At 62.5% G+C, this 106460-nt stretch carries 131 protein-coding genes and 1 pseudogene; 88 read left to right on the top strand and 44 right to left on the bottom strand.

What is annotated here, in order from left to right:
* Positions 1-185 precede the first annotated feature (185 nt).
* From AC0L30_RS25320 to AC0L30_RS25225, 20 genes are all read right to left on the bottom strand, one after another.
* The gene (locus AC0L30_RS25320; protein ID WP_473405479.1) at positions 186-371 is read right to left on the bottom strand and encodes a hypothetical protein; all 186 of its coding nucleotides are present in this window, start codon (positions 369-371) and stop codon (positions 186-188) included.
* Positions 368-559: a hypothetical protein gene (locus AC0L30_RS25315; RefSeq protein ID WP_473405478.1), complete on the bottom strand. Its 192-nt coding sequence runs from the start codon at positions 557-559 to the stop codon at positions 368-370. The genes AC0L30_RS25320 and AC0L30_RS25315 overlap by 4 nt, the downstream gene beginning before the upstream one ends.
* A complete protein-coding gene (locus tag AC0L30_RS25310; protein ID WP_473405477.1) occupies positions 556-1089 on the bottom strand; it encodes an RNA polymerase sigma factor in 534 nt (177 codons plus the stop codon). The genes AC0L30_RS25315 and AC0L30_RS25310 overlap by 4 nt, the downstream gene beginning before the upstream one ends.
* Positions 1090-1094: 5 nt before the next feature.
* Positions 1095-3383 carry a DNA polymerase gene (locus tag AC0L30_RS25305; protein ID WP_473405476.1) on the bottom strand — a complete coding sequence of 763 codons (2289 nt, stop codon included), beginning with the start codon at positions 3381-3383 and terminating at the stop codon, positions 1095-1097.
* Positions 3373-3909 (bottom strand): NUMOD4 motif-containing HNH endonuclease, encoded by a 537-nt coding sequence (locus tag AC0L30_RS25300; protein ID WP_473405475.1) that lies wholly within the window; start codon positions 3907-3909, stop codon positions 3373-3375. Before AC0L30_RS25300 ends, AC0L30_RS25305 begins: the two co-directional genes overlap by 11 nt.
* Positions 3896-4489 carry a hypothetical protein gene (locus tag AC0L30_RS25295; RefSeq protein ID WP_473405474.1) on the bottom strand — a complete coding sequence of 198 codons (594 nt, stop codon included), beginning with the start codon at positions 4487-4489 and terminating at the stop codon, positions 3896-3898. Before AC0L30_RS25295 ends, AC0L30_RS25300 begins: the two co-directional genes overlap by 14 nt.
* 175 nt (positions 4490-4664) lie before the next feature.
* The gene (locus AC0L30_RS25290; RefSeq protein ID WP_473405473.1) at positions 4665-5018 is read right to left on the bottom strand and encodes a GapR family DNA-binding domain-containing protein; all 354 of its coding nucleotides are present in this window, start codon (positions 5016-5018) and stop codon (positions 4665-4667) included.
* The gene (locus AC0L30_RS25285; protein WP_473405472.1) at positions 5018-5668 is read right to left on the bottom strand and encodes an ssDNA-binding protein; all 651 of its coding nucleotides are present in this window, start codon (positions 5666-5668) and stop codon (positions 5018-5020) included. The genes AC0L30_RS25290 and AC0L30_RS25285 overlap by 1 nt, the downstream gene beginning before the upstream one ends.
* 113 nt (positions 5669-5781) lie before the next feature.
* Complete coding sequence (locus AC0L30_RS25280) at positions 5782-6066, bottom strand: hypothetical protein (RefSeq protein ID WP_473405471.1); 285 nt, start codon at positions 6064-6066, stop codon at positions 5782-5784.
* Complete coding sequence (locus AC0L30_RS25275) at positions 6063-7358, bottom strand: DUF2800 domain-containing protein (RefSeq protein WP_473405470.1); 1296 nt, start codon at positions 7356-7358, stop codon at positions 6063-6065. The genes AC0L30_RS25280 and AC0L30_RS25275 overlap by 4 nt, the downstream gene beginning before the upstream one ends.
* A complete protein-coding gene (locus tag AC0L30_RS25270) occupies positions 7355-7588 on the bottom strand; it encodes a hypothetical protein (protein WP_473405469.1) in 234 nt (77 codons plus the stop codon). The genes AC0L30_RS25275 and AC0L30_RS25270 overlap by 4 nt, the downstream gene beginning before the upstream one ends.
* Positions 7585-7851 carry a hypothetical protein gene (locus AC0L30_RS25265; RefSeq protein WP_473405468.1) on the bottom strand — a complete coding sequence of 89 codons (267 nt, stop codon included), beginning with the start codon at positions 7849-7851 and terminating at the stop codon, positions 7585-7587. Before AC0L30_RS25265 ends, AC0L30_RS25270 begins: the two co-directional genes overlap by 4 nt.
* 11 nt (positions 7852-7862) lie before the next feature.
* Entirely contained in the window at positions 7863-8174 is a 312-nt protein-coding gene (locus AC0L30_RS25260) for a hypothetical protein (protein ID WP_473405467.1), read from the bottom strand.
* Between the two features lie 69 nt (positions 8175-8243).
* On the bottom strand, positions 8244-8747 hold the full coding sequence (locus tag AC0L30_RS25255) for a hypothetical protein (protein ID WP_473405466.1): 504 nt from the start codon (positions 8745-8747) through the stop codon (positions 8244-8246).
* 44 nt (positions 8748-8791) lie between these two features.
* Positions 8792-9322 (bottom strand): hypothetical protein, encoded by a 531-nt coding sequence (locus tag AC0L30_RS25250; RefSeq protein WP_473405465.1) that lies wholly within the window; start codon positions 9320-9322, stop codon positions 8792-8794.
* A 68-nt stretch (positions 9323-9390) separates the two neighbouring features.
* Positions 9391-10674, bottom strand: coding sequence for an SNF2-related protein (locus AC0L30_RS25245; protein WP_473405463.1), 1284 nt, complete (start codon positions 10672-10674; stop codon positions 9391-9393).
* Positions 10671-11003 carry a hypothetical protein gene (locus tag AC0L30_RS25240; RefSeq protein ID WP_473405462.1) on the bottom strand — a complete coding sequence of 111 codons (333 nt, stop codon included), beginning with the start codon at positions 11001-11003 and terminating at the stop codon, positions 10671-10673. The genes AC0L30_RS25245 and AC0L30_RS25240 overlap by 4 nt, the downstream gene beginning before the upstream one ends.
* A complete protein-coding gene (locus tag AC0L30_RS25235) occupies positions 10996-11226 on the bottom strand; it encodes a hypothetical protein (RefSeq protein WP_473405461.1) in 231 nt (76 codons plus the stop codon). Before AC0L30_RS25235 ends, AC0L30_RS25240 begins: the two co-directional genes overlap by 8 nt.
* A gap of 3 nt (positions 11227-11229) precedes the next feature.
* Positions 11230-11754, bottom strand: a complete 525-nt coding sequence (locus tag AC0L30_RS25230) for a hypothetical protein (protein ID WP_473405460.1) — start codon at positions 11752-11754, stop codon at positions 11230-11232.
* 17 nt (positions 11755-11771) lie between these two features.
* The gene (locus tag AC0L30_RS25225) at positions 11772-12242 is read right to left on the bottom strand and encodes a hypothetical protein (RefSeq protein WP_473405459.1); all 471 of its coding nucleotides are present in this window, start codon (positions 12240-12242) and stop codon (positions 11772-11774) included.
* A 172-nt stretch (positions 12243-12414) separates the two neighbouring features.
* On the opposite strand from AC0L30_RS25225, the gene AC0L30_RS25220 reads away from it, so the two are divergent.
* The 17 genes from AC0L30_RS25220 (at position 12415) to AC0L30_RS25140 (ending at position 23779) form a co-directional block, all read left to right on the top strand.
* The gene (locus AC0L30_RS25220) at positions 12415-12654 is read left to right on the top strand and encodes a hypothetical protein (RefSeq protein ID WP_473405458.1); all 240 of its coding nucleotides are present in this window, start codon (positions 12415-12417) and stop codon (positions 12652-12654) included.
* A gap of 105 nt (positions 12655-12759) precedes the next feature.
* Positions 12760-12921 carry a hypothetical protein gene (locus tag AC0L30_RS25215; RefSeq protein WP_473405457.1) on the top strand — a complete coding sequence of 54 codons (162 nt, stop codon included), beginning with the start codon at positions 12760-12762 and terminating at the stop codon, positions 12919-12921.
* Between the two features lie 52 nt (positions 12922-12973).
* The gene (locus tag AC0L30_RS25210; protein WP_473405456.1) at positions 12974-13318 is read left to right on the top strand and encodes a hypothetical protein; all 345 of its coding nucleotides are present in this window, start codon (positions 12974-12976) and stop codon (positions 13316-13318) included.
* A gap of 225 nt (positions 13319-13543) precedes the next feature.
* The gene (locus tag AC0L30_RS25205) at positions 13544-14095 is read left to right on the top strand and encodes a hypothetical protein (RefSeq protein WP_473405455.1); all 552 of its coding nucleotides are present in this window, start codon (positions 13544-13546) and stop codon (positions 14093-14095) included.
* Entirely contained in the window at positions 14092-14517 is a 426-nt protein-coding gene (locus tag AC0L30_RS25200; RefSeq protein WP_473405454.1) for a hypothetical protein, read from the top strand. Before AC0L30_RS25205 ends, AC0L30_RS25200 begins: the two co-directional genes overlap by 4 nt.
* A gap of 13 nt (positions 14518-14530) precedes the next feature.
* Positions 14531-15124: a hypothetical protein gene (locus AC0L30_RS25195; protein ID WP_473405453.1), complete on the top strand. Its 594-nt coding sequence runs from the start codon at positions 14531-14533 to the stop codon at positions 15122-15124.
* A 172-nt stretch (positions 15125-15296) separates the two neighbouring features.
* Positions 15297-17606, top strand: a complete 2310-nt coding sequence (locus AC0L30_RS25190) for an AAA family ATPase (RefSeq protein WP_473405452.1) — start codon at positions 15297-15299, stop codon at positions 17604-17606.
* A gap of 113 nt (positions 17607-17719) precedes the next feature.
* Entirely contained in the window at positions 17720-18226 is a 507-nt protein-coding gene (locus tag AC0L30_RS25185) for a hypothetical protein (RefSeq protein WP_473405451.1), read from the top strand.
* A 13-nt stretch (positions 18227-18239) separates the two neighbouring features.
* Positions 18240-18815: a hypothetical protein gene (locus AC0L30_RS25180; protein WP_473405450.1), complete on the top strand. Its 576-nt coding sequence runs from the start codon at positions 18240-18242 to the stop codon at positions 18813-18815.
* 509 nt (positions 18816-19324) lie between these two features.
* A complete protein-coding gene (locus AC0L30_RS25175; protein WP_473405449.1) occupies positions 19325-19648 on the top strand; it encodes a hypothetical protein in 324 nt (107 codons plus the stop codon).
* Positions 19648-20280 (top strand): DUF6456 domain-containing protein, encoded by a 633-nt coding sequence (locus AC0L30_RS25170; protein ID WP_473405448.1) that lies wholly within the window; start codon positions 19648-19650, stop codon positions 20278-20280. Before AC0L30_RS25175 ends, AC0L30_RS25170 begins: the two co-directional genes overlap by 1 nt.
* A 228-nt stretch (positions 20281-20508) precedes the next feature.
* Complete coding sequence (locus AC0L30_RS25165; RefSeq protein ID WP_473405447.1) at positions 20509-21054, top strand: hypothetical protein; 546 nt, start codon at positions 20509-20511, stop codon at positions 21052-21054.
* A 312-nt stretch (positions 21055-21366) separates the two neighbouring features.
* A complete protein-coding gene (locus AC0L30_RS25160) occupies positions 21367-21534 on the top strand; it encodes a hypothetical protein (RefSeq protein ID WP_473405446.1) in 168 nt (55 codons plus the stop codon).
* Positions 21535-21714: 180 nt separating this feature from the next.
* On the top strand, positions 21715-22071 hold the full coding sequence (locus AC0L30_RS25155; RefSeq protein WP_473405445.1) for an HNH endonuclease signature motif containing protein: 357 nt from the start codon (positions 21715-21717) through the stop codon (positions 22069-22071).
* A 9-nt stretch (positions 22072-22080) separates the two neighbouring features.
* Positions 22081-22749, top strand: coding sequence for a hypothetical protein (locus tag AC0L30_RS25150; RefSeq protein WP_473405444.1), 669 nt, complete (start codon positions 22081-22083; stop codon positions 22747-22749).
* Positions 22750-22940: 191 nt separating this feature from the next.
* Positions 22941-23585, top strand: coding sequence for a P-loop NTPase family protein (locus AC0L30_RS25145; protein WP_473405443.1), 645 nt, complete (start codon positions 22941-22943; stop codon positions 23583-23585).
* On the top strand, positions 23582-23779 hold the full coding sequence (locus AC0L30_RS25140; RefSeq protein WP_473405442.1) for a hypothetical protein: 198 nt from the start codon (positions 23582-23584) through the stop codon (positions 23777-23779). The genes AC0L30_RS25145 and AC0L30_RS25140 overlap by 4 nt, the downstream gene beginning before the upstream one ends.
* Before the next feature lie 1404 nt (positions 23780-25183).
* Here AC0L30_RS25140 and AC0L30_RS25135 read toward each other — a convergent pair.
* The 4 genes from AC0L30_RS25135 to AC0L30_RS25120 all read right to left on the bottom strand — a co-directional run bounded on the left by AC0L30_RS25135 (position 25184) and on the right by AC0L30_RS25120 (position 26840).
* The gene (locus tag AC0L30_RS25135) at positions 25184-25630 is read right to left on the bottom strand and encodes a hypothetical protein (RefSeq protein ID WP_473405441.1); all 447 of its coding nucleotides are present in this window, start codon (positions 25628-25630) and stop codon (positions 25184-25186) included.
* A gap of 73 nt (positions 25631-25703) precedes the next feature.
* Complete coding sequence (locus tag AC0L30_RS25130) at positions 25704-25958, bottom strand: hypothetical protein (protein ID WP_473405440.1); 255 nt, start codon at positions 25956-25958, stop codon at positions 25704-25706.
* Between the two features lie 20 nt (positions 25959-25978).
* On the bottom strand, positions 25979-26416 hold the full coding sequence (locus AC0L30_RS25125) for a hypothetical protein (protein ID WP_473405439.1): 438 nt from the start codon (positions 26414-26416) through the stop codon (positions 25979-25981).
* A gap of 4 nt (positions 26417-26420) precedes the next feature.
* Entirely contained in the window at positions 26421-26840 is a 420-nt protein-coding gene (locus AC0L30_RS25120; RefSeq protein ID WP_473405438.1) for a hypothetical protein, read from the bottom strand.
* 1017 nt (positions 26841-27857) lie between these two features.
* Here AC0L30_RS25120 and AC0L30_RS25115 point away from each other — a divergent pair.
* From AC0L30_RS25115 to AC0L30_RS24930, 38 genes and pseudogenes are all read left to right on the top strand, one after another.
* Positions 27858-28241, top strand: coding sequence for a hypothetical protein (locus AC0L30_RS25115; protein WP_473405437.1), 384 nt, complete (start codon positions 27858-27860; stop codon positions 28239-28241).
* Positions 28234-28878, top strand: coding sequence for a hypothetical protein (locus AC0L30_RS25110; protein WP_473405436.1), 645 nt, complete (start codon positions 28234-28236; stop codon positions 28876-28878). Before AC0L30_RS25115 ends, AC0L30_RS25110 begins: the two co-directional genes overlap by 8 nt.
* The gene (locus AC0L30_RS25105) at positions 28853-30664 is read left to right on the top strand and encodes a phage terminase large subunit family protein (RefSeq protein ID WP_473405435.1); all 1812 of its coding nucleotides are present in this window, start codon (positions 28853-28855) and stop codon (positions 30662-30664) included. Before AC0L30_RS25110 ends, AC0L30_RS25105 begins: the two co-directional genes overlap by 26 nt.
* A gap of 23 nt (positions 30665-30687) precedes the next feature.
* Positions 30688-30996 (top strand): hypothetical protein, encoded by a 309-nt coding sequence (locus AC0L30_RS25100; protein ID WP_473405434.1) that lies wholly within the window; start codon positions 30688-30690, stop codon positions 30994-30996.
* Complete coding sequence (locus AC0L30_RS25095; protein ID WP_473405433.1) at positions 30981-32603, top strand: phage portal protein; 1623 nt, start codon at positions 30981-30983, stop codon at positions 32601-32603. Before AC0L30_RS25100 ends, AC0L30_RS25095 begins: the two co-directional genes overlap by 16 nt.
* Entirely contained in the window at positions 32604-33929 is a 1326-nt protein-coding gene (locus AC0L30_RS25090; RefSeq protein WP_473405432.1) for a S49 family peptidase, read from the top strand.
* 36 nt (positions 33930-33965) lie between these two features.
* On the top strand, positions 33966-34376 hold the full coding sequence (locus tag AC0L30_RS25085) for a head decoration protein (protein ID WP_473405431.1): 411 nt from the start codon (positions 33966-33968) through the stop codon (positions 34374-34376).
* A gap of 73 nt (positions 34377-34449) precedes the next feature.
* Entirely contained in the window at positions 34450-35463 is a 1014-nt protein-coding gene (locus AC0L30_RS25080) for a major capsid protein (RefSeq protein WP_473405430.1), read from the top strand.
* A gap of 81 nt (positions 35464-35544) precedes the next feature.
* The gene (locus AC0L30_RS25075; RefSeq protein ID WP_473405429.1) at positions 35545-35847 is read left to right on the top strand and encodes a hypothetical protein; all 303 of its coding nucleotides are present in this window, start codon (positions 35545-35547) and stop codon (positions 35845-35847) included.
* A gap of 63 nt (positions 35848-35910) precedes the next feature.
* Positions 35911-36171: a hypothetical protein gene (locus AC0L30_RS25070; RefSeq protein ID WP_473405428.1), complete on the top strand. Its 261-nt coding sequence runs from the start codon at positions 35911-35913 to the stop codon at positions 36169-36171.
* Positions 36172-36175: 4 nt separating this feature from the next.
* Positions 36176-36613, top strand: a complete 438-nt coding sequence (locus AC0L30_RS25065) for a hypothetical protein (protein WP_473405427.1) — start codon at positions 36176-36178, stop codon at positions 36611-36613.
* Positions 36591-36980: a head-tail joining protein gene (locus AC0L30_RS25060; protein WP_473405426.1), complete on the top strand. Its 390-nt coding sequence runs from the start codon at positions 36591-36593 to the stop codon at positions 36978-36980. Before AC0L30_RS25065 ends, AC0L30_RS25060 begins: the two co-directional genes overlap by 23 nt.
* The gene (locus tag AC0L30_RS25055) at positions 36977-37822 is read left to right on the top strand and encodes a hypothetical protein (protein WP_473405425.1); all 846 of its coding nucleotides are present in this window, start codon (positions 36977-36979) and stop codon (positions 37820-37822) included. Before AC0L30_RS25060 ends, AC0L30_RS25055 begins: the two co-directional genes overlap by 4 nt.
* The gene (locus AC0L30_RS25050) at positions 37822-38037 is read left to right on the top strand and encodes a DUF2635 domain-containing protein (protein ID WP_473405424.1); all 216 of its coding nucleotides are present in this window, start codon (positions 37822-37824) and stop codon (positions 38035-38037) included. The genes AC0L30_RS25055 and AC0L30_RS25050 overlap by 1 nt, the downstream gene beginning before the upstream one ends.
* A gap of 8 nt (positions 38038-38045) precedes the next feature.
* The gene (locus tag AC0L30_RS25045; RefSeq protein WP_473405423.1) at positions 38046-39539 is read left to right on the top strand and encodes a phage tail sheath subtilisin-like domain-containing protein; all 1494 of its coding nucleotides are present in this window, start codon (positions 38046-38048) and stop codon (positions 39537-39539) included.
* A 69-nt stretch (positions 39540-39608) separates the two neighbouring features.
* On the top strand, positions 39609-39983 hold the full coding sequence (locus AC0L30_RS25040; RefSeq protein ID WP_473405422.1) for a phage tail tube protein: 375 nt from the start codon (positions 39609-39611) through the stop codon (positions 39981-39983).
* An 8-nt stretch (positions 39984-39991) separates the two neighbouring features.
* On the top strand, positions 39992-40282 hold the full coding sequence (locus tag AC0L30_RS25035; RefSeq protein ID WP_473405421.1) for a phage tail assembly protein: 291 nt from the start codon (positions 39992-39994) through the stop codon (positions 40280-40282).
* 168 nt (positions 40283-40450) lie between these two features.
* The gene (locus tag AC0L30_RS25030; protein ID WP_473405420.1) at positions 40451-42721 is read left to right on the top strand and encodes a phage tail tape measure protein; all 2271 of its coding nucleotides are present in this window, start codon (positions 40451-40453) and stop codon (positions 42719-42721) included.
* Positions 42718-42972 (top strand): annotated as a pseudogene (locus AC0L30_RS25025) (DNA circularization N-terminal domain-containing protein); the annotation flags it as partial. The gene AC0L30_RS25030 and the pseudogene AC0L30_RS25025, both read left to right, overlap by 4 nt.
* Before the next feature lie 150 nt (positions 42973-43122).
* The gene (locus AC0L30_RS25020) at positions 43123-44079 is read left to right on the top strand and encodes a hypothetical protein (RefSeq protein WP_473405497.1); all 957 of its coding nucleotides are present in this window, start codon (positions 43123-43125) and stop codon (positions 44077-44079) included.
* Positions 44080-44115: 36 nt separating this feature from the next.
* On the top strand, positions 44116-45186 hold the full coding sequence (locus AC0L30_RS25015) for a phage baseplate assembly protein (protein ID WP_473405419.1): 1071 nt from the start codon (positions 44116-44118) through the stop codon (positions 45184-45186).
* Positions 45186-45896: a phage baseplate assembly protein domain-containing protein gene (locus tag AC0L30_RS25010; protein ID WP_473405418.1), complete on the top strand. Its 711-nt coding sequence runs from the start codon at positions 45186-45188 to the stop codon at positions 45894-45896. Before AC0L30_RS25015 ends, AC0L30_RS25010 begins: the two co-directional genes overlap by 1 nt.
* Positions 45897-45905: 9 nt before the next feature.
* Positions 45906-46445 carry a phage GP46 family protein gene (locus tag AC0L30_RS25005; RefSeq protein WP_473405417.1) on the top strand — a complete coding sequence of 180 codons (540 nt, stop codon included), beginning with the start codon at positions 45906-45908 and terminating at the stop codon, positions 46443-46445.
* Position 46446: 1 nt separating this feature from the next.
* Positions 46447-47532 carry a baseplate J/gp47 family protein gene (locus AC0L30_RS25000; RefSeq protein ID WP_473405416.1) on the top strand — a complete coding sequence of 362 codons (1086 nt, stop codon included), beginning with the start codon at positions 46447-46449 and terminating at the stop codon, positions 47530-47532.
* 109 nt (positions 47533-47641) lie between these two features.
* Positions 47642-48625: a hypothetical protein gene (locus AC0L30_RS24995; RefSeq protein WP_473405415.1), complete on the top strand. Its 984-nt coding sequence runs from the start codon at positions 47642-47644 to the stop codon at positions 48623-48625.
* Positions 48622-50067: a hypothetical protein gene (locus tag AC0L30_RS24990; protein WP_473405414.1), complete on the top strand. Its 1446-nt coding sequence runs from the start codon at positions 48622-48624 to the stop codon at positions 50065-50067. Before AC0L30_RS24995 ends, AC0L30_RS24990 begins: the two co-directional genes overlap by 4 nt.
* 90 nt (positions 50068-50157) lie before the next feature.
* Positions 50158-51216 carry a hypothetical protein gene (locus tag AC0L30_RS24985; RefSeq protein ID WP_473405413.1) on the top strand — a complete coding sequence of 353 codons (1059 nt, stop codon included), beginning with the start codon at positions 50158-50160 and terminating at the stop codon, positions 51214-51216.
* Between the two features lie 18 nt (positions 51217-51234).
* Positions 51235-51789, top strand: coding sequence for a DUF4376 domain-containing protein (locus AC0L30_RS24980; RefSeq protein WP_473405412.1), 555 nt, complete (start codon positions 51235-51237; stop codon positions 51787-51789).
* An 88-nt stretch (positions 51790-51877) separates the two neighbouring features.
* Entirely contained in the window at positions 51878-53083 is a 1206-nt protein-coding gene (locus AC0L30_RS24975; protein WP_473405411.1) for an N-acetylmuramidase domain-containing protein, read from the top strand.
* Positions 53080-53580 (top strand): hypothetical protein, encoded by a 501-nt coding sequence (locus AC0L30_RS24970; protein WP_473405410.1) that lies wholly within the window; start codon positions 53080-53082, stop codon positions 53578-53580. Before AC0L30_RS24975 ends, AC0L30_RS24970 begins: the two co-directional genes overlap by 4 nt.
* 256 nt (positions 53581-53836) lie before the next feature.
* Positions 53837-54043: a hypothetical protein gene (locus AC0L30_RS24965; protein WP_473405409.1), complete on the top strand. Its 207-nt coding sequence runs from the start codon at positions 53837-53839 to the stop codon at positions 54041-54043.
* A 224-nt stretch (positions 54044-54267) separates the two neighbouring features.
* Positions 54268-55104 (top strand): hypothetical protein, encoded by an 837-nt coding sequence (locus tag AC0L30_RS24960; protein WP_473405408.1) that lies wholly within the window; start codon positions 54268-54270, stop codon positions 55102-55104.
* Positions 55101-56156 (top strand): glycoside hydrolase family 71/99 protein, encoded by a 1056-nt coding sequence (locus AC0L30_RS24955; RefSeq protein WP_473405407.1) that lies wholly within the window; start codon positions 55101-55103, stop codon positions 56154-56156. Before AC0L30_RS24960 ends, AC0L30_RS24955 begins: the two co-directional genes overlap by 4 nt.
* A 135-nt stretch (positions 56157-56291) precedes the next feature.
* A complete protein-coding gene (locus AC0L30_RS24950) occupies positions 56292-57677 on the top strand; it encodes a hypothetical protein (RefSeq protein ID WP_473405406.1) in 1386 nt (461 codons plus the stop codon).
* Between the two features lie 86 nt (positions 57678-57763).
* The gene (locus AC0L30_RS24945) at positions 57764-58339 is read left to right on the top strand and encodes a TIGR02594 family protein (RefSeq protein WP_473405496.1); all 576 of its coding nucleotides are present in this window, start codon (positions 57764-57766) and stop codon (positions 58337-58339) included.
* A 310-nt stretch (positions 58340-58649) separates the two neighbouring features.
* The gene (locus AC0L30_RS24940; RefSeq protein WP_473405405.1) at positions 58650-59051 is read left to right on the top strand and encodes a hypothetical protein; all 402 of its coding nucleotides are present in this window, start codon (positions 58650-58652) and stop codon (positions 59049-59051) included.
* 26 nt (positions 59052-59077) lie between these two features.
* Positions 59078-59248, top strand: coding sequence for a hypothetical protein (locus AC0L30_RS24935; protein WP_473405404.1), 171 nt, complete (start codon positions 59078-59080; stop codon positions 59246-59248).
* 137 nt (positions 59249-59385) lie between these two features.
* A complete protein-coding gene (locus AC0L30_RS24930) occupies positions 59386-60051 on the top strand; it encodes a hypothetical protein (protein ID WP_473405403.1) in 666 nt (221 codons plus the stop codon).
* 343 nt (positions 60052-60394) lie between these two features.
* Here the strand turns inward: AC0L30_RS24930 and AC0L30_RS24925 are convergent, their stop codons facing one another.
* The 3 genes from AC0L30_RS24925 to AC0L30_RS24915 form a co-directional block, all read right to left on the bottom strand.
* Positions 60395-60721: a hypothetical protein gene (locus AC0L30_RS24925; RefSeq protein WP_219678648.1), complete on the bottom strand. Its 327-nt coding sequence runs from the start codon at positions 60719-60721 to the stop codon at positions 60395-60397.
* A gap of 221 nt (positions 60722-60942) precedes the next feature.
* The gene (locus tag AC0L30_RS24920) at positions 60943-61167 is read right to left on the bottom strand and encodes a hypothetical protein (RefSeq protein WP_007594875.1); all 225 of its coding nucleotides are present in this window, start codon (positions 61165-61167) and stop codon (positions 60943-60945) included.
* Positions 61168-61323: 156 nt separating this feature from the next.
* Positions 61324-61503 (bottom strand): hypothetical protein, encoded by a 180-nt coding sequence (locus AC0L30_RS24915; RefSeq protein ID WP_371261319.1) that lies wholly within the window; start codon positions 61501-61503, stop codon positions 61324-61326.
* A 258-nt stretch (positions 61504-61761) separates the two neighbouring features.
* Between AC0L30_RS24915 and AC0L30_RS24910 the strand changes: the two genes are divergently transcribed.
* The 6 genes from AC0L30_RS24910 to AC0L30_RS24885 all read left to right on the top strand — a co-directional run bounded on the left by AC0L30_RS24910 (position 61762) and on the right by AC0L30_RS24885 (position 66475).
* A complete protein-coding gene (locus tag AC0L30_RS24910; RefSeq protein WP_473405402.1) occupies positions 61762-62175 on the top strand; it encodes a hypothetical protein in 414 nt (137 codons plus the stop codon).
* 154 nt (positions 62176-62329) lie between these two features.
* Positions 62330-63289 carry an N-carbamoyl-D-amino-acid hydrolase gene (locus AC0L30_RS24905; protein ID WP_007594872.1) on the top strand — a complete coding sequence of 320 codons (960 nt, stop codon included), beginning with the start codon at positions 62330-62332 and terminating at the stop codon, positions 63287-63289.
* A 411-nt stretch (positions 63290-63700) separates the two neighbouring features.
* Positions 63701-64321 carry a TetR/AcrR family transcriptional regulator gene (locus AC0L30_RS24900; protein WP_035993264.1) on the top strand — a complete coding sequence of 207 codons (621 nt, stop codon included), beginning with the start codon at positions 63701-63703 and terminating at the stop codon, positions 64319-64321.
* Positions 64322-64374: 53 nt separating this feature from the next.
* The gene (locus AC0L30_RS24895; protein WP_354127345.1) at positions 64375-65568 is read left to right on the top strand and encodes an MFS transporter; all 1194 of its coding nucleotides are present in this window, start codon (positions 64375-64377) and stop codon (positions 65566-65568) included.
* A 139-nt stretch (positions 65569-65707) separates the two neighbouring features.
* The gene (locus AC0L30_RS24890) at positions 65708-66127 is read left to right on the top strand and encodes a hypothetical protein (protein WP_007594853.1); all 420 of its coding nucleotides are present in this window, start codon (positions 65708-65710) and stop codon (positions 66125-66127) included.
* 138 nt (positions 66128-66265) lie between these two features.
* Positions 66266-66475, top strand: coding sequence for a hypothetical protein (locus tag AC0L30_RS24885; RefSeq protein WP_007594851.1), 210 nt, complete (start codon positions 66266-66268; stop codon positions 66473-66475).
* Positions 66476-66732: 257 nt separating this feature from the next.
* Here AC0L30_RS24885 and AC0L30_RS24880 read toward each other — a convergent pair whose 3' ends face one another.
* Positions 66733-67698, bottom strand: coding sequence for a LysR family transcriptional regulator (locus tag AC0L30_RS24880; protein WP_007594850.1), 966 nt, complete (start codon positions 67696-67698; stop codon positions 66733-66735).
* Between the two features lie 121 nt (positions 67699-67819).
* On the opposite strand from AC0L30_RS24880, the gene AC0L30_RS24875 reads away from it, so the two are divergent.
* From AC0L30_RS24875 to AC0L30_RS24835, 9 genes are all read left to right on the top strand, one after another.
* Positions 67820-68857: a class 1 fructose-bisphosphatase gene (locus tag AC0L30_RS24875; RefSeq protein WP_007594848.1), complete on the top strand. Its 1038-nt coding sequence runs from the start codon at positions 67820-67822 to the stop codon at positions 68855-68857.
* Between the two features lie 12 nt (positions 68858-68869).
* Entirely contained in the window at positions 68870-69745 is an 876-nt protein-coding gene (locus AC0L30_RS24870; RefSeq protein WP_007594842.1) for a phosphoribulokinase, read from the top strand.
* Between the two features lie 16 nt (positions 69746-69761).
* Positions 69762-71783 carry a transketolase gene (gene tkt, locus AC0L30_RS24865; protein WP_007594840.1) on the top strand — a complete coding sequence of 674 codons (2022 nt, stop codon included), beginning with the start codon at positions 69762-69764 and terminating at the stop codon, positions 71781-71783.
* Positions 71784-71797: 14 nt separating this feature from the next.
* Complete coding sequence (fba, locus tag AC0L30_RS24860) at positions 71798-72883, top strand: class II fructose-bisphosphate aldolase (RefSeq protein ID WP_007594838.1); 1086 nt, start codon at positions 71798-71800, stop codon at positions 72881-72883.
* Between the two features lie 31 nt (positions 72884-72914).
* On the top strand, positions 72915-74375 hold the full coding sequence (locus AC0L30_RS24855; RefSeq protein ID WP_007594836.1) for a form I ribulose bisphosphate carboxylase large subunit: 1461 nt from the start codon (positions 72915-72917) through the stop codon (positions 74373-74375).
* Positions 74376-74386: 11 nt separating this feature from the next.
* Positions 74387-74794: a ribulose bisphosphate carboxylase small subunit gene (locus AC0L30_RS24850; protein WP_007594833.1), complete on the top strand. Its 408-nt coding sequence runs from the start codon at positions 74387-74389 to the stop codon at positions 74792-74794.
* Positions 74795-74892: 98 nt separating this feature from the next.
* A complete protein-coding gene (cbbX, locus tag AC0L30_RS24845; protein ID WP_007594831.1) occupies positions 74893-75828 on the top strand; it encodes a CbbX protein in 936 nt (311 codons plus the stop codon).
* Positions 75825-76562 (top strand): ribulose-phosphate 3-epimerase, encoded by a 738-nt coding sequence (gene rpe / locus AC0L30_RS24840; RefSeq protein WP_473405401.1) that lies wholly within the window; start codon positions 75825-75827, stop codon positions 76560-76562. Before cbbX ends, rpe begins: the two co-directional genes overlap by 4 nt.
* Before the next feature lie 229 nt (positions 76563-76791).
* Positions 76792-77004: a hypothetical protein gene (locus tag AC0L30_RS24835; protein ID WP_007594821.1), complete on the top strand. Its 213-nt coding sequence runs from the start codon at positions 76792-76794 to the stop codon at positions 77002-77004.
* 114 nt (positions 77005-77118) lie between these two features.
* Here AC0L30_RS24835 and AC0L30_RS24830 read toward each other — a convergent pair whose 3' ends face one another.
* A complete protein-coding gene (locus AC0L30_RS24830; RefSeq protein WP_007594814.1) occupies positions 77119-77955 on the bottom strand; it encodes a universal stress protein in 837 nt (278 codons plus the stop codon).
* Positions 77956-78165: 210 nt separating this feature from the next.
* Between AC0L30_RS24830 and AC0L30_RS24825 the strand changes: the two genes are divergently transcribed.
* Positions 78166-79704, top strand: coding sequence for a Do family serine endopeptidase (locus AC0L30_RS24825; RefSeq protein ID WP_007594812.1), 1539 nt, complete (start codon positions 78166-78168; stop codon positions 79702-79704).
* A gap of 266 nt (positions 79705-79970) precedes the next feature.
* Positions 79971-80333 (top strand): hypothetical protein, encoded by a 363-nt coding sequence (locus AC0L30_RS24820; protein ID WP_007594801.1) that lies wholly within the window; start codon positions 79971-79973, stop codon positions 80331-80333.
* A gap of 6 nt (positions 80334-80339) precedes the next feature.
* On the opposite strand, the gene AC0L30_RS24815 is transcribed toward AC0L30_RS24820, so the two are convergent.
* Positions 80340-80645, bottom strand: a complete 306-nt coding sequence (locus AC0L30_RS24815; protein ID WP_007594799.1) for a DUF6496 domain-containing protein — start codon at positions 80643-80645, stop codon at positions 80340-80342.
* Positions 80646-80731: 86 nt separating this feature from the next.
* Complete coding sequence (locus AC0L30_RS24810) at positions 80732-80926, bottom strand: DUF3072 domain-containing protein (RefSeq protein ID WP_007594797.1); 195 nt, start codon at positions 80924-80926, stop codon at positions 80732-80734.
* A 115-nt stretch (positions 80927-81041) separates the two neighbouring features.
* On the opposite strand from AC0L30_RS24810, the gene AC0L30_RS24805 reads away from it, so the two are divergent.
* Positions 81042-81269: a hypothetical protein gene (locus AC0L30_RS24805; protein WP_473405495.1), complete on the top strand. Its 228-nt coding sequence runs from the start codon at positions 81042-81044 to the stop codon at positions 81267-81269.
* Positions 81270-81287: 18 nt separating this feature from the next.
* Positions 81288-81497: a hypothetical protein gene (locus AC0L30_RS24800; protein ID WP_007594793.1), complete on the top strand. Its 210-nt coding sequence runs from the start codon at positions 81288-81290 to the stop codon at positions 81495-81497.
* A gap of 130 nt (positions 81498-81627) precedes the next feature.
* Here AC0L30_RS24800 and AC0L30_RS24795 read toward each other — a convergent pair whose 3' ends face one another.
* Positions 81628-81876, bottom strand: a complete 249-nt coding sequence (locus AC0L30_RS24795; protein ID WP_473405400.1) for a hypothetical protein — start codon at positions 81874-81876, stop codon at positions 81628-81630.
* A 95-nt stretch (positions 81877-81971) separates the two neighbouring features.
* Positions 81972-82229, bottom strand: coding sequence for a hypothetical protein (locus AC0L30_RS24790; RefSeq protein WP_007594789.1), 258 nt, complete (start codon positions 82227-82229; stop codon positions 81972-81974).
* Positions 82230-82367: 138 nt separating this feature from the next.
* On the opposite strand from AC0L30_RS24790, the gene AC0L30_RS24785 reads away from it, so the two are divergent.
* Positions 82368-82589: a hypothetical protein gene (locus AC0L30_RS24785; RefSeq protein WP_007594788.1), complete on the top strand. Its 222-nt coding sequence runs from the start codon at positions 82368-82370 to the stop codon at positions 82587-82589.
* On the opposite strand, the gene AC0L30_RS24780 is transcribed toward AC0L30_RS24785, so the two are convergent.
* Together AC0L30_RS24780 and AC0L30_RS24775 are read right to left on the bottom strand one after the other, a co-directional pair.
* Positions 82586-84076: an HWE histidine kinase domain-containing protein gene (locus AC0L30_RS24780; RefSeq protein WP_473405399.1), complete on the bottom strand. Its 1491-nt coding sequence runs from the start codon at positions 84074-84076 to the stop codon at positions 82586-82588. The genes AC0L30_RS24785 and AC0L30_RS24780 overlap by 4 nt on opposite strands.
* Positions 84077-84089: 13 nt before the next feature.
* A complete protein-coding gene (locus tag AC0L30_RS24775) occupies positions 84090-90377 on the bottom strand; it encodes a HAMP domain-containing protein (RefSeq protein ID WP_007594784.1) in 6288 nt (2095 codons plus the stop codon).
* Between the two features lie 275 nt (positions 90378-90652).
* Between AC0L30_RS24775 and AC0L30_RS24770 the strand changes: the two genes are divergently transcribed.
* Positions 90653-90949 carry a hypothetical protein gene (locus AC0L30_RS24770; RefSeq protein WP_007594783.1) on the top strand — a complete coding sequence of 99 codons (297 nt, stop codon included), beginning with the start codon at positions 90653-90655 and terminating at the stop codon, positions 90947-90949.
* Positions 90950-90954: 5 nt separating this feature from the next.
* Here AC0L30_RS24770 and AC0L30_RS24765 read toward each other — a convergent pair whose 3' ends face one another.
* Positions 90955-91467, bottom strand: coding sequence for a DUF4142 domain-containing protein (locus AC0L30_RS24765; RefSeq protein WP_007594781.1), 513 nt, complete (start codon positions 91465-91467; stop codon positions 90955-90957).
* A 96-nt stretch (positions 91468-91563) separates the two neighbouring features.
* On the opposite strand from AC0L30_RS24765, the gene AC0L30_RS24760 reads away from it, so the two are divergent.
* From AC0L30_RS24760 to AC0L30_RS24750, 3 genes are all read left to right on the top strand, one after another.
* Positions 91564-91758 (top strand): hypothetical protein, encoded by a 195-nt coding sequence (locus AC0L30_RS24760; protein ID WP_007594779.1) that lies wholly within the window; start codon positions 91564-91566, stop codon positions 91756-91758.
* Between the two features lie 105 nt (positions 91759-91863).
* Entirely contained in the window at positions 91864-91995 is a 132-nt protein-coding gene (locus AC0L30_RS24755; RefSeq protein ID WP_007594777.1) for a hypothetical protein, read from the top strand.
* Positions 91996-92073: 78 nt separating this feature from the next.
* Positions 92074-92280, top strand: coding sequence for a hypothetical protein (locus tag AC0L30_RS24750; RefSeq protein WP_007594775.1), 207 nt, complete (start codon positions 92074-92076; stop codon positions 92278-92280).
* 137 nt (positions 92281-92417) lie between these two features.
* Here the strand turns inward: AC0L30_RS24750 and AC0L30_RS24745 are convergent, their stop codons facing one another.
* Complete coding sequence (locus tag AC0L30_RS24745) at positions 92418-92666, bottom strand: hypothetical protein (protein ID WP_007594773.1); 249 nt, start codon at positions 92664-92666, stop codon at positions 92418-92420.
* A 176-nt stretch (positions 92667-92842) separates the two neighbouring features.
* Here AC0L30_RS24745 and AC0L30_RS24740 point away from each other — a divergent pair, with 176 nt between their 5' ends.
* A complete protein-coding gene (locus AC0L30_RS24740) occupies positions 92843-93010 on the top strand; it encodes a hypothetical protein (RefSeq protein ID WP_007594771.1) in 168 nt (55 codons plus the stop codon).
* Here AC0L30_RS24740 and AC0L30_RS24735 read toward each other — a convergent pair.
* From AC0L30_RS24735 to AC0L30_RS24705, 7 genes are all read right to left on the bottom strand, one after another.
* The gene (locus AC0L30_RS24735) at positions 93007-93495 is read right to left on the bottom strand and encodes a DUF3147 family protein (RefSeq protein ID WP_219678618.1); all 489 of its coding nucleotides are present in this window, start codon (positions 93493-93495) and stop codon (positions 93007-93009) included. The two genes, AC0L30_RS24740 and AC0L30_RS24735, sit on opposite strands and share 4 nt — an antisense overlap.
* The gene (locus tag AC0L30_RS24730) at positions 93495-93842 is read right to left on the bottom strand and encodes a DUF3147 family protein (RefSeq protein WP_007594767.1); all 348 of its coding nucleotides are present in this window, start codon (positions 93840-93842) and stop codon (positions 93495-93497) included. The genes AC0L30_RS24735 and AC0L30_RS24730 overlap by 1 nt, the downstream gene beginning before the upstream one ends.
* Positions 93839-94423, bottom strand: coding sequence for a phosphatase PAP2 family protein (locus AC0L30_RS24725; protein ID WP_007594765.1), 585 nt, complete (start codon positions 94421-94423; stop codon positions 93839-93841). The genes AC0L30_RS24730 and AC0L30_RS24725 overlap by 4 nt, the downstream gene beginning before the upstream one ends.
* Before the next feature lie 109 nt (positions 94424-94532).
* Positions 94533-95423, bottom strand: a complete 891-nt coding sequence (locus AC0L30_RS24720; protein ID WP_198288303.1) for an SDR family oxidoreductase — start codon at positions 95421-95423, stop codon at positions 94533-94535.
* A gap of 223 nt (positions 95424-95646) precedes the next feature.
* Complete coding sequence (locus AC0L30_RS24715) at positions 95647-96198, bottom strand: DUF4142 domain-containing protein (protein ID WP_007594761.1); 552 nt, start codon at positions 96196-96198, stop codon at positions 95647-95649.
* 87 nt (positions 96199-96285) lie between these two features.
* Positions 96286-96513, bottom strand: a complete 228-nt coding sequence (locus AC0L30_RS24710; RefSeq protein WP_007594757.1) for a hypothetical protein — start codon at positions 96511-96513, stop codon at positions 96286-96288.
* 8 nt (positions 96514-96521) lie between these two features.
* Positions 96522-98309 (bottom strand): thiamine pyrophosphate-requiring protein, encoded by a 1788-nt coding sequence (locus tag AC0L30_RS24705; protein WP_473405398.1) that lies wholly within the window; start codon positions 98307-98309, stop codon positions 96522-96524.
* A 155-nt stretch (positions 98310-98464) separates the two neighbouring features.
* Between AC0L30_RS24705 and AC0L30_RS24700 the strand changes: the two genes are divergently transcribed.
* The 8 genes from AC0L30_RS24700 to AC0L30_RS24665 all read left to right on the top strand — a co-directional run bounded on the left by AC0L30_RS24700 (position 98465) and on the right by AC0L30_RS24665 (position 106273).
* Positions 98465-98839 (top strand): PRC-barrel domain-containing protein, encoded by a 375-nt coding sequence (locus AC0L30_RS24700; RefSeq protein ID WP_007594753.1) that lies wholly within the window; start codon positions 98465-98467, stop codon positions 98837-98839.
* A 24-nt stretch (positions 98840-98863) separates the two neighbouring features.
* Entirely contained in the window at positions 98864-99022 is a 159-nt protein-coding gene (locus tag AC0L30_RS24695) for a hypothetical protein (protein WP_007594751.1), read from the top strand.
* 198 nt (positions 99023-99220) lie between these two features.
* The gene (locus tag AC0L30_RS24690; protein WP_473405397.1) at positions 99221-100375 is read left to right on the top strand and encodes an HlyD family secretion protein; all 1155 of its coding nucleotides are present in this window, start codon (positions 99221-99223) and stop codon (positions 100373-100375) included.
* Positions 100372-101991, top strand: coding sequence for a DHA2 family efflux MFS transporter permease subunit (locus AC0L30_RS24685; RefSeq protein ID WP_007594747.1), 1620 nt, complete (start codon positions 100372-100374; stop codon positions 101989-101991). Before AC0L30_RS24690 ends, AC0L30_RS24685 begins: the two co-directional genes overlap by 4 nt.
* 105 nt (positions 101992-102096) lie before the next feature.
* Entirely contained in the window at positions 102097-103098 is a 1002-nt protein-coding gene (locus AC0L30_RS24680) for an NAD(P)H-dependent flavin oxidoreductase (RefSeq protein WP_007594746.1), read from the top strand.
* 113 nt (positions 103099-103211) lie between these two features.
* Entirely contained in the window at positions 103212-103625 is a 414-nt protein-coding gene (locus tag AC0L30_RS24675) for a hypothetical protein (protein WP_007594744.1), read from the top strand.
* A 117-nt stretch (positions 103626-103742) separates the two neighbouring features.
* A complete protein-coding gene (locus AC0L30_RS24670; protein WP_473405396.1) occupies positions 103743-105308 on the top strand; it encodes an alkaline phosphatase D family protein in 1566 nt (521 codons plus the stop codon).
* A gap of 146 nt (positions 105309-105454) precedes the next feature.
* Positions 105455-106273: an aldo/keto reductase gene (locus AC0L30_RS24665; RefSeq protein ID WP_007594740.1), complete on the top strand. Its 819-nt coding sequence runs from the start codon at positions 105455-105457 to the stop codon at positions 106271-106273.
* Positions 106274-106460 lie beyond the last annotated feature (187 nt).

Below are 106460 nucleotides of genomic sequence, written 5' to 3'. Positions count from 1 at the left end.
GAGCAGTTCGCCGGAGCCTGGGACTGCGGCGGTGCGTCTTCGAAGAGCTTGCGGGGCTTTACGGCCTTCACCTCCACAGCGAGACCGTTGTCGCCGAAGCGCCAACTCGCCGAGTGGAGTTCAAGCGCTTCGCCGTCAAGAGTGAGTGACAGGCGTTGATCCATCGTTTTGTGAGGTGACATAGCTTACAGTCCGTTCGCGCGAAGATAGGAGATGATGGCGATAGTGCCGCGTGAGGTGGTGCCGAGGAACGCGTCGAAGCGGTAGCCCCGCTCTTCCGCGATCTCGCGCCACGCTTTGGAGACAAGTAAGTTGACGCGCTGGCGGGTGATCGCCGTCTGCATCATCGCTTGCTGTTCGGCCGGGGTCATGCTTCGGGGTCTCCTTTGAACGGATAGAGTTGGGTGAGTTGCGCCAGCGGGATGTCGGCGTAGTGATCCGGCAGCTCGATGGATTGAAGCGTGGTGGGGGACACCCCCGCTCCGTTGGTAGGCTTGTCGTGCCACTTCTGCGGCACGGGTCCCTTGAGTCCTGACACGTACACAAACATCATGGTCATGCTGCCCTCGTCAGTTGAGCCTTGCGGCCGGTGCGCTTGCGGAGCGTCTTCAGCCCCTTAACGTGGAGTTGCTCGATGTACTGCTTCGATACGCCGAAGCGCGTGCTGATCTCGTCGAACGTCGCGCCGATAGCCCGCTGCATCACGATCTCAGCCTGCTTCGGCTTCAACGCGCGGACAGCGTCGAGCACTTCCACAAGTTCGAGACGGCCGTGAGGATCACCCTCAATGGCGATGGGTTGCAGCACGGGCTCCCCATCCTCATACGTCGCGTCGAGTTCAGCGTTGAGGTGACGTCGTTTGCTGGTGTAAAGGCCGTTGGTCTGCATGCGCGCCCACACAAGATAGTAGAGCCAGGACACGAACGATCCGCGCTCCGGGTCGTAGTTGGCCCGCTTGGCGACCGCGTCCAGCAACACGTCTTGCACGGCATCCTCGCTCAGTTGGCCGCGAGACCGCCGCCTGACCTGAAACCGGACGTACGGGGTGAATTGCACGAGCAGCGCGTTGAACTCTTTCTCGGGTAGCATCGTCCTTATTCCTTCTTGTATCGTTCGTCGGTCCAACCACTGGCAGCAATCGGGAGACCAAGCCGGTTGCCTTTGGGGAGCGCCCACGCCGGGGGGATCGTGAACAGCTCGCCGAACTCTTCATCGCTGCCGAAGTCCTCGTCGCACTCGGCGACGCCTTCGTCGTGGACTGACAGCACGTTCTCGTAACCAGCGTTCTCGGTGGTCACGATGGCATTCGCCATCACGTCGCGCGCCGACGCCTGGGTGACGTTTTCCGAACCGAGACCGCCGTAGTACTCCTGCTCCTTCCACTTCCGCGTGAAGCTATCGATGGCCTTGAAGATCAAGACCGGCTTCTGCTTGCCCCACGGTGTGTTGCGCCACTCGACGCGCGGGTACGGATAGAAAATCGACCGACCGCTCGGGAGCTTGCAGCGAAGGAACGATCCGCTCTTCTTGAACGTGATGAACTCACCGGCCTTGAACGTCTTGCCGGGATTCTCGACGGCGTTGATCGCGGCGTGTTCGAGGTCGTACCAAAACTGCACGATCTCCGGGTTGTTCTCGCGCCACGTCAGCTTGACCATCTCGGCGGTCAGCCAAGCCTTCTTGCGAATGCCAGACTTGCTGCCGCGATCCTTCCAGCCTTGCAGTGCGCGCTCGCGGTTCTCGGGTGACGTGATGCCGTAGACCGTGTCGAAGATAGCGGCGAGATCGATGCGGTAGACCTTCGCCATCTTGGCGAACGCAGCCGCGCCGCCGCCGAAGCCGAGCGCCAGGACGGCGACCTTGCCGACCTGTCGCTGATCCTTGTTCACCTCGCTGACGGGGATGTTGTAGATTTGCGCCGCGGCGATCTTGTAGTTGTCCTCGCCGAGGCCCGCATCGAACGCGAAGAACGCCGAGATGGCCTCGTGCGCTCCGGCGAGCCAAGGCAGCATGCGGGCTTCGATGCCGGTCAAGTCGCGCGAGCGGAGCACACGACCCGTGGGGGCCATGAGCATGCCGCGCAGGCAGTCGGCAACCACCGTGATCGGCGGGCCGAAGAACGCAGCGATGTCCTCGCGGGACCAGCCGTCCTTAATGCACTTGATGGCAAGGAAAACGTCGGTCTTCAGCTTGGGGTCGGGCCGCGGCAGGTTCTGCAACTGCACGCCCCGCGCAGCCCACCGGCCGGTCTGCGTCGCGCCGTGATACTGAAGCGAGCCCTTGATCTTCCCGTCCGCGCAGACGCGCAGCGTGAAGGCCGCCAGCTTGGCGATGGACGCCTTACCGGCCTCAAGCCTGATCTCGACGGCGCGTCGAATGTCGTCGGGCAGATCGTCGCGCGCCAGGAGCGTTTCGAGCTTCTCCTTGTCGCAGCCATCCAGCTCGATGCCGCGGCTGTTGATCCACGTCTTGAGCTGCTTGACCGCGCCGAGCGTCTGCACGTTCAGGTCGGTGACCTTGCGCAGCTCGGCTTCGAGGGCTTCCTTTTCCTCGGTGCAGATACGCTCGGCCTTTGCGACCAAGTCCATGTCGACCATGATGCCGCGGTCGTTGATGGTCTGGTCGAGGAACCAAAGCTCCTGCTCGAACGGGATCAGCTTCGTGACGCGCTCGCCGACACCCTGCTCGACGCGCACGTCTTGCAGACAGTAGTCGTAGATGATCTTGAACTTCTCGGGATCGCTCTCGGGGGTGAAGCGAGTCGAGGGATTCTTCTTCGAGGGCTTGCGGGGCTTGCAGAGCTGCTTGATGGTGCGCGAGCCGAGATCGTCCTTGCGGATCGGCAGGCCGAACGCAGGCGCGGCATGCTCCAACTTGGCGGGCATGTTCATCGCCATGGCGCGAACCATGATGCAACGATACTGGCGCAGATCGGGAACGGGCCAGCCGTACTTCGGGCCTGCCACGTACATCCAGATCAGGCGCTCGAAGTTCGCATTCCAGGCGTGGATTTCCCCACCACGCTCAATGTGCTCGGCGATGTCCTGGGGGCAGGGCTCGTCGGGAAACCAAAGCTGCGGCTCTTCGTTGCCGAACGCGTACGCGGCGCAGAGGATTTCCGTCGACTTGTGCTCGGCGTACTTGTGCGCGCCGACCTTCGGCAGATCGGCCTCGCTGTAGGTTTCCCAATCGAGATGCAGTTCGGCGGTAGGGTTGTGCAGGACCGTGCGAACGCGTACCTTCGGATAACCGAAGCGCTCGCGCAGTGTCAGTCCGTCGCGATCCTGGCGCTGACGGGCGATCATGTCGCGCATCATCTCGGCCGCGCTGGCGTAGCCGAGCACTTCCCAATCGGAGAATTTGTCTAGGGCTTCATGCCGCACGCCAAATCCTCCGGCTTTTAATCAAGCTCACCGTCGACTGGCTGCATCCGAAACGATCCGCGATTTCTGTCTGCGTCCCACGAGCGAACCGAATGGCAAACGCGGACGGCGCGTCGAGCACAGCGCGAGGGTGGCGCTCTCCTTCAAGATGCGTGCCGTGCTTGCGCCTGTCGTCAGAGTTCTCCTTCGGAGTGCCCCAGCGCAGATTGCTCAGCCGATTATTCCACCGAGTGCCGTCGAGGTGCCGACACAGCATCCCGAACGGGCAGGGGCCGACGAACGCGCTCAACACGATGTCATGGACGCGGGTGGGAGTCTTCGTCTTGCCATCGGTGAGATTGACGCGGACGTACTCACCGTCACTCTCTGTAGAGAGCAGGCGACCTTCGACTCTCCTGAAGTATTCGCGCCCTGCTTTGGACACCGCTCGAACCATACGCGTCAAGGAGCGCACGCGGCCGAGGTTGGACACTTCGTAGAAGCGCTCAAAGCCGACAACCGGCCGCCATGTTTCACTTCGCGTCATCGTACCGACCGGGATGTTTTTCGTTGCTGGTAAGCGGGCGGAAGCCGCGCACAGGCGGAAGCAATGAAGACCAAACGAACCAACTACAGTTCATCGTCGGACGACCTTGACGCGACACATCGAGGCGCCACGTCATCGGCAGGATCAGTGACGGGGTGTGCGTGTGGAAAAGCTTCACCCGATCCTTCGCGTGGTAGATGCCGCTCGGCAGCAACATCGCAACGTGCTCGATGCCGAGGATCACCAGGGCATGCACCAAGAACTCGTCGCTCAAACTGAAGGGCGGGTTGGTGATGATCGACGGGGCCGGGGGGTGTGTGGTCTCAAGGAAGTCGACGCCCGTATCGCCGTAGCCGCGGTCGGTCAGGTTAGTGGACGCAACGGTGAAGCCTGCCATTTCAAGCTGCTTCGAGATATGACCCTCGCCGCAGGCGCACTCCCACACCTCTTCCGGCCAGCCAATGGCTCGCAGCTCGGGGATCAGTGCGCGCGTCGTGCCTTCCGCAGTCGGGAAGAACTCGTCGCCCTTCTCCTTCTTGCCAGCTTTGCCGCCTGCCATTGCTGCGCCGATGTTCTTCATGTTTCCCTTCGTGATGCGAGAACGGGAGCGGCTTGGTAGCCACTCCCGTCCGAACTGCCGCGCTTTACGCGGCGGGTGTCATGACGACCTCCTGATCTAGGTGAACGTTCGCTGCTCACTTGGTCAGTACCTAAACTGTAAGCTAACAAACCTCACAAGATCAAGTTAGGGGGCATCAGCCCAAGGCGTCATCGTCGTTGACTTCCTCGTCGTCTTCATCGTCCTCGGGAGGCGGGGGAGGGGCGAAACCGTACACGGAGCGGTACAGCTCCATGTTCGCTTCCATCTCTTCCTGCTCTTCGAGCGCGGCCTGCTCGTTCATGCGAATCTTCACGAGGTCGACCACCTGCTTGACGTTGACGCCGGTCTCGTCGGTGCGCGACTTGATCTCGGCTTTCAGGTCTTTGGTGGCGTCCTTGTATTCCGCCTTCACGTCCTCGAAATCTTTTTCCAGATTGAAGAGACGCTCCACGAAGCCCTTGAGGGCTCCGTGGTCGGCGTTCGCCGTTTCGTGTTCGAGGTCACCCATCAGTCGAGCGCATCGTCCGAGGACTCTTCGTCTTCGTCATCCACGGCCTCGAAGGCTTCACCCTTCGATCCGCCACCGCCGCCGATGTTGTCATCGTTCGACAGGAGCTGGATGCAGTCGACGTAGAACTTGATGCCCTTGTTGTCGGGACGGTTGTATTCCTTCATCTGAAGGATCAGCCGCGCCCAACGACCCGAGTAGACTTCCGTCTGGATGTCGTCGAGATCGAGCACCTCGCCCTGGCTGTTCTTCACGATGGGGCGCTTCGAGTAGGCGTTCGGGCGCACCATGTTCCAGCCTTCGAGGTCGACCGGCTCACCCTTCGAGGTGATGTCCGACAGCTCCTGCTCCGCGTCGAGGAACGGGGTGCGGATTTTGCCGCGCTTGTCGGGATCGAGGACATCGATCGGATTGCCCTTCTTGTCCTTGAAGGTCTCCTTCGACAGCTTCGTGATCGCCTTCTTGACGGCGGTCTTGTCAGTCGACGGGCGGTCGATGAAGGTCGCGCAGTACGAGCCATCGTCGTCCGGCTTCGCGTCCTTCGCCTTGAACTTCTTAGCGATGGCAACGAAGGTCAGACGCACCTTCGGCGTCATCCAGCGGTCTTCGTCCTCGATGTAGGTCCACTTGTTCAGGTCGTATTTGGCCATTTGGGTTTTACCCTCCTATGTCTTAGGTCGCGTAGCTCACAGACCTTACGTGCGAGCCACACGTCGCCGCTTTCCCCCACTCAAGGGGCGGGTGCAGACGAAACCCAATGCGATTATTTGCGGTAGCGCAGAACCACAGTAGCTTCGCGGCCGTCACCGGGTGCCGTCACTTCAAACAGACACTCATTCTCATATTTATCTCGGTCCCACACCGAGAACTTTTCTCCCGGTTTGGCATCGTGGGGCAGCATCCACCGCACCAGAGCGTTGCGCGCGTTGGCTTTGGTTACCGCCGCGGAGTTAAGCTCGCGCTCGGCAACACTTTTACGCTCGCAGGCGTCTTGATACACCTTGATTAGTTTGCGCCCTTGTGTGGACGCGCCTACTTCGGTCGTCATTCTTCATCCTCCACTGCATCGAAGTTGTCGCTCTTGTCGAGCTTCACGGCCTCGCGCGCATCCTCCGCGTCGGCGAGCACGTAGCCGCTCGATTCCTTCTTCCACATTTTGAACGCGTCATCCTCGGCGCCGAACAGGGCGTGGAAGCGCTTCTTGCCGAGAACCTTTTCGAGCTGAGCGAGCGTCAGCATCTTCGGCTCCTTCATGTACGCGTCCTCGTCGAGCCCTTCGAGGTCGAGCAGCGCCACGATCTCGTCTTCGCTCGCCGTGAACTTGCGATACGCGCGCTTGTCGACCAGCTTTGTGCCATCGGGCACTCGGCCTTCCAGGGCTTCGTTGTGGGCGTGCTGCATGACACGCTTCAGCCAGCCCTCAAGGATGCGAACCTCTCGCACGATGCGGCCGAGGCGCGCGGGGGTCATGTCGGTAATGCGAGGCAAATCGTCCTCCGTCAGCTCGCGGGATTTCTTCAGACGGACGCCGATGGTCTCCATGACGAACGCGCGCAGCGTGTCGCAGCCCCAGGCGGCCGGGCAGAATTTGCAGTGCTCGCCCGCAACCAGCGGGGCATCCTCGTCGTCGGTCGCAGCCGCCTTCTCTGCGAGAAGCCCTTCGAAGATCATCAGGTCGATCACGTCGATCTCTTGCGAACGGACGGGACCGTGACGATGGAAGGCGCGCGGCTGGATGATGACGAACTCGACGGTGTCGACCCCTTCGTGCTCGAAGAGCTTCAGGGCGCCGACGCCGTAGGTCCAAACCTGCGGGTTGTCGTTGACCTCGACGACGTGGCCGCTGCCGTACTTGTAATCGAGCACGATCAGCTTGCGGGCCTTGCGCTTGTAGATCAGGATGTCGCCCGTGCCGAAGAGCTTCGGGTGGATGAAGCTCATATCGAGGCGCGTTTCGAGCATCAGCAGATCGCCGTCGACGCGGCTGTAGTGCTGCTCGATCACGTCGAGCGTCATCTGACAGCCCTCGACCATCTCTTCGTCGATGGCGAAGAAGCGCTCGCGGTCGATCTCGTGATTGTGGCCCTCGCGCAAGAACGCCATGCTCTTGTCGTCGGCCTCAAGGTCGACAGCCCCACCCAGGAAGTCGTGCGGGTCGTAGCCGTTGCTGATGATGAACTCGTTGAACTCGTGCGCGGCCGTGCCTTCGAGCGCGAAGACGGTGCTGCGATTCTCCTGGCCCTCAGACATGCCAACCGAGCCCGCGCACACCATCCACCGCGAGGCGGCAGACGGGCCGAGCTTCGAATGTGAGCGCGATGCGTGGGCCTGTATGGTCAAGAGAGCGCCTCGTCGTCGATTGAAGCCAGTGTCCTATGCGATGCACCGAACGCGCAGCGCTTGCCGTCCATGTCGAGCTTGCCGCAGACGCAGCGAAGCGCATCAGTCTCGCGCTCGTAGAACTCGACCGCGCTGATCTCTTCGACGAGCGGGCCATCGGGCAAGTCACCATCGGTGAAGCCACGACGCCCCGTCTCGAAGTCCTCCCAATATCGGCGCTTGACGCTCAAGCCAGCTCCCACACAGCGTGACGGCCGTCGCGCAGGCCGGTGTCCTTGATGTAGCCGAGCGCGGTCAGCTCAGAGCGGCGCTTGCGGACGGTCGACTCCGCGTAGCCCTTGTCCGAGAACAGGCCGTTGAGGGTCTTGTCGGTCATCGAGCCGAGCTTCGTGAACGCTTCCAGCACTTCACGCTGGATCGTATGGAGCTGCGCGGTGATGTTCGCCGCGGCGGCCTGGGACGTGTCGATGTCGGTATTGCGTGCGAGTGACATGAGGCTCTCCGTTAGGCAGCGCGCTTCTGACGGTTCAGCTCGCGCATGATGCGGCTGACGCTGCGGGTGGGTTTCTGCTTGCTGTAGAAGTCGACGAACGCGGACAGGACCACGTCTTCTCGGCGGCGATAGCCAAGGATGCCGTGCTCGACCAAAGCCTTCGAAGCGGCCTCGCGAGCTTCATTCGCCATGGTGGCACGCGCTTCGAGGTTAGCGATACCGTTGGCGACATCGTGGTGAAGTGCGTGGCGCCATCTGCGCAGAGAGCTACGTCCACGAACGGCGTTGCGGCGTGCGCCGCGATAGGTGTCTGCTTTACGCATGGTCGCTCCGAAGGAAGGGTGGGGCGCCCCGCCCTGTTGAGTGAGGGCCGGGGCGCTAGGTGTCGCTGGTTACTTCTTCGCCTTGGCGAGCAGCTCGCGGGCCTTCTTCGCGATGGCCGGGAGGTACTTGGCGTCGACCTCACTGATCTTCGCCGCCTTGCCGTGCTCCTTGACGATCTCGGAGATGATCGTGTTCTTGGACGGATACGCCTTGCGCACTTCGAGCAAGAGGTTCTTCACGTCCTCGTTCGTCAGCTCTTCGGCCTCGCCGTCGTTGCCGTCTTCGAGCGCGTCATCGTCCGCGGTGCCCTCTTCGAGCGCGTCGTCATCGCTCTGCTCGGCGGCTTTCTTGGCGGCCTCTTCGGCTTCCTTCGCGGCCTTGGCGGCGGCCTTCGCAGCAGCCTTGTCCTTCGGCGGGACGACGGTGGCGTCAGCGCGGAGACGCGACTGCTCGGTCGGGCTCAGCGGGGACGGCTCGGCGCCCGGAACGGTCGGGGCCAGCGCGCCGACGATGGCGGTGGCATTCTTGAACAGCTCGGCAATCGAGTTGCCTTTGATGGTGACTTCGAACATGGGGTCCTTTCGGGGTTTGTGAGGTTACAGAACTAACGACCGAGTCAAACGTAGTGGTCGTCTTCGCCGCAGCCTCGGCCGACTTGGCCCTTGTCACGCTGCGAGACGAATTGGGTCCATTCGACCAAGCCGCGCTTGCACGCGAAGTACCACGTCTTGATCTTGGGTCCGGTGATGAAGAGCGTCGTCGTGCCGACCTCCGCAACTTCGAGCCGGTGAAACATGTCGGCGCTGCGCCAGACGACCTTGCCATCGGTCACGTCGCGAACGTGATGGGTCTCGGGCCGGTTGGCGCCTTCCGCGGTGCGCGTGAAGAACTCTCGCAGATGGCCTCGCAACATGATCGAGACCGACCACCACGGATGCGAGTGCAGGATGCGGTCGTCATCGTGGTAGTAGTTGTGCAGATAGATGTTGAAATGCTTGTTGCGGGGGATGACGTGCCAGCGCTTCATGTACGGATCGCTGTGCTTGCCTTCCGGGTCACGACCAATCAGCACGTCCGGCGCGCGAGACGCCATGACGCGAACCATGCGGGCGTAAAGTCTCTCAGTGATGAATGAAGGCAGTCGCATCGCTATCTCCGGTTTCGATGATTTGTAATCTCACAGACCTCACAATGAGGTCAATTTATGGGGCATGGTCACGAGAACAATTTCTTCGAGTCACTCAGTTTGCGCGAGCACGCTGCGCTGATCTGCTCGTCGAGCGACCCCAGGAGCACGACGAACCGCGTGAACTTCGGCTCGGGCGAGTTCATGTTGAAGATACGCGAGCGGGCCTGCTCGTTATCATCCCCCACCCATGATTGCTCGACGAACAACACGTCGTTGGCTGCGCTGAAGTCGAGGCCGACGCCCATGGCGGTGAGCTGGCCGACGACAACGCGGCACTTCGGATCGGTCTGGAAGCGCTTCTTGATCCGCACCTTGCGGTCGTCGGTCGTGCGGCCGTCGAAGCTCTCGACACCGAACTCCTTCAGGTTCTGCCGGAGCGCATCGATCACAACGTGGTGGTAGGCGAAGAGGACGATCTTCGCTTTGGGGTCAGACTTCAGCTCTTCCTTCACCAGCTCGACCACGCCGGGGACCTTCGCCAGCCCGAACAGCTTGCGCAGGCTCGCGACGTGCTTCTCCTGCTTGGCGAGCGCCTTGAGCGGGTTGTTCGATTGCAGCGCCTCCGCGACTGCGCGGCCCTGGTCGGACTGCATCAGTGCCGTCAGCTCCTTGGCATCGGCCGAGCCTGCGCGGACGTAGACATTGGTGGGCGGCAGCATGTCTCGCCCGAACACGCTTTGACGCGTGCGCCGAATCACGAAGCCCTTCAGCTTCTGCTTCAGCTCCGTATAGTTCTTCGACCCTGCGATCTTCACGCCGAAGGGCGTATTTATCATCTTGCAGTAGCGGTCGCGGAAGCTCGACCACGACATCGGCTTGCCCCGCCCGTTGTCGATCAGATGCGGCGCGCAGCAGCGCAGCATCGGCCACAGCTCGGTCGGGTTGTTGGGCATCGGCGTGCCGGTCAGCAGGATGATGTTGGTCGCGTACTCAGCGAGGCCGCCGATCTTGTCGCAGAGTGTCCCGTACACCGCCTTCGTGCGGCCGGTCGACCGTTCCTTGGCATAGTGGCACTCGTCGATCACGAGCACGTACTTCTTGCCGCGGAGCACCTTGAGGATGCGATTCGCTTTGTTGTAGCTGACGATGATCGCCCACCACCCGCCGCGCCGAAACTCCATGATCGCTTCGCGCCAGTTGTCCTTGACGGCGGCCGGGCACACGACCACGACGATCCTGGCCTCGACCAGATCGGAGCCGTGGATCGCGATGTTGGTTTTACCGACGCGGGGCTCGTGAGCTACAAGCGTGGCGAATTGGCGCGAGACGTATTCACCGTCCTCGCGCTGGAAAGGGCGAAGCTCTCTCAAGGCGTGAACTTCCCCGTTCCCCAAAACGCCTTAATGTGGCGTTGCACATTGGGTGAAAGCGTGATGCCGTTGCCGGGTGCGAGCATTTCGGCCGCGTCGAAGAAAAGCTCGAACGCTCCGGCCAGGGTGAGTCGAACAGTGCGGTCGTTAAATCGCATCCGCACGAGATCGCGCTTTTGCAACGCCTTGATCTGGCACGTCAGGTCCCGGCCGTAACCTATCCAGTACGGGACATGCCGCCAGCCTAGGTACCGCTGTGCGAGCCCGACACGGCCCTCCGCGACACAGCGAAGAGTCTCGCGTTGCTTTGCTGTCAGGCTCTCAGACATCGCTCTTTTTCTGGTACTTGCCCGGCACGCAGCGCCAGCGCTCAACACGGTAGCCGGTGCGGTAGGTCGGGTGCTCCGACATCCACTTCGCGATCATGGGCTGGCCGAGCATGCAGCTCTGCAAGGTCAGCGTGTCATCCAGGCTGCTATCCGTGACGATCTCGTCGACGCAGGGGGCGGTGCCGGTCAGATGGCATAGGGTTATGGCGATGGTGATGAACATCGGTCAGCCTTCCTTGTGCGAGACGATCTTCGTACCGAACCCGCCCGAGGCCGGGCGCCAGCCGCAGTAAAATTCGAGCTTGCCGTTGAAGTAGGACAGGAAGGGCAGCGGCCCGAACGCCTTCAGCGAAGCCCAAAGCCACAGCGCGTAGAACGCCGGGTGGGCGATCTGCGCCAGGGCGAGCCACACGACAGCCAGGATCATCGCGGCCGGGCTGAGCTGCGGCCAAAGCACCGCCCATCGCCAGCCCATCGTCGGCGGCGAGGTGTCTCGGCCGGTGGTCGCGAGCACGGGCGCCGGGCCGGTGACACGGTAGTTATTGTCCTCGACGCCAAGCACGTAGCCGACGAAGTTCATCAGCGGGTTGCGGCAGATGAACCAATAGAAGCGGCGCAGCCAGATGTTGGTGACCTCGGGCAGATAGGGCTCGCCGTTGTTGACGGTCGGGACATCCCACCCATCGGGGCCGACCAGCCACCACAGCGGGTTGAGCTTCTTCCAGATCGAGACCGGCGTGCGGTCTGTCATCGTTACGGTTTCAGATGTCACAGCTTGGTCTCCATGGCGCATCGCAGGATCGCGAGCGCGTCTGCTTCGTCTTCAGACTTCGGATGGAAGCCCCACCGCTCGCAGGCTTTGCCGATCAGGTCTTTGCCCGCGTTGCCTTTGCCGGTGGCGAACTTCTTGATCTCTTGGACGCTCAGCCCCTCGAAGGGCACGCCATGTTCAGCGCACTTCTCGTGCAGCTTGTTCAGGAAGGCGCCATAGACGTGGGCGGCCGTGGTGCCGCGGTGGCGCAGAACCTTTTCGTAGAAGACCTTCGTCACCCCGAGAGCGAAGTGCTCGTCGAGCTGCTTGCCGAACCGTTCGTAGCGGACGTGGGGCGAATCGAATCGGGTGACTGAGAAGTCCCATGCCCCCGACATGTAGGACCCGCCGTTGCCGAGCTGGTCGAAGCGGGCAAAGCCGCAGTGTGTCCCGAGGTCGATCCCCAGGTACGCCGAGTAGGGTTGCATGGTTGTTATGCCCCGAAGGTTTGTAATGTGCATTGTCCTTACGTAGGTTCGCGCATGAATGTCAATTAACGGGGCACGCCGTACGAAACCGGGGATTGCGTTTGTGAGTCGTGTGAGGTACGCGAATCACACGACTCACAACGTCGAGTCGGCAACCGAAAGGAACGACGCCATGAGCACACTGGAACAGGCTATCAACGATGCGCTGGCGCGCGGAGAGTTCGTTCATCTCTCCGTTGCGGTGAAGGACAAAGGCTTCTCGGCAGTGTTCGCATCAGCGAGCCGGGCAGGGCACTATTCGACTGCGGACGCCGCCGATCCCATCGTCGCTATGGTGCGGGCGATCAGCGCGGCGCCGATGTCCCGTAGGGTGAGCAAAAATATTTCGGCCGACGACGACGCGCTATCTTGACTGTCGGATTTGTTAGGCGCATAACCTCACACATTGGGGAAATCGAACACAGGCCGGTGGGGACCGCGCCTCTCAAGCATCACTCAGCACAAAGGATCACTGGCCATGCCGCAGCCTTGCGGAATGCGCATCGATGTCAGCTTCGGCACCGATGGCCAATTGTACGTCGTCTACGAGCACCACTGGAACGTGACCCACACCTCGCCGTCCGAGAGCGTCTGGATGATCCCCGGCACTCACCCCGACGACCCGTCTTCTCGCGACTAGCCTGTAACGTCTGTCATCTCACAACCACCAAGCAAAGAAGGAACGACCTCTAATGAAGACCGAAGCCCGCGTCATTCTCGAAAACAATTCCACCCTCATGACCGCCATCGGCCGTCAGCTCGCAGAGAGCGGCAACATGCTCGGCGCCGCCCTCGTCATCATGACGGCGCGCGGCGACGCTGCGATCACGAAGCTTGTCGAAGAAGGCGACGAGGCCGCGATCACGAAGGCGGTGCTGGTCGATCAGTCCTGTCTTCTCGCAGCGGTCAGCCTCTCGGCTCCGACCGCCAATGATAGCCAGTTGCTCGCGCTGATGGGGAAGGCGACCTACGGCATCGCGCAGGACGTGACGCCCGCCGCTGCTTCGGGCACCACCGACGCCGCAGACGCGGCCTGAGACCAATGGGCGATACTTATTGGTGGGGCGCAATCTACGTGGAGCATAGCACCATCTTCTGTGCTGATGTGGTCGCCTACGGAGAGCCCTGGCCGTCGTGCTCCATATGGATCGTGCCCGGCACGCAGTTCGAAGACTAACGCATCAACTACTCACGGGTGGCTCCACTTCACGCCACCCGTGTGCCTGCCCTGTAACGAACGTCACCTCACAAGGAGAACGCCAGTGACTACCGCCACTTCCGCAAAGCCCCGCCCGTCGCGCCACGACCGCAAGGTCGCCAAGGAGCGCAAGGCGCAAGAAGCACAGATCAAGGCGCAGATCACCGCCCGCGTCGCGCCCGAGCCGAAGGTCAACCCGAACGCGCCCAAGCCCCGCCGCTTTCCGTACGCGGTCGGCACCCCCGGCTGGAATCGCCAGCAGCTCGGGATCACGCTGACGCAGATCATGCGCAACATCAATGAGCCGAACGCCGACGTGACCGTGGCGCTCGACGAAGAGGGCAACTCGACCGGCGAGATCATCTCCGTGCAGATGACGAAGCCGACCCGCGCACAGAAGCAGGCACGGCGCAAGCACTTCGAAGACCGCGGCCTGCTCGGGCCGTTCGCAGCCGACAATCAGCGTCGCAAGACGCGCCGTCGCAATCACCGCTGTGCCGCTGTCGGCACTCGGCTCGATCCCGACAAGAAGCCGAAGAAGTCCTGGCACCGCGGAGGCGACCGCCTGACCGCTGCCGCTCGCAAGGAAGACGCGAAGAAGGCCGCGAAGAAGTGACGAAGATCACCCCCTCGATCCTGGCGCGGCTGCAAGCGATCTGTGCCCATCGCATGAACGATGGGTCATCGGTCGAAGGCTACCTCGCCTACATGGCAGAGCACAACGTCACCGACGTTGAGTGCTACTGCGACATCCTCGAAATGCAGCTCGACATCTTGGCCGCGACGACGCGCTTCTACGACCAGCGAATCGCCGCGGACGACACCCAGGCTTCCATACTGTGCGGCCTGGGTGGCTGCTTCGGCATCGTGATGGGGCGCATGTCCCATCGCGATCCGGTCGAAGGCCGCGAGGTCGCCAGCCATCTCGGCCAGATGATCGCCGAGCGCTTCAATCGCCTGATGGCTCAATGGTTCGCGTGGGTCGATAGCCCCCCGCCTAAGCTGCCCACACACCAATCACCTTCCACAATCAATTGACCGGGGAATGACTATGGGGATCACCAAGTCCGAAGACTACACCGCCAAGATCAACGCGAAACGTCTGTTCGGCGGCCTGAAGGAAGAAGCGCAGCAAATCCAGAAGCACGTCGACGAGCTGCTCACCACCGCCAACGCGATGCGCAACTCGCTCTCGCGTGCGTTGCTCGGAATCGCGCAGATCGAGGCGCTCTACGTCGACCAGACCGAAGCGCGGCGCAAAGCCGACGCCGACGTGTTCACGCTGACCGCTCAGCTCGCCGAGATCAAGCTGCATATCGCTCCGGCGATTGCGCGCTTCGAGGCCGAAGGCGTCAAGATCACCTCGCTCGTGGCGGCGGCGGATCGCACCGCGATGGATCGCTTCATCCCGGCCGAGCCGATGGGAATGATCGAGAACGTGACCTACGTCGACATGCAGTACATCTGCGATCAGCTCAAGACCGACCGCAAGAGCGTGCGCCGTTACATCTCCGAGGGGCGGCTGCGCTCGGCCGACAGCCAGGAGACCGAGACGGGCGGGAAGCCGAAGGACGTGTGGATCAAGACGCTGGTCGATCAGTCCATCAGCGAGTTCCACAAGAGCCGGTCCAAGCGGGCGGCTTGATGCCCCTTTAATTGACCGAGTTGTTAGATTTGTGAGACAACACGACCTCACAGGTCCCCCGCGAATGAAGAACAGCCCGCTACGGGTTCACCGTGAGCGGGCTGTTCAACGAAAGGACGCCAACGCCAATCAGCGTCGGCGCAGGATATAACAAAGGGCGCAGCGGAAATCAATGGCGGTCGATAACACAGGTGCCCGAAGGTCTCGGAACCGGAAGAACGCGTTTCAGTTCGCTCAGCTCGGACTCTACGTCTTCCCTAGCGACGGCAAGGTGCCGTTGATCCCTCGCTACAATCGCGCGGACACCTCACTGAAGAAGGACGAGATCGAGGCCGCCGTCGAAGAGTTCATGGAGAAGCACGAGGTTGAGCCCGCACACGTAGGCGCCACTCGTGACCCCGAAGTCATCAAGCGCATGTGGCGCAAATTCCCGGATGCTGTGCCGTCGATCTCGTGCGGTCCTTCAAAGCTGGTCGTGCTCGATGCCGACCAGAAGGACGACGGCCCTGCCAAGATGGCAGAGCTGTTTGCCGAGATCGGCGGCGTACCCGAGGGCGTGCCCGTCAACCCGACGAAGTCGGGCGGGCAGCACTTCGTATTCTCCGACCCCGAGAGCAAATTCACCAACAAGGCGGGCCTGCTCAAAAAGCAGTATGGCACCGACGTGCGCGGGCAGGGCGGTCAGTTCGTCGGCCCCGGATCGATTCGCGAGGACGGCAAGACGTACGGCTCCGATGCCGACCGCCTGAACTTCCTACGCGCAATTGCAAGCAAGAAGATTCCGCAGCTCCCGGCAGAGATCGTCGAGCTGATCGGCGCGCAAGCGGCTGACGCGCAAGGTAACGAAGTCACCCCCACCCAAGAGCGCGAGGTCATCAAGCGCCTGGAAGACGCAGATTGGGACAAGTATGAGCATGCCTTTGAAGACACTATCGGGGACTACGATCTCGACGGACTGCTTGCGTCGAATACTGAATTTCGATCCCTCTACAATAGCCCCGGACCCGATTGTTCAACTAATCGGTTCCTCGCCGCTCGACACGTCATGCGCGAGTGGCCTGACCTTCCGGTGGAAGTCCTCTCGATCTTCTTCTCGAAGTGGGAAGGCTCGGGCGCATACACCGACGACAAGCCTAAGTCAGGCGAATACGATGACCGCCAGATCGCGCGCGAGTGGATCAAGAATCAAGGGCTGAAGAAAGAGACTCAGTCCGATGGCTCCGCGTTCGAAGCGGTCGAGGGCGAAGATGACGATGAGGGCGAAGCCGTAGCGGACATCAGCTCCGCTGCGGACGATGCGTACCCGAAGCTCGGCAAGATGTTCTTCTCTACGGACATCGTTCGCGCCATCGTGCCCGATCATATCATTGAGAACGTGTGTGTGCCGGGCCAGCTCGGCATGATCCACGGCGCCTCGAACGTCGGTAAGACCTTCACGGTGATCCACCTCGGCGAATGCGTCGTGGGCGGCAAGCAGTGGTTCGGTCGCAACGTCGATCAGTCTGGCGTGCTCTATTGCTTCGGCGAAGGTGGCGAAGGCTTCCTCAACCGCCTCGATGCCTACAGGCAACGCTACGGCACGCACGGGATGGTCGTCAACGATGGCATTCCGAACCTCGGGCTCAACTTGGCGAAGGCGATCAAGGAGCTTGAGAAGGCAATCGACAAGGCGAACGCGATGTACGCCGCTCGTGGCGGCATGCGCGTGAAGATGGGGTTCCTCGACACGTTCGCTAAGGCCATCGCAGGCGCCGCGGAAAACGACATGAAGGAGATACAGCCCATCCTCAATGCGCTGCGGGCTCTCGCGCGCAAGAAGGGCGTCTGCATCATCCTGATCCATCACAGCGGCAAGGACACCATGCTCGGCGCGCGTGGATCGAGCGCGCTCATTGCCGACGTAGACTTCAACCTCGAAGTCATCACCGCAGACGAAGCCAAGAAGCGCAAGATCAACGGCGTGTCTGCGGGCCAGCTCGCCATCATCGCACCGAAGATGCGCGACGAAGCGAAGAGCGGCCTGCACCTGTTCAAGCTCGAAGGCATCGACCTCGGGGTGAAGAACAAGTGGGGCAACCCGGTCACCTCCGTAGTCGTGGCGCCTATCGAGCCGCACTCGAAGGGCGAGGCGCTCGACGCGGTCGACGACGAAGAGCCCGGCACGACACCGGACATGCTGACGCCCGACCAGAACAACAAGGCCGAGGACGAGCGCCAGGGGCGGCTCCACGAGGTGCGCGAGGCGATGAAGGAATGCTCCAAGCTCGTCGGCCAGGAGATGCAGGCCCCACTTGCGGAGCTGGAAAAGCGTATCAAGTGGCTCGCCAAGTTGAAGCGCGACAGCGGGGATAACTACGCCCGCGAGCTGCGCAAGGTGCTCTTCCGCGGCGAGCCGGGCGAGCTAATGGATGACGGGTGGGTCCGCTACACGCCCGGCTCCGGTAAGCGCCCGAGCATGCTGACGTTCTCTCCGCGCCGTTAGAGGGCGCGGGGACCATCACTGAAAAATCGAGCGATGGTGCGGGCGGCCAGCGTTGACTCACGCCTGCACGTTAGGTATGTAATGCGCGTTACCTCACGAAAGGATCAACGCCAATGTCTGCCACCGTCACCGCCCTGAAGCCCGCGAGGCCGAAGGCGAAGAACCCCACCCCCACAACACCGCCCGTCCGAAGCGTGGCCTGGAAGCGCAAGATGCGCCGCCAGCGCGGCACGGCCTACGCGACCGCAGGCGTCGCCCTGGTGCTGATGGGGCTCTCCCTGTCCCATCTCGCTGCCGGTGTCGGCGCGCTCACCCACAGCGATCCTGGCCACGCGTGGAGCATGGCAGTCGGCATCGACCTTGGCTTCATCGCCTTGGAGATCAGCCAGCTTTGCGCGACCAGCGAATCGATCCGCGCCAGGATCATGCAGTGGGCAGGCCCCACCATCATCGGAACACTCATGGTGTCGGCTGCGATGAACGCCTACGCGTTCGCCTCGGTCGCGGTCGGCTGGCCGGTGGTCGCCGCTGCCTGCATCCTCGGCGTCTCGATCCCGATGCTGATCTACGTGCTCACGCGGGTCTCCGTCGCCCTGTGGGTCGACGCGGCCCGGCAATAGAAGGAGGCTACTGATGTCTAAAGACGAACCCCCTCACCAGCACTGTTCTGCCGACATCATGAAAGAGGCACTAGACGATGTGCGCAGCGAGGGAGGCTTGGCGGTTCACAAACGAGTTTTTGCGAAGCGCGTGGACCCACTGGCTGATCTTGTCACCCGGTTTTCGGCAGCTCTGCTAGAGAAGCTTCGCGCCGCCGAAAGTAAGTATGGCCGCAAAGATGATTGGCTAGACCCGAATTGGGAGGCCGATTGCCAGCGCCAGTTGTTGGAGCATGTTGCTAAGGGCGATCCGCGCGACGTTGCCGCCTACGCTGCTTTTTGCTGGCACCACGGATGGACCACGCACGCCCTCAATGAACCGCAGCCAGTGCCAGTGAAGCAAGAGGAAGATAAGCTTCTGATGCAGGCCCTTCGCGCCAGTTCAGAAATCGTCGAAGAAATTCCCCACAAGGCCGAGCAGAAGATCGGAATTGCGCTGTCGGAGGCGTGCACCGACTGCCAGAACACAGGCTGGTGTCACGGGCAAGGCTGGTGCCAGAAAGCCGGCGCCGCTCTGGCACTGTCGCGCCCTCACCAGCGGGGAGAATAGTTGCACCTGCAACCCTTCAACCCTTCAATCTTACCCTTCAAAGCCGCCTTTCGGGGCGGTTTTTTCTTGCGCTCGGCCAGCGCTTAAAACACTGTAAGTGCTTGTGGACATTGAGCTTTCAGCTATTCCCTTCAACCCTTCAACGAGCCGGTGCGCCCGAATAGGGCTTTGAAGGGTAAGAACGATGAGGGCTTGAAGGGTTGAGGGGTAAGGCTTGAAGGGTATAGGTATCTGAAATCGTTGAGCTTTCAGCTATTCCCCTCAAGCCTTCAACCCTTCAAAAATCGACATGTCTATCCTTACCCTTCAACCCTTCAATCCAGCCCTCTCCCTTTAGGGAGGGGCTGAAGGGATGAGGGGTAGAGGGCTTAGGGGCGGAAGGTCTCTCCGTCTGGAAGCCTGCCAGCCTCTCAGTCGCTCAGTCGATCAGCCTGTGCCCCCTAACTTGCGCTTGTGAGGAATGTGGGATTACAAACCTAACATACCCCGCAACATGGCACGAGGCCCCCTTGTCCACATTCCTGCAATTCGTCGGCCCGCTCGGCGAGCCGGTCTACTTCCGGCCCGACCGGGTCGACGGTATCCGCGAAGTCGCCTTGACGGTCGGTGGCCGCCCCGTGCGCGGCGCGCTCGTGCTCCTGACCAGCCGGGAGGTGTTCAAGGTCCAGGGCTCGGCCGATGCGGTCGCCGCGGCCGTCGAGCAGTGGCAGGCCGAGCGCGAGCCGAAGTTCGCCGAGCTGAAGGTCGGCGCGCTGCAAGCGGTCAGCCCGAACTGCACGTTCCCGAACTGCACCTGCCCGGAAGTGGACGGCGCGGTGAGGTGCCGGTCCTGATGACTGAGCCGCTGATGCGCGCCGTCCTCGACGGCACCGATCCCGACCGCGTCCTCGTCCGTGTCCGTCACGCGGAGGGCGTCGCTCTCGCCACCCGCAAGGACTACGGCCGCCCCATCGACTACCTCCGCTACCGCACGCCGAAGAACCCGATCTCCGACGCGATGTTCATGGCGGCCGAGTTCTACTGCGCCGACTATCACGCGATCTCACAGGTCGGCTCGAACACGCAGGCGACCATCGATCACCTGATGAAGGCCGTGCCGTTGACCGCCGACGACAAGCGCATGCTCGATCAAGAGGGCGTCAACTCGCAGCGCATGCACTCGAAGGGTGAGTGTCACGAAGCGGCCGACCCGAGCGACCGCATGCTCACCGCCGCGCTCAACTTGAAGCGTATCGACGAGCGCCTCGATCCGGTGCAACGCGCACTGCTTCGCGATCTGATCGTTCGCGAGATGACGGTCGGCGCGATTGCGCAGCGTTGGAAGTGGCCGCCCGAGGCTGCGAGCGTGATGGTGCGTTATGCGCTGCTTCGCCTCGTGCAGGTTTACGAGCAGCTCCGCGAGGACTTCGCGCTGTATCTGCGCCAGGAGCGTCAGGCCGAACTCGAAGCAGCGGTCGGTCTCTGATGGGGACCGACATCATGCTCTTCGGTGGAATGCTTTTCACCGCACTGATCTTTGCCGTTCTCATGACCCGAAAGGACCCCAAGTGAAATCACTCGACGACCTCTTCACTTCGATCATGTCGATCCCGCATCTGTCGGTCGACATCAAGACTCGCGCAGGTTTCTGCGCACGCAGCTCTGCCGCAAAGGCCGCGGCTTCGATCTCTTCAGCATCTTCGGGCACTGACACATGAGTTTCCCCTATCGCATGATGGTTGTCGGGCACGGCCGCCATGGCAAGGACACCGCCGCCGAAATCCTGCGCGACAACTTCGGCGCGACGTTCGTCTCGTCGAGCTGGTTCATGGCAGAGCGCGTCGTGTTTCCGCATTTCAACGCGACGCAGCCCGGTCGCTACTCGTCGGCGCAAGAGTGCTACGATGACCGCGCGAACGAACGCGCTACGTGGTTCAACCTGATCGCCGCATCGAACGCTGCCGACCTCACCACGCTCGGTCGCGCGATCTTCGCCGAATACGATCTCTACGTCGGCAACCGAAACGCTCGCGAGTTTCACGCGCTGCGGAATGCGGGTGTCTTCGACGTGGCGATCTGGATCGATGCGTGCGAGCGATTGGAGTACCGCGAGCCGCGCACCTCGCTGACCATCGAGCCCTGGATGTGCGACTTCGTGGTCGACAACAACGGCGCCCTGGCCGACCTGAAGCGGAATCTAGCCTCGCTGATGAAGACGCTGGCGGTCCCGGCCCTGAAACCGGCCTTGGCAATTCTGTAAGATTTGTAATCTTTCGGATGCCCCGTTAGTGCCCCCTAAGTTGACCCCCGGATGTCAACTAGGCCATAACGGGGATGCAGAGATGGGTGAGGCGAAGGGAAAGCCTCGAACGCGGTCCTAACCCGGCCGATGGCCTCGCCCGTCGCTTGAACCGGAAGCCCTGATCGTCTTGGGCAGACGCTCTCCTACCTCAACGGCCAGCCCTTGCGGCCCGCTTTGAGATGGCGGCGAAAGACGAGCCTGTACCGGCAGGCAACCACGAGGCCCCGTGAGCACCAACGCTCCGGGGCCTCTTCATTTCGGAGATCAGCTATGGGCTGCAACTGTGGCCAGCGCCGCGATCTGACGCGGCAGGCAATCAACAACATCCGCAAGGGTGACACCGCCGCGGCAAAGCAGAACGTGCAGCGCTTCGTGCAGACGATCCGCCAGGATGCGCGCAAGATCGTGCGTTCGCCGCTAACGCTCCGGCCGCGGTGAAACTTGCCCGCATCGTTGGGCCTCAGCGTCGAGGCGCGGCAAGAGCGTAGACGAGCACAAAAGCGCAGACGCTATCATACTAACATCGAAGCCGAGCGCGCGAGGTCTCGGACGTACGCGGCCTCGCACTCGGCGGAAGCGGTGGCCCGAGTTAAGCGCTGGCGCGAGGCCAATCCAAACATGGCTCGCGACCTAGCCTCAGCTTGGGCGCGACGGAACAGGGATAAATGTAGAGCGCGTTTTCGACGATGGGCGAATCGATACCCTGAAAAGATATACGCGCGCACCGCCCGACGTCGCGCTTTGTTGAAGAATGCAGAAGTAGCGACCGACCCGACTGAGAAAGCGCAAATAGCGGCGATTTACCGTCGTGCTCGCGCGTCGTCACGCCGGACGGGTATCCCGCACGAGGTAGACCATATAGTCCCTCTGTCTAAGGGTGGCCCACACCGCTTGTGGAATCTGCAAATACTTCCGGCCGTTGAAAACGCGGCGAAGGGAGCGCGTGTAGACGCTGATCTACTGGCGTTGCTTTAGGGGCGTGGAATGGCTGGCACTCAGACGAGCTATCAAGGCCCAACCAAAACGTACCGCCAATCCCACGGGGTGTTTCCACGCGCACCCGTAGCCAATGGCGGCGTGATCTACGTCGACCTCACCGATGCGATGTCGCGTTTGAGCGTTGCGCTGAACGTGTACTCGAAAGAGGTGCAGGATCGCGCGCTCTACAACGCGATCAACAAGCTCGGCGACAAGCTGCTCACCGCAGTACGCCGTGACGTAGCGCAAGAGACCGGCGCAAAATACGGCCGCGTGATGAAGGCGATCAAAGCAGATCGCGCGCATCCGCGCCGACTATTCTATCGCATCGTTGCGACAGACCAAGCGATGAAGGTGTCCGACTTCGCGAGATCGTTGAAGCCCGGCAAGAAGAATCCTTCCGCTGCACCGTGGAATAAATCGCGCTCGTTCAAGGGCGCGTTCGTGATCCGCTTCAAGAGCGGAGCGACCGAAATAGTGAAGCGTATCGGTCGCCACAACAAGGGCGGCAAGATCAGAACGCTTTGGGGTCCCATAATCCCGAAGGAAATGATCCGGCCCGGCAATCCGAGTACGGCGCATATCGCCAGCGCAATCCCGAGCGGGTTGGAGCCTGTGCTGATGCACGAACTCGAACAAGCTGTCGCGCGCGCAAAGGCTGCGAGCGGCACGTAATTGAACCCCTCGGGCCTCTGACCATTAGGGCGTCGCGCTAGACCAGCGCCTCGTGCTGTCACGCTCGTTCAGGGCCGCAACCTGTCCGCTCGGTCAACGGCGTGGCGTGTGCGGGCGCTGCTTTCTGAGTGCAGCAGGCGAGGCGTGGCAGGACGCCAACTCAGATGCAATTTCAACTTAGGAGAACCCCCATGACACCCACCGTCTACATCATTGGCGCTGACAAGGGCGGCGTTGGCAAAACGACCGTCACGCGTTTGCTGCTCGACTACTTCAACCAGAACGCCATCGAGTTCAAGGCGTACGACACTGAGAGCCCTGGTGGCGCATTGCAGCGTTTCTATCCGGCGCAGAGCACCATCGTCGACCTGACCAAGTCGCTCGACCAGATGAAGGTCTTCGACAACGTGTCGCCGACCGCTGTCACCGTGATCGACATCCGCGCTGGCTTGCTGACGCCCACGCTGCGCATGCTGAGCGAGATCGGCTTCCTCGATCTGGCGAAGGCTGGCAAGCTGCGTGTCGTGGTGCTGCATGTGGTGGGACCGGCAACCCAATCGCTCGACGAGGTCGCGCCCGTTTTGGCCGCCCTGGCTGGCTCGCGCCATATCCCCGTTGCGAACCATATCAACGACACCGACTTCACTGCGCCCGCTGGCGCTATCGAGATCGGCAAGCTCGACGAACAGGCGAACGAAGCGGTCGACAAGGTCGCAATGCCGTTCGCTGACTTCGTCAAGAGCGGCGCGTCGTTTGTGCTGAGCGGCAAGGTGCGGAAGTGGATGGGCGATGCGTTCGCTCAATTCGACGCAGCGAAGCTCAACGTGCTCACATGATCGCGACGCAGCTCTTGCAGATCGTGGTGACGGTGTTCATCGTCGGTCAACCTCCCATCGTGGAGCGTCTGCCCGAGCTATACAAGATCACCGACAACGCGTGCGAGCAGCGCGCCGCTGCGATCCTGGCGACGAAACGTGAAGGCGTGGACGCCACGGTCGAATGCGAGCCAACTGATCGCCGCGTTCAGTGATACCCCCACCTGAACGATTCAACGACTAAACGAAAAACGAAAATTCGCAGAACGAGAAAACCAAAAACTGCGAAACGAGCTGAGCAGCGTAATCGAAGGGCGACCAATCAACTTAGTATGGCGCGGTGCTTGTCGCCGACGCCGCTTCAACGATGCGCTTCACCGATTATCGCTGCTCACCCAAACAGCGCGCCCGAGGGCGCGGAGCCGGGCATACCGTATGGGTGTCGGGCTCGCTGCATGCGTCGGACGGGGGTCACGACGATGCAGCTCTGTGCGACCCACGACGAGAGTAAGCTTGCTGCGCTGGCGGGAGTGCCTTGCTGAATACCGTCGTGGGTCGCGCCCGTCTGCTTTGCATGCACACACGCGCACGCACGCGCGCGAGAAAATTTTTTGCGAGACACTTTTTCTGTTAGATGCTTTCGACGAGCTTCACGGTTGACCGGATTGTGAGCTTTCAAAATCCTTCAGTGCTCAAACGCCACAATAACGCGCCATGCGGTACAAAAAGGCCGAAAAGCCCGTGTGACATTTTGATAAATCCGCAACATGCCTCTAGGATTGCATTAGCGCGTCGCACGTTCGCTTCTCCCGTTGCCTAGTGTCTGATAGCGCGCGATCAAACGCCGCGCTCAGTCCGGGTTTCTGAGGCCCGAATTGGCTCGAAAATATTTGTGAAGCACGCAAAGAAAAACGCCGCGAGAAATCAATCTCGCGGCGTTTTTGGCTTCTAATCCCCTAGCGTCGAAACGCCAGGGCGAAGTCATGGGGGCTCAATAGACGATTCGCCCCCGCCGCTATCGTCGGGGGTTGGCAGGCAAGCGAGCGCAAAACAGGTCATGGCGTAGTCACGGTTTGTCATTGGTTAGAATCCCTGATGGCCGCAAGATTTGAGAATCGCAGCCAACGAAGCCATGGCCGGGTGATTGTCAAAGCTTTCGCTTTCCGCAACGTCTGATGTAGCGGCTAGTTGCAGGTAAGCTTGGTGAATGGCGCGAATGGCCGCGACGCTATCAAGCGCGTCAAGGCGCGGACAATAAAGCTCAGTGTGCATTGGCGTTGCATCCTTTCGAATTGGACTCATCAGTAGCGGCATGACCGCTAGACGCGCTCGAAAGCGCGTTTCGTCCTAGTAGTAGCAATGGCGGAAAACGTAATTCCCGTTATCGTCGGTTGTGACGTAACCGCGAACGCGACAACCGGCCAAACTGCAAACGGCGGGAATTGAAAAGAAAGTATCGACAGGCCCGGTTATGTAAACCGTTCGCCGCATATCGCCCGACATGTTGGCGAGTTGGCAATTCTCGACTTTCGAGAGTGTGGGACCGCCAAACCAACGCGCAAACCATAGCGTTGCGCCGTCCCCTTGAGATTCCGAATAGTCCGCGCGATATTTTTGCATCATGCGACCTCCCGCATGCGGGGCATAGACTCGAGTTTCGCGCGACGCGCGGCAACGGTCGCGCGCGCTTCGCTAATGGCGATTCGCACCATTTCGGGGAAGTAGTGGCATATGCAAACGTTGGCGCCGCGCTTCGCTCGCATGATTGAGCAGTTGCGGTCTAGCGGGTCGGCGCCGCGATGAGCGGTCCAAAACTCTGCTACGTTGTCGCGGCCGTACACGCTACCGTAAAGGGAATCGCGGCCGATAGTTTCACCGTCAAACTCCACTTCAACGAAGGAAGCGAACGCGACATATTCGCCGCTGTCTAGCGCGGCTTGCGTTTCGCCTTCCGTGTCGTCACCATCGTATTTATACCCGTGCTGGCGTTCGATGCGAAACGTGACGGTGAAATTGGCAGTTTCAAACTGCCATTTGATTCCGCTATGGTGTTGTGGGCGTGACATGGCGTTGTCTTTCCTTTCGAGGACTCATCAGTAGCGGCATGACCGCTAGACGCGCTCGAAAGCGCGTTTCGTCCTAGTAACGAACGTTCGCAAACATGACGGTGCATGAACGATACGGGCGGAACTCCCATGTATCGCCATTGCAATAGGCGCGACCTCGAACGCCGCTTAGACCCATTGCGGCCTTAGCGCGTCGCATCACAGCGAGGTCAGAAAGCCCGACAGGCAATTCCAGGGTTTCGCGCTTAACCCATGAATAGTTAGCTTCTCCCGCGAACGTGTCGGTATATTCGACATCAACAGAGAACGTTTCGGCTTGCTTTGCCATTGGCGTTAATCCCTTTCGAATTAGCGAACGTGAATCCAACCGCGATAAACTTCGCAGTAGGACTCGCCGAACGTCTTTGCGGCTTTGTGCAATTCGTCCCCGATTTGGCCTAAGCCGCGGTCCCAAAAGCCGACGCCATGACCTTGACGTGAGAACCAAAAATCCCGTCCGGCCTGTTCGTCACTGTAACCGTGCGACTCGGTCGCGCGATTGATCCATTGCTGCGCAAAGCAGCCGTCCGGCATGATGTAGCCAAGGAACGAATCGCAATCGGCTTTGATCTCGCGGATTGAAGCGCGCGCTAGACGCTCGACTCCGAGGTCGTTTAGAAGATTCTCGCGTTCGTCCCCGGTATCGCCATTCGTGAAAAACATTGCCTCCACATAGCCTTTGGCGAAATCGGAAAGCGCGTCATAGGAACGCGGGGCAGGGCAATCGTTCAGGATGAATTCAGGCATGGGCTTAGCCTCCGAAATAAAAGCAGGAGGCATAGGCGAGAAGAATCTTTTCGACGTTGTCGGAGTTAGCGGGCCTCCAATCCGTCCAGGGCGTAAACCAATCTTGGAATTGGATTCGCGCGCTTTCCGGTTGGCGGTATTGATCCAACTCGCCAACAATCTGCACAGCCGGTCCGCCCGTGCAAAGCAGGATACGGAATTCAGCCGGAGCATTGGGCGCGCTTTCGCTACCGGGGGAATACCACTCGCTTCTAACTTCGACGCTTAGCGCGTCCTCTTCGATTGCGCGCGTTGCGTCCTCGCGTGCATCTTCGTTGTCGGTTTGCTCTGCTTTGCGAAGAGCAGAGACCGTTTCCACAATGGAGTGAAATTGCGCGATAGCTTGGCGCCGCGCGTTTTCGAGCTTGTCACTTGGCGTTGTCATTGGCGTTAGTTCCTTTCGTTGGACTCATCAGTAGCGGCCTGACCGCTAGACGCGCTTGCGCGCGTTTCGTCCTATTTGTGAGGTGACGCAACTAACGAGCTAGACGCGCGAAAGCCCTGGACGCGGCTGGCGTTTGCCGCGTCGCGCTTATTGAGCATGCAGCCAACGGCCGCGAATAGAATGACGATTGCGATTGAAAGCGCGATGGTAACGCCGCGCGCAAGTTCGATCATGTAAGCGGCGAACATTAGCGCGCCCTCGCGGCAAGCGTCATGCAATCGCGGAACCGGCTAAGCCACGACTCCGCGCACATTCGGCCGATGAACTCGCCATTATGTCGCAGGGTATAGAGGCCGCAAAAATAGGTCGCCTCAATACCCATTAGTTGGCAGAGTTCAACCAGCTTAGCGTTTGCTGTGTGTGAGTTCATTAGCGCGCCCTCGCAATGCAGAACGAAAAACAAAAGCGGCCGATACGGAAGAACCGTAGGCCGCCAACCCGTTTCGCTGTGACGTTGAATACACTTGGCGTTGACATGGCGTTGTCCTTTCGAGAGGCGGCCGTGGGGGCCGCATGCATTGTTAGATCACAAACCTAACAGCATGACAAGCGTGCGTGCGGGCTTTCGTTCCTGATAACGCAAGGCTTTCCCGCGCTCTAGCGTCTTTGCCTAATGGCCTCCTAACAGGCCGCGCGCTTGTCCGCGCCATGTCGCGCTATGCGCAATCCGCATGCAAAGCAAGCGGCATGCCATGCGGCGCCGCGCTCCGCTGTAATCCGGCGTGATTGCGCCAATAGCTAGACATATCAAGGGGTTGCTGCACGTTGTAACAGACCGTGATCGCAACCACCCCCCGGGTCCGGGTCCCTGCTAGGCCCACCCCCGTCTACCGGGGGCATTCGCCGCCCCCGAAAGTCCGCACCGTTTTAGCGAAAATCCGCACTCTTGATGCATCGCGCAGTCATGCGTCAGACGCAGGAGAAACGTCATCTAACACCCCTTCGGAGACCCCCGTCATGGCAAATTCGCAGTCGCCTCGTCGCCGAGGCAGTGTTGACGCTTGTGTTGCTGAGCTGCCGAGCGTCGTCAAGATCGGCGCGTACGATTGGACAGTCGTGATCCTCGACGTGTTCGAGGAAGACAACTGCGGGCAGTCAGATTTCGAGACTCGTGAGATCAAACTGTGGGTGAAAAATCTCACGGACGCAAATCACGCTGTCGGAATCTTTCTGCACGAGTGCCTCCACGTCATATTCGACAATCAGGGCCTCGAACGCATGAAGCGCGGGAAGGATGACCGCGAAGAGCAGATCATTCTCGGTTTCGAAGCGGGTCTGATCTCGCTGTATCGAGACAACAAGAAGCTGCTTACGTGGATGCGGAAGTGGTTACATGCCTGAGTTGCCGCGGAAGCTCCCCGCAAAGAGCATCGCGACCCTCTTCGGCGTCAGTGAACAGCGCATCTCGCAGCTCAAAAGGAAGGGCGTGCTCAACCCCGACCGCGCGAACCTCTACGACGTAGAGGAAGCGATGAAGGTGCGCGGCTTCCAAATGAGTGAGCATGGCGTTCGCGTTGTCGCTCAACAGTTCAGCAACGGCACAGGACAGATCGCCGACGCGAAGATCACGCCGCTCAACGGAGTCGAGCTGAGCGCGGAGGATCGCGAGGTGCTTGGCGTCGATATGGCGCAGACGCGCCCGTCACCGCACAGCGTAGTGGCTGCGCAATCGCGCCTGTCGGAGTTGCGCGAGCAGAAGCTGCGCGCCGAGCTTGACCGCGCAGAGGCGCGGCTGAAGCGGGAGCGGGGCGAGCTGGTGGAGCGATCCGGCGTTTACTCGGCTGGCGTCTCGGCCGGGCAAGCGATTGCGAACATCTTGCAGAACCTCCCCGCCGAGATCGCCTCGATCTTCGCGGACCCCGAAAAGAAAGCGGAGGTTCGGCTGAAAGTGCAGACGCGCTGCGACCAAGCGCAATACGCGCTCTTCAACGCGCTGAAAGGTTATGCGGACGATGAAACAACCGGACCCCCTGTATGAGGGTCTGGCCGAAGGTCTGAAGCCCAAACCGAAGCTGTCGCTGTCGGAGTGGGCTGAAAAGAAGCTGGTGCTCCCGCCCGAGCGCTCGGCAAGCCCCGGCCCGTATCGCATCGGCGATGCCACGTTCCAACGCGGTATGATGGATGCGATCACAGACCCCGATAACGAAGACATCGTCTTCATCACGTCATCCCAGGTCGGCAAGACCACCATCCTTGTCGCGGCGCAGGGCTACTACTGCGAAGCTGAGCCTTGTGCGCAGCTCTCCGCTTGGCCCACGCAAGACCTAGCGGACGGATTTCAGGAAGAGTCGTTCAGCACCACCGTGCGAGACTCGCCTGATTGGAAAGCCGTGATGACATCGGGCACCGAGTATCGCGGTGGCCAGATCAACTTCGTCGGCGCCAACACGCCGAACAAGCTCGCGATGCGTCCCATCCGCGTCGTCACAGGCGACGAGATCGACCGCTGGCCGATCAGCTCGGGCAAGGAAGGCTCGCCCGTCCAGCTCGCGAAGAAACGCCGAACGACCTACCGCAACCGCAAGGGGCTGTGGGTCTCGACGCCGGTCCACGAAGAGACCAGCGTCATCGTGGCACTATTCAAAGAAACGAAGCAGCACTACTTCCACGTCACATGCCCGTCGTGCTCGCAGAAGCAAGTGCTGAAGTGGGAGAACGTGATCTTCAAGAAGGGTCACGAGAACGACGCGGAGTACGCCTGCGAAGGCTGCGGCGATCTGTGGAACGAGATGACCAAGCGTCGCCTCGTTCGCGAAGGTGAGTGGGAGCATCTGAAGAAGTCCCCCTTCAAATGCTTCGTGGCAGAAACCGATCCTAAGCCGAACAACGTCGGTTTCTGGATCAATGAGCTGTACTCGCCTTGGTCGTCGATGCGCGAAATGGCGAAAGCTTGGACGGACGCCGAAGGCAAGCCAGAAGAAGAGCAGACGTTCTTCAACACGCGTCTAGGGCTTCCTTATCGCGGTGGCATTTCCAGTTTCGCTGATGCGGACGTGCTGAAGCAACGGCGCGAGAAGTACGACCCGAGGAAGGTGCCGAAGCGCGCCGTCTTGCTCACCGCCGCTGCGGACGTGCAGGACGACCGTATCGAGGTGCTCGTCACAGCGTGGGGTAAGGGCGATGAATGCTGGCTGCTCGAACATCACGTCATTCAGCTCGATCCGAGCACGGATGCCGCGTGGGATGAACTCGCGCAGTTCTTGCAGAAGGGATACCCGCATCTCGGAGAGGCGAAGGAAACGCTCGGCATCGCCGCGGCGACCGTCGACTCGGGTGGCCACTTCACCCAGCGCGCGTATCAGTTCAGCGCGAAGTGGCTGAAGGTCGGTCGTCGCTGGTACGCGCACAAGGGCGTGTCCGGTGAGCAGAAGCCGATCTGGATACAGTCGGAGCAGCGCTTCAAAGACAACATCAAGCTCTTCTTGATCGGGGTCGATGACGCGAAGACGACGATCTACACGCGCTACTCGAATCTGAAGCCCGGTCCTGGCTACGTCCATATCCACGAGGGTATCGACGACGACAAGATTGCGCAGATGACCTCGGAGCGCGCGGAGACGGAGTACGTCGACGGGTATCCGAAGCGGAAATGGACGAAGCCGCGTCATCGTCGAAACGAGATGCTCGATCTCATGGTCTACAACCATGCAGTTCGATGCTCCCTCAACATCGACACGGATGCTTGGCTCGTGCGGCTCAACACCCCGAAAGAACAACAGCCCAAGGGCCTCGACGCTTATGAAGTCGGCAAGCTGTTCAAGTAAACACGATCCCCGGAGAGATAACGATGGCTAACACTGCGTGCCCTCCGGGGCGCTACGACGTGAGTGGTACGAATGACTGCGTCGCCAAGTGCGCGATGCTCTATGAAGCGTACGTCGCCTGCGTGAGTGGAAAGACGCGTGTGGTTGTGCGCTTCAACGACCGATGGAGCGAGTACGCGAAGCCCGACGCGGCGGCGCTGCTGTCGCTCTACCAGACGCTCTACACCCAATGTCCAGGCGCTCAAGCTGCGGGCCTGCCTAATCTGAACCCGAACATGAAGGTTCAGCGCGGGCGGCCTGCGCGAGGATTCTTCTCATGGCCGAACTTGTGAACGACCACACCGCCGCATTCGCCGAGTTTGGGTCGGAGATCGGCCCTGGTCGCAGGCGCGTCGGGTTTACGCCGTCGCTGTCGTCTTCGGACTCGATGGCGTGGCGCAACAAAGACAACTTCATGGCCGAGGCGCGGGATGCCGCGCGCACCAACCCGTACGGCCGCAGCGCCACGCGCTCGACGGTCGACGCGGTCATCGGCCTGAATTTCAAACTCAATTACATGCCCAACGCCGAACTGCTCGGCGTCGATCCGCAAGAGGCGCTCGAATACGCGCAGATGATCGAGAACGCGTGGGAAGTCGAAGCGACTTCACCGTGGTTTCCGCTCGACGCACAACGTGCGCAGACCTTTAGCGGTTTGATGCGGACGGCCTACTCGACGTTCTTCTCTGACGGCGAGGTGCTCGCGACCATCGAATGGAAGAAGGCGCCGAACGGCAACCGTACGTGCCTCCATCTGCTCGCACCCGAGCGGCTGTCGGACCCTCGCGGGGTGGCAGACTACACGGGCAAGCGGCGAATGGGCGTCGAGCGCGATCAGCATGGCGCCCCGGTAGCCTACCACATTCGAGAGTCCACGCCGAGCGACGTGTGGATTTGGGGACCGGCCGCCTCGCAGTTCTCCTGGCGCCGCGTGCCTCGTTACACCCCGTGGGGCCGCCAGAACGTCATCCACTTCTTGGAGCGCGATCAGCCTGACATGACGCGAGGTATCACCTCGTTCACGACGGCGCTGCTCCCGATGCGGCTGCTTCAAGACTACAACGTCACCGAGCTGGAAAGCGCGGCGATCCGCGCGACCTACGCGGCCGTGATCCAATCTGATCTGGATTACGAGCAGGCGATGAAGGTGGTCGGCGCGGACAACGCGAACGCGATTAAGAGCAACGCGGTGCTCGACTTCACGCTGCAAATGATGGCGAACAACGCGTCCTACTACAAGGGCCAGGAGTTCAAGTTCGGAAAGAGCAAGGTTGCGCACCTTCTGCCGAACGAAGAGTTGAAGATGATCCAGGGCAATCAATCGGTGTCTGCCCTGAAGGACTTCAATTCTGTCAACCTCTACACGCTCGCGTCTGCGCTCGGCGTCGACTACGCCACGTTGACGAAAGACTTCTCAGCCACGAATTATAGTGGCGCTCGCGCCGCACTGTTCGACGTGTGGCGTTCCTACGAAGTGCGGCGTTCGTCGTTCATCGACGCGGTCCCGGTGCCGTTCTTCGCGGCTTGGCTTGAAGAGCAGATCGCGCTCAAGAAGTCGATCCCGATGCTCGGCAAGAAGTCGTTCTACGAAATGCGCGAAGCGATCTGCCGCTGTTCGTTCGATACGTGGTCGAAGCCGCGGCTCGATCCGCTCAAAGAGAACCAAGCCGACCAAGTCCTCTACGACATGGGTGCAATGTCTCTGCAAGAGATTTGCGCACAGGACGGTCGCGATTGGCGCAAGGTTCTTCAGCAGCGGGCGCAGGAGAAGGGAGTGATGAACGAGCTTGGCCTGAAGCCCGAGGACATTAACCCCGAACTGAACGCCAACAAGATCAAGGCGAACATGGCGAAGGCCGGATCGGGGGAAGACTCCGGTGGCGGTGGAGGCGGAACCTAAATGACTTATCTCGCAAATCTGGCGACACGTTTATTCAACGTGCCGCTACTCATTACGCCGGAGTACGGCAGCGTCGTTACAACGGTGCTGGCGGATCGCATCGAAGTGCAGCCGATGGCGGCGGACGATGTAGTGCAGAGCTACAACCGGCCGAACAACCGTTCCGTGATGAACCCGCGTACCGGCATCGTCACGCTGCCCATCGTGGGCGGCTTGATCCACCGCGGTAGTCTCGAAGCATCGAGCAGCGGCGGCAACATGATGTCGTATACTCGGCTCCACACCGAGGTCGACGCGCTGCTCGCTGACGACAAGGTCCGTGGCATCCTGCTCGACATCGACAGCGGGGGCGGGGAGGCGGCCGGGCTCGCGGAGCTGGTCAGCTACATCCCGAGCGCCTCGAAGCAGGCGGGCAAGCCGGTATGGACTATCGCCAACACCACGGCGGGCAGCGCGGCTTACTGGCTCGGCTCTGTCGGCGACCGCATGTTTGCCGCGCCGAACTCGCGCGTTGGCTCTGTGGGTGTCTACGTCCAGCACGTCGACATGTCCAAGGCCGTCGAGAAGCGCGGCATGGTCGTGTCCTTCATCTACGCAGGCGATCACAAGATCGACGGCAACCCGTTCGGGCCGTTGCCCGACGACGTTCGCGCTAACATCCAGGCGAGCGTCAATTCCCTCTACGGAGATTTCGTCAGCGCCGTGGCGAGCAATCGCAAGCTTGACGAGAAAGTGGTTCGGGACACGCAGGCAAGGGTCTACGGACCCGCTGATGCCTACGAGCTTGGACTTGTCGACGGTGTTGGTGGCTTAGGCAGTGTGCTTGCTGCCTTCACCGAGCATCTTAACCGGCCCTTCGTGGGCTACACGTCAAATGGAAGTCAAATGAAAGAACTCGTCTACGGTCAGACTGACCTCGATAAGGCGCGTGCGGAAGGGTTTGCGAACGGCAAGACCGAAGCAACTGCCTCCGTCACCGAACTCACCTCCAAGCTCGACGCTGCCGCCACCGACCGCAAGGCGCTGCTCACCGCGTTCGCCGAGATCGCTGGCGACAATCCCAAGGTCGCGATCTTCGTCGAAGCGCTGAACGAAGGCGGCTCGGTCGCCCTGGCCTCGAAGATGGCCGCGAAGGTCGAAGCTCCGAAGGCGGCCCCGGCTGGCGGGAAGACCCAGGCTGATGTCGACGCGTTCATGGCGGGCCACGCTCCGAACGTCTCGGACGACGGCGGCAATGGCGAAGTCGATTCGAAGGCCGCGCGCCTTGCGGAGATCGCTGGCGCCGCGTCCTCGTTCAACAAGAACCGCGGCTTTGCGCGCGCCTAACGCGTAACGTTCGTAACCTCACACAAAGGGCAATCAATGTCTTACTCTTCCATTCCCTACCCGGCTCGCCACGTTGACGCCGACTCTTGGGCTCCCGGCAATGATCTCGAAATGCCGGGCTCGCGTCCGCGCTTCCAGAACATGACGCTCACGGGCGGCGTGGTCTACGCGAAGGGCTCCGTGCTCGGTGCCGTCACTGCCACCGGCAAACTGAAGCTCGCTGCTTCGGCCGCTGGCGACGGTTCGCAGACCCCGATTGCGGTCCTGAACACCGATGTCGACGCGACCGCGAACACCAACGCCGACGTGACCTTCGACGTGATGGTCAGCGGCGCGATCCTCAACCCGGCCGCTCTCGTGCTCGGCGCGGGCACTACCTCGGGCGCCGCGCAGTCCGCGCTCCTGGGGCGGGGCTTCTCGTTCCGCACTCCGGGCTTCTCCGGCTAACCGTCCTTTCGAAGGGAAAGCAAATACAATGACCGTGAACATTTCTCGTTACGAGACGTGGGAACTCGACGCGATGGTGACGCAGATCGTGCGTCCCAACCCGTGGCTGCTCCGCACGTTCTTCGGAAACCAGAAGTTCTTCGACACCAAGCAGATCGAGTTCGACATCGTCGACCGCGGTCGTCGCATGGCCCCGTTCGTCGCGCCCCAGGTTGCGGGTAAGCCGATGGTCCGTGAGGGCTACCGGACCCGCACGATCACCCCGGCTTACATCAAGCCGACCGATCTGGTGCGGCCCGATCAGGCGTTCACCCGCCTCGCTGGCGAGGGCGCTTACGGCGGTGTGCTCACGCCGAAGCAGCGCTTCGACAAGATCGTGATGGAGTACCTCACCCTTCACGAAGACGCCATCGACAACCGGCTGGAATGGATGGCGGCGCAGGCCCTCGTTACGGGCGGCATCACCATCTCGGGCGAGTCGTACCCGACCACCCGCGTTGACTTCGGCCGCGACGCCTCGCTGACCGCAGCGCTGGCGGGCGGCGCGAAGTGGGACCAGTCGACCGCGACGCCGATCAACGACATCGAGACCTTCTCGCTGCTCGTTACTCAGTTGTCGAAGGGCGCCATCGTCACCGACCTCGTCATGGACGGTCAGGCTTGGAATCTTCTGAAGAAGAACTCGCAGATCACCGACCTGATCGACATCCGCTTCCGTCGCAGCGCCGGGACCGGCGAGACCAGCGTCGACAGCGGCCCCCGCACCAAGCTCAACGAGCCGGTGTACGTGGGCACGCTTCAGGGCAAGATCGACCTGTGGGTGTACGACTCGTACTACCTCGATGACGCGGGTGCTTCGCAGCCGTACATCCCGGCCAAGACCGTGATCGGTGTCGCGTCCGGCGCGCTGGAAGGCACGCAGTACTACGGCGCCATCATCGACCTCGACGCCGAGATTCAGGCACGCCGTTCGTTCACCAAGACGAAGGTGCTGTTCAATCCGTCGGGGCTCGAAATGGTCACGCAGTCGGCGCCGCTGGTTGCGCCCAAGCGCCCGAACACCACGTTCGTGCTGACCGTCGCGTAAGGTCTGTCACCTCACGCGTGTAGCTCGGCCGCTTCGTCTTATCGACGGAGCGGCTTTGACCCCACAGGAGAAAGAGAAGTCATGGCTTCCATCGTTACCACCAAGAGCGTTGTGATCGGCGTCCCCGTCTTCGACGGCAAGGGCAAGCCCGTCACCGAGAAGATCAAGTTCGGCAATCGTGAGCGCGAGCATCACGTTCACGACAACACCACGCACCTTGCGGGCACCGTGTTCGAGATCGGCGAAGAGAGCGATCCGGCCAGCGGCATCGTCAGCAAGGAGCTGGCCGACGAGCTGAAGGCGGACGGTCATGCGCGCGACCACGTCCTCGGCCTCGACGACGACGAAGTGTCGCCCGTCAAGGATGCGGACGTTCTGTCCTAACCAACCACAGACCGCGAGGTGGGGTGAACAACTCCACCTGGGGTCTCAAACTCGGTAGGGCAAATGGATGTCTCCGGCATGACTGCGGATGATCTGGCGAAATTAGTTCGCGAAGCCATCCGCGCAGAGTTTACCGCTTGCGGACTTCTCGCGAGCACACCCGCCGAGCAAATCGAAGCGCAGTCGGATTTCTTGTTTCTGCGTCGATGGCGAAAGGCATACGACAACCTCGTCACCAAAGTCGGCTCAGCCGTGATCTTTATGATCGTGACGTTCGTTGGCGGCCTTATCGCGCTCGGCTTCAACATCAAATTCGGAAAGTAGCGCGATGCTGGTCTATTCCACTGCCGGGCAGGTTGATTGCCGCTCGGTGACCGTCCCGGCGTGCGAGCCGGATGGCGACGCCTCACAGAGCGCGCAGATCGCGGCGCTTGGCTGCTTCCAAATGCGGAAGCGTGACACTGTCGACTTTACCGTCGATTGGTCGGAATGGCTCAAGGCGAACGGCAATGCGCAGTTGTCGGCCGCCACATTCGCTGTCGCGACCGATAGTCCGAAGACGCCGACCGTCTCCGGGCAGGCGTTCTCACCCGCGGGCAAGTGCGCTGTCGTGTTGACGGCCGCTGACGACGCCCTGGCGGGCGACGCTTACTACGTCGATCTGACCATCACCGTTGCGGCGACTGCCGCGGTGACCCCGGCCGACGTGGCGATCCCGGCGCGAACGCTGGTGAGGCGCATTCATGTCGTCGTCATCAACGGGTAGTTGGTTCGACGCTGAAGCACAGAGCCTGCGTGAGCTGATCGAAGAGTACGGTGAAGCATTCAATTGCTTCCCGCACACGACGCAGCGCATCAACTTCCCGACTGTCCCCGACCCGAGCCGTCCTGCGTACGGGTTCGAGGGCATCTACGAGCGTGACGCCAAAGACGTGACGCTCGGGCTCGGCGAGGTGAATGTCTCCACGCGACATCTCTGCGTCACGGCCCTGGCCTGCGATGTCCCTGGCATCGCGCAGGGCGACCGGCTTCAACACAAAGACACTGGCGAGCTGTTCGAACTCACCGACGTTCGGCCTGATGGGCTGAGCGGCGTCGAGCTGCGCATGGTGCAATTGGGGAGACAGAAGTGAGCCTCAATCGTTTGATGCTTCGAGCGCTCGCGTGCGTGGCGCTCCAACAGCAAGCCGACGACACCGTTCCGCCTACGATGGCAGAGGACCGCGTCTTCGACAGCCGTATCGACCCGTTGGTGTTTCGGAAGTTCGAGAAGCCGATGCCCGGCATAACGGTCTACACCGACGACGACAACGGCGAATTGCAGAACCGCGCGAGTGGAGATGGGCCGTTTAGGCGGTGGGTCGATCTGCGCGTCGAGATCGTGATCGGGAGTTTCGACACGGAAATCATCGACAACGTCCAGCACGTTGTGTTCGACTTGCCGATGACCGACGCGCAGCTCGAAGCGCAGCTCGATCTATTCGAGACACAGACGAAGTGGGCGCTCTTCCAGCTTCCGAACCGCGTCTATACGAACGCGTTTCGCCTGTTCGTGAAGCGCATTGAGTCGATCACCTCGCACGCGACGCGCGACGAGACAGGTAACAACCGATTCGCCTCGCGGCGTCTCCACTTCCGGTGCGAGATCAACGACGATTGTCCGCCCGGATGGTACGGGGTCGACAACGGTCAGCCGCATCCGGCCCTGATCCCGTTCTGTGACAAGCTCGACAAATTCCCTGCGCCGTGGATCACGCCAATGCTGCAAGCCATGTGCTCGCAGCCTGCAATGCAGGGCGTCCTCAACATGCTCGCAGGCACAGGCAATCCGTACACGTACGTCCCGCTGCTCAAACGCATCGGCATCAACGTGGACGCAGTCGAACCCGAAGCGGACCCGAACCTCCTGGCCGCCCAAGGGAAAACGCAAGGCCCTGACGGGCGTATCGAGGTTCAGAAACTCTTGGAGCTTTAATGTCAATCCAGATCGTAAAGATCATGCCGGTCGAAGGCCGACTGATCTTGATGCCCGACAGGGACTTCCAACCCGTGCCCGCTGAAGGTGCTCGCGTCTACAAGGACGCGTTCTACACGCGGGCAATCAACCAAGGCGATCTCGAAGAGCTGCCGGACGAAGTCCCTTCGACCGTCACGCCTCTCCCCGACTCGCCGTCCATCTCCGAAAAGTGAGGGCCTAGATGCCGATCCAGTTTAACCAGATTCCGGGCAACATCCGGGTCCCCTTCGTTCGCTTCGAGGTGAATGCGGGGCAAGCTCCCTATCAGTCCATCCAGCGCCTCGTGCTGTTGGGCCAGAAGACCACCGCGGGTAGCGCTGTCGCCGACAAGCCTATCGTCGTCAGTCAGGGTGAAGACGGTCTGTTCGGGCCGGGCTCCATGCTTGCGGCCATGTATAAGATGGCGCGCACCCAGGCTCCGTTTCAGGAGATTTGGTGCCTTCCGCTGTCCGACGCGGGCGGCGCGTCCGCGGCTGTCGGTTCGATCAAGTCGGCGCTGCCGACATATTCGACTAGCATCGTCGTCTACGTTGGCGGCTATCGCATCTCCGTCCCCGTGAACGCACTGATGACCGCGGCCAATGTCGCGACCGCGATTGCGGCGGCCGTCAACGGTGCGGTGGGCTTCACCTCGAACGGCCAGACCATGCTCATGTCGGCGGCCATCGACGGCACCGACTCGGCGAAGGTCAACCTGACCGCGGTCAACAAGGGCACCCTCGGCAACTCGATCCGCATCGAGACGCGCATCTACGCCGACGACGGCGATGCCGCCGACCAGCTCTTGACCATCGTGCAGCCCACGGGCGGTGCGGGCGATCCCGACATCACCAACGCGATCTCGAACATGGGCGACGATCAGTGGGATTGGATCGTGTCGCCTTATTGCACTGGCGCGATGCTCACGCAGATTGAAGCGTGGCTCGACAGCCGGTGGGGTCCGATGTCGCAGCGCTACGGGCACAACATCAGCGCCATGAACGGCAGCGCAGGCTCGGTGCAGACCTTCACTTCTGCTCGCAACTCCTGGCACACGTCGATCATGCCGACCAACAACGCACCGCAGCCGACTTTCCTGTGGGCCGCTGCCGTTGGCGGCAAGGTCGCCGAGCACTTGCAGACCCCGCCCGAACTGTCGCGTCCGCTTCAGACCGTCGTTCTCAAGGGCATTCTGCCCCCGAAGAACGTTGCGGATCAGTGGAGCACCGTGCAGCGTCAGAGCTTCTACTACGCTGGCGCCTCGGGCTATCGCGTGCAGGACGGCGAGGTGCAGATCGACCGCTTGATTACGACGTACCAGCGCAACGCGTGGGGCTCGCCGGATCAGTCGTGGCTCGACATCAACACCATCGCGCAGCTCATGTACGGCTTGCCGTTCATCATGCAGTACATGACCTCCATGTACCCGCGCGCCGCCCTGGTCGACAGCAACCCGAACAACATCCAGGGTTTCGTCACTGTCGACGACATCCGCAACGCGTTCATCCACGCGTACAAGCAGCTTGAGAACATCGGCGTGTTCGAGAACTCCGAGCTGTTCAAGCAGTTGATCGTCGTCGAACGCGATCAGCAGGACCCGAACCGCGTCAACACCTACCTGCCGCTCGATCACGTCAATCAGTTGCGGGTGCTGGCGGTCAACGCGACCTCGTTCCTGCAATACCCCACGGCCTAACAGCCACCCACACCAACTTAGCGAAAACGCCGCCCATCGAGGCGGCGTTTCGCGTTTAGGAGACAAGACATGGAATGCTGTAGCGCTGCGGGCGGTCGCGTCATCATCACCGCCAACGGCCAGCGATGGTCGGCGCGTTCGTCAGTCACCGTCGAGCCGATCAACTTCGAACGTTCGGTCGGGTCTAATCAGGACGGTACGATCTTCGTCACGACCAAGCCCGTCCCCGCGAGCGCAGAGATCGTTCTGTCCGACTCGTGCGGCATGCGGATCGAAGACATCATGGGATGCCCGCTCGATGTCACCATCGAACTGATCGACGTTCGGCGTCGGTATCTCTTCACCAAGGCAATCGTCGTGGGTCGGCCGAAGCTCGACACCGAGACCGGCGCAATCTCCGGCCTCACCATCACGTCGAACGCCGCTTCCTACGAAAACTACTGAGGTAACCAATGGCTGAACCGATCCCGCTGAGTCGGCCGCTGAAGACTCACAAAGGCGAGGTCTCGGAGCTGACGCTTCGTGAACTCGACGCTCGCGACATCGTCGAAGCGCGACAGTCCCCGATCAAGATCGCCCGCGTGGGCGAAGAGGTCGTGCATGAGTATCGATACGACGTGGTCATGAAACTCGCGTCCATGATGACCGGCCACGACGAAGTCGTGCTCGGCGGTCTCAAGGGCGGCGACTTCCACAAGTTGACGGCCGCGGTCGTCGACGAGTGGAATCGCTTGGGGGAATAAGAGATCGCATCAGGTTTCTCTTCGTCGTCGCCCGGATGCCGCCATCGGAAATCCGGGCGATGTCGTCGCACGAAGAGATTAGAGCTTGGTGCGATCTGATCGTTGCGAACAAAGACGACTACTTCAAGCATAGGGGCTCCTGATATGCAGACTTTCCAGACCGCCGCAGTGGTCGGCCTGATCGACAACATGTCAGGGCCTCTGAAGACCTTGGCGGCGCAAGCGAAACAGCTCGCCAAGACTATCGATGCCGGGAAGCTCGACCCCTCCGGCGTCAATCAATACGCTGCGGGCCTCAACAAGGCGAACACCGCTGCGAGAGAACACCTAACCCTCGCCAACCGCATTCACGCCGCCTGGAAGGGCATCAGCGGGTTGGCAGCGGGGGTTGCCGCCTCGAAGATCGCACACGGCAGTGTCGAGGCGGTCAAGCGCTACGCGCCGCTCGAAAGCGAGACGCGATACCAGAAGGCGGTCGGCAACTACAGCAGCGCCGACATGGCGATGCTCGACAAGCAAATGCAGGTCGCGGCTGACAAGTGGGGCATGAAGTTGCTCGACACCAAGCACGCGCAGCAAGTGTTCACGACCCGAGCATTCAGCGCGCCGATCACGGAGGCCGCGACGAACGCATCTATCGTGCTTGGTCGCGCGATGAATACCAGCGCTGAAGAAGCCGGTAAGATGATCGAAGGCGCGGTGTTCGGCCAGGGCATCCATCTGAAGGACCCCGCGTCTGCGCGCCTGGAAACGATGCGTGCTGCCGACATGGCGGCCATCGCGGCCAAGAAGGGCGCGATGACCCCGGAGGACATCAAGCAGCTCAACATCTACGGTATGGCCCCTGCGCACGCGGCGGGCCTTACGCCCGAACAGGTCTACGCGACCGGCATGACCTTCAAGCGCGCGAACATTGACGGCACCCAGGCGGGTACGTTCATGCGCGCCGCGTCCTCGCGCCTTGTGGCTCCGACCACGATGGGTCGCGACGCTATGTCCCTGATGCTCGCCCGTCAGGGCAAGACGCTGGACGACTTCACGGGTGGCACTGATCTGTCGCCGGAGGCGATGGACCGCGCGCTCGCGCAGAACGGCAAGGGCCGGAGGCTGACGGCCAAGGGCATCGCGGCGTTCAATGAGGCGGTGAAGGCCGGACGCGAAAGCGACAACCCGGAAGACGACGTGTACGCGAGCCGCGCTGCATTCGCCGCAGCGGCCCGTAAATCACTCGAAGAGAGTGGTCAGACGTTCGACAAGGGCGAGGTGCCGAAGATCGTTGCGCACATGCTGCGGCTGCGCGACATCGGCATGCAGAAAATCAAAGCTGGCGAGCTGTACGAGAACATCCTTCACAACGCTACGCAGCAAGAGAAGATCAAAATCTTCGGCGACAAGCAGGGTGGTCGCGCCGGTTCGCTCGACCCGAAGCAGTACGACGAGTACAAAAAAGACGAAGAGCAGTCGACCGGCTACGCGCAGAAGATCGCTGAAGAGCGCATGCAGGGCCTCTCCGCTGCTATGGGTCGCCTCGAAGCGTCGGTTGACAACTTCACGAACCAATTGGTGAAAGCCAACGAGTCGTGGCTCACCTCACTGATGCGTACAGGCGGCGACATTCTAACCTGGGGCGCCGGGCTGAGCGATACGACCAAGCAGGCGGTTACGGCCGCTGGTGCGCTCGCCACGCTAGGCGGCGCAGCCTACGGGGCGAAGACCGCACTCGACATCATATCGGGACTGAAGGGCAAGGTGCCTGAAGTGCCCGGACTGCCGAGTGGTGCAACCGCCGCGGAAGCAGCGAAGGGCGGCTGGAAGGCCGCGCCCCACGAGAATCCGTTCATCCCGAGCAGCATGCGCAACCCGACGTTCCCTGAAGGGAAGTGGGTGGAGCCCGCAGCAAAGCTCAGCAAGTTGGGTCGTGTAGCCGAGGGGCTAGGTTGGCTCGGCCTCGCGGCTGATGCCTACTACGGCACCAAGGACATCTACGGCGCCACGCTCGGGGAGGGCTCCGAAGCCGACCTCGATCTGAAGGGGCTAACGTCCGAGTACGGCCGCGTTCGCCGCCAGAACAGGTTGTGGGGCGGCAAGCCACGAGACATCGTCGCTGGCGGTGTCAAAGGGCTCGACGCCTCCATGGGCACGAGCAGCGCAGGGTGGCAAGACTCCGCTACGACTTGGTCCCCGACGAAGGAGGCCAATTGGGGCAGCGGGTCGTCGACCTCGAAGCAGATCGACGTGACCGGAACGGTTACGGGATCGGCAGAGGTCCACAACAACGTGCAGCTCGAACTCCGGCCGTCGCAATACTTCGAGCGGCTCGTGCAGCGCGCGGAGAGCGTCGCGAACATGTCGCTCAACGGCAAGCTCGGCACCAGCATGCAAGGCCCTGGCGACAACGGCACGAAGCCTAGCGCCAGCACAGGGACATCAGGGCAATGACGTGTATCTGCATTGACGACCTACGCCCCGCATCGTTTCGGGGCGTAGCGTTCTTTGTCGCCAACGACAAAGGCGAATACGGTCGACGAGATGTCGTCCACGAATATCCGAACCGCGATGATCCTTACGTCGAAGACCTCGGCCAGAAGGCGACGCGGTTCTCGGTTTCAGGCTATCTGGCCGGAGACGATTGGAAAGCGCAGAAAGACGCCCTGGTCGCGGCCTGCACGGCGCGCGGCCCCGCGATCCTGCAACTGCCGACTGAAGCACCGACGTTGGTGGCTTGCCTAACGCTTTCGGTGTCGCGTTCGAAAGACGAGTGCGGCTTCTACGGCGTGCAAATGGAGTTCGTCAAGTCGAAGAACTTCAGTGCGCCGATTGCGGTCGGCGTTCTCGAAAGCATGATCGGCGGCATCTTCAACTCTGCGATCCCGATGCTCACCTCGTTTTTCGACGCCAAGGCCGTAACGGACAACGTCCTGTCATACGTGGCAGACAACCAGCTCAACCGCATCGCAACGTTTGCGAGCGACATTATCGCCGCGGTAGAGAGCGCGCCTTCCGCCGACGCGGACTTATCGACGGATGCTGTCCAGGCGGGGATCAGCATCTACCACAACGCGCAAGCGTACGCGCAGCCCGGTACGGACAAGTCGGTCTATCTGGCGCAGCAACCGCTCGCAAGCGCAGTCATCGGCAAGGTCGCCACCGACACGGGCGTAACGCAGGTTAGCAGCGCTGGTGTGACGATCACCAGCGGCGCGGCGGCAATCGTACCGATGGTCGCCTATGCGATCAACACGCTAGGCAACTCGCAGTCGCCGGACGACGCCGTCAATTCGCTTAGCGCGCTTGCGGCGTGGAGCGTCGACGAGATTAGTCTTACCGAGCTTCAGGCGCAGGCGAACGCGTTCTCGGGTGGCCCGACCGCCAAGCCGGTCAGTAAATCAGACACGGCCGATGCAACGAATGCCGCGGCGTTTTGCGGCGTAGTCCGAAGCTTCGCGCTCATGAAGCTGGCGCAGGCGATCACAGCAAAGACGTTCCGCACGAGAGCCGAGGCCATCCAGGCGCGGGCCAACGTGGTGGAGCTGTTCAACGCGCAGATCGCGATGTTCGAGGAAGACGAGATTGTCAACATCATGCTCAGCGCTCGCGACGCGGCCGTCCGCTCAATCAGCGAGCGTATGGCGAGCATCGTGCCGATCCTGACCATCAACGCCCCAATGAACAAGCCGTCGCTCTATTGGGCGGCGCGTCTCTACGACAACGCAGCGCGGGCGGAAGAGCTTTCCGACCGCAACGACGTGGTCAATCCGGCCTTCATGCCGTCCACCTTCGAGGCGCTCGCGCGGTAACCGTGCGGGCGTCCTCGCCTTGAGGATCAGCCCGCAATGACCGACCAAACCACCAAAGTATCGTTCATCGTTGGAGGGATGGAATACACCGCGTTCGAGCGTGCAGCCGTCAGCTACTCGGCGAACAAAGCAGCTCGCGCCTTTGCATTCACCGTCACAGATGCAGCGTTCGGCGAAGACCTCGCCTGGAATTTCATGCCCGGCACCCCCGCTACCGTTCTCGCCAACGGCCAGCTTCTAGTGACCGGCTACATCAACACGATGACCCCGAGTTTCGACGCGAAGAACCACACCGTAGAGGTGAGTGGTTCATCGAAGGGCTTCGACTCCGTGAAGAGCGCCGCCGAACACGAGAAGGGGGAATTTAGAAAGAAGACCCCGCTTCAGATCGCGCAAGAACTCGACAAGCAGGGCGTCGGCTTTTCGTCGGACATCCAGCAGAAGCAGATCGAGTATTTCCGGCTCAACCCCAACGAGACCGTATTCGAAGCCGTCGAACGCGCGACGCGGCGTTTCCCGCAGCTCCTGCAAGGCATGCCGGACGGGTCGATCAAGCTGACCAAGGGAGGTACGGGCGGGCAGAACTCACCGTTGATCGAAGGCTTCAACATCCTCGGCGGCAGCGCCACGTTCGACGATACCGATCAGCACAGCGAGTACAAGGTAAAAGGCCAGCGCGTCTTCGGCACCGACAAGAAGTCGCTTCAGATCGTCGCGACCGAGAAGGACAGCTCGGTTAGGCGCCATCTGCCGAAACACATTCACCAAGAAACCGACATAGACGACGACAGCGCGAAGAACCGGGCCAAGCACCACAAGAATCGGCAGCAGGGCGAGAGCGTCACCGCGCGCATCAAAACGCAGTCGTGGTTCGACAGCGCCGGTCAGCTATGGGTCGCGAATGGGCTCGTCTACGTCATGTCGCCGACCCTCAAATTGAGTCAGCAAATGCTCATCAAGGACGTGTCGCTCTCCCAGGACAACGGGAGTAGCGGCACGCACGCGCAGCTCTCCCTCGTTCTGCCCCAGGCGTTCGACGGTGAAGGCACGGGCATGGGCAGCGGCGGCGCTGGGTCCGGCGCGCAATCCCCGTGGAGTGGGTTCTAATGGAAGACTACTATACGCACCGAAACTCCGGGCACCGCTACCTAATCAAGAAGATCGACGACAGCAAAGACATTCAACTGATCGATGCGGACGGGCTTGCCGACGAGCAGCACACGCAGATCATGCGGGTCTATCCGCACGGCTTCTCTTCGCATTCCGTCGACGAAGCTCACATGTTGTCAATCGGTCTCGGCGGCCGTCGCGACCTGCTCGTCGCGCTCGGCGGCGAGCACGCGAAGAAGCGTCCGAAGAACCTGCCGAAGGGCGACACCATCCTCTACAACGCGGAGGGTGATGCCATCCGGCTCTTCGGTAAGAAGACGCTCGACATCACGCACGCCAAGAACATCAAGCTCAGTATCGGCAAGGGCTTGAAGGACAGCCAGGGCCAAGGCGGGCAGGGCTCGACCTCGGGGCAGAGCGGCGACAACGGCAAGGAAGCCGAAGCCGGTGAAGACAAAGACGTGAGCATCGTCCTCAAAGAAGACAGCATCACGATCACCAAGGGCAAGACGACCGTCACGCTCACGGCTGACTTCTTCCAGGCAAAGCATGGCGACGCAATCGTCAAGATCGACGACAACCAGATCAGCGTGAAGCATCCGCAGAAGGTCGTTGTCGATGCTGCCGAAATTCTGCTCGGCGAGAATGCGGTGCTGCCTGTCGGCCTCTGCGGGGGCGGCTGCGCGACGAAGGTCTACGCCGAATAAAGGGATCACATGGACATTCGCATTCGCGAAGCGGAAGGAACGGACAAGCAGCCGTTCCTTCTGTGGGACACCTATTGGAATGAAAGCGATCTCGGCGAGTTCGTGTGCGATTGGAAGGCCGCAGGGCCGAGCGCACCCGGCAACGCGTACGGTCTCGCCGCGGATCATGCGCTCAACACCGCGATCCTAATCAGCCTGTTCACATGGCGGCGAGCCGAACCCTACGACGTGCTGCCGTCTGGCGCCGACCCGAAGGGTTGGTGGGGCGATAGCGTCGATCTCGAAGAGAACGAGACGCGAATTGGCTCGCGTCTGTGGCTGCTCATGCGCTCGACGCTCAACAACGAAACGGCTCGCAAGGCTGAAAGCTACGCGTACGAAGCGTTGCAGCCGTTGATCGACCAGGGCGCAGTAGCCCGATTCGAAGTCGTCGCGACGCCGGACATCGTCAAAGGATACCTCGTGCTCGATGTCCGCGCCTACAGCCAGGACGGGCAGAAAATCTACGAGCAACAATTCGAACGCATCTGGCGTCAGGAGTTTCCGTAAAATGGCTTTCCAAATGCCTGACATGAAGGCGATGGTGCAGCGAGCGCGCAACGCATTCCGCGCTGAGACGCCCGGCACCGACGCCTGGGTCTGGCCCAACAACATCTACGTCAGCGCCAAGGTCATCGGCGGCGCGGTGTGGGAGGTGTTCGGCCGTCTGAAGTGGATGGACCGTCAGCGTTTCGCGATGACAGCTACCGGCTATGAGCTGGATCGCCACGGCCTAGACTACGGCATCGGCCGCAAAGCCGCATCGTACGCGCAGGGCAGCGTCACCGTTGCAGTCACCAGCTATCCGTTCGCGGTGCCGTCCGGCACTGTCTTCACCCGCTCAGACGGCGCGTCCTTCACCTCCACGAAGGCCGTGGACGTGGGGCAGTGGTCGCTAACGGCGACGGTCCCCGTCGTGGCGGATGCTGCCGGGAAGAGCGGCAACACCACGTACGGCACGCCGCTTGACACTTCGCTGAGCGGCGTTGCGTCTGTCAACGTCGACGAAAACGGCCTCGGTCAAGGCGCAGATCAGGAGACAGACGAGCAGCTCCGCGTCCGTATCCTTATGCGCAAGCGCTACCCGCCCCACGGAGGCGCGGAGAGCGATTACGTGCAGTGGGGGCTTTCACTGCCGGGCGTGACGCGGGTGTTCGCGAAAGGCAACGCCTTCGGCAAGGGCTCGGTCGGCGTGTGGTTCTTGATGGACGACACGTACATCGCTGGCATCCCGCAACAGGCCGACGTGGACGCAGTTCAGTCGTATATCGATAGCGTAGCGCCGGTTACGGCTAACGTGATCGTGCAGGCACCTATCGCTGACTGCATCGACATTGTCATCCGCAATCTCTCGCCCGATACGCAGGACGTGCGGGAGGCCGTCGCGGCTGAGCTGCAATCGCTCTTCCGCAGAACAGCCACGGTCGGCCTGCCGGACGCTCCGTTCGTTCTGTACCGCTCGGCTGTGTGGCAGGCGGTCGGAAATGCCACGGGTGAACAGCACCACGAAGTGGTTGCCCCCTCTACCGACATTTCGTTCGCGGTCGGCACGATGCCGTGCCTCCGTAGCGTAACGTTCATGCCTGAAGGAAGCTAGGACGATGACTGTAGCGCTAGGTCCCTCTGAGACTTGGTGCCCACGGACAACCGACGAAGCGCTTAATGGCGTGCAGGGCCTTATGCCTCCGGGTCCTGCATTCCACGCCGTGAACGTCGAGGGCACTGTCCAATACCAATATTGGCGAGCTTTCTCAAATGTGCTCGGGTGGACGTACTCGCGTCTCTGCGATTACGTCGACGAGTTCTTTTGCGCGACGGTCAACGAGTCTCGTGACCAATGGATCGCAGAGTACGGAATCGGCGACCCCTGCGACCCTTACGGTAACAACCTTTGCCTGAAGGTCGCGGCGCAAGGGGGCGCAACGTGCGATTACTTCGTGCAGATGGCGGCGCTCTCAGGCTGGGTAATCGGCTGCGAAGATGTCAACATCAACGAGCCAATTGCAGGTTGCTTCGAGGTGGGCTGTACACCACTCGGCCCGACGCCGACGTACGTCGGCACGGGAAGCCTAATCGGTTACGGGCAGCGAGATGTCTGTCACTTCGGCCAAGTCGTTGAGCACCCTGATCCTACCGTGTGGGAAAACGGAAAGTCTGTAGGCGCGTCTTGCGCGGTGCCTGGGAGCAATCTCGGGCAGGGGCCGGACACTGACGAGTCGTGTTGCTTCATTTGCGGCTACTACGACTTCCATCAGCCGCCCGCAGTTACCAGCACCGACTTCTGTCAGCAGCTAGGGCGGACGATCTATTTCGAGTGTCCGCGCTCGGGCGTCCCCTCCGACACGACACCTTGTCAATCCGTCAATGCCCTCCTGCGAGGAACTGACGACAGCGGCAACTATTCGGAGTGGGGGCATGCCTATGTTTGGGAAGTTACCGTAGACATCGGCGCATCCCAAGCTCAACAGGCCGCTTCCGATCCACCATCTGATCCTGACACGCCCATCAGTGCGGCCGGAAACTTCATGGTGGGGCTCCCGCTGTTTACGACTGACGGCTCACAGGCGGGCGGCACTCCCCTTTGTCTCGATAGCGCTGTGGGTGCGCAGCCGACGTTTGCTCTGTGCTTCTTGGACCGCATCAAGCCCGCGCACACCATACTCAACGTGAAAGTGATCCAACCATCATGACCGCACTATTTGGGCCGCAGAACTCTAACGCGGCGATGGAGCTGCCGAGCGGAACAGCTCGTCAACGCTACGGCACCGCGCAGACATGGGTGAAAGACTGTTCGGCACCGGGGCGCAACGACGGCACGGTGCTCGACGCGGCGTTCTACAACCGTATCATAGGCAACCTCGATTATCTCGTCAGTCAGTCCGGTATCACCGCGACTCCTGGCGACATGAGCGTGCTCTATCGGGCGATCTTCGCTGCGCTTGCGGGCGGTGCTCCCGCCGTGCTCGACACGCTAAACGAGCTTGCGCAGGCTCTCGGCGACGACCCGAACTTCGCGACCACGATGACAAGCGCGCTGAGCATGAGGCTCCGCGTGGACGCGCCCCAAGTCTTCTCGGCGTTGCAGAAGGCGCAAGGGCTCGCGAACCTTGGGCTTACCAACCCCGTGCAGCTCGATAGCCTGAATAGACTGCCTGTAGCTGATGGCTCTTTGCTGACCGGCGTCACCGCTCAGTCGAAGGGCGATTGGGCGGGTATGAGCAACGGCACGCTGCGCGCAACCGCTGCGGCGGGGGCGCTAACCCTTGCGGTGAAGACGTTCGCCGGAGCTGACCCTAGCGCGTCTGACCCGGTGTTCTTCTTCTTTCGTGACACCAACATACCCGGCGCGTATACCCGCATCGCCGTCACCTCGGCGCTATCGCTGGTGATTGGGTCGGGTAGCACGATGGGAGTGACGGCTGCAAATCATGGCGTCCGACTGTGGATCACCGCGCACAACGACCTCGGCGTCGTTCGTCTCGGGGCGATAAAATGTTCCGACAATTCGGGGGTTGTCTGCCCACCTGAACATCTTTTGTACACGACCGTTGTACCGGCCAACAGCGCGAAAGCATTTTGCACCAACACGCCTATCACGACCGCCGCACCTTGGCGGTTCATCGGGTTTTGCGAGTGGCTTCCGTTGGCGACGGCGGGGACATGGACCGTCCCCAATTACACAACGCTCTTCACGGCTGGCATGAAGCGACCCGGCGAGATCGTTTCCGCCGTTAACATGCCTCCGGTCAACACCATTACGGCTACGAATTCCAACTCCACATGGACGCCGACTTCGGCCGCGCAGCAGATTAACTTGCAGAGCATCGCAAATCTGGTTGAGGGCAGCTACAGCGGCGGCGTTCAATCCGACACAGCGAGCAACCGGGCATTCGCGGCGGTGCTGATGAACGGGGCCACATTCGCCGAGGCGCCTTATACCTCGATGTTTCCGGTAGGCAATTTCCAAAGCGCGCCTTGCTCTGGCACTTGGCTGCATAAACCGAACGTCGCATCGCCCACTTACGCAGTAGCAATTCGAAACTCGGATAACGTCAATACGGTCAACTTCCCCGACAACGTCGGGGCAGGCAATCCCGTCGCGACGATGGTGCTTAAAGAGATCATGGGTTAGCGCGCCCGATCTCCCCGAATCCAAACAAAGCCGTCGCTCTCACCGCGACGGCTTTTTCGTTTCGCCTAAACCTCCCACACGGAGTAATCCATGACTGCAACCGCATTCGGCCCGCAGGGTCCGAACTATACCACCGTGCGCCCGCCCGCCGATCCGCAAGCAAGCGGAGGCACCGACACATGGTTCAAGAATTGCACGGCCGCAGGCGCGAAGGATGGCACGTTCGCCACCGCTGCTTTTTTTAACACCACGGTCGGCAACCTCCGTTACGCCGTCCGCACGGCGGGCATCCTGCTAGACGACGCTGACGACACCATGCTTTATCGCGCGATGGTCGCCGTGGCCTTGTCGGCGCCCAACCCGAACAAGCTGGTAGCCACCCGCGACATCTACGTCAACGTCAATACCGGCCTCGACACCAACGACGGCCTCACGCCCGCGACGCCGTATCGCACGATTCAGAAAGGCGTGACGGCGGTCAGTCTTCTCGACCTCAACGGGTTTACCGCCAAGGTCCATGTCGCCGATGGCACCTACAACGAGAGCGTTTCTCTCCCCGCCGTCAGCATCAACGGCACTGCCGAGCTGGTCGGTAACGACACGAATTGGGCGAACGTCTTCATCAACCCGTCTGTTGGTAGCGGATTGATCTCGGCGATAACAGGGTCTCACTGGCTGATCCACGGCTTCAAGGTCGCGGGTACGGTGAACTCCGCAGGAGCCGACGCCGGGAATTGCCTGTGGGCCGCTGGCGCGGGGTGTCAGATCGGTTACTACAATATCGAGTTCGGGACATGTCCGTCCGCGCAAGTGGCCGCTACCTACGGGGGCAGTGTTGCTATGCTTGGTCCCGTACGAATCTCAGGTAGCGCCGGTTCGCATATTAACAGTCACGGCGGCAACATCGTGTCGCTATTCTCTACCTACGCGCTCACGATTACGGGGGGTGTCAGTTTCTCTGGCGCATTTATTTCGGCGTCGGCGGGCGGGACCACCGCCATCATCTTCGGGTCGATCACCGGCACCGCGACGGGTGTCCGTTACTCAGTAACGGGTAACGGCGTCTGCGACAGCTTCGGCAATGGCGTCAACTACTATCCCGGCAGCTCGGCTGGCTCGACCAGCTCGGGCGGTCAGTACCTCCCGTAAGTAAAAGGAGCTTCGACAATGATTCAATTCGACCCGTCTAACTGGTATTGGGTACTCGGGGCCGACGCGTCGCGCGTCTGGTCGAGCGCGGCCAACGCGTACGTGCCGTCCGGCGACAACGATTACATCGCATGGCTCGATGCCGGAAACACCGCGAGTCGCCTCGCGTCTGAAGCCGAGCTGATCGAGGTCTTGAAGGTCCGCGCGCCGAACATCACCCCGACGTTCCCGACCGCGCTCGTCGCTTACGCGGCCACCGTGCGTTACAACTTGGAGGTCGGAGGCATCACCGTCTCCGGCGTCAAGGTCGCGACCGATGACCGTTCCAAGCAGATGATAATGGGCGCCCGGATCGCGGCGGCCGCAGACAGCGCGTTCACGACCCCTTGGGTCGCGACGGACGGCGCCATTATCACGCTGACCGCCGTTCAGGTTATCGCGATCTCGGACGCCGTGCTCGCGCATGTGCAAGCCTGCTTCTCGACGTTCGCCACGGTCGTCACGGGCATACTCGGCGCGTCCATCACGACCACAGCGCAGATCGACGCCGCGTTCGAGGCCATCGCGGCCTGATACCCACTATTTCGACCAACTTTGCAGAAACGGCCGTCCCTCGGGGCGGCCGTTCTGCTTTCACACCTCCCCGAATCGAGGACACCACATGTTCAGTGACAGCATAGTCAAGCTGATCGTCGACGCCGCCCGGAAGGGCGGCATCAAGCCGACGCGCTTGCTTGCCGTTGTCGAGTGCGAGACCAACGGGTCTCCGTTCGAAGCCGATGGCAAAACTCCCCGCTTCCTCTACGAGCGACACGTCGCCTATCGCCACGCACGCGCCGCTGGCTCGTCATGGCTGAAAGCCTTCGTGTCTGCCGGTCTGGCGATCCCGAAGTGGAATCGCAAGACGCAGTATCAGGATCAGCGCACCTCGCAAATGCGGCTGGCCCTCATTGCTCGCGCTCGCTCGATCCACGAAGAGATCGCCAACGCTTCCGCCTCGTGGGGCCTCGGCCAATCGATGGGCGAGAACGGCACGGAGCTTGGCTTCGCGTCCGCTACCGCGCTCGTGCAGTACATGGTCGACGGTGGCTTGCCTGCTCAGCTCGATGTTCTGATCCGCGAGATCAAGGCGAAGCGTCTGGTTGAAGCGCTCAACAAGGGCGACTTCAGCACGTTCGCCAAGCGTTACAACGGGCCGGGCTATGCGCAGAACCAATACGACTCGCGCATGGCCGCCGCCGACAAGCGGTGGACCCGAAAGCTCGAAACGGTCCTGGGACGCGAGAAGGCTCCGGCCTATCAGTCCCTCAGTCACGAGCAGCTCAAGGCCGTCCAGGCTCAGCTCAAGGCCAAGGGCTACAAGATGGTCGGCACCCCCGATGGGATTTGGGGCGCCAACACCGTCGCTGCCGTGAACGCCTTCCAGCACTACGAGGGCCTGCCGGAGAGCGGCGATCTCGACGCTGCCACCATGGAAGCGTTGGAGAGCGCGGATGATCGCGTGCAGGCTCCAGCGCGTGTGAACGCGACCGCTGACGATCTGCGCGGCGACTCGCGTGTGGTCGACACGGCTGACAGCGTCGGCCTGCTCGGCAAAGCGAAGATCGCTGCGGGCACGGCGCTCGGGCTCGGCGGCGCGGCCGAGCAAGAGGGCCTGCTTGGTAAGACCCAAGAGGTCGTCGACAAGGTCGATCAGGCGAAGTCGCTGTGGGATCGCGTCCACGGCTTCGTCGAGCCGATCATCGGCAACCCCACTACGATCCTCGTCGCCATCGTGCTCGTGGTCGCTGGCTTCTTCGTCGTCAAGTACGCGAAGCAGATCATCGAAGCACGGGTCGACGATCACCGCACGGGAGCGGTCGCGTGATCTTCGCCTGGATCGCATCGTACTTCACGAGAGCCGCGTTGGCGGCTCTCGCCGGGCGCATCTGGAAAGGCTTCTGCGACTTCATCTCCACTCCGGTCGGAGCGGCGCTGGTCGCAGGCTTGCTGATGTTCCTCGTCGGCGTCGCGCATGAGCACCGCGCGCTCAACGCGAAGTGGGAAGCGAAGTGGGCCGCGGCTGAGCAGAAGGCCGAGAAGGCCCGCGTGCAGCGCGACGCCGACATCAAGACCGAGATGAAGCGCGACGCTGACTCCCGCCTCGGTGCGCTTGCTAAGCGCAAAGACGAACTCGAACAACAGGTCAAGACCTATGAAACCCAACAGCTCCTACAGGCGGCTTCTGGCAAGGCTGCTCATCCTCCCGAGCTTACTGATGACGACGACGCTCGGTGGCTGTCTAACGCTCTCAAGCAACGCGCCCACGTTAAGCCCCAAGCTCGCCGTGGACTTGCCGAACGACTGCGAGTCTTTGGCCGTTGAGGTGCCGGTCCCTGGCGTCAAGGACGCGAAGGGCCGACCGATGATGCGGCGCGTAGTTCTGCGGCGAACCCAGGCGGCGTTGCTCCTGGCGAACGATGCGCTCGCACAGGTCCGCGAGTGCCTCGTCGATCAGCGCTCAGCCTATCAGTCAAAGTAATCCGGCCCGGCAGACGGGACCAACGCCGGAGACCCCGAGAGGTCGCAGCCTAATCGCTGCGGCCTCTTTTCTTTTTGCCTTTAAACAAAGGGGATAACGATGAGCTTGCAAGCCATCGAGACAGTTATGATCGACAGCGCGGGCATGGCTATTCGGCCGGACGACTTCGCGCACACGTTCACTTACAACACTGACGGCACGCTCGCGACCGACAGCTTCGTCGACGCGGACGGGCACACGCGCACGCAGACCTACACCTACACGAACGGGAAGCTGACTGGCATCAGCGCGTGGGTTCGCTCATGATTACGAGCGCGCTAATCCGGGCCTTGACAGCCCTGAGTCTGTATCCTGGTTTCATCGGGAAGTATCTTGTAGATCAAAACACGCCTGGGACTAATCTACTAGGCGTGGACGGTTCAGCTCAGTTTTCGTGGTCTGATCAGCCCCAAGCTGTGAACAAGTGGACAGCAGTCGGTGCCCAAGCCGGTGTGCCTCCGACTCTCCTAGCCCAAGGCGCTGATACAAACGTGACCGGGTCCTTCGCGGCACAAGGCACTGGCGGGTTTAATTTTGGCAACGGCTCCGGCCAATTGCTGAGCCTTACCGACCCCAGCGGATACGTGAACGCCTATCCATCGCTGCAAGCGACTTCAGTCTACGGAGGTGCCGTTTACTTGGCTGCGGTCGCCGTGGTGGGCGCGAACGTTCCCGTAGGACTGTTGCCGGTTGGTACGGCTGGTGTGCTGCTAGGACCGGGCGGGGCGGCTTCCAACAGCGGAACCTACGCTATTGGTCGGTTTTGTAACGCATCAGGTTTTGCCGCTGGGGCTGTCGGGAATGCGACGCAGGCAGGAGGCTCTTACTCCTTCGTGAGCGGTAACAGCGCGTACGACAACGCGATCAACGGCAAGCGCGTTCACGGGTCAGCCGCCCTCGGAAGCAACAAAGGTACGACGCAAATCGCCGAACAGGCGCTTGCATGCGCCACTTCGGGGGCTACCAGCGCGATTGCTACCGCCTCTGGTGGCGCGAGCAACACGTTCAACGGCCTGCAACTCATCAACAACCAGACGATAGCCAGCCGCATCATCGTGTCTGCGCGCGACACAACTAACGGCGCGCGTGCCTCGTGGTTTATTACCGCTATGTTCAATCGGGGTTCATCAGCGTCTACGATTACAGTGGATGGGTCGACCGGCACCGGAGCCCCGTCTTTCTCATCAGGCACGGGGGCATCGTCGTGGACAGTTGCGCTTGGGGTGGACACTACGAACGGTGCGGGGACGATCACTTGTACCAGCTCGGCGGGTAACAGCGTTCGATGGTCAGTCAGAGTGGATAACAGTGAGGTTGCAAACGGATGACGACGATAGCAGGAGCAATCCGTTGGGACTATCAGTATCAAGGGCCTAGTGGCGGCGGCGCGACCAGCACGGCGTTGTTAGAGTTGCAGGCCCTTGAAACTGCGACTTTCCGTTCGCGAGCGCCTAAACACTTCGTATCTTCGGGTGCAAACACCGGGCAGTGGGGCGACACGCAAGCAACGTTCGATGCGGAGATCGCCGCAGCGGTCACAGCCGGGTTAAAGTATTGGGCCTTCTTCCGCCAGAACCTCGGATCGAACGTACACGACCCTAACGGATGTTACGGGCTGCAATACTACCAAGCAAGCACAAGCAACAACCTAATCAAATGGTGTTCGATCATAGGCGATCCTCTGGCCGGAGCTACAGGGAGCTATGCGAGCGCCGTTTCTGCTCTCGTAACGGATTTCCAGACATCCAACTACCAGATGGTACTCGGAAATCGGCCGCTGCTCTACATATACTGGTCTAGTAGCTCCTTTTCTTCGACGTGGGGAGGATCATTCCCGAATTACGCGGCCTTCGTCACCGCTTTGCGCACCGCATGCGCAGGCGCTGGGCTTGGTTCGCCCTATATCGTCGTGATGAATGGGCTAGACACTACGGTCTTGAACGGCATCGGTGCAGACGCAAATTGCGCTTACATCGCGCCACCTCCTTACGGCCTTGCGGTCCCGTGGGCGACATTCGAGCCGACAGTAGAATCGTTTTGGTCGTCTATGGCCGCTCTCGGCAAACCGGTGGTGCCGCTGTGCATGACCGGCTACGACCAACGGCCTCGTCTTGTGCGGCCGGTGTTCAAGGGTTCAAAGCCCAATCCATACTACGGCACCAATCAGTACGTGATCGCGCCGACAAACGCGCAGTTGACCGCGCACATACAGGCGGCAGTGTCCTACGTGCAGGCTAACCCCGGCGTATGCCCGGCGTCTGCGATCCTGATCTACGCGTGGAATGAGCACTCAGAGAACGGGAACGTGCTGAATCCGTGTGTGGGCGATCCGGCTGGATCACGTTGCGCTGCTATAGGCTCGGCGCTGATAGGCCAGTAAGCTTTTCGAAACGCCGAAGGCCGCGATCTCCTTAGCGGGGGTCGCGGCCTCTTTTCGTATGCCCCTTAAATTGACCATTCTGTGAGGTCTGTGAGATACGAATACCTTACAGGCCCCGAACCATCCGAGGACCCATTGTCAGACCCGATCAAGATCAACCTCTCGAACGCGCTGCCGGGCCATAAGGCAATCGTTCTGCACTACCTCGCGACCCGCGACCTCGACCGCACGGCCGAAGCCATGCAGATCGAGAAGGATACCGTTCGCCGGAGACTGAACGAATTTGGCCTGATCCGTTCCGTCCGCAAACAGCTCGAAGGCGGCGCCGAGCACAAGATCACGGGCGGGGACGAGCCGAACGTCGTGCCTGCGCCTGAAGTCGTGCGCGTCGAGAAGGCCGAGCCGCAGCGCCTCGACCTCGTCGAGAAGCATCGGTACGAGCAGAACGAGAAGCTCCACAAGGCTCAGATCAAGGAGCTGACTGCGCGGCTTGCATCCGCAGAGGATCACCGCAACTCGATCCTCGGCCTGTCGTTCGAGCCGGTCGAACCGATCTGCAAGCCCTCAATCTATCAGCAGGGCGAACGCGGCAAGCAGGCCGCAGTCCTCCATCTCTCAGACACCCACGACGGCGAAGTCGTGAACCTCGAAGAGATGATGGGCGTGAACATGTTCGACAAGCAGATCGCGGAGAAGCGTTTCTCCCGGCTGTTCTCGACCTCCACTATCCTCACGACTGAGAGCTGGCCGAAGTCGGACGGTGCGCCGTTCCGAATTTATATTCTGCTCGGTGGCGATCTCATTAGCGGCCACGGGCTGCACCCCGAGCTGGCCGAGACCGACTACGGCACCGCCTATGAGCAGTGCAAGCAGGCTGCAAGGAATATCTCTAGCGGGGCGCTCTATTGGTCCCTCGCCCTGGAAGAGCACTGGAAGCATCAGGTCGAGATCGTCTTCATCGGTGTGCCGGGTAACCACGGCCGCTCGACGCCCGGCAAGCCGCGCGCAAAGCTGGCTGCGCTTCAGTCGTATGACACGCTGGTCTTCGACTTCGTCGAGGCGGCGCTGCGGCCGTACGTGAACTTCAAGTTCTATTCGACCCGCGCGTTCGATGCGTACTTCGACATCGTCGGCTGGCCCACCTTGCTCACGCACGGCGACCGCATGAGCGCAGGCGGCGGCACTGGCTTCATCGGCCCCGCAGCCAACATCGTGAAGGGCCACAAGAAGATCATCCTGACGGAGGCGCAGCAGCGCAGGCCGGTGCGGTTCATCTTCAGCGGCCACTTCCACACGCGCGTCATTACGCCCTGGGGCTTCGGCAACGGCTCGCTCATCGGCCCGAGTGAATTTGCCAAGAGCATCCGCGCCGACCTTGAGCCCGCACAGCAGAACTTCGTCGTCTTCCACGAGAAGCTCGGCTTGCTGCGAGAGCAGCCGATTGTCGTCGGTCGCGAAGGCGAGGGCTCGATCTATTCACCCAACGGAGGACTGATCCTCCCCACCATGGAGGCGGCATGAACTGCATTTGTCACGAGCACAGGCCGGAGTGCGACTGCACAGTAACCGTGAAGCGCAGCGAGTCTAAGTACGGTCCCCCGTACCTGATGGACCTAGCGAAAATCGCTGCATGGGCTGTTGCGATTGCACTGCTTGTGCTCGCGTGCGGCGCGGTTGCCAACGCAAAGCCTCTGCACCATCACTCGCGAGGACACCATGTCTCTCAGTCCCTCAGACACAAACATGAAGCTCGCCGTGCTTCTCTTCGTCGGCATGATGCTCCTGAAGCTGCTCGCGGTTCTGGTCTGTTCGCTGGCTGGCATCTTGGTGCTGGTGGCGGATCACTCGTTGCGGAAGCGCGCAGCCAGATTGGCAACGGCGCTGTCTACGGCCGCGGCTCGCTGTGGTGCGCTCGCTTCGTCAATTGGGTCCTGGCGCACACGGGCCATAGCGGCACTGGCTCGGATGCGGCGCGATCCTTTGCAGGATATGGTCAGCGCGTATCAGGACCGCAGCCCGGCGCGATCGCAGTCATGGCGAGGCGGGGAGGTGGGCACGTCGGGATCGTTTCCGGCGTTGACGCCTCGGGAAACCCGATCTTGATCTCCGGCAACAACGGTGGCCGGGTACGGGAGGCCGTCTACCCCAAGGGGCGTGTCTACGCGTACGTTGTCCCCAACTAGGACGGTGCCAACCCCTTGCAGAATCTGGCCCTCTCCGGGAAACCGGGGAGGGTCTTTTTGCGTTTGTGAGGTCCGGTGAGGTCGAGTCATCTGACCAGCCTTACAAAACCGCTTGACAGGCGAATCGGCTAACGGCTATGAATTGTGAGTTCTTTAATCAACGTTAACCAATTTCGATTTTCCTCACTGTGAAGCGCGGTACTTCACGACCCAACCACGTAGAACAGCAAAGGCAATGCATATGCCCGCACGACGTAGAGACCCCGACCGGGAGCAGAGGCTTGAGGCTTTTGCGCAGAGACTTCAGCGCTTGATGACGCAGAAGGGTTGGAACGGCCAAGACCTTGCGGACGCCGCCTCCAAGTTCGTCCCCGACTCCCACATCGACAAGAAGACCCGCAAGCGTTTCGTGCTCGGCCGCCACCTGATAAGCGCCTACCTGCGCGCGGCGAACGAGCCGACCGAAGCGAACCTGTCCTACATCGCCAAAGCGTTCGGAGTGAAGCCCTCAGAACTCTTGCAGCCCGCGCCCGGCGAAGGGGATAGCCCCCAATACGCGACTGCCACCAGTACGCTCGACGGTAAGACGCGCCTTGTTATCGACGCTGAAGTCGATGCTGAAACAGCTCTCAAAGTCCTTCGCATGATCCGCGAAGCCTCTTCCCAGGGCAACCCGTCTAGCGCGAGGAAGTCTTCGCGCGCGGCGGCGTAAGTCAGTTCTGACTTGGAGCACCTGTCATGCTCGCTGTAGCCGGTGGCATCCTCCTGGCTCTCTTCATCCTGCTCGTGCTGTTTGGCCTTTTCCTGGGGCTGCGCGACGGAGCGCGGTTCGCTCGTCGCCATCTCGGCGTCACGGCCGTGTTGCTCGCCCTCGCGGCCTGTGCGGGCGTTTCGTGGCTGATTGGCTAAGACACTCAGTCTCGCGGTTCCATATTGTTAAGCACCGTAATCACCCGGTGTAGTTAAGACGAAGTGTGCAGTTGTCACCTAACGGGCCTGACGTGTAGGGTCCGCTGCCTCGGGAAAATCAGGCAACGATGCCTGGGGTGAACGTCAAACAAAAATGGAATCGACAAGCCATGAGTGCCGAAGTGATCGTGCTGCCGACTCAGAGCAGCACGGAGATGCCCGCTTGCCCCGCTGAAGACGAAGACACCTACGTCTTAGAACTCGAACAAGAGAACCTCGATCTGCGCAACGCGCTTGCTGAAGCCGAGCTGCGGGCGCTGCGGGCGCTGCGGGCGCTGCGGGGAGCGCGGGGCCGCCGCAACCGGGTGACCTTAGTAGGGTCCGCGGCGCTGGCATTGCTGATCGGCACCTTGACCATTTTCCCGCCCGGCGACCATGCGAACGCAGCCACCGAGCCCCCGCTTGTCTTCTTCTCGGCCGAGATGGTGACCCCCGAAGCCGAGCCGGGCGGGGAGATTATCATTCAGGTAACCAAGCAAAAGCGCAGGGTCTGCCCCACAACGATGACACGCAGGATCACACGCCTGTCTGACGGCGTCCGGGTCGACCACGAGACCCTCTCGGTCGGCAGCGAACCTGACCCGTCTCCGGTTACGCTCAAGATCGCGCGTAGGCTCCCGGCCGAATTGAAGGACGGCATCTACGCCGCCACCGCTACGTTTGTCGCTAGTTGTGCTGACCGCACGTTCATCGTCGAGCAGCCGGAACTGACTTTCGAAGTGGCGCGTCAGCAAACCGGGTAACGTTACGGTAACGCTACCCCTGCATTTTCCGCTTCTGTTCGCGTCGTTTCGGTTAGTCGACTTCAAATAAATCAATGATTTAGCTGGCAGTCACAGAGTTCGGGACGCAGGGGTCGCAGGTTCGAATCCTGCCACTCCGACCATTCTTCCAAAAGTCGACGTTTTCCTAAGGCTCGTTCCCAATGGCTTGGCGGACCGGCCGCCGGCGCCCGGGAGCGCCTTCTTGCAACGATTTTCGGGGCGGGTCCACGGCCGATTTGGCCGGGCAGGGCGGCTTGTGTGAGCGGCATGGCTCGGCATTTGCCGATATCAATGACTCGGCGTTGTAAGCTAGGTCAGAGGACTACCGCCGCGCCACCAGCACGCCGATCATGAACGCCACCATCAGCGCCGGCAGCGGCGCCTCGCGCACCATGCCGCGAACGACGTGTGTCCAATGTTGCTCCGGGACGAGGTTCGGAGACCTGATCTCCGGCGTTGGCGTGATGCCCCATTCCGACGCTAGCTCTGCGACCTCGCTCGATGCGAGCCGCACGCCATCGCGGACGCGGAAGATCGCTGCGTCGGATCGTTCGCCTGGTGCGAGCGCCATCAGCGTCGCGACGGCTGTGCGCAACGTCATCTCGCCGTAGCCTTGCAGCCTGACCGATTCCTCGGGGTCGGACGTCATCGCAAATACCTCACAGCGCCAAATGCTCTACAGCGCGAAGTGGCGCGCGATGGTGAAGGCCATCGTCGCGCACAGGACCAGCGTGGATACCGCGCCGGCCACGCCGCGCACGAGATCGGCCCGCGTCAGGTGCCTGGTCATGATCTTGCTCCATGCTCGGCATGGCAATGGCGGGGAGGCGGCGTTGGTTCCTTGCGCGACGGGCGAATCGCGAACCGCGGCTATTTCCGCAGCAGCTCGCTCAGTGCGGCCGTCGCCTCGGCGCAGCGGATATCGTCGATTTCGCGCGACAGGCTGAGGGCGCTCGATCTGAGCTCTTCGACTTTCCAGCTCTCGGGGTGCTGGGTCTCGAGTTGACCGAGCCGCTTGTTCAGATCGTCCAATCTGGTCTGCAACTGCTCGACGCTGGCAGCCCCGTTCACCACCCAGACTCGTTGCGCACGCATCGTCGTTCCCCTGCTCGTCTCACGGCGTTGTGAGAGGGGTTCGTGGCCGCAATGGGAGTTTCTTTTGTCCGGCTTCAGACGGACGGGAACCGTTGCAGATCGGCAACGGGAGTTCCTTCGTGTTAGCGCGCGTCTGGAGCTCGGCCCGTCGCCGCATCAGGCCGCGCGCGGCCACTCGGTCGATTGCTTTTCAAGCCGGCTTTCGAGAATGGCGACGCTCACCCGGATATTCTCGCGCCGAGCCCGCAGGTTGTGCGCGAGCATGGGGTAGGCGACGTTCTGGGGATCGCAGATTCCAGCCTTCCGCTCTTCCTCCAGAATGTCGGCGTCGATCATTCGCAGGCGCCAGCGCAGGTCGGAGATCAATGCGTGGAGCTGTGTCGGCATGGTCGCTTCGAAACGGGACGTCGGGTGCATGATCGCCTCACGATGAGACAGACCCACTGCGGGTCTGAGGGATTTGACTGCCGTGCAGCAAGCGGAATGCCAGTGGGCGGCTGAGCGTCTCGCGCGATTGCTCGACGGCGCACCGGAACGATTGCCACTTTTTCCCGTTGCTGCAGGGGCCTCGACAACGAGGCGATCGAGGGACCCATGCCGCTCATCCGCTATTTCGTCTTCACCGGCGGCGCTCTGCTCGCCCTCCTGTACCTCGCTGACTACTACCTCGCCGGCCCCGTAAGCGCCGCCGCCGAAACCGGACCGGACCTCTCGATCGCCCGAATTCATTCTGCACAGACCTGGCCGGAGAAGATCGTCTTCGACACCAACGTGCGACAGATTCCGTTGACCAAAACTGTGGCGTCAACGTCAGACGCGGCGGCGCCAGTCGCGCCGGACGGTACGCGCCAGGCATTTGCCATGGCGGCGCAGCCCGCCGCGGAGCCCAGGCAGGCCAAGGCGGCCTCTCCGAACAAGCGCGTCGCGGAGCGGCATCGTCGCCGCCAGCCGTCGCGCATGGCGGCGCGCGGTCAGTTCTTCAACGAGCCCGTTGCCGCAGAATGGTGAGTGGCGCTCCGCAATTCATCGTCGGCGCTTCCCACGTGACGGGCGGGCTGCCTCTCGGTTGGGCACCGTGCCGGACAGCGAGGCTGTGCGCGCGACGCATCGCGCGATAGTCTCTGCCGCAACCTGACCAGGGAAGCGGACGAGGGAAAGATTCGTGGCGAGATTTGTGACGATCGCGGCCGGCCAGCTTGGCCCTGTGGCGCGGACCGAGACCAGAACCGCGGTCGTGGCGCGCCTGATGACCTTGATGCGCCAGGCGCACGCCAACGGTTGCGACCTGATCGTCTATCCCGAGCTCGCGCTGACCACGTTCTTTCCGCGCTGGTATTTCGAGGATCAGGCGGAGATCGACAGCTTCTTCGAGCGCGAGATGCCGGGGCCGCAGACGCAGGCGTTGTTCGATCTCGCGCGCGAGATCGGCATCGGATTCTACCTTGGCTATGCCGAGCTGACGGTCGAGGCCGGAATGGTCAGGCGCTACAACACCTCGATCCTGGTCGAAAAGAGCGGCGCCATCGTCGCCAGATATCGCAAGGTTCATCTGCCCGGGCATGCCGAGCACGAGCCCTGGCGCGAATTCCAGCATCTGGAAAAACGCTATTTCGAGCCCGGCGATGGTTTTGGCGTGACCGAGGCCTTTGGCGGCGTGATGGGGATGGCGATCTGCAATGACCGCCGCTGGAGCGAGACCTATCGGGTGATGGGCCTGCAGGGCGTCGAGATGGTGATGATCGGCTACAACACGCCGGTGCACAATCCGCCCGCGCCCGAGCATGACGATCTCTCGCTGTTTCACAATCATCTGGTGATGCAGGCCGGCGCCTACCAGAACGGCACCTTCGTGGTCGGCGTCGCCAAAGCGGGTGTCGAGGAGGGCGTCGACCACATCGGCGGAAGCTGCGTCATCGCGCCCTCCGGCGAGATCATCGCGCGATGCACGACCAAGAGCGACGAGATCGCGCTCGCCCGCTGCGATCTCGATCTCTGCAACTCCTACAAGCGCACCACCTTCAATTTCGACGTTCACCGTCAGCCGCAGGCGTACGGGATGATCGTCGAACGGAAGGGCGTGACCATGATGGCGGATGGAACGCCGGTGCGAACGACGGGGTGATCTCCTGTAGCCCGGGTGAGCGTAGCGATACCCGGGGCCGCTCGCGCGGCGTTCGCACCTTCCCGGATTACGCTTGCGCTCCATCCGGGCTACGGGACTTCCTGTGTCGCCCCCTGTCAGTCCGCCGCCGCTTAGAGGCGATGCTATCCCGTGCTTCGCTCGGAATTGGCCATGTCGCGGCAGTCAGGCGCAACAATCTCAAATGTCGTCCTGGCGAAGGCCAGGACCCATACCGCGAGGTCAAGCGATTTGACGCGGTATCAATCCCACCGAACGAATGTCCGCCAAACCCCTCCCTGGATAATGGGTCCTGGCCTTCGCCAGGACGACGCCTGAGCCATCAGTTTGATCCGTGATCGCATCACAACCAAGTGTCTTTATTCGGAAACAATCATTCCCTATTATCCCGCAATGCAAAAGACCGCCCGCAAATCCCAGCCGATTGCCCGTCCGCCCGGCCGTCCCCGGGAGTTCGACATGGACACCGCGCTCGACAGGGCCGTCCGCGTGTTTTCCGAGCGCGGTTATCATGCCACCTCGATCGGCGATCTCACCACGGCGATGCGGCTGGCGACCGGCAGCGTTTACAAGGCATTTCGCGACAAGCATGCGGTGTTTCTCGCCGCCTTCGAGCGCTACGTGGCCCTGCGCCAGGAGCAGACGCGTAGCGCGGCGGCGAAAGGCGCCAATGGCCGCGAGCGGCTGCGCAACATGCTGCTGTCGTATGTAGAGCATTCCCAGGGCAGCGAGGGGCGGCGCGGCTGCCTCGTGGTCGGCAGCGCCGTCGAATTGTCCGCGGTCGATCCGGTGGTCGCCGCCCTCGTCAGCGCGCGGCTGGAAACCAACGAAGGCTTCATCGCCGGCCTCATTCGCGAGGGGCAGGCCGACGGCTCTATACCCCGCCATGTCGCCGCCGATGACACCGCGCGGCTGATGATCTGCATCACGCAGGGCCTGCGCGTCGTCGGCAAGGCGCGCCTTTCGCTCGACGGCAAGCGCCTGGTCGCTGTCGCGATGAAGCTGCTCGCCTGAATTTTTTGTCATATTAGGGAACAAGCGTTTCCTATAGTTCGGAGACTGTGTGAATGACGATGAATGCCACGATCGAGACCGCGCCGGATCCGGATGCAGTGTCGCAGCTCCTGACCTTCGTGCTTGCCGCGGCCTGTGGCATGGTCGCCGCCAACATCTATTACGCCCAGCCGCTGATCGCCCCGATCAGCGCCGCGCTCGGCCTGTCGCATGAAGCGGCGGGGCTGATCGTCACCATGACGCAGATCGGCTACGGCGTGGGGCTTCTCTTCATCGTGCCGCTCGGCGACTTGGTCGAGAACCGTACCCTGATCTGCTCCGTCATCACGCTCGGCGCGGCAGCCCTGCTCGCCGCGGGGTTCGCGTCCCACGCGCTGCCTTTCCTGATCGCCGCGCTGTTCATCGGGCTCGGCTCGGTCGCGGTGCAGATCATCATTCCCTATGCGGCGCATCTGGCGCCGGCAGCCATTCGCGGCCGCGTCGTCGGCAACGTCTCGACCGGCCTGATGCTCGGCATCATGCTGGCGCGGCCGGTGTCGAGTTTCGTCACGGCGATGCTGTCGTGGCACGCGGTGTTCTTCTCTTCGGCCGCGCTGATGATCGTGCTCGCAGCCGTGCTCTGGATGACGCTGCCGAAGCGTAAGCCGGTCGCGCGGATGCATTACGGCGAGTTGCTGCTGTCGATGCCGCATCTGGCGCGGACCACGCCGCTGCTGCGCCGCCGCGCGCTGTACCAGGCCAGCCTGTTCGGCGCCTTCAGCCTGTTCTGGACCGTGACGCCGCTGCTGCTCGCGAGCGAGTTCGGCTTCACCCAGAGCGGCATCGCGCTGTTCGCGCTCGCCGGTGTCGCCGGCGTGTTCGCGGCGCCGATCGCGGGGCGGCTTGCCGATCGCGGCCACAGCCGCATGGCAACACTGGTCGCGCTGCTGCTCGCGGCCGTGGGCTTCCTGATCACGCATGTCGGCGCGGCCGGATCGGTGCTGAACCTCGCCTGCCTGGTCGTGGCCGCGATCGCGATCGACATCGGCGTGCAGGGCAACGTCGTGCTCGGCTTCCGCGCGATCTTCGCGCTGGGGCATGAGCACCGCAGCCGCCTCAACGGCCTCTACATGGCGACGTTCTTCACGGCGGGCGCGGCGGGCTCGGCGGTCGGCGCCTGGGCGTTTGCGCAAGGCGGCTGGACGCTCGCATCGGCCATTGGCCTCGCGTTGCCCGTCGCAGGGCTGATCTATGCGGCCACCGAGTAGCGGCCGCGGTGGTCCAGATTGCGCGATTCGGCCCGTTTACCAAGGCCGTCCGGCCGGCAATTTCCACCTCGCAGTTTCCCTGCCGCTGTAGTACTTTGGTCGCAAGCGAGCCTGGTTAACGGGCGGCAGGGGGAGGCTGATGAGGCGTGCGGGGCTGGTTGGCGTACCGCGGGTACGACCATGGTCGTGGCAGGCGTTTCTGCTTGGATTCGTCGTTGTCGCGATGTCGGCTGCGCTCCAGGGCGTCTGTGTTGCGCTCGGCGCAAAACTTTATTTCGCGGCGTTCCTACCCAGCCTGTTCGTGCTCGGCATTGTCGCGGGCGCACCGGCGGCGGCGTTCGCCGCGGTGCTTACAATTCCGCTGGTGTGGTGGGCGTTCATGCCGCCCTTCTTCGAGTTCAATTCGCTGACCAGCGCGCATGCCGATTCCATCAAGCTGTTCTGCCTGCTCGCCGTGCTGGTGATCGGCCTTGCCGATCTCTGCCGTGCGACGATGGCGATCATCAGCCGCGGCGGGTTGAAGCCGCGGAGCGAGAGCGCGGCAACGAATTCGCAATAGATCGGCCTTGCGCGGTCGCGCACGTTGCGCGCAGGCAACAGTCCGGAAACCATTCGCACGCTTGCTGTGCGGCGCTAACTTTTCGAAAAAGATTTGGCCGCAATTTCTCCCCCGGGAATGACGAGGGAGTTTTCGGACATGAACGGCCAAATCACCGGGCACGCCATCTTGGAGAACGTGCGCCGCTACCGCGGTATCGCGTCGCTCTATCGCCAGACCGCTGCATTCCGTCCGGGCCAGAGCTGGTCGCTGCTCGAGCAGGCGAAGGATTGGGAAGCGCGGGCGCTGCTGGAGCTGGAAGCCTATTTTGCCGCGCGGATGGACTACGCCGCGACGCGTGCGGCCTGATCGTTAACCATCGGCGCGGCCTTGGGCAGGCCCGCCGAGGGGCCGGTCGTCGGGTTGCGTACGGAGACCACGGGGCGATTACGGAGTTCTCTCGACGCCCGCCTGTGCTAGCAACGTCCCGACCGAGACATCCCAATTCGGCCGGGGCAAGCGATGACCACCTTTAACCGCATCTTCACGACCGAGCGCCTGCTCCAGATCATCGTCATTCTCGCGGCCACGGTCGCGATGAAGCTGATGGGCTGAAATTCGACGGGCTATCGCGCGCCGAGTTCGGGCAATTCGGGAAGATAGTTCGACCCCTCCGATCCCAAGAAATCGAACATCGCCTGCGCCGGTGGCAACAGCACCTTGTCGCTGCGGCGGATCACGTACCATTGCCGCACGATCGGCAGGCCCGCGACGTCGAGCACGATCAGCCGGCCCTCGGTGAGCTCGTGCGCCACGGTGTGGGCCGAGATGAAGGCGATGCCGAGCCCGGCGATGACAGCCTGCTTGATGGTCTCGTTGCTGCTCATCTCCATGCCGATGATCGGCTCGAGATCCGACCTCTGGAACATGCCTTCCATCAGTGTCCGCGTGCCCGAGCCGGGCTCGCGGGTGAGGAAGGTCTCGTGCACGAGGTCGGTCAGGTTGAGGCCGGAATCCTTCTCCAGCCAGTGCCCCCTGCGGGCGACGATGATGTGCGGATTGCGTCCGAGCTGCCGGACGTCGACGCTGACATCGGCCGGTGGCCGACCCATCACCGCGAAATCGAGATCGTAGCCGTGCATGGCCTCGCGGATCTCCTCGCGATTGCCGACCGTGAGCTTGAGCTCGATCTTCGGATACCGCTTCGAGAATGCCGCGATCGCGTGCGGCACGAAATACTTTGCAGTCGAGACAGCGCCGAGATGCACCGTGCCGCCGGTCCGCCCCGCAAGCAGGTCGAGCGCGCCCTGGCAGTCGGCGATTGCGGCTTCGACCCGCTCGGCGAGGGTAAGCACCTCCTTGCCCGCCTCCGTCAGCAGCATGCCGTCGCCGGTCCGCTGCAGCAGCGGCAGTCCGGCGAGATCCTGAAGCTGGCGCAGTTGCTGGGTCACGGCCGGCTGCGTCAGGCCGAGTTGGGTCGATGCGGCCGTGACGCTGCCCTTGGCCGCGAGCGCCGCGAGCGAGCGAAGCTGCCGGATCGTCAGATGCCGGAGCTGTGCTGAGGCATTATAAGATAATTCTTTGGCACTCATTATGAATAGAAATTTTCCTTATTAAGCCACCCCTGTCAATCTCATCGTTGTTGGCACTGACCGCACCGGACCTCCAGCGGGGAGGGAACTGGATACGGCACCAGCAAGGGGATGGACGCAGATGACCGGGCAACTCAGGCTGGACGACCACCTTCAGCGGTATTCCGAGACGGCGCCGCATGCGCTGGCCGTGGCGGCCGCGGTCGACGCCATCGCGGCAGCCGCGATCGAGATCGCCGATCTCATCGCGACGGGAGACCTTGCGGACGCATCGGGCCTGACCACCGGCCGTAATAGCGACGGTGACGTCCAGCGCGATCTCGACGTGCAGGCCGACGCGATCCTGCGCCGCTGCCTCGGCAAGTTGCCGATTGCGGCACTGGCGTCAGAGGAGATGCGCGAACCGCAGATCGGCGACCGCGCGGCGAAGATCTGCGTCGCGATCGATCCGCTCGACGGCTCCTCCAACATCGACATCAACATGACCGTGGGCACGATCTTCTCGATCCTGCCCGCGCCCGATGATCTCACGCTCGCCTTCCATCAGCGCGGCTCGGCGCAGCTCGCGGCGGGGTTCGTCACCTACGGCCCGCAGACCTCGCTGGTGCTGACGCTTGGCGAGGGTGTCGACATCTTCACGCTTGACCGCAAGTCCGGTTGCTTCCGTCTCGCCCGCAGCGCCGTGCAGATCTCGGAGACGTGCGAGGAGTTCGCGATCAACGCCTCGAACCGCCGGCATTGGGAACAGCCGGTGCGCGCCTTCGTCGACGAATGCCTCGCCGGTGTGGAAGGGCAGGCCAATCACAATTTCAACATGCGCTGGGTCGGCTCGCTGGTTGCCGAGGCCTATCGCATCCTCACCCGCGGTGGCGTGTTCCTCTATCCCTCCGATGCACGGCCCGGTTATGGCGACGGCCGCCTGCGCCTCGTCTACGAGGCGCACCCGATGGCTTACATCATCGAGCAGGCCGGCGGCTCGGCTTCGACCGGGCGCGAGCGCATCCTCGAACTCTCGGCGCAGAGCCTGCACCAGCGCGTGCCGCTGATCATGGGCTCGAGCAACGAGGTGCAGCGCGTCGAGGAGCTGCATTGCGATCCCTTGCTGGTCGCCAGCGTCTCCGCACCGCTGTTCGCGCGGCGCGGCTTCTTCCGGCTGTGAGCGAGGCATCCTATGTCCAGGAAGTATCCGATCATCTCCATCACCGGCTCTTCCGGCGCCGGCACCACGTCGGTCAAGAAGACCTTTGAGCAGATATTCTTCCGCGAGAAGGTCAACGCCGCCTACATCGAAGGCGACGCCTTCCATCGCTACGATCGCGCGGAAATGCGCACGCAGATGGCGAAGGAGGCCGATCGCGGCAACAGGCATTTCAGCCATTTCAGCCCCGAGACCAACCTGTTCGAGGAGCTGGAGCGGGCGTTCCGCGACTATGGCGAGAGCGGCACAGCGATGACGCGGCACTACGTCCACGATGCCGAGGAATCCGCGCTGCATGGTGCCGCACCCGGCACCTTCACCGAATGGAAACGACTGCCGGAGAGCTCCGATCTGCTGTTCTACGAAGGCCTGCACGGCGCGGTCGTCACCGACAAGGTCAACGTCGCGCGCTATGCCGACCTCAAGATCGGCGTCGTGCCCGTCATCAATCTCGAATGGATCCAGAAGCTGCATCGCGACCGCAGTGCGCGAGGCTATTCGACCGAGGCCGTCACCGACACCGTTCTGCGGCGGATGCCCGACTACATCCACTACATCTGCCCGCAATTTTCCGAAACCGACATCAACTTCCAGCGCGTGCCCACGGTGGACACCTCCAATCCATTCATCGCGCGCTGGATCCCGACGCCGGATGAATCGATGGTCGTGATTCGCTTCAAGAATCCCCGCGGCATCGACTTCCCCTATCTGCTCTCGATGCTGCCGCAAAGCTGGATGTCCCGCGCCAATTCGATCGTCTGCCCCGGCGCGAAGCTCGATCTCGCCATGCAGCTCATCCTGACGCCGCTGATCATGCAGCTGATCGAGCGCAAGCGAAACCTGAAGTGAACAAGGAGAGTATCCGATGAACATCTCCGTCCACGCTGACGCCGACCTCACGGCGGTTGCGCACAGCGATCTCGCCAATGCCGTCCGCTTTCTCGCGGTCGATGCCATCGAGACCTCGCAGTCCGGCCATCCCGGCCTGCCCATGGGCATGGCCGATGTCGCGACCGTGCTGTTCTCGCGCTTCCTGAAATTCGACTCGGCTCACCCCAATTGGCCGGACCGCGACCGCTTCGTGCTGTCGGCGGGCCATGGCTCGATGCTGCTCTATGCATTGCTCCATCTCACCGGCGGCGACCTCAGCCTCGATGACATCAAGGCCTTTCGGCAATGGGGCTCGAAGACGCCGGGGCATCCGGAATATGGCCACACGCCGGGCGTCGAGACGACGACCGGTCCGCTGGGGCAGGGGATTGCGACCGCGGTGGGCATGGCCCTCGCCGAGCGCATGGCCAATGCGCGGCATGGCGATGGCCTCGTCGACCACTTTACGTATGTGATCGCCGGCGACGGCTGCCTGATGGAAGGCATCAGCCAGGAAGCGATCTCGCTCGCCGGCCATCTCGGGCTGGGCCGCCTGATCGTGCTGTTCGACGACAATGGCATCTCGATCGACGGCCCGACCTCGCTCGCGACCTCCGACGACCAGCTCGCGCGCTTCGCTGCCTCCGGCTGGTCGGTTCGCCGTGTCGACGGGCACGATCCCGAAGCAGTTGCGCAGGCGATCGCCGAGGAGCGTGAGAGCACAAGACCGTCATTGATCGCCTGCCGCACCATCATCGGCTATGGCGCGCCGGATCGTCAGGGCACCGAGAAGGCGCATGGCGCGCCGCTCGGCACCGAGCAGGCGGCAGCGGCGCGGCGAGCGCTCGGCTGGGACTATCAGCCCTTCGTGGTGCCAATCCCGATCCTGAAAGCATGGCGGATGATCGGGCAGCGCGGGCAGGTCGCGCGTCTCGCCTGGCTCGATCGCTATGAATGCGCGACGCCCGAGCAGCGCGATCTGTTTGTCGAGGGCAAGACGGTTGCCCTGCCGAACGCCTATGCCCAAGCCTCGGCGAAATTGCGCGAACGCTTTGCCACCGAGCGTCCGAAGCTTGCGACGCGGCAGGCGTCGCAACAGGTGCTCGACGGCATCGCAGGGACGATTCCCGGATTTGTCGGCGGCTCGGCGGACCTCACGCATTCGAACCTGACGCATGCCAAGGCGCAGACCCCGGTCAAGCGCGACGCGTTCGCCGGCGATTACATCCATTATGGCATCCGCGAGCACGGCATGGCGGCCGCGATGAACGGCCTCGCGCTGCACGGCGGCTTCATTCCCTATGGCGGCACCTTCCTCGCCTTCTCTGATTACAGCCGGCCGGCGATCCGCCTTGCGGCGTTGATGCGGATCCGCGTCATTCATGTGATGACCCATGACTCCATTGGTCTCGGTGAGGACGGCCCCACGCATCAACCAGTCGAGCATCTCGCAGCGCTTCGCGTCATTCCGAACCTGCTTGTGTTCCGGCCGGCCGACGCGGTTGAGACGCTGGAAGCCTGGGACTGCGCGCTCCAAGCTGAAAATCGTCCCTCCGTGCTGTGCCTGTCCCGTCAGGCCCTGCCGACCTTCCGCAGCGATGTCCGTGGAAGAAACCGCGTCGCACGCGGCGCCTATCTGATTGTTTCGCCGGACGGCGGCCGAGACGTGACGCTCATTGCAACAGGTTCGGAAGTCTCGACTGCGCTGGAAGCGGCTCGCCTGCTTGCCACCGAGCATATCCGCGCGGCCGTCGTCTCCGCACCCTGCTTCGCGTTGTTCGAGGAGCAGCCGGAGGACTACCGCGCTGCCGTGCTCGGCACTGTGCCCCGGGTGGGCATCGAGGCGGCAGTCGCCGGCGATTGGCATCGCTGGATCGGCACCGAGGGCGAATTCGTCGGCATGCGCGGCTTCGGTGCTTCAGCGCCGGCCCCGGTGCTCTACCGCGAATTCGGCATCACGCCACAAAGCGTTGCGGAAGCCGCCCGGCGGGCGATGGCCCGCACAGGCAAGCAATAACAGGAGGAATTGTCGTGGCCCGTATCACCCTTCGCCAACTGCTCGACCACGCCGCCAGTCACGGTTACGCGGTGCCGGCGTTCAACATCAATAACATGGAGCAGGGTATCGCGATCATGCAGGCGGCGGCCGAGGTCGATGCGCCCGTCATCATCCAGGCTTCGCGCGGCGCGCGCAGCTATGCCGGCGACCTCATGCTCTCGCACATGATCGACGCGCTGGAGCGGACCTATCCGGACATCCCGCTCTGCATGCACCAGGACCACGGTAATGACGAGGCGACCTGCGCCTCCGCCATCGCGCATGGCTTCACCTCGGTGATGATGGACGGCTCGCTCAAGGCCGACGCCAAGACCGCGGCCGATTACGCCTACAATGTTGCGATCACCAGCCGCGTCGTCGATCTCGCGCATTGGGTCGGCGCTTCCGTTGAAGGCGAACTCGGCGTGCTCGGCTCGCTCGAGCATGGCGGCGGCGAGCAGGAGGATGGCCACGGCGTCGAAGGCACGGTCAGCCATGATCAGTTGCTGACGGATCCCGACCAGGCGGTCGACTTCGTCCGCGCCACCAAGGTCGATGCGCTCGCGATCGCGATGGGCACCTCGCACGGCGCCTACAAGTTCAGCCGCAAGCCGGACGGCGACATTCTGGCCATGCGGGTGGTCGAGGAGATTCATCGCCGGCTGCCGAACACGCATCTCGTGATGCACGGCTCTTCCTCGGTGCCGCAGCCGCTCCAGGACATGTTCAACCAGTTCGGCGGCGAGATGCCGCAGACCTGGGGCGTGCCGGTCGAGGAGATCGTCCGCGGCATCAAGAGCGGCGTGCGCAAGGTCAATATCGATACCGACTGCCGACTGGCGATGACCGCGGTGTTCCGCAAAGTTGCGGCGCAAACGCGCTCGGAGTTCGATCCACGCAAATTCCTCAAGCCGGCGATGGATGCGATGCGCGAGCTCTGCCGCGAGCGCTTCGAGCAGTTCGGGACCGCAGGACACGCCAGCCGGATCAAGGTCGTTCCCTTGAGCGAGATGGCGCGGCGCTACCGCGCCGGAGAACTCGATCCGAGCGTCGACGCCCGCGAGCCTGTCGCAGCCTAATCATTCAGAGAGAGAAGAGCAGGAGAGAGCCATGAACGCACACGCAGGAACCGTCCGCGGCAAGGAAAGATATCGATCGGGCGTGATGGAATACAAGCGCATGGGCTATTGGGAGCCTGACTATGTGCCAAAGGACACCGATGTCATCGCGCTGTTCCGCGTCACGCCGCAAGAGGGCGTCGATCCGATCGAGGCGTCGGCCGCTGTCGCCGGCGAATCCTCGACGGCGACCTGGACGGTGGTGTGGACCGATCGCCTGACCGCCGCGGAGAAGTATCGCGCAAAATGCTATCGCGTCGATCCGGTGCCGGGCACGCCGGGCTCGTATTTCGCCTACATCGCCTATGACCTCGACCTGTTCGAGCCGGGCTCGATCGCCAACCTCTCGGCCTCGATCATCGGCAACGTGTTCGGCTTCAAGCCGTTGAAAGCGCTGCGTCTGGAAGACATGCGCTTCCCCGTCGCTTATGTGAAGACGTTCCAGGGACCGGCAACCGGCATCGTGGTCGAGCGCGAGCGGCTCGACAAGTTCGGCAGGCCGCTGCTCGGCGCCACCGTCAAGCCCAAGCTCGGGCTTTCGGGCCGCAATTACGGCCGCGTGGTCTACGAGGCGCTGAAGGGCGGGCTCGACTTCACCAAGGATGACGAGAACATCAACTCGCAGCCGTTCATGCACTGGCGCGACCGCTTCCTCTATTGCATGGAGGCGGTGAACCGCGCGCAGGCGGCCTCCGGCGAGGCGAAGGGCACCTACCTGAACATCACCGCGGGAACGATGGAGGACATGTACGAGCGCGCCGAGTTCGCGAAGGAGCTCGGGTCGTGCATCGTCATGATCGACCTCGTGATCGGCTACACCGCGATCCAGTCGATGGCGAAATGGGCGCGTCGCAACGACATGATCCTGCATCTGCATCGCGCCGGTCACTCGACCTACACGCGGCAGAAGAGCCACGGCGTGTCGTTCCGTGTCATCGCCAAGTGGATGCGGCTTGCCGGCGTCGACCACATCCATGCCGGCACGGTGGTCGGCAAGCTCGAAGGTGATCCGAACACCACGCGCGGCTATTATGATGTTTGCCGCGAGGACTTCAACCCGACCAAACTCGAACACGGCCTGTTCTTCGACCAGTCCTGGGCGAGCCTGAACAAGATGATGCCGGTCGCCTCCGGCGGCATCCATGCCGGCCAGATGCACCAGCTGCTCGACCTGCTCGGCGAGGACGTCGTGCTGCAGTTCGGCGGCGGTACCATCGGCCATCCCATGGGCATCGCGGCCGGCGCGATCGCCAACCGCGTGGCGCTGGAAGCGATGATCCTCGCCCGCAACGAGGGCCGCGACTATGTCCACGAAGGTCCGGAGATCCTGGCCAGGGCGGCCGAGACCTGCACGCCCCTGAAAGCCGCACTCGAGGTCTGGAAGGACGTCACCTTCAACTATGAATCCACCGACACGCCCGACTTCGTGCCGACCGCGCTCGAAACCGTTTGAGGAGATTTGACATGAAGCTGACCCAAGGCTGCTTCTCGTTCCTGCCCGATCTGACCGACGACCAGATCACCAAGCAGGTGCAGTATTGCCTGACCAACGGTTGGGCGGTGAACATCGAGTTCACCGACGATCCGCATCCCCGCAACACCTATTGGGAGATGTGGGGCCTGCCAATGTTCGATCTCCAGGACGCCGCCGGCGTGATGATGGAGCTCGCCGAATGCCGCAGAGTGTATGGCGACCGTTACATCCGTCTCAGCGGCTTCGACTCCAGCCACGGCTGGGAGTCGGTGCGGATCTCGTTCATCGTCAACCGCCCGCCGCAGGAGGCCGAGTTCGAACTGGTGCGGCAGGAGGTGGGCGGACGCGCGATCCGCTACACCACCGTGCGTCGGCAGCCCGCGCACGCGCCAACCTAACTCATTCTCCTCCGCGCGGAGCACTCCCTGCTCCGTTTCCTTGGCGGACCACTGCTTCGCCGCTCCCCCGCGGCGAAGCCCTTTTCTTCGAGGTGCCGATGCTGGATGTTCCCCACGCAATGACCACTGAACCCGGCGAGACCAGTTTCGATCTCCGCAAGGAGGCCGAAGCGGCTGGAATCACCGGCACGCTGCAACAGCTCGAGCAGGAGCTGATCGGATTGAAGCCGGTGAAGAACCGCGTGCGCCAGATCGCGTCGCTCTTGCTGATCGAACGTATCCGGCAGCGTGCGGGACTGGCTTCGTCGCCGCCGACGCTGCACATGTCGTTCACCGGAAATCCCGGCACCGGCAAGACGACCGTTGCGCTCCGCATGGCAAAGATCCTGCACGGCCTCGGCTTCGTGCGGCGCGGGCAGGTGATCTCGGTGACGCGCGACGATCTCGTCGGCCAGTATATCGGCCACACCGCGCCGAAGACCAAGGAGATCCTGAAGAAGGCGATGGGCGGCGTGCTGTTCATCGACGAGGCCTATTATCTGCACCGTCCCGACAACGAGCGCGACTACGGCCAGGAGGCGATCGAGATTCTGCTCCAGGTGATGGAGAACCAGCGCGAAGACCTCGTCGTGATCCTTGCCGGCTATGGCGAGCGAATGACCAGCTTCTTCGCCTCCAATCCCGGCTTCCGCTCGCGCATCGCCCATCACATCGACTTTCCGGACTATGCGGAAGCCGAGCTGCTCGTCATCGCGGAGCTGATGCTGAAGGAACGGGGTTATCGCTTGTCGGCGGCGGCGCGCGAAGCTTTCGAGAAATACATTGCGCTACGCCGGACCCAGCCGTTCTTTTCGAATGCACGCTCGATCCGCAATGCCGTCGACCGCATCCGCCTGCGGCAGGCCGATCGCCTGGTATCCGATCTCGATCGCATGCTCGAGATCGCCGACCTCGAAACGATCGATCCCATGGACGTCCTGGCGAGCCGCGTGTTTAGCGGCGTTGCGGACGCGCAGGGGAGTGCGAAGCCATGACCAGAGAAATCCTCATCGCGCCGTCGATCCTGGCTGCGGATTTCGCCCGCCTCGGCGAGGAGATCGCGGCGATCGACGCTGCGGGTGCCGACTGGATTCATTGCGACGTCATGGATGGACATTTCGTTCCGAACATCAGTTATGGCGCGGACGTCATCAAGGCGATCCGGCCGCTGACGAAGAAAAGATTCGACGTGCATCTCATGATCGCGCCGGCCGATCCCTATCTCGAGGCGTTCGCGAAGGCCGGCGCGGATCTCATCACGGTGCATGCCGAAGCCGGTCCGCACCTCGATCGCTCGCTCCAGGCCATCCGCGCGCTCGGTAAGAAAGCCGGTGTCAGCCTGTGTCCCGCCACTCCCGAAAGCGCGATCGAATATGTGCTCGATCGTCTCGATCTCGTCCTGGTGATGACGGTCAATCCGGGCTTTGGCGGCCAGTCCTTCCTGGAGTCCCAGCTCGAGAAGATCGGGCGGATTCGAAGCATGATCGGCGACCGGTCGATTCGGCTCGAGGTGGACGGCGGCATCACGCGCGACAATGCCGCTGCCGTGGCCGCTGCGGGTGCCGATACGCTTGTGGCGGGCTCCGCCGTGTTTCGCGGCAAGAGCAGCGCAGACTATGCCGGCAACATCGCCGCCATCCGCGCTGCTGCGGAAGCCGGCAGGGTTCCGGAGCTGCAACATAGTTCGGCGCAGACGATCCGGACCGGTGAGCCCGCGCTCATCCGGTAGGCTACCGGATACAGGCGGAGCGAGCCGGTACCCGAATGGGCTGTGCCAGGGCCTGCCACTTTCCACCAGACATATTGAGTCTACGCTGATTGGAACTTTCGGCCCAACACGCGTTTGCCTAGAATCAAGCGGGTCAAGCGCGCGGCGGGCGCAGCAAATCTTTTGCACAACCGCCATCGCCCTGACGCAAATAAGGGCAATAAGCTCTGTGAATGCGAGGGAGGGTCTCATGGACAACGTACGTCGCTACCGCGCGCTAGCGTCCCTCTGTCGTCAGCAGGCCGCCTACCGGCCGCTCCAGAGCTGGGAACTGCTCGGCCAGGCCGAACATTTCGAATATCTCGCCGAAGTCGAACTCAAGGCGCATTTCGACGCGTGCAATGCGCAACACGACGAGGACGGCGTCGAGGCCACGGCGTGGGAGAGACCCGCTGCGGCGTGACGGTCCAACTCGTTCGAAGATGACCTGAACTTGCCGGTGCCGGCACCGCTCAAGGACGCGGTTGTCGGCCCGAACGACAGGTCTTGTGACCGGCCCGACCTGGTCGTCCCTCGATTAATGCGACATCAGCGTCGGAACGGTCATGGCTTCCAGCATGGCGCGGGTGACGCCGCCGAGGAACCGCTCCTGCAGTCGCGAATGGCCGTAGCCGCCCATGACCAGAAGATCGAGGTTCTCATCGGCTGCCAGCGACAGCATGGTCGGCTGAATGTCGGAGCGCGCCGCCGACAGGTTGACGGTGCGGGTCGACAGTCCGCGCCGGCCGAGGTGCCTTGCCAGATTGCGCGTCGAGACTTCGTCGGGAACCATGTCTGTTTCGTTGATCGCAATGATCACGATCTCCTCGGCGCGAGCCAGGAATGGTGCGGCGTCGCGCATGGCGCGCGCGGCGAGGCGGCTGCCATCCCAACAGATGCCGATTCGTTTCGCCTTGAACGCTCCATGGAAGGTGTAGGGCAGGAAAAGCACCGGCCCGCCCGCCTGGAACAGGATCTCGCGGGGCACATCGTTGTCGAGTGAGCCTTGCGCCGGATCCGGCTGGAGCACGATGCTGAGATCGTGCAGCCGCGCCATCTCGCCAAGCAACCCGACCGCATCCCCCGGCATCGCCCCGAGTGGGTGGCATGTATAGGAAATGCCGGCGTTCATCGCTTCGCTCTTGAACACCGCGAGCGCCGCCTCGGCCCTCTCCACTGCGCTTTCGCGCTCCATCTCGAACACCGCCGCCACGGCGGCGCCGCCCTCCATGACGTAGGCTGCACTGGTTGCCACATAACCAACCGCGACTGCGTCGAGATGGGCGTTGAGGCCCGCTGCGAGTGAGATCGAGCCATCGATCACCGGGCGCATCGGCCGCTCGGTAGGGATGTGGACGAGAATGTCTTTGTACATGACGCGCCTCCGGTGGACATCATCCGGTGGCTGCAGTCTTTCACGGTGCGCAGGGCCCGCGTTGAGCTGCATCAAACGTGCAGTCTCGACTTTTGGCCGTGTCGCCGGCCCCGGCTACTTTGCCAAGATTTAATCGCGTGGACGGGACGCTGTAAGGTGGCGACCACCATGTTGGGTCCAAGGCGACTTACCGAACATGGACATATCGACATGAACGATCACGTCAATTCCGACACCACCGCGTCCCGCAAGATCCTCAGACCGCGCCGACTCGCGCTGCTCGGCACCGTGGCCGCGCTTGGCCTGGCCGTGCTGGCGACTGCTCCCGGCTCTTCGCCGTTCGGCGCAACCTCCTTCATTGCGCCCGCCCAGGCCGCGGAGAGCGCCGCGACGCCGCCGGGCTTCGGCGACCTCGTCAGCAAGGTCAAACCCGCCGTCATCTCGGTGCGGGTTAGGATCGACCAGGACAACGACAAGAGCGCGATGCTGCAACAGAACCGGATGGATTCGGACGAAGCATCGCCGTTTGACCAGTTCTCACGGCAATTCGGCTTCCGCGGCCCGGGTGGCATGGAAGGCATGCCGCGCCAGCACCGCCAGATGATCACGGGTGAGGGCTCCGGCTTCTTCATCTCAGCGGACGGGTACGCCGTGACCAACAACCACGTCGTCGATCACGCCGAGTCGGTGCAAGTGACGATGGACGACGGCGCGATCTACAGCGCGAAAGTGGTCGGCACCGATCCGAAGACGGACCTCGCGCTGATCAAGGTCGAGGGAAAGAAGGATTTTCCGTTCGTCAAATTCTCCGACCAGAAGCCGCGTATCGGCGACTGGGTGGTCGCGGTCGGCAATCCCTTCGGCCTCGGTGGCACCGTGACCGCCGGCATCGTCTCGGCCAGCGGCCGCGACATCGGCAACGGTCCCTATGATGACTTCATCCAGATCGACGCGCCGATCAACAAGGGTAACTCCGGCGGCCCGGCCTTCGACATGAATGGCAACGTGATCGGCGTGAACACTGCGATCTTCTCGCCCTCCGGCGGCTCGGTCGGCATCGGCTTCGACATTCCGGCCTCGACCGCAAAGCTCGTCGTCGCACAGTTGAAGGACAAGGGCGCGGTCACACGCGGCTGGCTCGGCGTGCAGGTGCAGCCGGTGACGTCGGATATCGCCGACAGCCTCGGCCTCAAGGAGGCGCGCGGCGCGATCGTCGACAATCCGCAGGACGGCAGCCCGGCAGCGAAGGCGGGCATCGAGGCGGGCGACGTCATCACCGCCGTCAATGGCACCGCGATCAAGGATTCCCGCGATCTCGCCCGCACCATCGCCACCCTGGCGCCAGGCACGTCCGTGAAGCTCGATGTCGTCCACAAGGGCGACAACAAGACGGTGACACTGGCGCTCGGCGAGTTGCCGAACGAGCGACAGGCTAGAGCCGACGAGGGCAAGTCGCAGCCAGATGCCGGCATGCCGCCGCGTCTTGGCCTCAGCCTGGCTCCGGCCGGCGACGTCCAGGGCGCCGGCCAGAAGGGCGTCGTCGTCACCGAAGTCGATCCGCAAGGTCCGGCCGCGCAGCGCGGCATCCAGACCGGCGACGTCATCCTCAATGTGGGGGGCAAGGCCGTCGCCAATATCGGCGATGTCCGTTCGGAGCTGGCGCAGGCGAAATCGTCCGGCAAGCGCAGCGTGCTGCTGCAGGTCAGAAGCGCGCAGGCGACGCGGTTCGTGGCGGTGCCGCTCGCATAAGTCGAACGTCGATCGGCGCAACTCCAAAAAGGCGGCCTACGGGCCGCCTTTCCTGTTCGCCTTCAGGATTTCGGATGCCCGCCGATAACATTCTCGTTAACGGCAGGGAGGATGACCCGGTTCGTCCGAAAAAGCCGTGTTCGTTCATCACAATTACGGATCTCGTATGGACTCGGCGGCAATGAAGCCGCCGACGATTGCAAGCGTGGAACTTCGAACTTGCCGCCGCTGAGCCGGCCGGCAATTCGTATTTGATCGGTGCCGACATGGATCGATTGAAGCTCTCGCTGACGGCTGCGCTGCTCGTGGCGCCGTTCGTGCTGTGGGGCGGAAACGCTCTCGGGCGTGACGACGGCCGCTACGCGGACTCACCTCTCAAGCCGTGGTTCGACGGCCTGCGCAGCCATCTCGGTCCGTGCTGCTCGGATGCGGACGGGTTTGCCGTCGCCGATCCCGATTGGGACTCGCACAATGGACATTATCGCGTGCGGCTCGACGGCGAATGGGTCGAGGTACCGGACGAAGCCGTGATCACCGAGCCGAACCGGGCCGGCCGCACCATGGTGTGGCCGGTGAAGACCGCGTTCGGTGTGTCGATCCGCTGCTTCATGCCGGGCAGCATGATCTGACGGAGGTCAGCGCGACCGTTTGGAGGATTTGCGCTTCGACGTTTTCTTCGAACTCTTCTTGGAAGTTTTCCGAGATGTCTTCTTTGATGTCTTCTTGGACGACTTCCGTTTTGCGGCTTTCTTCGGGACCTTCTTGCCCTTCTTGCGCGCTTTCGACAGGCCGATCGCGATCGCCTGCTTGCGGCTCTTCACGCGTCCGCCTCGACCGCCAGGTCCGCTTTTCGCGGTCCCCTGCTTGTAGCGCTTCATCTCGCCTTCGACATCGCTGCCGGAGCTGCGCGAGTAGCGGCGCTTCTTTGCCTTGCGTGCCATGCATGTTCTCCCTTGGCCTGGGAAAACAATCCGAGACAGGCATAGTTCCGAAAGCGCAAGCAACGTGGGGGGATACGCGGCCTAGCCTAGAAGGAATCCGCCAGCTCGATCTCCGCTTCCAGCACCTGAATGCGCCGCGCTGCCTCGCTGGAGGACAGATCCCGCGCATATTGCGCGGGTTGATATGCCTCTTCGCTCAGCCGTTTCAGCCGGAGGCCCTGCGCCCGCGTCATCTGCTCGGTGAGGAAAGCTTTGGCGTCGTATCTACCCTGAACCTGCATATCGCTTCTCCCTTCTGAAATCGTGACTTGACTATATGTTCTTATTTTGTTCCAACAAGTCATGGACAATAGAATTAATGAAATTCGACATAAAATCAGCGCCTTGAGGTTGGAAATGGCCGATATCGAGGTGTCCGTCCGCGAACTCGTCGAGCGCGAGCGCGATCGCGACTGCACGGAGAAGGCCCTGGCGCAGATGGATCTGCGCCGGAAAATCAATCTGCTGATCGGCGAATGGAAGGCTGCAGGTGGCGGCGATGTCCTGCCGAATGTCCGCGATAGGATGCGCCTTCGTTCCGCGAAGGCAGCAGGTAGTCCTCTGCGCGTGGTCGCGCGCCGCTGAGAGCTTTGGGAGCGCACGGTGGAGGAAGACCCGGATGTGTACCGGATTCTAAAGCTGCGCGCCGAGATTCTCGAACTGGGCTCTGCGATCCGGCAGCTGCAACGCGAGGGGCTCGACGACGCCGCGGCCCAGCTCTTGATCGCCCGCAAGCGGGCACGGCTCGATCATCTGGTGAAATCAGATCCTGCCGGCGTTCATCCTGGCATCCTGGGCATCCATCGTAGCTGAGCCTTGGCGCAACGCGACGTGCCGGGCTCGTCGATACCGCATATTGACGAAGCGGCCTGGGAAAAAGTTCGTTTGAACACCAAAGCAAAAGGCCCCGCGATCGCGGGGCCTTCATGATTTCGGGGAACACCTACTTGGTGTTGCTCATGCCGCCCTTGTTGTTCGTCATGGTGCCGCCCTGGTCGGAGCCGGGGCCGGAGCCGCCCTGACCGGAGGGATCAGCACCCTTGGAAGACTTGGTGTTGGCGCCCGTGGTGGTCTGCGACGATGACATCGAGGATCCGTTTTTTGCCTTGTGCGACTTGGCCTGCACGGCGAACGGTGCGGCGGCGAGGCCGGTTGCCAACATCACGGCAAGAGCGAGCTTGGTGGTCTTCATATGCGGGAACTCCCTGAGTTGAATTGACGCAGGCAGCCAACTGCCATTGGTCGCAGGAGTTCCGAACAAAGAAGTTCCGGTAAAGCACGCATCCTTCAAGATTGCTTGTCCTCTTCGAGGATGAATACGACCCCGGTCAGTGTTGCGCCGATCGCGAACGTCGTCACCAATGTGAGGGCGAAAACGACAACGGCCTGCCTTCCGCCGTGACTCAGCAAATTGGCGACGCCGGGATTGGACAGCACGAGCAAGAGGCTGAAAGCGAGTCCCAAGGCTGCGCCCATCATCGCGTGCGTCATCAGCTTGACGAGCCCGCTGGGAGAGATCAGGTCCGACGACTTCTTCGCGCGCATGGAACTCTATCCCAATCTCGCAAGCAACGCCTGCGACACGCGCCGGTTCCATCCGCATGAAGGAATCGTTATCGCCCGCTTCATCCGACGTTCATGCCGGGTGGGCGAGAATGACCCTGCAACACGGGAACATTCGATATGGGTAAGGTGGTCTTTCTCTATCGCTCTCTGGCTTATCGCAACGCTGCTGCGGACATCCTCCGCAAAGCGCGCAAACTGCCCCGCGGCGCGGAGCGAAGCGCGGCGCGCCGCTATGCCAAGGCGCTGCGCGATCTCGCCCAAACGGAAGCCTGGCTCGAAGGGCGGGTCGCGCGCGAACCGCAAACGACGCAGCGCAGGAAGAGTGCGGCCTCCGGTTAACCGGACGCGCGCTGCAATTCGGCGGAGCTCGCGGCTTCGAAGTTGCCGGGCGTGGTCGTCGCGGCGGTCTTGCGGACCAGCGGCACCTCGAGCCGGCACAACAGACCCTCGGCGCGCCAATCGAATCGCGCCTGCCCGCCGAGCTGGGACTCGACGCTCGCAAGCAGGCTCCGCGTACCAAAGCCGCGGGATTTCGGCGTCATGACGAGCGGGCCGCCGGATTCCTCCCAGGTGAGCGTGAGCAGCTCGTCCTCGACCTGCCAGCCGATTGCGAGCCGTCCCGTCCGCGTCGAGAGCGCGCCATACTTCGCCGAGTTGGTGAAAAGCTCGTGCAGCGCCAGCGCCAGCGTCTGGGCGGTCGCCGGCAGCAACTGAACTTCGGACCCCGCCAATTTGATCTGGCCGCCGAGGGAATAGGGCGCAAGCTCCTCGTCGATCAGCTTCGAGAGTTCGGCACCCTGCCAGCTCGACAGTGACAGGATCGTATGCACGCGCGCCAGTGCATTGATGCGTCCCTCGACGGCGCTGACATAGGCTTTGACCTCGTCGGCGCGGGTGAGGCGCACAATCGATTGCGCCAGCGCCAGCGCATTCTTGGCGCGATGATCGACTTCCCGCGCCAGGAGAGTCTGCCGTTCCTCGGCGCGCTTGCGTTCGGTGATATCCACCGTCACGCCGCTGACGCGCATCACCCGACCACTATCGTCAACCGTGGCGGCGGCCGTGCCGACACACCAGCGCACATCGCCGTCGGGCCGCACGATGCGGAACTCCGTTTCATAGGAGCGTGTGCCCTTGTTGAATTCGGCGATCGCCTTGCGCAACTGATCGACGTCATCCGGATGCAACAGCGCCTGAACGTTGGCCGGATTCACCGCGAAGCTCTCCGGCCCAACACCAAAGATGCGGTATTGTCCCTCGTCCCACATCCAGTCGCCGGTGATCCAGTCCCAGTCCCAGGAACCCATCTTGCCGGCGGCGATCGCCATGCTGCGCCGCTCTTCGCTCTCGCGCAGCTTTGCAGTGGAATTCTCCAGCTCGGCGGTGCGTGCGCGCACGCGGTCCTCGAGATCCTGGTTCAGTCGTTCGAGTTCGCGCGTCTTGCGATAGAGCTCCGCAAACACCTTGACCTTGGCGCGCAGCACCTCCGGCACGACGGGGACCGGGACGTAGTCGACGGCGCCCATCTCGTAGCCGCGCAGGCGGTCGATGTCGCTGACTTGAATGGCCGAGATGAAGATCATCGCGGTCTTCTGGAAGCGCGGGTGCTCACGGATCATCGCGGCGAGCTCGAAGCCGTCGAGCTCGGGCATGCAGACGTCGACCAGGATCACCGCGATCTCGGTCTTGAGCAGCACCTCGAGAGCCTCGCGACCGGACGAGGCGATCACGAGGTTCTGGCCGAGATCCTTCAGGATCACCTCATAGGCGAGCAGCTTGGCCGGCTGGTCGTCGACGAGGAGGATGTTGACCTTTTCGTGGTCCATACGGGCATCCAACTCAGCGGTGCAGCCACATGCGGATTGCAAGCAGCAATTGATCGGTGTTGACGGGTTTGGCGAGGTAGTCGGACGCGCCGGCCTCGAGGCATTTCTCGCGGTCGCCCTTCATGGCCTTGGCCGTCAACGCGATGATCGGAAGACGGGCGAAGGTCGGATTTTCACGAATGACGCCGATGGTCTGATAGCCATCCATCTGCGGCATCATGATGTCCATCAGCACGATGGCGATCTCCGGGTTGGATTCGACCAAGGTCACCGCCTCGTTGCCGGTCGTGGCCGTCAGCACCTTCATGCCGCGCCGCTCCAGCACGCTCGACAGCGCGAAGATGTTGCGGGCGTCGTCGTCGACGAGCAGGGCTGTCTTGCCGATCAGGTCTTCGTCGGAACTGTTCAGCTTCTCGAGCATGCGCTGCTTCTCGACCGGCAACTCCGTGATCACGCGATGCAGGAACAGCGCGGTCTCGTCAAGCAGGCGCTCCGGCGATTCCACGCCCTTGACCACGATGCTTCGCGCCATGGTGTGGAGCTCCGCATCTTCCTCGGCCGACAGCTCGCGGCCGGTGAAGACGACGACCGGAACGTTCGAGAGCGCCTCGTCGTTGCGGATCTGGTCCAGCACCTCGAAGCCGGTCATGTCGGGCAGGCGCAGGTCGAGCACGACGCAATCACAGGGGGTCTCACGCAGCATCGAGAGCGCGTCGGCACCGGTGCCGGTCGTCACGATCTCGATGTCGTCGTGATGCAGGAGTTCGCGGATCGAGAGCTGCTCGGCCTCGTTGTCTTCGACGATCAGCAGCCGCTTGCGCCGCGGTCGCGCATATTCCTTGATCTGCGTCAGCGCGGCCGAAACGCCCTCGGTCGTCGTCGGTTTGTTGACGAAGGAGAAGGCGCCGCGCGCCAGCGCATGCTGGCGGTCCTCGTCGAGCGTGATGATCTGCACGGGGATGTGGCGGGTCAGCGGATTGTGCTTGAGCTGGCTCAACACGGTCCAGCCGAGCATATCCGGCAGGAATACGTCGAGCGACACGGCCCTCGGCTGGTACTGCTTTGCTAGCTCCAGCGCCTCCGCGCCGCGTGCGGCGACCAGCACCTTGAATCCCTTGTCGCGCGCGAGGTCGACCAGCACGCGTGCGTAGTGCGGGTCGTCCTCGACGATCAGGAGGATACTGTCGCCGGGTTCGAGGTTGAGCCGGTCGTCGGGAAGCTGCTCGATGACGCGCTGCGGTTCGGCTGTAGCGGGCTGCAGCGCCGGCGGCTGGCTTTGTTGGGGCGTCGCGCGGGGCGCGAGCGTCGGGCCGGAATATTTCAGCGGCAGGTAAAGCGTGAAGCACGAGCCCTTGCCCGGCAAGCTGCGCAGGTGGATCTCGCCGCCGAGCAGGCTTGCGAGCTCGCGGCTGATCGCAAGGCCGAGGCCGGTGCCGCCATATTTGCGGCTGGTGCCGGCATCCGCTTGCTGGAACGCCTCGAAGATCAGCTTCTGCTTCTCCAGGGGGATGCCGATGCCGGTGTCGGACACTTCGAATGCGATCACGGCCGGCGCCGAATTCAGCACCGGATGATCCGTGCCCCAGCCGCCGACCGCTGCGGCGACCTTCAGGCGCACCTCGCCTTCGGCGGTGAACTTGAAGGCGTTGGAGAGCAGGTTCTTCAAAACCTGCTGCAGGCGCTTGGAATCGGTGACGAGGCTGCGCGCGAGATTCGGATCGACGTCGATCTTGAACGACAAATTGCGGTTCTCCGCCTCGTGACGGAACGGCCGCCCGACCGTCTCGAGCAGGTTCGCGGTCAGGATTTCCTCGGCGTCGACCGTCACCGTACCGGACTCGATCTTGGAGAGATCGAGAATGTCGCTGATGAGATTGAGTAGGTCGGTGCCGGCGCCGTGGATGGTGCGGGCGAATTCGACCTGCTTGCCGGTGAGATTGCCGTCCGGATTGTCGGTGAGCTGCTGGCCGAGGATCAGGATCGAGTTCAGCGGCGTGCGCAGCTCGTGGCTCATATTGGCCAGGAATTCGGACTTGTACTTCGAGGTCAGCGCGAGTTCGGTCGCCTTTTCCTCCAGGGCGCGGCGGGCCTGCTCGATCTCCTGGTTCTTGCGCTCCACTTCGACGTTGCGCTCGGCGAGTTGCTGCGCCTTCTGTTCGAGCTGGTCGTTGGTCTGCTGCAATTCGCGCTGCTGGGTCTGGAGCTCGCCGGCGAGCTGCTGCGACTGCTTGAGCAGGCCTTCGGTCTGCATCGTCGCCTCGATCGAGTTGAGCACGATGCCGATCGAGTCCGTGAGCTGCTCCAGGAAGGTCATCTGCGAGGTCGTGAAGGAGGTGAGCGAGGCGAGCTCGATGACCGCCTTGACCTGGCCTTCGAACAGCACCGGCAGCACCACGAGGTTCTTCGGCGCGACGCGAAGCAGCGCCGAATTGATCGGCACCACGTCGGGCGGAATGTCCGCAATTACGCGCGGGCGCCGGTCGAGCGCGCATTGGCCGATCAGGCCGTCGCCGAATGGCAGCACGCGCGGATACGGATAGACGCCGTCGCCGGCATAGGAGGCAAGCAGCAGGAGCCGCGGATTGTCTTCGTTCTCGACCTGATAGATCACGCCGGTATGCGCGTTCACCAGCGGCGACAATTCGGTCAACAGCAGGCGACCGACGGTGGTGAGGTCGCGCTGGCCCTGAAGCATGTTGGTGAATTTCGCCAGATTGGTCTTCAGCCAGTCCTGCTCGGTGTTCACGTCCGTCGTGAGACGGAGGTTGGTGATCATCGTGTTGATGTTGTCTTTCAGCTCCGCGACCTCGCCGCGGGCGTCGACCTGGATCGACCGCGTCAGGTCGCCCTTGGTCACGGCGGTCGCCACTTCCGCGATCGCGCGCACCTGCGAGGTGAGGTTGGCCGCCAGCAAATTGACGTTGCCGGTGAGATCCTTCCAGGTGCCGGCGGCGCCGGGCACGTCGGCCTGACCGCCCAGCCGGCCCTCGACACCGACCTCGCGCGCCACCGACGTCACCTGGTCGGCGAAGGTCGCGAGCGTCTCGGTCATGTTGTTGATGGTGTCGGCGAGTGCGGCGACCTCGCCTTTCGATTTCACGGTGAGGTTCTGCTTGAGGTCGCCGTTGGCGACCGCGGTCACCACCTTGACGATACCGCGGACCTGCTCGGTCAGGTTCGCCGCCATGAAGTTGACGGTGTCGGTGAGATCCTTCCAGGTGCCGGCGACGCCGGGCACCTGGGCCTGGCCGCCGAGTTCGCCTTCGGTGCCGACCTCGCGCGCAACGCGCGTGACTTCGCCGGCGAACGCATTCAGCTGGTCCACCATGGTGTTGATGGTGTTTTTGAGCTCGAGGATTTCGCCCTTCACGTCGACGGTGATCTTGCGCGACAGGTCGCCGCGCGCCACCGCGGTGGTGACTTCGGCGATGTTGCGGACCTGGGTGGTGAGGTTCGCGGCCAGCAGGTTGACGTTGTCGGTGAGGTCCTTCCAGGTGCCGCCGACGCCGGGCACGACGGCCTGGCCGCCGAGCCGCCCCTCGGTGCCGACCTCACGTGCGACGCGCGTCACTTCCGCGGCGAAGGAGCGAAGCTGCTCGACCATGGTGTTCAAGGTGTCCTTGAGCAGCAGAATTTCGCCGCGCACGTCCACCGTGATCTTCTTCGACAGGTCGCCGCCGGCGATCGCGGTCGCGACCTCGGCGATGTTGCGGACCTGCGCCGTCAGGTTCGAGGCCATGAAGTTGACGTTGTCGGTGAGATCCTTCCAGGTGCCGGCAACGCCGGGGACTTCGGCCTGGCCGCCGAGCTTGCCTTCGGTGCCGACCTCGCGCGCGACGCGCGTCACTTCACCGGCGAAGCCGTTGAGCTGGTCCACCATGGTGTTGATGGTGTTCTTCAGCTCCAAAATCTCACCACGGACGTCGACGGTGATCTTGCGCGAGAGGTCGCCGCGCGCCACGGCAGTGGTGACTTCGGCGATGTTGCGGACCTGGGCAGTGAGGTTGCCCGCCATCGAGTTGACGCTGTCGGTGAGGTCTTTCCAGGTGCCGGCGACGCCGGGCACGTTGGCCTGACCGCCGAGCCGGCCTTCGGTGCCGACCTCGCGCGCGACGCGCGTCACTTCACCGGCGAAGCGGTTGAGCTGGTCGACCATCGTGTTCAGCGTGTCCTTGAGCTGAAGGATCTCGCCGCGCACGTCCACGGTGATCTTGCGCGACAAGTCGCCGCCGGCGATCGCAGTCGCGACTTCGGCGATGTTGCGGACCTGGGCGGTGAGGTTGCCCGCCATCGAGTTGACGCTGTCGGTGAGGTCCTTCCAGGTGCCGGCGACGCCGGGCACTTCGGCCTGACCGCCGAGTTTGCCTTCGGTGCCAACTTCGCGCGCGACGCGCGTGACCTCGCCGGCGAAGGCGTTGAGCTGGTCCACCATGGTGTTGAGCGTTTCCTTCAGCTGAAGGATTTCGCCTGACACGTTGACGGTGATCTTCTTCGACAAATCGCCCTTGGCGACCGCGGTCGCGACTTCGGCGATGTTGCGGACCTGGCCGGTCAGGTTCGAGGCCATCGAGTTGACGCTGTCGGTGAGATCCTTCCAGGTACCGGCGACGCCGCGCACCTGGGCCTGGCCGCCGAGCTTGCCTTCGGTGCCGACCTCGCGGGCCACGCGCGTGACTTCACCGGCGAAGGCATTGAGCTGGTCCACCATGGTGTTGATGGTGTCTTTCAGCTCCAGGATTTCGCCGCGGACATCGACCGTGATCTTTTTCGACAGATCGCCGCCCGCGACCGCGGTCGTCACCTCGGCGATGTTACGGACCTGCGCGGTGAGGTTCGAGGCCATCGAGTTGACGCTCTCGGTCAAGTCCTTCCAGGTGCCGGCGACGCCGAGCACGTTGGCTTGGCCGCCGAGCCGGCCCTCGGTGCCGACCTCGCGCGCGACGCGCGTGACTTCGCCGGCGAAGGCGTTGAGCTGGTCGACCATGGTGTTGAGCGTTTCCTTCAATTGAAGGATTTCGCCCGAGACGTTCACCGTGATCTTCTTCGACAGGTCGCCGCTCGCAATGGCGGTGGCGACATCGGCGATGTTGCGGACCTGCGCGGTGAGGTTCGACGCCATGAAATTGACGTTGTCGGTGAGGTCCTTCCAGGTACCGGCGACGCCCGGCACCTGGGCCTGGCCGCCGAGCTTGCCTTCGGTGCCGACCTCGCGCGCCACGCGCGTCACTTCCGAGGCGAACGAGTTGAGCTGGTCCACCATGGTGTTGATGGTGTCCTTCAGCTCCAGGATCTCGCCGCGCACGTCGACCGTGATCTTGCGCGACAGGTCGCCGCGCGCCACGGCGGTGGTGACGTTGGCGATGTTGCGCACCTGTGCGGTGAGGTTGCCGCACATCGCATTGACGCTATCGGTGAGATCCTTCCAGGTGCCGGCGACGCCTGGCACGATGGCCTGGCCGCCAAGCTTGCCGTCGGTGCCGACCTCGCGCGCCACGCGCGTCACTTCCGAGGCAAAGGAACGGAGCTGGTCCACCATCGTGTTGATGGCTTCCTTGAGCTGAAGGATCTCGCCGCGGACGTCGACCGTGATCTTCTTCGAGAGGTCGCCGTTCGCAACTGCGATCGTCACCTCGGCGATGTTGCGAACCTGATTGGTCAGGTTGTTCGCCATCGAGTTGACGCTCTCGGTCAGATCCTTCCAGACGCCGGTCACCTCAGGCACCTGGGCCTGGCCGCCGAGCTTGCCTTCGGTGCCGACCTCGCGCGCCACGCGCGTCACCTCGGAGGTGAACACGCCGAGCTGCTTGATCATGGTGTTGACGATAGTCGCCGACTGCAGGAATTCGCCGCGCAGGGGACGCCCATCGACGTCGAGCTTGACGGTCTGGAGCAGGTCGCCCTGCGCCACGGCCGCGACCGCGCGCGTCACCTCGCGCGTCGGCCACAGCAAATCGTCGATCAGCGTGTTGACCGAGCCTTCCATGTCGGCCCAGGAGCCGGAGGCCAGCCCAAACTTCACGCGCTGTCGCGTCTTGCCCTCGCGGCCCACGACCTGGCCGACCAGCTCGAGCTGCTGCGCCATGCGCTGATTGGCGGCGATGATGTCATTGAAAGTGTCGGCGAGCTTGCCGTCGATGCCGAGATAGTCGCCGCTCATGCGCACGGAGAAATCGCCGTTGCGCATGGCCTGCAGGGCGAGCAGCAATTCTGCCCGGGAATCGGGCTCCGACATGCCGTTGGTTTTTGGCTTTGGAACGCGACGACCGGAACGTGATGCAGATCCGGGATCGAGGTCGCTCATACTGATTCCCCCGCAGGCGTCAGCCGATTCCCAGGCAAGACGCGGATTATCAAAATAGAGCGTCAGCCAAATTCGAAATCAAGCGCCAACGTCACGGCGCCAGGAAGTGGAACCTGCTTTGCTCAGCCCGATTAACCTAAGTGCGATCCCTCGGAATGGTTCCATCCAGTTCCAGTATTTCCGGGCCGGCCGTTTGTTTTCAGCGACTTGGTTATCTGCCTTCCGGAACGGAGCGCCGGGCGTGCCGTTAGCCCGCAGATGGAGGGAGAGCGCACATGAAAGCAGGATTTGCCGTCATCGGGACCGTGATGTTGTTGGCCGGATCGGCGTTCGCGCAGGGCGGGGCCCCCAGCGGCCGTGGGGCCGTCACCGGCGATCCCGCCGCAAGCTCCGCCACCCCACGTGCGGACACACCAACCACGGGTACGTCAACCCGGTCTAATCCCAGCGGTAGCGGCACGTCGAGTTCGGGCGGCAAGGATGACAATGGGGATGCCGGCCGCGACAGGATGCCGGAGAGCAACCGCACCGTGCGGCCGGAGAGCCAGCAAAGTCATCCCAGCGACAAGTGAACGGTCTACTTGTCTGCCATGGTGCGCTCGGCGTCCTTGACCTGCGAGCGCAACATCGGGAGTTGCTCGCGCGCGAACGCTGCAAGCGCGGCATTGTCGGGCGCCTTGAGATAGCGTTCGAGCAGGTCGATTACCGACTCATACTCGGGAATCTGTGCTGCATAGAAGCTTCTGACAAAACTCGGTCCGTCCGAAGTTTCGGGCTCGACCAGGCTCGCGCTCGCCGGCGTCGTCTTGGTGACGCGCGGTTCGGTGCCGATCGCTTCCTGAATTGGCTTCAGGGCCTTGTCGCGCCTGGCCGCTTCTTCGGCACGCAGGGCGGCGAGGTTCTTGACCTCGGCATTGCCCTTGAGGTCGGTGCTCTCCAGCAGACCCTGCTGGAAGCGGCTGAAAGTGTAGAGATCACTGATGGTCTCGGTTGCGGTCGGCGTGCGGCCGCCCGGCCTTCGCTCCCCGGTGCTGTCGGCAAGCGCTGCCGTGCTGACGAATGCCAAAACGATCGCGAGAAGAATCCGCATGGGATATCCAAGGCGGACGGCGGTCGAAAGTTCCGCAGATGTTACGATCCGGTAAGGGCGGTTGCGACGCGACGGTTCCGTCCCCAATTCATACTGATGAAACAGTCCGAGATCTTCAGGAATAACGCCGACAACTGCCTCCAGCTCGCCGAGAGGGCCGAAGGGCAGCCGGCACACAATCGTTTTCTGCGCATGGCGAATGCGTGGACGGCACTTGCCGACGAGCAGGATTGGCTCGACGGCGAGGTGCCGCCCGTTCCGGCCCGCAGGCTTCAAAAGCAGGACGCGTAGCGCTGTCGTTTTCGTGGATCTGCGTGTGAGACTGCTCACGGACAGCAAGCAGGGTCATTCGTAACAGTCGATCGCGTTGATTTCCTATTCCAGGAGGTTTTTGCAATGGCTCCACGTCTGGCTCTTCTTTCGCTCATCCTCGCCTTTGGCGTGTCGGTCGCGTTCGCCACCGTGACGACGGTGCGGCAGGTGCATCACGAAAATGCATCGGCCCCGGTGCACTCGACGCATAGTTAGCAGTCTGATCTCGCGGGTCGGAACCTTCGACGCTCCGGCGCGTAAGCGCTTCGAGACAGCAAAGAGGCGAGAGCTATCATGGCCCATTCCGACCAAGGCATCATCAGAGATCAACGCGGTGAACAGCAGCCGCGGGACAAGCAGCGTGCGCAGACCGTGCACAAGTCGGAGCCAAAGGGCTCGCCCTCTCGTGAGGCCACGCGCGATCCCAAACTGAACGACAACAGCAAGACGCCCGGCTCCGGCATGGCGCCGGATGATTCCGGCGACGCCCCGAGCGGCTAATTCCATCAGGAACGAATTCGCACGCAAAGAGTCGAGGGATTGCTTCCGGCTGTCATGCCCCCGGTGATCCGGAAGCAATCTCCAAGGACGGCCCTGGCACCCCGTGCCGGGGCCGTTTGCTTGAGCATCAGGCTGGACTAATCCTCGGCGTCGCGCTGCGGATGCGGTTGCGTATGGCCGTCCGGGCCGCGCCCGAAAACCCCGAACCTGCTCGATTTGACATTAGGCCCTGCATCGACAGCGGCGGTGGCCAGGCCGAGCTTGAGGAGCTCGCGCACAGCCGCGGCTCGCGTCGGCATGCGATGTTTGAACCGGAAGTCGTCGACCGCGGCCAGTTCTTCCGGTGACAGCATGACCTGGAGCCGCTCGGCGCGAAGGTCGTTCATGATCAATCACCCAAAATGAGCAAGTTGAGCAGTTTACTCAACGAACTCATTCCACCGCGGTTCCACAAGATGCGGCTATGGCGCCAAGTTAGCCAAAAAATACAACAAAATCAATATGTTATATGATGCAAGGGCCCTTTGGCAGGTGTATGCTCCCGGCAAATGGGAGAGACCTCATGACGAGCGAAGTCACATTGCCCCGCAAACATGTCGACGAGAGCGCGGCACCCAAGCCGGTGCGCCCCAGCCACCAGAAGGTCATCGAGCAGGTCGAGCGCTGGGCCAACAGTCCGGGCCTTCAACCGCCGAGATTGCAGCCGTCAACGCATGCCAAAGCGGGCTAGCGCTTCGCAAGGGGAGAGCCCTTTGACGATGGCGAATGGGCTGATCGGTGCGATTTGCGGGAGACGATGCGAAGCTTGCGCCTGAGCCACCAGGCCAAGACCGAAACGATGGTCCAGACTATCAACGCGGCAGCGAAAGCGCCCGGAGCGCTCGCGGCCACGGTGAAATGAAAGACGGCGGCGAATGCCAGGAGACCGATGCTTCCCCAGGCGGCGCCAGCCGCGTCGAGCGCGGCGGCCTCTTGCCCGCGGCGCGTGCCGCTGAGGCCGGCCTTCTCCTTGGTGCGGCGTTCATGGCTTTCGACCAGCGTGGCGCTCGCGCAGAAGATGGCGGGAAGCGCAAGGAAAAGTCCGCCGACGGACACACCGAAGCGCGCTCCCAGAACCCCCGTGAGCACGGTCGCCAGGCCACCGAGCAGGAAACGAATGCCGTATTCGTACCAGCGTGTCTGCTTGAGCGCGGAGAGCGACAGCTTGACCGGCATCAGGCCGTACCTCCGAAGCCGGCGAGCAGGCCGAAGGCGACCGCAAGCCACACGATAACAGCGAGGACGGTCGCGGGCAGCGCGGACACACGGTATCTGATCAGCAGATGGCAGACGACGACGCTGTAGCAGCCGAGCGCGACCGCGCCATAGATCATCGTCCAGCTTTCGGCCGCAGCATATTGCGGGCCGTGCTGGACGACGGCGATGCCGAGCGTCGCCAGTGCGACCGACGGTGCCGCGCCGAGTAACCCCGCAAAGCTTTTGGGTTTGAGCATATCGCCCAAGATCGCAAAGGCGGAGACGATGATGCCACCGGCGATGAAGCGCACGAGATATTCGGTCACGGCTTTTCCCGCCGATTGACTTGCTTGCGGAACGATTGCGTCAGTGTCCATGGCCGCAAGAGTCTCTCTACGGCCGCGCCAAGCGCAAAGCCTGCGACCACGTCGCTTGCCCAGTGCGCGAGCACTGCGATCCGTGTCAGTGACAGCGCGATCGCAACCGTGCGCAGCAATCGGCGCGGCGTCTTCGGCAGCAAGCCCGCCGCCGAGGCAAGAGCGCCCATATGGACCGCGTGACCAGACGGGAACGCGTCGCGCGCTCGTCCTGAGACGGGTACTCCATGCCCGTGCCCGCGTATGGTCAGCCGGTCTGGCCTGGTCTGATCGAACACGGATTTCAGGATATGCGGCAGGGCGGCCGTCGCGAGCGACACGGCCAGGACGTGGTTTGCCACGGGCCGCTGTTGCGGCTGCCGAATATGAGTATAGAGCCACCCTATTGCGGCCAGTGCGAGCAGCACGTGCTCGTCAGCGGCCCAGGTCAATGTCTGCGCCGTGTGCTCGACGCCTGAATTGGTGTGATCAGCGATCGTATCCGCGATCGCGGTATCGATCCGGCTGGGTTTGACCTCTACCAATGCCATCGGTCTGCAAGCGTGATGTCCTTTGTGACAGTTTTGTAAAGCCCGAAGACAAAGAAGGTTCCTGGACCCTACCTTGCGGCATCAGCCTGGGGCCGGGCCAAAGCGCCGTTTACGGCTGTCCCGATCCACCAGCGGACCCATACACCTGGCCGGTCGCATAGCTCGCGTCGGCTGCGGCAAGCTGCACGTAAATGGAGGCCAGTTCGGCGGGCTGGCCGGGACGGCCGAGCGGCGTCATGCCGCCGAATTTTTCGAGCTTCTCCATCGTGGCGCCGCCGGAGACCTGCAGGGGGGTCCAGATCGGGCCCGGTGCGACGCCATTGACCCGGATGCCCTTCGAGGCGAGCTGCTTCGCCAGCGACTTCACGTAATTCATCGTCGCCGCCTTCGTTTGCGCGTAGTCATAGAGATCGGGCGAGGGATCGTAAGCCTGCTCCGATGTCGTGCCAATGATGCACGAGCCGGGCTTTAAATGCGGCAGCGCCGCCTTGATGATCCAGAACGGCGCGTAGATGTTGGTCTTCATGGTCGCGTCGAAGTCTTCCGAGGAGACGTCGAGAATGGACGCACGTGTCTGCTGCCGCGCCGCGTTGCAGACGACGATGTCGAGTCCGCCGAGATCTTGGACGGCCTGCTCGACCAGCTTCTTGCAGAAAGCCTCATCCTTAAGGTCGCCGGGAATCGCGAGACCGATACGCCCTTCCTTCTTGATCAGCGCGATGACGTCCTGCGCATCCGGTTCTTCCGCCGGTAGATAGTTGATGGCGACGTCGGCGCCTTCGCGTGCATAGGCTATCGCAGCGGCGCGGCCCATACCGGAATCGCCGCCGGTGATCAGCGCTTTGCGGCCGGCGAGCCGGCCGGAGCCCTTGTAGCTGGTCTCGCCGTGATCCGGGGGCGGCTCCATCTTGCCGGCGAGGCCAGGCCAGGGCTGCGATTGCTTCTTGAACGGCGGCTTTGGAAAGCGGGTGACGGGATCGACCAGGTTCTGCTCGGCCATTTTCTGCTCGGCCATGGACGTGTCTCCTTTCGCTGTCGAAGAGGCCAGCGAAGCAGCAGCGATGGTTGCGCTCGCCGCTTGGACGACGTGCCGGCGGGATACTGAAGCCTTGTCGTGATGTGTCATGACGATCTCCGCGATCTCGCGATCTCAATGCGCGGAGAGAGGCATCGTTGCAAAACGAGAGGACGCCGACCCGCAAGCCGGCGTCCTCGGAAGATGTTTACTTGGTCTGGCCGACGCTTGGCGCCTTGCCGAGCTCCTTGGCCATGTCGAGATGGTGCTTGAGCGCCGGCAGCGTCTTGCCGGCCCAATCCTTCAGGTCGGAATTGTCGCCGCCCTTGGCGTAACGCTCGAACAGCGAGACCGCGTCCTCGTGGGCGCTGACCTGGTACGAATTGTAATCCGAGCTGAAGTCCCTGCCATTCGCGCTCTTGAGCTTGTCGAGCTTGCTCTGATGCGAGCTGTCGAGCGCTGTCGGAAGGGTCGCCTGCACCTTGCCGCCGGTGACGAGGCCCTTCAGTTCGCTGCTGGTCTTGGTGTGGTCGGTCACCATCTGCTGCGCAAAGGTCTTCTCCTGTGCGTTGCCCTTCTGCTCGGCAAGTTTGCTCGATTCGATCTCGAACATGTCGCTGATGGCGACTTCCTTGACGAAGTCGGCGGTGGCAGGCGCGACGCCGAGCGCCGAGTTGACGCCGGTTTTCTCGCCCAGCGACTGGGCGAGCGCGGGGCCTGCGAGCAGCACGCAAGCAGCTGCGATAATCATTCGTTTCATGGTCCGATCCCTCCGAATGGGCGCGCAGCCTCTCGCCGCGCGGCATTGCGCCCACCAACACGCTGCAGCGGCCGGAGTTCCTAACGGCTAATCCGTCGGTCTCCGCCCGCTGCGTGGGTTGATGGGATCCGTCGGCTTGCGCCGAAGCCGTTCGGGCAGGAACGGCTCGGTCGGCGTGGCAGTGGCCTCGGCACGCACGTCTGCATGGCGTTGTGCCCGTTCATGCGGCGTCCGGTTGTCGTTGATCTGCCGCTTCACGTCGAGGCCATCCACGGGATCGTTGACGCCGTGCTGGATATCGCGGAAATCGCTCATGCTTCACCTCATTCACTTCCAGGCAGGATTTTTTCCAACACCTGCCGCGCCGCGCCCTTGATCACTCTGCTCTCGTTGGGATCGCCCTTCATCAGCGCAAGAGAGAAGTTCTTGGCCTGCTGCAAGGTGATGTGCGGCGGCAGCGGCGGCACTTCGGGGTCGGTCTTCACCTCCAGCACCACCGGCATCTGGCTCGCGAGCGCCTGGTCCCAAGCCGAGCCTAGTAGCTGCGGGCTGTCGACATAGATGCCGGAGAGGCCGATCAGCTCGGCAAAGCGCGAATAGGACACGTTCGGGATGCGCTGCGATGCCTCGAATTTCGGATCGCCGTTGATGACGCGCTGCTCCCAGGTCACCTGGTTGAGGTCTTCGTTGTTGAAGACGCAGACGATGAAGCGCGGATCCTTCCACTCGCGCCAATACTTCGCGGCGGTGATCAGTTCGGCCATGTTGTTCATTTGCATCGCGCCGTCGCCGACAAGGGCAATCACCGGGCGGTCGGAATGCGCGTATTTCGCGGCGAGCGCATAGGGCACCGAGGCACCCATCGAGGCGAGGCCGCCTGAGAGCGAGGCCGTCATGCCGCGGCGCATCTTCAGGTCGCGCGCGAACCAGTTGGCGCAGGAGCCGGAATCGCTGGTGACGATGGCGCGGTCGGGCAGGCGCGGAGACAGCTCCCAGGCGACGAGTTGCGGATTGACCGGTGCCGCGGGCTGATGGGCCCGATCATCCAGCGTCTTCCACCATTTCGCGACGTCGTCTTCGATGCCCTGGCGCCAGGCGCCATCGCTCTTGGGTTTCAGTCGCGGCAGCAGGGCGCGCAGCGTCTCGGCGGCGTCGCCGACCAGGCCGACCTCCATGGGAAAGCGGATCGACATCATGCTGGCGTCGATGTCGATCTGCACGCCGCACGCCGCGCCTTCCTTCGGCAGGAATTCGGCATAGGGGAACCCCGAGCCGACCATCAGCAGCGTGTCGCATTCCATCATCATGTTGTAGCTGGGTTCGGTGCCGAGCAGGCCGATCGAGCCGGTGACCCACGGCAGATCGTCGGGGAGCGCTGCCTTGCCGAGCAGCGCCTTGGCGCAGCCGGCGGACAAGCGGTCGGCGACCGCGATCACCTCTTCGGTGGCGTGGAGCGCGCCGGCGCCGATGAGCATCGCGACCTTCTTGCCGGCGTTGAGCACCTCGGCGGCACGGTCGAGGTCAGCGTCACGAGGCTTGATGCCTGGCGCGCTATAGCCGACGCCAGAGTGCAGGGTGCCGTGAGCGCGCGGCGGATCCTCGTAGGGCTCCTCCTGGATATCGTTGGGCAGGATGATCACCGTTGGCGTGCGCCGGGCCAACGCGATTCGGATCGACCGATCGATCAGATGCCGGATTTGCGCCGGCGAGGAGGCCTGCATGACGTAGGCGCCAGCCACATCCTTGAACATCGAGACGAGATCGAGTTCCTGCTGATAGTGTCCGCCCAGCGCATTGCGTGCCTGCTGACCGACGATCGCGAGCACGGGCTGGTGATCCAGCAGGGCATCGTAGAGCCCGGTGATCAGATGCGAGGCGCCGGGGCCCGAAGTGGCGATACACACCCCCAGTTGGCCAGAGAACTTCGCATAGGCGCTCGCCATGAAAGCGGCCATCTCCTCATGCCGCGCCTGGACAAAGCCGATCTTGCCCTCAGCACGCTGAAGCGCACCGAATACGCCGTTGATGCCATCGCCGGGATAGCCAAAGAGGTGGCGCACGCCCCATTGATGCAGACGTTGAACGATGAAGTCTGAGACGGTCTGGGACATCGAGGGCGCCCTTCGTTTTCCGGTATTTGGTTTCCGGGATTTGAAGCTGAGAGAACCGCCCGTTTCCGGCGATGTTCCTCAAGTCTGACGGAACATGCCGGAACGATCGCGCACCTCTTTGGGTTGTCTCCAGACTGGCTGAGTGGAGAATTGAGATGTTGAATCAGGGTGAACTGGACCAAAACGAGATGGGTCGGTTGATCGGCAGCGACAAGGTCGAGGGAACATCGGTCTACGGCGCCGATCGCAACAAAATCGGCTCGATCGAACGCGTGATGATCGACAAGATCAGCGGCAAGGTGTCCTACGCCGTGCTCGGCTTCGGCGGATTTCTGGGCCTCGGCAACGACCATTATCCGCTGCCCTGGCAGTCGCTGAAATACGACACGGAGCTCGGCGGTTACGTCACGGGCATCACCACCAAGGAACTGGAAGGCGCGCCGAAATATGGCGAGCGGAGTGATTGGAACTGGGGGGATGACGCCGCGGTTCGCGGCATCAACTCCTATTATGGCGTCCCCTTCGCGTAAGCGTTTCCACCGAAAGGAAGCTCGATGAGCAAGGAACGGCCTAACGACGATCCCCGGCAGCAGAGCGACTGGGGTTCGCACAAGCAGACGGACAAGCCCTGGAAAGGCACTCCGGAAAAAGAGCAGGGATCGGACGAGGTGAAGCCCGATCTCGAGAAATGGCACGCGACGAAGACACACTGAGACAAGGTGCCGTTCCCATGAGTCATCGAGGCGAGCGCGGCATCCAGTGTGCCGCGCTCGCTTTTGGGCAGGGCGTTCACGAACGCGATGGTGCTCGCAACAAGGGGAACCATGATCAGGAGTTGCGGTTGGGCTCGCGTCGCGTGAGCCGGCTTTGGCGGCTCTGCCGCCAGTTTAATCCCGAGAAAGGTGTTTACCGTGGATGCTCAGACACGGGAGCGTGGACCGTCCGCGGAGCAGCCGCAGAGGGCGAAGGAAGCTCCGAAGACATCTCCTGATCAGGCCCACGACGCCAAGGATTCGAAGCCGGCGAAGGCGCCGTCGCTGCAAGATCGGCTTCGCGAGCATTGGCTGGTGGCAAGCGTTGGCGCCATCGTCTTGCTCGCAGCTCTGATCGGCGGATTGCTCTATTGGCTCCAGATAAGCCACTATGAATCCACCGACGATGCCTTCGTCGCCGCGCGCAGCTTTTCCGTGGCCTCCAAGGTCGGCGGCTACGTGACCGACATCCCGGTGACGGACAACCAGCATGTCAACGCCGGGGACCTTCTCGCCAAGATCGACGAGCGCGACTATCGGATCGCCATCGATCAGGCCAATGCGCAAGTCGCGGTCGCCAAGGCGAACATCGCCAATGTCCAGGCGCAGATCGTTTCGCAGCAGGAGCAGATCAAGCAGGCGGAGGCGCAGCTCGAACAGGCCCAGGCCCAGCTTCAGTTCTCGCAGGAAGAATTCGCGCGCGCCCAGGATCTGGTCGAGAAGGGCGCCGGCACCGTGCAGCGCCAGCAGCAGACCCGCTCCGATCTTCAGGCGCAGCAGGCCAACACCGAGCGCGCGAAGACCGCGGTGACGGCCGCGCAAGTCGGCATCAAGACGCTGCAAGCGCAGCTTGAGGGCGCCCGGGCGCAGCTCGAGCAGCCGCAGGCGCAGGTCGATCAGGCCAAGCTGAACCTGCAATATACCAGCGTCGTTGCGGCGCAGTCCGGCCGCGTCGTCAAGCTCAGCGGCGCCAAGGGCACTTTCGTCACAGCGGGACAGAGCCTGATGATGTTCGTGCCTGACGAGGTCTGGATCGTCGCCAACTACAAGGAGACGCAGCTCAACGACATGCGGCCGGGCCAGCCGGTCGAGATCCGCATCGACGCCTATCCCGGGCGCAAGCTGACCGGCCATGTCGAGTCGGTGCAGCCGGGCTCCGGCACTGCGTTCAGCCTGTTGCCCGCGGAGAACGCCACCGGAAATTACGTCAAGGTGGTGCAGCGCGTGCCTGTGAAGATCGTGGTCGACAGCTGGCCGGCCGATTTGCCCGTCGGTCCCGGCATGTCGGTCGTGCCCTGGACCAGGGTGCGATGACCGACACGGCGCAAGGCGGCGCGTCCGCGGGCGGCTGGTCGCCGGAGCGCTCGGCGGCCGGCGGTCATAATCCTTATCTCATTGCGTTCGTCGTCTCGATCGCGACCTTCATGGAGGTGCTCGACACCACCATTGCCAATGTCGCCTTGCGCCACATCGCCGGTGGGCTTGCCGTCGGCATCGACGAGAGCACCTACGTCATCACCAGCTATCTCGTCGCCAACGCCATCGTGCTGTCGATCTCGGGCTGGCTGTCGACCGTGATCGGCCGCAAGCGCTTCTACATGATCTGCGTTGCGGTTTTCACAATCTCCTCGCTCTTGTGCGGCTTTGCCTGGAATTTGCAGGCGCTGGTGCTGTTTCGAATCCTTCAGGGCCTTGGCGGCGGCGGCATGGCGACCAGCGAGCAGGCGATCCTCGCCGACTCCTTCCCGCCGCACAAGCGCGGCCAGGCTTTCGCAATCTATGGCGTCGCCGTCGTGGTCGCGCCCGTGGTCGGTCCGACGCTCGGCGGCTGGATCACCGACACCTACACCTGGCACTGGGTGTTCCTGATCAACGTCCCCATGGGATTGCTGTCGCTGTTCCTGGTCGGCACGCTAGTCAAGGAGCCCTCGGGGGCGGAGGAGGAGAGGGAGAAGCTGCTGAGCAAGGGCCTGCGCGTCGACTATGTCGGCTTCCTGCTGGTCGCGATCGGGCTCGGCTCGCTCGAATACGTGCTCGACGAGGGTCAGCGCAACGACTGGTTCGGCTCGAACATGATCGTGTTCTTCGCGGTACTTTCGGCCATGTCACTGCTTGCGCTGATCCCCTGGGAGCTGACGCGCGAGGATCCCATCATCGATCTCCGCCTGCTCGGCCGCCGCCAGTTCGCCGCCTGCTTCCTGGTCATGCTTGCGACCGGCGCGGTGCTGATCTCGACGACGCAGCTTTTGCCGCAACTGCTCCAGAGCGATTTGAACTACACCGCCATGCTGGCAGGCCTTGCGTTATCACCGGGCGGAATCGCGACCCTGGTGCTGATGCCGGTGGTGGGCCGTCTCGTCAGCAGCGTGCAGCCGAAATACCTCATCATGCTCGGCGCCACCATCGTCGCGTTCTCGATGTGGCATCTCACGGGCCTCACCGGCGACATCACCTACGGCTACGCCGCGATGTCGCGCATCTTCCTGGCGCTCGGTCTGCCTTTCCTGTTCCTGCCGGTCACGACCGCGTCCTATGACGGCGTGCCGCCGGACAAGACCAACCAGGCCTCGGCGCTGATCAACGTCGCCCGCAATATCGGCGGCTCCATGGGCGTTGCGCTGGCGCAGACAATCCTGGCGCAGCGCCAGCAATTCCATCAGGGCCGTCTGATCGAGCACGCCGCGCCGTCGGACCTCGGCTACCAGCAAGCTATCGAGACGATGACCCGCTTCTTCCAGGCTCAGGGCTCGAATGCGAGCGATGCGGCTGCGCAGGCGGTCGCCTGGGTCGGCCGCACCTTGCAGCAGCAGGTCGATTTGCTCGCTTATATCGACGTGTTCTGGACGCTCGCGGTCATCGCGGTGCTGATGATCCCGACCGCCGCGGTGCTGCGCCCGATCAAGCTGGGCGCCCCCGCGCGGGGGCATTGAGGCAACAGCCGCTCGGCTCGAAATGGAGAGAGAAAGGGTGACCGCGGCGCAAATGTCCGGCTAGACTGGTCCGAACGTCAAGCAAATGCCCGGGAGGTAATTTAAGTGAAGACCGCGATCACCGAACTGTTCGGCATCGAGCACCCCATCATCCAGGGCGGCATGCATTTCGTCGGCTTTGCCGAGCTGGCGGCTGCCGTCTCCAATGCCGGCGGGCTCGGCATCATCACCGGTCTCACGCAGAAGACGCCGGAGCTGCTGGCAAAGGAGATCGCACGCTGCCGCGATATGACCGACAAGCCGTTCGGCGTGAACCTCACTTTCCTGCCGACCTTCGCCGCGCCGCCTTATCCGGAATACATCGCGGCCATCGTCGAAGGCGGCATCAAGTCCGTGGAGACCGCCGGCCGCAGCCCGGAAGCCTACATGCCCGCGCTGAAGGCCGCCGGGATCAAGGTCATCCACAAATGCACGTCGGTGCGCCACTCGCTGAAGGCCGAGCGCATCGGATGCGACGCCGTCAGCGTCGACGGCTTTGAGTGCGGCGGCCATCCCGGCGAGGACGACATTCCCAACATGATCCTGTTGCCGCGCGCGGCGGAGGAATTGAAGATTCCGTTCGTCGCGTCCGGCGGCATGGCCGACGGCCGCAGCCTCGTCGCGGCGCTGTCGCTGGGGGCGGCCGGCATGAACATGGGCACGCGCTTCATCGCCACCAAGGAAGCGCCGGTGCATCAGAACGTCAAGAACGCGCTGGTCGCCGCGACCGAACGCGACACCCGCCTGATCATGCGGAGCCTGCGCAACACCGAGCGCGTGCTGAAGAACGCCAATGTCGACCGCCTGCTCGAGATCGAACGCGAGAAGGGCGACAAGCTGAAGATCGACGACATCCACGACCAGGTCGCGGGCGTTTATCCCAGGATCATGCTGGACGGGCAGATGGACGCGGGCGCGTGGAGCTGCGGCATGGTCGCAGGCCTCATCCACGACATCCCCACTTGCAAGGAACTCGTCGACAGGATCATGGCTGAGGCGGAAACCATCATCCGTACCCGTCTAATGGGGTTTCTTGAAGAGACGGGTGCACCGCGAAAGGTCGCCTGACACCGCCAAACTTCTTAACTACGGCGGCAGTTGACCGCTGGAATTGCGCGCGACGCCTCCTAAATAGAGGTAAATTACCTCTTAACAATCGATTTCAGGAGGCGTCCGTGATTATGAAGAGCGCTCCTTTTGCAATGGCCGTTGTCCTCGTGCTCGCATGGGCCGGCGTCGCGCGCGCTGACGACTACAAGCCCGACGAATATCTCGGCCTCGATCTTTCGAAGGCGGTGTTGTCGCCGAAGCGGCTGGGGCCCGAAACCCAGTTCGCGCCGGTCGCGCTGGAGGCGCGCGGCGGCAACGAGGCGCAGGCGCGCGCCGAACCGGTCGACGTGCCGAAGAAGGTCGCCGCCGAACGCGTGCGCGTGTCGGAGCCGAAGGTTGCGCACGCCAAGCCCGCGCACCCGCGCGGCGCGGCGCGCACCAAGCTCGCGCATCGTCACGGCAATCCGCTCGACGCGCAGGCGATGGACACCCGCATCCAGACCTGGCCGTGCCGCAGCGGCGGCATCTGCAACTGGAAGCATTAGGTCAATTCCGAGCGTCATCCGCACGTCGTAAAACCGTAGGCCCGCGGTCAAGAAACCGTAAGCCGGGGGTCAAACGACGCAGGCACCTTCCGTCGCTAGTCGACGAAGGTTTCCTGAATGGTAGCGCTCCGCGCCTCGCGCGCCTGGACCCGGCGGCAATTCCTGGTCCGTTCCACCTCGAGCCTCACCGTTGCCGCGCTCGCAACGCCACATCTCAGCCGCGCCGCTGATCGTCCGCAGCTCGCAGGCGGCATCCAGTCCGGCGACGTCTCGGATGGCTCCGCGGTGATCTGGGCGCGCGCCGACCGGCCGGCGCGGATGCGGGTGGACTATTCGACCGTGGAGAGCTTCAAGACGATCATTGCGTCGGCTTCGCGCGATGCGTCGCCCGATGCCGACTTCACCTCGAAAGTGCTGCTGAACGATCTGCCGCCCGGGCAGGACATCTTCTATCGTGTACGCTTCGACGACATCGCGACCGGCATCGCCGGCGAAAGCCGCGTCGGCCACTTCCGCACTGCGCCGGCTGCCGACCGGTCGATCTCGTTCCTGTGGTCCGGCGACACCGCGGGGCAGGGCTGGGGCATCGACACATCGCGCGGCGGCTATCGCAGCTATCGCACCATGCTCGACAATCGCCCGGACTTCTTCATCCACTCCGGCGATCACATCTACGCCGACTGCACGATCCCCTCCGAGCAGAAGCTGCCGAACGGCGAGATATGGCGCAACGTCGTGACCGAGGAGAAATCCGAGGTCGCGCACACGCTGGCGCAGTTCCGCGGCAATTACAAATACAACCATCTCGACGAGCACTTCCGCGCCTTCCATGCCGAAGTGCCGATGTTTGCACAATGGGATGACCACGAGGTCACCAACGATTGGTCGCCGACCGGTAGCTATGACGCCGCCGGCCATGAGGATGACGGCACCCCGCGCCTGGTCGCGCGCGCCCGCCGCGCCTTCTTCGACTTCATGCCGATCCGCGACATCGGCGCGCGAAAGGGGCGGGTCTATCGCAAGATCGCCTATGGTCCGCTGCTCGACGTCTTCATGATCGACATGCGCAGCTATCGCGACGAGAGCTGGAACAAGGGCGACGATCACCGCGGCTGGATCCTGGGCGCCGAACAGCTTGCCTGGCTGAAGCGTGAGCTCGCGGCCTCGCGCGCGACCTGGAAGGTGATCGCGGCCGATCTGCCGATCGGCCTGGTCAGTCTCGATGCGGTTGCACTGGGGAATGGACCGCCCGACCGGCGTGAGCACGAGATCGCCGATCTTCTCGCGTCCATCAAGCGCGCCGGAATTCGCAACATCGTCTGGCTCACCGCCGACATGCATTACACCGCCGCGCATTACTACGATCCGAACAGGGCGCAATTCCAGGAGTTCGAACCGTTCTGGGAGTTCGTCTCGGGACCCTTGCATGCCGGCACCTGGAGCCCGGGCGAGCTCGACGATACCTTTGGTCCGGCCGCGATGTATCAGAACGGGTGCAGCGAGGCGCAGGGCGAAAACCTCGCGCCCTGTTTCGGACTGCAGTTCTTCGGCAAGGTCGACATCGATGGCCGGACCGGCGTCATGACCGTAACGCTGAAGGACGTCGACAACCGCGACCTCTGGTCGGTCGATATCGTGCCGCAGCCGCAGGCGCGTCCAGCCGTGGTGGCGCAGCATTCGTAAGTCGCTAACCCGATCTTGATTGGCCGCCGTGCGCCTGCGGCGCTATGCTGTCCATTCCCGCCACCTCTTTTCCATCCCCGAAGAGTCTGCTCACGCAGCATCGCTGCTGGCCTCCGGCGGGCTGAACGATGTCAGGAGCCTTTTTCATGGACAATCTCAAGACACAGGGCATCAGCATGCCCAAGCTCGGCCTCGGGACCTTCCGCATGCAGGGCGATGCCTGCCGCGCGGCGGTCGAGAGCGCGCTGTCGATCGGCTATCGCCATATCGATACCGCCGAAATGTACGGCAACGAAGAATCGATCGGCGCTGCGCTCGCCGCGGCCCGGCTGCCGCGGGGCGAGCTGCACGTCACGACAAAAGTCTGGCACGAGAACCTCAGCCCCGACGCCATCCGCCGCGCCTTCGACACCAGCCTGAACAAGCTGCGGCTGGACCATGTCGATCTCTATCTCGTGCACTGGCCGTCCAAGGCGGCGGACTGGGGAGCGGTGTTCGAGACCTTGATGACGCTGAAGCAGGAGGGGCGCACGCGGGCGATCGGCGTCGCCAATTTCACCACGGCGCTGCTCAAGATCGCGGTCGAGGACATCAAGGCGCCGATCGCGTGCAATCAGATCGAATACCACGCCATGCTCGATCAATCGAAGGTGCTGGCCTATCTCAACACCAAGTCGATCCCGCTGGTCGCCTATTGCCCGCTGGCGCAGGGACGCGTCGCGTCAGATGAGGTGCTGGCCGAGATCGGCGCCAGGCACAATGCCACCGCTGCGCAGGTCGCGCTGAAATGGCTGCTCGACCAGGACGGTATCGCCGCGATACCGAAGGCGTCGCGGCGAGAGAGCCAGCAGGCCAATCTGGACGCGCTGAAGATCACGCTCGACGATGCCGACCGCAACAAGATCGCCGCGCTGCCGAAGGACAGACGCTGCGTCAATCCCGGTTTCGCACCGGCGTGGGACTGAGAGTCGTCGCTGAGCGCACCGTCTCTCTCCGCATGCACATTTGTCAGTTTGAATTCGCCGAGGAATACCCCTCATCCGGCGCTTCGCGCCACCTTCTCCCACAAGGGGCTTGTTGCGCTATTGGCTTTTGAGGCTGAAGACGTCGAGAGAGAAGGTCTGGGTCGCGACAGGCTCCGGCCAAGACTGT

It is taken from the genome of Bradyrhizobium sp. MI1.11, assembly GCF_055811255.1.
Note: the sequence above shows the minus strand (reverse complement) of the source record. Positions and strands in the feature narration are given on the sequence as shown.

Excerpts from the sequence above, each read along its gene's own strand:
- AC0L30_RS24710 (WP_007594757.1), bottom strand. The coding sequence starts at position 96,513 with ATGAGCGATTTCCGCGATATCCAGCACGGCGTCAACGATCCCGTGGAT.
- tkt (WP_007594840.1), top strand. The coding sequence starts at position 69,762 with ATGAACATCTCCGTCCACGCTGACGCCGACCTCACGGCGGTTGCGCAC.
- AC0L30_RS25100 (WP_473405434.1), top strand. The coding sequence starts at position 30,688 with ATGGCTAACACTGCGTGCCCTCCGGGGCGCTACGACGTGAGTGGTACG.
- AC0L30_RS24750 (WP_007594775.1), top strand. The coding sequence starts at position 92,074 with ATGGCCCATTCCGACCAAGGCATCATCAGAGATCAACGCGGTGAACAG.
- AC0L30_RS24895 (WP_354127345.1), top strand. The coding sequence starts at position 64,375 with ATGACGATGAATGCCACGATCGAGACCGCGCCGGATCCGGATGCAGTG.
- AC0L30_RS24935 (WP_473405404.1), top strand. The coding sequence starts at position 59,078 with ATGCTCGCTGTAGCCGGTGGCATCCTCCTGGCTCTCTTCATCCTGCTC.
- AC0L30_RS24885 (WP_007594851.1), top strand. The coding sequence starts at position 66,266 with ATGAACGGCCAAATCACCGGGCACGCCATCTTGGAGAACGTGCGCCGC.
- AC0L30_RS25315 (WP_473405478.1), bottom strand. The coding sequence starts at position 559 with ATGACCATGATGTTTGTGTACGTGTCAGGACTCAAGGGACCCGTGCCG.
- AC0L30_RS25145 (WP_473405443.1), top strand. The coding sequence starts at position 22,941 with ATGACACCCACCGTCTACATCATTGGCGCTGACAAGGGCGGCGTTGGC.
- AC0L30_RS24830 (WP_007594814.1), bottom strand. The coding sequence starts at position 77,955 with ATGTACAAAGACATTCTCGTCCACATCCCTACCGAGCGGCCGATGCGC.
- AC0L30_RS25210 (WP_473405456.1), top strand. The coding sequence starts at position 12,974 with ATGAAGACCGAAGCCCGCGTCATTCTCGAAAACAATTCCACCCTCATG.
- AC0L30_RS25135 (WP_473405441.1), bottom strand. The coding sequence starts at position 25,630 with ATGTCACGCCCACAACACCATAGCGGAATCAAATGGCAGTTTGAAACT.
- AC0L30_RS24665 (WP_007594740.1), top strand. The coding sequence starts at position 105,455 with ATGGACAATCTCAAGACACAGGGCATCAGCATGCCCAAGCTCGGCCTC.
- AC0L30_RS24700 (WP_007594753.1), top strand. The coding sequence starts at position 98,465 with ATGTTGAATCAGGGTGAACTGGACCAAAACGAGATGGGTCGGTTGATC.
- AC0L30_RS24855 (WP_007594836.1), top strand. The coding sequence starts at position 72,915 with ATGAACGCACACGCAGGAACCGTCCGCGGCAAGGAAAGATATCGATCG.
- AC0L30_RS25010 (WP_473405418.1), top strand. The coding sequence starts at position 45,186 with ATGGAAGACTACTATACGCACCGAAACTCCGGGCACCGCTACCTAATC.
- AC0L30_RS25120 (WP_473405438.1), bottom strand. The coding sequence starts at position 26,840 with ATGACAACGCCAAGTGACAAGCTCGAAAACGCGCGGCGCCAAGCTATC.
- AC0L30_RS25165 (WP_473405447.1), top strand. The coding sequence starts at position 20,509 with ATGAGTTTCCCCTATCGCATGATGGTTGTCGGGCACGGCCGCCATGGC.
- AC0L30_RS24975 (WP_473405411.1), top strand. The coding sequence starts at position 51,878 with ATGTTCAGTGACAGCATAGTCAAGCTGATCGTCGACGCCGCCCGGAAG.
- AC0L30_RS24790 (WP_007594789.1), bottom strand. The coding sequence starts at position 82,229 with ATGCGCGCGAAGAAGTCGTCGGACCTGATCTCTCCCAGCGGGCTCGTC.
- AC0L30_RS25220 (WP_473405458.1), top strand. The coding sequence starts at position 12,415 with ATGAGCACACTGGAACAGGCTATCAACGATGCGCTGGCGCGCGGAGAG.
- AC0L30_RS25000 (WP_473405416.1), top strand. The coding sequence starts at position 46,447 with ATGGCTTTCCAAATGCCTGACATGAAGGCGATGGTGCAGCGAGCGCGC.
- AC0L30_RS25140 (WP_473405442.1), top strand. The coding sequence starts at position 23,582 with ATGATCGCGACGCAGCTCTTGCAGATCGTGGTGACGGTGTTCATCGTC.
- AC0L30_RS24900 (WP_035993264.1), top strand. The coding sequence starts at position 63,701 with ATGCAAAAGACCGCCCGCAAATCCCAGCCGATTGCCCGTCCGCCCGGC.
- AC0L30_RS25035 (WP_473405421.1), top strand. The coding sequence starts at position 39,992 with ATGGCTGAACCGATCCCGCTGAGTCGGCCGCTGAAGACTCACAAAGGC.
- AC0L30_RS24985 (WP_473405413.1), top strand. The coding sequence starts at position 50,158 with ATGACTGCAACCGCATTCGGCCCGCAGGGTCCGAACTATACCACCGTG.
- AC0L30_RS25065 (WP_473405427.1), top strand. The coding sequence starts at position 36,176 with ATGCTGGTCTATTCCACTGCCGGGCAGGTTGATTGCCGCTCGGTGACC.
- AC0L30_RS25080 (WP_473405430.1), top strand. The coding sequence starts at position 34,450 with ATGGTGACGCAGATCGTGCGTCCCAACCCGTGGCTGCTCCGCACGTTC.
- AC0L30_RS25105 (WP_473405435.1), top strand. The coding sequence starts at position 28,853 with ATGAAACAACCGGACCCCCTGTATGAGGGTCTGGCCGAAGGTCTGAAG.
- AC0L30_RS25310 (WP_473405477.1), bottom strand. The coding sequence starts at position 1,089 with ATGCTACCCGAGAAAGAGTTCAACGCGCTGCTCGTGCAATTCACCCCG.
- AC0L30_RS25110 (WP_473405436.1), top strand. The coding sequence starts at position 28,234 with ATGCCTGAGTTGCCGCGGAAGCTCCCCGCAAAGAGCATCGCGACCCTC.
- AC0L30_RS25170 (WP_473405448.1), top strand. The coding sequence starts at position 19,648 with ATGACTGAGCCGCTGATGCGCGCCGTCCTCGACGGCACCGATCCCGAC.
- AC0L30_RS24890 (WP_007594853.1), top strand. The coding sequence starts at position 65,708 with ATGAGGCGTGCGGGGCTGGTTGGCGTACCGCGGGTACGACCATGGTCG.
- AC0L30_RS24780 (WP_473405399.1), bottom strand. The coding sequence starts at position 84,076 with ATGGACCACGAAAAGGTCAACATCCTCCTCGTCGACGACCAGCCGGCC.
- AC0L30_RS24695 (WP_007594751.1), top strand. The coding sequence starts at position 98,864 with ATGAGCAAGGAACGGCCTAACGACGATCCCCGGCAGCAGAGCGACTGG.
- AC0L30_RS25115 (WP_473405437.1), top strand. The coding sequence starts at position 27,858 with ATGGCAAATTCGCAGTCGCCTCGTCGCCGAGGCAGTGTTGACGCTTGT.
- AC0L30_RS24810 (WP_007594797.1), bottom strand. The coding sequence starts at position 80,926 with ATGCAGGTTCAGGGTAGATACGACGCCAAAGCTTTCCTCACCGAGCAG.
- AC0L30_RS25300 (WP_473405475.1), bottom strand. The coding sequence starts at position 3,909 with ATGACGCGAAGTGAAACATGGCGGCCGGTTGTCGGCTTTGAGCGCTTC.
- AC0L30_RS25190 (WP_473405452.1), top strand. The coding sequence starts at position 15,297 with ATGGCGGTCGATAACACAGGTGCCCGAAGGTCTCGGAACCGGAAGAAC.
- AC0L30_RS25195 (WP_473405453.1), top strand. The coding sequence starts at position 14,531 with ATGGGGATCACCAAGTCCGAAGACTACACCGCCAAGATCAACGCGAAA.
- AC0L30_RS24720 (WP_198288303.1), bottom strand. The coding sequence starts at position 95,423 with ATGGCCGAGCAGAACCTGGTCGATCCCGTCACCCGCTTTCCAAAGCCG.
- AC0L30_RS25280 (WP_473405471.1), bottom strand. The coding sequence starts at position 6,066 with ATGACGACCGAAGTAGGCGCGTCCACACAAGGGCGCAAACTAATCAAG.
- AC0L30_RS24775 (WP_007594784.1), bottom strand. The coding sequence starts at position 90,377 with ATGAGCGACCTCGATCCCGGATCTGCATCACGTTCCGGTCGTCGCGTT.
- AC0L30_RS25095 (WP_473405433.1), top strand. The coding sequence starts at position 30,981 with ATGGCCGAACTTGTGAACGACCACACCGCCGCATTCGCCGAGTTTGGG.
- AC0L30_RS25090 (WP_473405432.1), top strand. The coding sequence starts at position 32,604 with ATGACTTATCTCGCAAATCTGGCGACACGTTTATTCAACGTGCCGCTA.
- AC0L30_RS24740 (WP_007594771.1), top strand. The coding sequence starts at position 92,843 with ATGACGAGCGAAGTCACATTGCCCCGCAAACATGTCGACGAGAGCGCG.
- AC0L30_RS24765 (WP_007594781.1), bottom strand. The coding sequence starts at position 91,467 with ATGCGGATTCTTCTCGCGATCGTTTTGGCATTCGTCAGCACGGCAGCG.
- AC0L30_RS25185 (WP_473405451.1), top strand. The coding sequence starts at position 17,720 with ATGTCTGCCACCGTCACCGCCCTGAAGCCCGCGAGGCCGAAGGCGAAG.
- AC0L30_RS24965 (WP_473405409.1), top strand. The coding sequence starts at position 53,837 with ATGAGCTTGCAAGCCATCGAGACAGTTATGATCGACAGCGCGGGCATG.
- AC0L30_RS24990 (WP_473405414.1), top strand. The coding sequence starts at position 48,622 with ATGACCGCACTATTTGGGCCGCAGAACTCTAACGCGGCGATGGAGCTG.
- AC0L30_RS25085 (WP_473405431.1), top strand. The coding sequence starts at position 33,966 with ATGTCTTACTCTTCCATTCCCTACCCGGCTCGCCACGTTGACGCCGAC.
- AC0L30_RS24945 (WP_473405496.1), top strand. The coding sequence starts at position 57,764 with ATGGACCTAGCGAAAATCGCTGCATGGGCTGTTGCGATTGCACTGCTT.
- AC0L30_RS25240 (WP_473405462.1), bottom strand. The coding sequence starts at position 11,003 with ATGTCTGAGAGCCTGACAGCAAAGCAACGCGAGACTCTTCGCTGTGTC.
- AC0L30_RS25260 (WP_473405467.1), bottom strand. The coding sequence starts at position 8,174 with ATGCGTAAAGCAGACACCTATCGCGGCGCACGCCGCAACGCCGTTCGT.
- AC0L30_RS25320 (WP_473405479.1), bottom strand. The coding sequence starts at position 371 with ATGACCCCGGCCGAACAGCAAGCGATGATGCAGACGGCGATCACCCGC.
- AC0L30_RS25290 (WP_473405473.1), bottom strand. The coding sequence starts at position 5,018 with ATGGGTGACCTCGAACACGAAACGGCGAACGCCGACCACGGAGCCCTC.
- AC0L30_RS24685 (WP_007594747.1), top strand. The coding sequence starts at position 100,372 with ATGACCGACACGGCGCAAGGCGGCGCGTCCGCGGGCGGCTGGTCGCCG.
- AC0L30_RS25075 (WP_473405429.1), top strand. The coding sequence starts at position 35,545 with ATGGCTTCCATCGTTACCACCAAGAGCGTTGTGATCGGCGTCCCCGTC.
- AC0L30_RS25255 (WP_473405466.1), bottom strand. The coding sequence starts at position 8,747 with ATGTTCGAAGTCACCATCAAAGGCAACTCGATTGCCGAGCTGTTCAAG.
- AC0L30_RS24785 (WP_007594788.1), top strand. The coding sequence starts at position 82,368 with ATGGGTAAGGTGGTCTTTCTCTATCGCTCTCTGGCTTATCGCAACGCT.
- AC0L30_RS24825 (WP_007594812.1), top strand. The coding sequence starts at position 78,166 with ATGAACGATCACGTCAATTCCGACACCACCGCGTCCCGCAAGATCCTC.
- AC0L30_RS24980 (WP_473405412.1), top strand. The coding sequence starts at position 51,235 with ATGATTCAATTCGACCCGTCTAACTGGTATTGGGTACTCGGGGCCGAC.
- AC0L30_RS25070 (WP_473405428.1), top strand. The coding sequence starts at position 35,911 with ATGGATGTCTCCGGCATGACTGCGGATGATCTGGCGAAATTAGTTCGC.
- AC0L30_RS24870 (WP_007594842.1), top strand. The coding sequence starts at position 68,870 with ATGTCCAGGAAGTATCCGATCATCTCCATCACCGGCTCTTCCGGCGCC.
- AC0L30_RS24925 (WP_219678648.1), bottom strand. The coding sequence starts at position 60,721 with ATGACGTCCGACCCCGAGGAATCGGTCAGGCTGCAAGGCTACGGCGAG.
- AC0L30_RS24725 (WP_007594765.1), bottom strand. The coding sequence starts at position 94,423 with ATGGCATTGGTAGAGGTCAAACCCAGCCGGATCGATACCGCGATCGCG.
- rpe (WP_473405401.1), top strand. The coding sequence starts at position 75,825 with ATGACCAGAGAAATCCTCATCGCGCCGTCGATCCTGGCTGCGGATTTC.
- AC0L30_RS25215 (WP_473405457.1), top strand. The coding sequence starts at position 12,760 with ATGCCGCAGCCTTGCGGAATGCGCATCGATGTCAGCTTCGGCACCGAT.
- AC0L30_RS24770 (WP_007594783.1), top strand. The coding sequence starts at position 90,653 with ATGAAAGCAGGATTTGCCGTCATCGGGACCGTGATGTTGTTGGCCGGA.
- AC0L30_RS25265 (WP_473405468.1), bottom strand. The coding sequence starts at position 7,851 with ATGTCACTCGCACGCAATACCGACATCGACACGTCCCAGGCCGCCGCG.
- AC0L30_RS25155 (WP_473405445.1), top strand. The coding sequence starts at position 21,715 with ATGGCTCGCGACCTAGCCTCAGCTTGGGCGCGACGGAACAGGGATAAA.
- AC0L30_RS24715 (WP_007594761.1), bottom strand. The coding sequence starts at position 96,198 with ATGAAACGAATGATTATCGCAGCTGCTTGCGTGCTGCTCGCAGGCCCC.
- AC0L30_RS24675 (WP_007594744.1), top strand. The coding sequence starts at position 103,212 with ATGAAGAGCGCTCCTTTTGCAATGGCCGTTGTCCTCGTGCTCGCATGG.
- AC0L30_RS25230 (WP_473405460.1), bottom strand. The coding sequence starts at position 11,754 with ATGACAGACCGCACGCCGGTCTCGATCTGGAAGAAGCTCAACCCGCTG.
- AC0L30_RS24705 (WP_473405398.1), bottom strand. The coding sequence starts at position 98,309 with ATGTCCCAGACCGTCTCAGACTTCATCGTTCAACGTCTGCATCAATGG.
- cbbX (WP_007594831.1), top strand. The coding sequence starts at position 74,893 with ATGCTGGATGTTCCCCACGCAATGACCACTGAACCCGGCGAGACCAGT.
- AC0L30_RS24670 (WP_473405396.1), top strand. The coding sequence starts at position 103,743 with ATGGTAGCGCTCCGCGCCTCGCGCGCCTGGACCCGGCGGCAATTCCTG.
- AC0L30_RS24880 (WP_007594850.1), bottom strand. The coding sequence starts at position 67,698 with ATGAGTGCCAAAGAATTATCTTATAATGCCTCAGCACAGCTCCGGCAT.
- AC0L30_RS24875 (WP_007594848.1), top strand. The coding sequence starts at position 67,820 with ATGACCGGGCAACTCAGGCTGGACGACCACCTTCAGCGGTATTCCGAG.
- AC0L30_RS25125 (WP_473405439.1), bottom strand. The coding sequence starts at position 26,416 with ATGCCTGAATTCATCCTGAACGATTGCCCTGCCCCGCGTTCCTATGAC.
- AC0L30_RS25050 (WP_473405424.1), top strand. The coding sequence starts at position 37,822 with ATGTCAATCCAGATCGTAAAGATCATGCCGGTCGAAGGCCGACTGATC.
- AC0L30_RS25040 (WP_473405422.1), top strand. The coding sequence starts at position 39,609 with ATGGAATGCTGTAGCGCTGCGGGCGGTCGCGTCATCATCACCGCCAAC.
- AC0L30_RS24735 (WP_219678618.1), bottom strand. The coding sequence starts at position 93,495 with ATGCCGGTCAAGCTGTCGCTCTCCGCGCTCAAGCAGACACGCTGGTAC.
- AC0L30_RS24920 (WP_007594875.1), bottom strand. The coding sequence starts at position 61,167 with ATGCGTGCGCAACGAGTCTGGGTGGTGAACGGGGCTGCCAGCGTCGAG.
- AC0L30_RS24755 (WP_007594777.1), top strand. The coding sequence starts at position 91,864 with ATGGCTCCACGTCTGGCTCTTCTTTCGCTCATCCTCGCCTTTGGCGTG.
- AC0L30_RS25160 (WP_473405446.1), top strand. The coding sequence starts at position 21,367 with ATGGGCTGCAACTGTGGCCAGCGCCGCGATCTGACGCGGCAGGCAATC.
- AC0L30_RS25150 (WP_473405444.1), top strand. The coding sequence starts at position 22,081 with ATGGCTGGCACTCAGACGAGCTATCAAGGCCCAACCAAAACGTACCGC.
- AC0L30_RS25060 (WP_473405426.1), top strand. The coding sequence starts at position 36,591 with ATGTCGTCGTCATCAACGGGTAGTTGGTTCGACGCTGAAGCACAGAGC.
- AC0L30_RS24745 (WP_007594773.1), bottom strand. The coding sequence starts at position 92,666 with ATGAACGACCTTCGCGCCGAGCGGCTCCAGGTCATGCTGTCACCGGAA.
- AC0L30_RS25130 (WP_473405440.1), bottom strand. The coding sequence starts at position 25,958 with ATGGCAAAGCAAGCCGAAACGTTCTCTGTTGATGTCGAATATACCGAC.
- AC0L30_RS25285 (WP_473405472.1), bottom strand. The coding sequence starts at position 5,668 with ATGGCCAAATACGACCTGAACAAGTGGACCTACATCGAGGACGAAGAC.
- AC0L30_RS24910 (WP_473405402.1), top strand. The coding sequence starts at position 61,762 with ATGCCGCTCATCCGCTATTTCGTCTTCACCGGCGGCGCTCTGCTCGCC.
- AC0L30_RS25180 (WP_473405450.1), top strand. The coding sequence starts at position 18,240 with ATGTCTAAAGACGAACCCCCTCACCAGCACTGTTCTGCCGACATCATG.
- AC0L30_RS25015 (WP_473405419.1), top strand. The coding sequence starts at position 44,116 with ATGACCGACCAAACCACCAAAGTATCGTTCATCGTTGGAGGGATGGAA.
- AC0L30_RS25045 (WP_473405423.1), top strand. The coding sequence starts at position 38,046 with ATGCCGATCCAGTTTAACCAGATTCCGGGCAACATCCGGGTCCCCTTC.
- AC0L30_RS25250 (WP_473405465.1), bottom strand. The coding sequence starts at position 9,322 with ATGCGACTGCCTTCATTCATCACTGAGAGACTTTACGCCCGCATGGTT.
- AC0L30_RS24820 (WP_007594801.1), top strand. The coding sequence starts at position 79,971 with ATGGATCGATTGAAGCTCTCGCTGACGGCTGCGCTGCTCGTGGCGCCG.
- AC0L30_RS24795 (WP_473405400.1), bottom strand. The coding sequence starts at position 81,876 with ATGAAGACCACCAAGCTCGCTCTTGCCGTGATGTTGGCAACCGGCCTC.
- AC0L30_RS25235 (WP_473405461.1), bottom strand. The coding sequence starts at position 11,226 with ATGTTCATCACCATCGCCATAACCCTATGCCATCTGACCGGCACCGCC.
- AC0L30_RS25020 (WP_473405497.1), top strand. The coding sequence starts at position 43,123 with ATGATCGGCGGCATCTTCAACTCTGCGATCCCGATGCTCACCTCGTTT.
- AC0L30_RS24815 (WP_007594799.1), bottom strand. The coding sequence starts at position 80,645 with ATGGCACGCAAGGCAAAGAAGCGCCGCTACTCGCGCAGCTCCGGCAGC.
- AC0L30_RS25295 (WP_473405474.1), bottom strand. The coding sequence starts at position 4,489 with ATGAAGAACATCGGCGCAGCAATGGCAGGCGGCAAAGCTGGCAAGAAG.
- AC0L30_RS24850 (WP_007594833.1), top strand. The coding sequence starts at position 74,387 with ATGAAGCTGACCCAAGGCTGCTTCTCGTTCCTGCCCGATCTGACCGAC.
- AC0L30_RS24760 (WP_007594779.1), top strand. The coding sequence starts at position 91,564 with ATGAAACAGTCCGAGATCTTCAGGAATAACGCCGACAACTGCCTCCAG.
- AC0L30_RS24955 (WP_473405407.1), top strand. The coding sequence starts at position 55,101 with ATGACGACGATAGCAGGAGCAATCCGTTGGGACTATCAGTATCAAGGG.
- AC0L30_RS24805 (WP_473405495.1), top strand. The coding sequence starts at position 81,042 with ATGGCCGATATCGAGGTGTCCGTCCGCGAACTCGTCGAGCGCGAGCGC.
- AC0L30_RS24915 (WP_371261319.1), bottom strand. The coding sequence starts at position 61,503 with ATGATCGACGCCGACATTCTGGAGGAAGAGCGGAAGGCTGGAATCTGC.
- AC0L30_RS25225 (WP_473405459.1), bottom strand. The coding sequence starts at position 12,242 with ATGCAACCCTACTCGGCGTACCTGGGGATCGACCTCGGGACACACTGC.
- AC0L30_RS24835 (WP_007594821.1), top strand. The coding sequence starts at position 76,792 with ATGGACAACGTACGTCGCTACCGCGCGCTAGCGTCCCTCTGTCGTCAG.
- AC0L30_RS25005 (WP_473405417.1), top strand. The coding sequence starts at position 45,906 with ATGGACATTCGCATTCGCGAAGCGGAAGGAACGGACAAGCAGCCGTTC.